Annotated in this window: 88 protein-coding genes, 4 tRNA genes and 4 pseudogenes (2 of these 96 cut by a window edge); 40 read left to right on the forward strand and 56 right to left on the reverse strand. The window is 70.3% G+C overall.

Annotated features, from left to right (window positions below; all coding sequences use genetic code 11):
- Positions 1-921, forward strand: partial view of a glycoside hydrolase family 6 protein gene (locus OG568_RS31565; protein ID WP_329533987.1) — the 3' portion only. 96 nt of this gene lie to the left of the window's left edge; the window shows 921 of its 1,017 coding nt (coding positions 97-1,017); its start codon lies off the left edge, out of view; it ends in the stop codon at positions 919-921.
- Between the two features lie 120 nt (positions 922-1,041).
- Here OG568_RS31565 and OG568_RS31570 read toward each other — a convergent pair whose 3' ends face one another.
- The 3 genes from OG568_RS31570 to OG568_RS31580 all read right to left on the reverse strand — a co-directional run bounded on the left by OG568_RS31570 (position 1,042) and on the right by OG568_RS31580 (position 5,545).
- The gene (locus OG568_RS31570) at positions 1,042-2,979 is read right to left on the reverse strand and encodes a kelch motif-containing protein (RefSeq protein WP_329533988.1); all 1,938 of its coding nucleotides are present in this window, start codon (positions 2,977-2,979) and stop codon (positions 1,042-1,044) included.
- Positions 2,976-4,964, reverse strand: a complete 1,989-nt coding sequence (locus OG568_RS31575; RefSeq protein WP_329533989.1) for a glycosyltransferase family 2 protein — start codon at positions 4,962-4,964, stop codon at positions 2,976-2,978. The genes OG568_RS31570 and OG568_RS31575 overlap by 4 nt, the downstream gene beginning before the upstream one ends.
- A gap of 507 nt (positions 4,965-5,471) precedes the next feature.
- Positions 5,472-5,545: transfer RNA gene (locus tag OG568_RS31580), tRNA-Lys, on the reverse strand.
- A gap of 206 nt (positions 5,546-5,751) precedes the next feature.
- On the opposite strand from OG568_RS31580, the gene OG568_RS31585 reads away from it, so the two are divergent.
- From OG568_RS31585 to OG568_RS31640, 12 genes are all read left to right on the forward strand, one after another.
- Positions 5,752-6,840 (forward strand): peptidoglycan-binding protein, encoded by a 1,089-nt coding sequence (locus OG568_RS31585; RefSeq protein ID WP_329533990.1) that lies wholly within the window; start codon positions 5,752-5,754, stop codon positions 6,838-6,840.
- 81 nt (positions 6,841-6,921) lie between these two features.
- Positions 6,922-8,082, forward strand: a complete 1,161-nt coding sequence (locus tag OG568_RS31590; protein ID WP_329533991.1) for an SPFH domain-containing protein — start codon at positions 6,922-6,924, stop codon at positions 8,080-8,082.
- A gap of 258 nt (positions 8,083-8,340) precedes the next feature.
- Entirely contained in the window at positions 8,341-8,979 is a 639-nt protein-coding gene (locus OG568_RS31595) for a lytic polysaccharide monooxygenase auxiliary activity family 9 protein (RefSeq protein WP_266582647.1), read from the forward strand.
- A 129-nt stretch (positions 8,980-9,108) separates the two neighbouring features.
- A complete protein-coding gene (locus OG568_RS31600) occupies positions 9,109-9,609 on the forward strand; it encodes a DUF3592 domain-containing protein (protein WP_266582646.1) in 501 nt (166 codons plus the stop codon).
- Between the two features lie 26 nt (positions 9,610-9,635).
- A complete protein-coding gene (locus OG568_RS31605; RefSeq protein ID WP_329533993.1) occupies positions 9,636-11,336 on the forward strand; it encodes an AMP-binding protein in 1,701 nt (566 codons plus the stop codon).
- A 380-nt stretch (positions 11,337-11,716) separates the two neighbouring features.
- Positions 11,717-12,913, forward strand: a complete 1,197-nt coding sequence (locus OG568_RS31610; protein ID WP_443077896.1) for an MFS transporter — start codon at positions 11,717-11,719, stop codon at positions 12,911-12,913.
- The gene (locus tag OG568_RS31615) at positions 12,867-16,124 is read left to right on the forward strand and encodes a type I polyketide synthase (protein ID WP_329533996.1); all 3,258 of its coding nucleotides are present in this window, start codon (positions 12,867-12,869) and stop codon (positions 16,122-16,124) included. Before OG568_RS31610 ends, OG568_RS31615 begins: the two co-directional genes overlap by 47 nt.
- On the forward strand, positions 16,121-21,739 hold the full coding sequence (locus tag OG568_RS31620) for a MupA/Atu3671 family FMN-dependent luciferase-like monooxygenase (RefSeq protein ID WP_329533997.1): 5,619 nt from the start codon (positions 16,121-16,123) through the stop codon (positions 21,737-21,739). The genes OG568_RS31615 and OG568_RS31620 overlap by 4 nt, the downstream gene beginning before the upstream one ends.
- A gap of 6 nt (positions 21,740-21,745) precedes the next feature.
- On the forward strand, positions 21,746-23,038 hold the full coding sequence (locus OG568_RS31625) for a M18 family aminopeptidase (protein ID WP_329533998.1): 1,293 nt from the start codon (positions 21,746-21,748) through the stop codon (positions 23,036-23,038).
- A gap of 99 nt (positions 23,039-23,137) precedes the next feature.
- Positions 23,138-23,860, forward strand: coding sequence for a thioesterase II family protein (locus tag OG568_RS31630; protein WP_329533999.1), 723 nt, complete (start codon positions 23,138-23,140; stop codon positions 23,858-23,860).
- Positions 23,861-23,865: 5 nt separating this feature from the next.
- Positions 23,866-24,705 (forward strand): mycofactocin-coupled SDR family oxidoreductase, encoded by an 840-nt coding sequence (locus tag OG568_RS31635; protein WP_329534000.1) that lies wholly within the window; start codon positions 23,866-23,868, stop codon positions 24,703-24,705.
- Between the two features lie 21 nt (positions 24,706-24,726).
- On the forward strand, positions 24,727-27,324 hold the full coding sequence (locus OG568_RS31640; protein WP_329534001.1) for an amino acid adenylation domain-containing protein: 2,598 nt from the start codon (positions 24,727-24,729) through the stop codon (positions 27,322-27,324).
- 33 nt (positions 27,325-27,357) lie between these two features.
- Here OG568_RS31640 and OG568_RS31645 read toward each other — a convergent pair.
- The 6 genes from OG568_RS31645 to ehuB all read right to left on the reverse strand — a co-directional run bounded on the left by OG568_RS31645 (position 27,358) and on the right by ehuB (position 31,600).
- A tRNA-Lys gene (locus tag OG568_RS31645) sits at positions 27,358-27,431 on the reverse strand.
- Between the two features lie 114 nt (positions 27,432-27,545).
- Positions 27,546-28,304 (reverse strand): IclR family transcriptional regulator, encoded by a 759-nt coding sequence (locus OG568_RS31650; RefSeq protein WP_266582638.1) that lies wholly within the window; start codon positions 28,302-28,304, stop codon positions 27,546-27,548.
- 216 nt (positions 28,305-28,520) lie between these two features.
- Entirely contained in the window at positions 28,521-29,297 is a 777-nt protein-coding gene (ehuA, locus tag OG568_RS31655; RefSeq protein WP_329536511.1) for an ectoine/hydroxyectoine ABC transporter ATP-binding protein EhuA, read from the reverse strand.
- A 10-nt stretch (positions 29,298-29,307) separates the two neighbouring features.
- On the reverse strand, positions 29,308-29,958 hold the full coding sequence (gene ehuD, locus OG568_RS31660; protein WP_329534002.1) for an ectoine/hydroxyectoine ABC transporter permease subunit EhuD: 651 nt from the start codon (positions 29,956-29,958) through the stop codon (positions 29,308-29,310).
- Entirely contained in the window at positions 29,955-30,674 is a 720-nt protein-coding gene (gene ehuC, locus OG568_RS31665) for an ectoine/hydroxyectoine ABC transporter permease subunit EhuC (RefSeq protein ID WP_329534003.1), read from the reverse strand. The genes ehuD and ehuC overlap by 4 nt, the downstream gene beginning before the upstream one ends.
- Positions 30,671-31,600, reverse strand: coding sequence for an ectoine/hydroxyectoine ABC transporter substrate-binding protein EhuB (gene ehuB, locus OG568_RS31670; RefSeq protein ID WP_329534004.1), 930 nt, complete (start codon positions 31,598-31,600; stop codon positions 30,671-30,673). Before ehuB ends, ehuC begins: the two co-directional genes overlap by 4 nt.
- A gap of 107 nt (positions 31,601-31,707) precedes the next feature.
- Here ehuB and OG568_RS31675 point away from each other — a divergent pair.
- Positions 31,708-32,097 (forward strand): annotated as a pseudogene (locus OG568_RS31675) (DUF3830 family protein); the annotation flags it as partial.
- A 1-nt stretch (position 32,098) separates the two neighbouring features.
- Here OG568_RS31675 and OG568_RS31680 read toward each other — a convergent pair.
- Both OG568_RS31680 and OG568_RS31685 read right to left on the reverse strand, forming a co-directional pair.
- Positions 32,099-32,338 (reverse strand): annotated as a pseudogene (locus OG568_RS31680) (amidase family protein); the annotation flags it as partial.
- Between the two features lie 29 nt (positions 32,339-32,367).
- Entirely contained in the window at positions 32,368-33,318 is a 951-nt protein-coding gene (locus tag OG568_RS31685) for a D-2-hydroxyacid dehydrogenase (protein ID WP_329534005.1), read from the reverse strand.
- A 202-nt stretch (positions 33,319-33,520) separates the two neighbouring features.
- Between OG568_RS31685 and OG568_RS31690 the strand changes: the two are divergent.
- From OG568_RS31690 to OG568_RS31700, 3 genes and pseudogenes are all read left to right on the forward strand, one after another.
- Positions 33,521-34,085: pseudogene (locus OG568_RS31690) on the forward strand (decarboxylase); the annotation flags it as partial.
- Complete coding sequence (locus OG568_RS31695; RefSeq protein WP_329534006.1) at positions 34,082-34,813, forward strand: maleate cis-trans isomerase family protein; 732 nt, start codon at positions 34,082-34,084, stop codon at positions 34,811-34,813. The pseudogene OG568_RS31690 and the gene OG568_RS31695, both read left to right, overlap by 4 nt.
- Before the next feature lie 353 nt (positions 34,814-35,166).
- Positions 35,167-36,261, forward strand: a complete 1,095-nt coding sequence (locus tag OG568_RS31700) for an LLM class flavin-dependent oxidoreductase (protein ID WP_266687543.1) — start codon at positions 35,167-35,169, stop codon at positions 36,259-36,261.
- Between the two features lie 13 nt (positions 36,262-36,274).
- Here the strand turns inward: OG568_RS31700 and OG568_RS31705 are convergent, their stop codons facing one another.
- A complete protein-coding gene (locus OG568_RS31705; RefSeq protein WP_329534007.1) occupies positions 36,275-38,323 on the reverse strand; it encodes a putative bifunctional diguanylate cyclase/phosphodiesterase in 2,049 nt (682 codons plus the stop codon).
- Positions 38,324-38,787: 464 nt separating this feature from the next.
- Here OG568_RS31705 and OG568_RS31710 point away from each other — a divergent pair, with 464 nt between their 5' ends.
- Positions 38,788-40,347 (forward strand): M6 family metalloprotease domain-containing protein, encoded by a 1,560-nt coding sequence (locus OG568_RS31710; RefSeq protein WP_443077794.1) that lies wholly within the window; start codon positions 38,788-38,790, stop codon positions 40,345-40,347.
- Between the two features lie 90 nt (positions 40,348-40,437).
- Here the strand turns inward: OG568_RS31710 and OG568_RS31715 are convergent.
- The 7 genes from OG568_RS31715 to OG568_RS31745 form a co-directional block, all read right to left on the reverse strand.
- Positions 40,438-40,511 (reverse strand) — tRNA-Lys (locus OG568_RS31715).
- Positions 40,502-41,137 (reverse strand): bifunctional DNA primase/polymerase, encoded by a 636-nt coding sequence (locus OG568_RS31720; RefSeq protein WP_329534008.1) that lies wholly within the window; start codon positions 41,135-41,137, stop codon positions 40,502-40,504. Before OG568_RS31720 ends, OG568_RS31715 begins: the two co-directional genes overlap by 10 nt.
- Before the next feature lie 168 nt (positions 41,138-41,305).
- Positions 41,306-41,689, reverse strand: coding sequence for a hypothetical protein (locus tag OG568_RS31725; protein ID WP_329534009.1), 384 nt, complete (start codon positions 41,687-41,689; stop codon positions 41,306-41,308).
- Positions 41,690-41,870: 181 nt separating this feature from the next.
- Positions 41,871-43,205 carry an AAA domain-containing protein gene (locus tag OG568_RS31730; RefSeq protein WP_329534010.1) on the reverse strand — a complete coding sequence of 445 codons (1,335 nt, stop codon included), beginning with the start codon at positions 43,203-43,205 and terminating at the stop codon, positions 41,871-41,873.
- Positions 43,202-44,818, reverse strand: a complete 1,617-nt coding sequence (locus OG568_RS31735) for a hypothetical protein (protein ID WP_329534011.1) — start codon at positions 44,816-44,818, stop codon at positions 43,202-43,204. The genes OG568_RS31730 and OG568_RS31735 overlap by 4 nt, the downstream gene beginning before the upstream one ends.
- On the reverse strand, positions 44,809-45,999 hold the full coding sequence (locus OG568_RS31740; protein ID WP_329536513.1) for a hypothetical protein: 1,191 nt from the start codon (positions 45,997-45,999) through the stop codon (positions 44,809-44,811). The genes OG568_RS31735 and OG568_RS31740 overlap by 10 nt, the downstream gene beginning before the upstream one ends.
- The gene (locus OG568_RS31745) at positions 45,950-46,951 is read right to left on the reverse strand and encodes a phosphatase PAP2 family protein (protein WP_329534012.1); all 1,002 of its coding nucleotides are present in this window, start codon (positions 46,949-46,951) and stop codon (positions 45,950-45,952) included. The genes OG568_RS31740 and OG568_RS31745 overlap by 50 nt, the downstream gene beginning before the upstream one ends.
- Before the next feature lie 261 nt (positions 46,952-47,212).
- Between OG568_RS31745 and OG568_RS31750 the strand changes: the two genes are divergently transcribed.
- The gene (locus OG568_RS31750) at positions 47,213-47,809 is read left to right on the forward strand and encodes a histidine phosphatase family protein (RefSeq protein ID WP_329534013.1); all 597 of its coding nucleotides are present in this window, start codon (positions 47,213-47,215) and stop codon (positions 47,807-47,809) included.
- Positions 47,810-47,829: 20 nt separating this feature from the next.
- Here OG568_RS31750 and OG568_RS31755 read toward each other — a convergent pair whose 3' ends face one another.
- Positions 47,830-49,278 (reverse strand): hypothetical protein, encoded by a 1,449-nt coding sequence (locus OG568_RS31755; protein ID WP_329534014.1) that lies wholly within the window; start codon positions 49,276-49,278, stop codon positions 47,830-47,832.
- A gap of 300 nt (positions 49,279-49,578) precedes the next feature.
- On the opposite strand from OG568_RS31755, the gene OG568_RS31760 reads away from it, so the two are divergent.
- Positions 49,579-50,010 carry a hypothetical protein gene (locus OG568_RS31760; protein ID WP_329373906.1) on the forward strand — a complete coding sequence of 144 codons (432 nt, stop codon included), beginning with the start codon at positions 49,579-49,581 and terminating at the stop codon, positions 50,008-50,010.
- 75 nt (positions 50,011-50,085) lie between these two features.
- The gene (locus OG568_RS31765; RefSeq protein WP_329534015.1) at positions 50,086-51,003 is read left to right on the forward strand and encodes a spermidine synthase; all 918 of its coding nucleotides are present in this window, start codon (positions 50,086-50,088) and stop codon (positions 51,001-51,003) included.
- A gap of 130 nt (positions 51,004-51,133) precedes the next feature.
- Here the strand turns inward: OG568_RS31765 and OG568_RS31770 are convergent, their stop codons facing one another.
- Entirely contained in the window at positions 51,134-51,661 is a 528-nt protein-coding gene (locus OG568_RS31770; RefSeq protein ID WP_266421735.1) for a hypothetical protein, read from the reverse strand.
- Between the two features lie 119 nt (positions 51,662-51,780).
- On the opposite strand from OG568_RS31770, the gene OG568_RS31775 reads away from it, so the two are divergent.
- The 3 genes from OG568_RS31775 (at position 51,781) to OG568_RS31785 (ending at position 55,498) form a co-directional block, all read left to right on the forward strand.
- Positions 51,781-52,482 (forward strand): response regulator transcription factor, encoded by a 702-nt coding sequence (locus tag OG568_RS31775; protein WP_266582624.1) that lies wholly within the window; start codon positions 51,781-51,783, stop codon positions 52,480-52,482.
- Entirely contained in the window at positions 52,479-53,858 is a 1,380-nt protein-coding gene (locus tag OG568_RS31780; RefSeq protein ID WP_329534016.1) for a sensor histidine kinase, read from the forward strand. The genes OG568_RS31775 and OG568_RS31780 overlap by 4 nt, the downstream gene beginning before the upstream one ends.
- A 158-nt stretch (positions 53,859-54,016) precedes the next feature.
- Positions 54,017-55,498 (forward strand): glycoside hydrolase family 18 protein, encoded by a 1,482-nt coding sequence (locus tag OG568_RS31785; protein WP_329534017.1) that lies wholly within the window; start codon positions 54,017-54,019, stop codon positions 55,496-55,498.
- A gap of 17 nt (positions 55,499-55,515) precedes the next feature.
- On the opposite strand, the gene OG568_RS31790 is transcribed toward OG568_RS31785, so the two are convergent.
- The 4 genes from OG568_RS31790 to OG568_RS31805 all read right to left on the reverse strand — a co-directional run bounded on the left by OG568_RS31790 (position 55,516) and on the right by OG568_RS31805 (position 58,803).
- Entirely contained in the window at positions 55,516-56,247 is a 732-nt protein-coding gene (locus OG568_RS31790) for a class I SAM-dependent methyltransferase (RefSeq protein ID WP_329534018.1), read from the reverse strand.
- Between the two features lie 284 nt (positions 56,248-56,531).
- Positions 56,532-57,560 carry a hypothetical protein gene (locus OG568_RS31795; protein WP_329534019.1) on the reverse strand — a complete coding sequence of 343 codons (1,029 nt, stop codon included), beginning with the start codon at positions 57,558-57,560 and terminating at the stop codon, positions 56,532-56,534.
- A 152-nt stretch (positions 57,561-57,712) separates the two neighbouring features.
- A complete protein-coding gene (locus tag OG568_RS31800; RefSeq protein ID WP_329534020.1) occupies positions 57,713-57,910 on the reverse strand; it encodes a DUF397 domain-containing protein in 198 nt (65 codons plus the stop codon).
- 11 nt (positions 57,911-57,921) lie between these two features.
- Entirely contained in the window at positions 57,922-58,803 is an 882-nt protein-coding gene (locus OG568_RS31805) for a helix-turn-helix domain-containing protein (RefSeq protein ID WP_329534021.1), read from the reverse strand.
- A gap of 250 nt (positions 58,804-59,053) precedes the next feature.
- Here OG568_RS31805 and OG568_RS31810 point away from each other — a divergent pair, with 250 nt between their 5' ends.
- Positions 59,054-59,476 carry an ATP-binding protein gene (locus OG568_RS31810; RefSeq protein WP_329534022.1) on the forward strand — a complete coding sequence of 141 codons (423 nt, stop codon included), beginning with the start codon at positions 59,054-59,056 and terminating at the stop codon, positions 59,474-59,476.
- Positions 59,477-59,569: 93 nt separating this feature from the next.
- On the opposite strand, the gene OG568_RS31815 is transcribed toward OG568_RS31810, so the two are convergent.
- From OG568_RS31815 to OG568_RS31830, 4 genes are all read right to left on the reverse strand, one after another.
- Positions 59,570-61,006: a GH1 family beta-glucosidase gene (locus OG568_RS31815; protein ID WP_329534023.1), complete on the reverse strand. Its 1,437-nt coding sequence runs from the start codon at positions 61,004-61,006 to the stop codon at positions 59,570-59,572.
- Positions 61,007-61,168: 162 nt separating this feature from the next.
- Positions 61,169-62,077 carry a carbohydrate ABC transporter permease gene (locus OG568_RS31820; protein ID WP_067380947.1) on the reverse strand — a complete coding sequence of 303 codons (909 nt, stop codon included), beginning with the start codon at positions 62,075-62,077 and terminating at the stop codon, positions 61,169-61,171.
- Between the two features lie 12 nt (positions 62,078-62,089).
- Positions 62,090-63,115 carry a carbohydrate ABC transporter permease gene (locus OG568_RS31825; RefSeq protein ID WP_329536514.1) on the reverse strand — a complete coding sequence of 342 codons (1,026 nt, stop codon included), beginning with the start codon at positions 63,113-63,115 and terminating at the stop codon, positions 62,090-62,092.
- A 5-nt stretch (positions 63,116-63,120) separates the two neighbouring features.
- Positions 63,121-64,452, reverse strand: coding sequence for an ABC transporter substrate-binding protein (locus OG568_RS31830; protein ID WP_329534024.1), 1,332 nt, complete (start codon positions 64,450-64,452; stop codon positions 63,121-63,123).
- A gap of 430 nt (positions 64,453-64,882) precedes the next feature.
- Between OG568_RS31830 and OG568_RS31835 the strand changes: the two genes are divergently transcribed.
- The gene (locus OG568_RS31835) at positions 64,883-65,938 is read left to right on the forward strand and encodes a LacI family DNA-binding transcriptional regulator (RefSeq protein WP_266413723.1); all 1,056 of its coding nucleotides are present in this window, start codon (positions 64,883-64,885) and stop codon (positions 65,936-65,938) included.
- Positions 65,939-65,974: 36 nt separating this feature from the next.
- Complete coding sequence (locus OG568_RS31840; RefSeq protein ID WP_266413724.1) at positions 65,975-66,805, forward strand: serine/threonine protein kinase; 831 nt, start codon at positions 65,975-65,977, stop codon at positions 66,803-66,805.
- 2 nt (positions 66,806-66,807) lie between these two features.
- Here OG568_RS31840 and OG568_RS31845 read toward each other — a convergent pair whose 3' ends face one another.
- The 6 genes from OG568_RS31845 to OG568_RS31870 form a co-directional block, all read right to left on the reverse strand.
- Entirely contained in the window at positions 66,808-67,323 is a 516-nt protein-coding gene (locus OG568_RS31845) for a GNAT family N-acetyltransferase (protein ID WP_329534025.1), read from the reverse strand.
- A gap of 185 nt (positions 67,324-67,508) precedes the next feature.
- Positions 67,509-67,781, reverse strand: a complete 273-nt coding sequence (locus OG568_RS31850) for a hypothetical protein (protein WP_266413726.1) — start codon at positions 67,779-67,781, stop codon at positions 67,509-67,511.
- Between the two features lie 334 nt (positions 67,782-68,115).
- Positions 68,116-68,188 (reverse strand) — tRNA-His (locus OG568_RS31855).
- A 106-nt stretch (positions 68,189-68,294) separates the two neighbouring features.
- Positions 68,295-68,897: an oligoribonuclease gene (gene orn / locus OG568_RS31860; RefSeq protein WP_329534026.1), complete on the reverse strand. Its 603-nt coding sequence runs from the start codon at positions 68,895-68,897 to the stop codon at positions 68,295-68,297.
- Positions 68,898-69,028: 131 nt separating this feature from the next.
- Positions 69,029-70,261 carry a helix-turn-helix domain-containing protein gene (locus OG568_RS31865; protein ID WP_266413728.1) on the reverse strand — a complete coding sequence of 411 codons (1,233 nt, stop codon included), beginning with the start codon at positions 70,259-70,261 and terminating at the stop codon, positions 69,029-69,031.
- Positions 70,262-70,843: 582 nt separating this feature from the next.
- Positions 70,844-71,578, reverse strand: coding sequence for a hypothetical protein (locus OG568_RS31870; protein WP_329534027.1), 735 nt, complete (start codon positions 71,576-71,578; stop codon positions 70,844-70,846).
- A gap of 324 nt (positions 71,579-71,902) precedes the next feature.
- Between OG568_RS31870 and OG568_RS31875 the strand changes: the two genes are divergently transcribed.
- The gene (locus OG568_RS31875; RefSeq protein WP_266413729.1) at positions 71,903-72,430 is read left to right on the forward strand and encodes a universal stress protein; all 528 of its coding nucleotides are present in this window, start codon (positions 71,903-71,905) and stop codon (positions 72,428-72,430) included.
- A gap of 183 nt (positions 72,431-72,613) precedes the next feature.
- Entirely contained in the window at positions 72,614-73,183 is a 570-nt protein-coding gene (locus OG568_RS31880; protein ID WP_266582612.1) for an acetate uptake transporter, read from the forward strand.
- 194 nt (positions 73,184-73,377) lie between these two features.
- Here the strand turns inward: OG568_RS31880 and glmS are convergent, their stop codons facing one another.
- Both glmS and OG568_RS31890 read right to left on the reverse strand, forming a co-directional pair.
- Positions 73,378-75,195, reverse strand: coding sequence for a glutamine--fructose-6-phosphate transaminase (isomerizing) (gene glmS / locus OG568_RS31885; protein ID WP_266413731.1), 1,818 nt, complete (start codon positions 75,193-75,195; stop codon positions 73,378-73,380).
- 13 nt (positions 75,196-75,208) lie between these two features.
- Positions 75,209-75,466 carry a hypothetical protein gene (locus OG568_RS31890; RefSeq protein WP_266413732.1) on the reverse strand — a complete coding sequence of 86 codons (258 nt, stop codon included), beginning with the start codon at positions 75,464-75,466 and terminating at the stop codon, positions 75,209-75,211.
- Positions 75,467-75,630: 164 nt separating this feature from the next.
- Here OG568_RS31890 and OG568_RS31895 point away from each other — a divergent pair, with 164 nt between their 5' ends.
- Positions 75,631-77,196, forward strand: a complete 1,566-nt coding sequence (locus tag OG568_RS31895; RefSeq protein ID WP_329536515.1) for a purple acid phosphatase family protein — start codon at positions 75,631-75,633, stop codon at positions 77,194-77,196.
- 34 nt (positions 77,197-77,230) lie between these two features.
- Here OG568_RS31895 and OG568_RS31900 read toward each other — a convergent pair whose 3' ends face one another.
- Positions 77,231-78,100 carry a DUF4429 domain-containing protein gene (locus tag OG568_RS31900; protein ID WP_329534028.1) on the reverse strand — a complete coding sequence of 290 codons (870 nt, stop codon included), beginning with the start codon at positions 78,098-78,100 and terminating at the stop codon, positions 77,231-77,233.
- An 85-nt stretch (positions 78,101-78,185) separates the two neighbouring features.
- Here OG568_RS31900 and OG568_RS31905 point away from each other — a divergent pair, with 85 nt between their 5' ends.
- The gene (locus tag OG568_RS31905; RefSeq protein ID WP_329534029.1) at positions 78,186-79,772 is read left to right on the forward strand and encodes a beta-N-acetylhexosaminidase; all 1,587 of its coding nucleotides are present in this window, start codon (positions 78,186-78,188) and stop codon (positions 79,770-79,772) included.
- A gap of 80 nt (positions 79,773-79,852) precedes the next feature.
- Here the strand turns inward: OG568_RS31905 and OG568_RS31910 are convergent, their stop codons facing one another.
- The 11 genes and pseudogenes from OG568_RS31910 to OG568_RS31960 all read right to left on the reverse strand — a co-directional run.
- Positions 79,853-81,625, reverse strand: coding sequence for an IucA/IucC family protein (locus OG568_RS31910; RefSeq protein WP_329534030.1), 1,773 nt, complete (start codon positions 81,623-81,625; stop codon positions 79,853-79,855).
- A complete protein-coding gene (locus OG568_RS31915; protein WP_329534031.1) occupies positions 81,622-82,191 on the reverse strand; it encodes a GNAT family N-acetyltransferase in 570 nt (189 codons plus the stop codon). Before OG568_RS31915 ends, OG568_RS31910 begins: the two co-directional genes overlap by 4 nt.
- Positions 82,188-83,474, reverse strand: a complete 1,287-nt coding sequence (locus OG568_RS31920) for a lysine N(6)-hydroxylase/L-ornithine N(5)-oxygenase family protein (protein ID WP_329534032.1) — start codon at positions 83,472-83,474, stop codon at positions 82,188-82,190. The genes OG568_RS31915 and OG568_RS31920 overlap by 4 nt, the downstream gene beginning before the upstream one ends.
- Positions 83,458-84,915, reverse strand: a complete 1,458-nt coding sequence (gene desA / locus OG568_RS31925) for a lysine decarboxylase DesA (RefSeq protein WP_329534033.1) — start codon at positions 84,913-84,915, stop codon at positions 83,458-83,460. Before desA ends, OG568_RS31920 begins: the two co-directional genes overlap by 17 nt.
- A gap of 203 nt (positions 84,916-85,118) precedes the next feature.
- Entirely contained in the window at positions 85,119-85,976 is an 858-nt protein-coding gene (locus OG568_RS31930; protein ID WP_329534034.1) for a siderophore-interacting protein, read from the reverse strand.
- 438 nt (positions 85,977-86,414) lie between these two features.
- On the reverse strand, positions 86,415-87,464 hold the full coding sequence (locus OG568_RS31935) for an ABC transporter substrate-binding protein (RefSeq protein WP_329534035.1): 1,050 nt from the start codon (positions 87,462-87,464) through the stop codon (positions 86,415-86,417).
- A 224-nt stretch (positions 87,465-87,688) separates the two neighbouring features.
- On the reverse strand, positions 87,689-89,245 hold the full coding sequence (locus OG568_RS31940; protein WP_443077795.1) for an IS200/IS605 family accessory protein TnpB-related protein: 1,557 nt from the start codon (positions 89,243-89,245) through the stop codon (positions 87,689-87,691).
- Between the two features lie 339 nt (positions 89,246-89,584).
- Positions 89,585-90,247, reverse strand: coding sequence for a DUF4232 domain-containing protein (locus OG568_RS31945; protein ID WP_329534037.1), 663 nt, complete (start codon positions 90,245-90,247; stop codon positions 89,585-89,587).
- 270 nt (positions 90,248-90,517) lie between these two features.
- Positions 90,518-90,736, reverse strand: coding sequence for a DUF397 domain-containing protein (locus OG568_RS31950; RefSeq protein WP_329536516.1), 219 nt, complete (start codon positions 90,734-90,736; stop codon positions 90,518-90,520).
- Between the two features lie 93 nt (positions 90,737-90,829).
- Positions 90,830-91,339, reverse strand: coding sequence for a hypothetical protein (locus OG568_RS31955; RefSeq protein WP_329534038.1), 510 nt, complete (start codon positions 91,337-91,339; stop codon positions 90,830-90,832).
- 65 nt (positions 91,340-91,404) lie between these two features.
- A pseudogene (locus OG568_RS31960) lies at positions 91,405-91,524 on the reverse strand (acyl-CoA dehydrogenase); the annotation flags it as partial.
- Between the two features lie 362 nt (positions 91,525-91,886).
- Between OG568_RS31960 and OG568_RS31965 the strand changes: the two are divergent.
- From OG568_RS31965 to OG568_RS31980, 4 genes are all read left to right on the forward strand, one after another.
- The gene (locus OG568_RS31965) at positions 91,887-95,483 is read left to right on the forward strand and encodes a LamG-like jellyroll fold domain-containing protein (protein WP_329534039.1); all 3,597 of its coding nucleotides are present in this window, start codon (positions 91,887-91,889) and stop codon (positions 95,481-95,483) included.
- Positions 95,484-95,633: 150 nt separating this feature from the next.
- The gene (locus OG568_RS31970) at positions 95,634-102,218 is read left to right on the forward strand and encodes an RHS repeat-associated core domain-containing protein (RefSeq protein ID WP_329534040.1); all 6,585 of its coding nucleotides are present in this window, start codon (positions 95,634-95,636) and stop codon (positions 102,216-102,218) included.
- 5 nt (positions 102,219-102,223) lie between these two features.
- On the forward strand, positions 102,224-102,637 hold the full coding sequence (locus OG568_RS31975; RefSeq protein ID WP_329536517.1) for an Imm10 family immunity protein: 414 nt from the start codon (positions 102,224-102,226) through the stop codon (positions 102,635-102,637).
- Between the two features lie 569 nt (positions 102,638-103,206).
- A complete protein-coding gene (locus OG568_RS31980) occupies positions 103,207-103,563 on the forward strand; it encodes a hypothetical protein (protein ID WP_329534041.1) in 357 nt (118 codons plus the stop codon).
- 207 nt (positions 103,564-103,770) lie between these two features.
- On the opposite strand, the gene OG568_RS31985 is transcribed toward OG568_RS31980, so the two are convergent.
- Together OG568_RS31985 and OG568_RS31990 are read right to left on the reverse strand one after the other, a co-directional pair.
- The gene (locus OG568_RS31985; protein ID WP_329534042.1) at positions 103,771-103,959 is read right to left on the reverse strand and encodes a DUF397 domain-containing protein; all 189 of its coding nucleotides are present in this window, start codon (positions 103,957-103,959) and stop codon (positions 103,771-103,773) included.
- Between the two features lie 12 nt (positions 103,960-103,971).
- The gene (locus OG568_RS31990) at positions 103,972-104,826 is read right to left on the reverse strand and encodes a helix-turn-helix domain-containing protein (RefSeq protein ID WP_329534043.1); all 855 of its coding nucleotides are present in this window, start codon (positions 104,824-104,826) and stop codon (positions 103,972-103,974) included.
- A gap of 224 nt (positions 104,827-105,050) precedes the next feature.
- Here OG568_RS31990 and OG568_RS31995 point away from each other — a divergent pair, with 224 nt between their 5' ends.
- Positions 105,051-105,512, forward strand: coding sequence for an ATP-binding protein (locus OG568_RS31995; protein ID WP_329534044.1), 462 nt, complete (start codon positions 105,051-105,053; stop codon positions 105,510-105,512).
- A gap of 119 nt (positions 105,513-105,631) precedes the next feature.
- Here the strand turns inward: OG568_RS31995 and OG568_RS32000 are convergent, their stop codons facing one another.
- Genes OG568_RS32000 through OG568_RS32020 form a run of 5 tightly spaced genes read right to left on the reverse strand, consistent with a single transcriptional unit; the run spans position 105,632 to position 111,972 of the window.
- A complete protein-coding gene (locus OG568_RS32000) occupies positions 105,632-106,231 on the reverse strand; it encodes a Uma2 family endonuclease (RefSeq protein ID WP_329534045.1) in 600 nt (199 codons plus the stop codon).
- Positions 106,232-106,257: 26 nt separating this feature from the next.
- A complete protein-coding gene (locus OG568_RS32005; RefSeq protein WP_266591130.1) occupies positions 106,258-107,418 on the reverse strand; it encodes an acyl-CoA dehydrogenase family protein in 1,161 nt (386 codons plus the stop codon).
- An 11-nt stretch (positions 107,419-107,429) separates the two neighbouring features.
- Positions 107,430-108,386: a hydroxymethylglutaryl-CoA lyase gene (locus OG568_RS32010; RefSeq protein WP_266582600.1), complete on the reverse strand. Its 957-nt coding sequence runs from the start codon at positions 108,384-108,386 to the stop codon at positions 107,430-107,432.
- Entirely contained in the window at positions 108,383-110,341 is a 1,959-nt protein-coding gene (locus tag OG568_RS32015; RefSeq protein WP_329534046.1) for an acetyl/propionyl/methylcrotonyl-CoA carboxylase subunit alpha, read from the reverse strand. The genes OG568_RS32010 and OG568_RS32015 overlap by 4 nt, the downstream gene beginning before the upstream one ends.
- Positions 110,342-110,355: 14 nt before the next feature.
- Positions 110,356-111,972, reverse strand: a complete 1,617-nt coding sequence (locus tag OG568_RS32020; protein WP_329534047.1) for a carboxyl transferase domain-containing protein — start codon at positions 111,970-111,972, stop codon at positions 110,356-110,358.
- A gap of 98 nt (positions 111,973-112,070) precedes the next feature.
- On the opposite strand from OG568_RS32020, the gene OG568_RS32025 reads away from it, so the two are divergent.
- From OG568_RS32025 to tesB, 4 genes are all read left to right on the forward strand, one after another.
- The gene (locus tag OG568_RS32025; RefSeq protein ID WP_266413753.1) at positions 112,071-112,673 is read left to right on the forward strand and encodes an SACE_7040 family transcriptional regulator; all 603 of its coding nucleotides are present in this window, start codon (positions 112,071-112,073) and stop codon (positions 112,671-112,673) included.
- A 439-nt stretch (positions 112,674-113,112) separates the two neighbouring features.
- Positions 113,113-113,631, forward strand: coding sequence for a hypothetical protein (locus OG568_RS32030; RefSeq protein WP_329534048.1), 519 nt, complete (start codon positions 113,113-113,115; stop codon positions 113,629-113,631).
- A 218-nt stretch (positions 113,632-113,849) separates the two neighbouring features.
- The gene (locus OG568_RS32035; RefSeq protein ID WP_266413755.1) at positions 113,850-115,007 is read left to right on the forward strand and encodes an acyl-CoA dehydrogenase family protein; all 1,158 of its coding nucleotides are present in this window, start codon (positions 113,850-113,852) and stop codon (positions 115,005-115,007) included.
- 46 nt (positions 115,008-115,053) lie between these two features.
- Positions 115,054-115,343 carry the 5' portion of an acyl-CoA thioesterase II gene (gene tesB, locus OG568_RS32040; protein WP_266413756.1) on the forward strand. It continues 583 nt past the right edge of the window, so the window shows 290 of its 873 coding nt (coding positions 1-290); its start codon is at positions 115,054-115,056; its stop codon lies off the right edge, out of view.

Here is a 115,343-nt window from a genome sequence, read left to right on the forward strand (position 1 = left end):
AAGAGCGACGGTTCCGGTTCCAAGGTCACACAACAGCCCAAGAACTCCGACCCGTTCTGGGTCAACCCGGCGGGCAACGCGGCCGAGCAGGTCACCGCGTACGTCAAGGCGGGCAAGAAGGACGACGCCGAGCAGATCCGCAAGATAGCCGAACAGCCGACCGGCGAGTGGATCGGACCGGAGAATCCGGAGCAAGAAGCGCGCGGCTTCACCGAGGCGGCGCAGCGGGCCGACCGGGCCGCCATCCTCGTCCTCTACGACATCCCGCACCGCGACTGCGGCCAGTTCTCGCAGGGCGGCGCGGCGGACGGCGACGCCTACAAGGCCTGGATCGACGGGGTCGCCCGTGGCATCGAGGACCGGCCCGCCACGGTGATCCTGGAGCCGGACGCGATCCTGCACCTGGTCAACCAGTGCACTCCGGAGCAGTTCCAGGAGGAGCGGTACTTCCTCCTCAAGACCGCGGTCACCAAGCTCAAGTCCCTGAAGAACACGAAGGTGTACCTGGACGCGGGCAACGCGGGCTGGGGCCACCCCGACGAGATCTTCCAGCCGCTGAAGCAGGCCGGCATCGACCAGGCCGACGGCTTCTCCGTCAACGTCTCCAACTTCTACTCGACCAAGGACTCCATCGAGTACGGCAAGCAACTGTCCGCGAAGGTCGGCGGCAAGCACTTCGTCATCGACACCAGCCGCAACGGAAACGGCCCCTACACGGCCGGCGACGCGGACGAGAACTGGTGCAATCCGCCGGGGCGCGCGCTGGGCGAGCCCCCGACGACCAAGACCGCCGATCCGCTCGTCGACGCGTACCTGTGGGTCAAGCGGCCGGGTGAGTCGGACGGGGAGTGCAAGGGGGGGCCGAAGGCGGGCGAGTGGTGGGCGGAGTACGCACTGAAGCTGGCCAAGGCATCCAAGTAACGCCAGATCCCCGCGCCCCTTCTTCAGGGGCGTGGGGAACTGACGTCATGCGGCTCCGCCGCGTGGGCCCGCTCAGCCCCCACTCACCCGAAGTCAAAACCAGCCCAACCCAGCGGAGCGCTACGGCACCTTGACCCACTGGGCCTTGCTCGGTGTCCCCTGGTCGTCCGTCACGAACAGCATGTACCAACCGGACTCCACGAGATTCCGGTTCTTCGGCACGGTCACCGTGACCCCGTTCTTCGTCTTCTTGAAGTCCAGCGCGATGGAACGCTGGTCGACGTCGGTGACGTGCGTGGACGCGCTCGGCCGTATCAGCCGGGCCGTCTTGATGGCCGCCGCGTGCCGCGAGGTGAACGTCGCCGATCCGCCGCGCGCGATCGTCTTCGGGCCGCCGGAGAGCTCGGGCCGCGAGTCCCGGTAGAGGTACGGCGGTGTGTAGATCTCGATGCGCTGCTCGAACGTGGCCGGTTTGGTGTTGGCCTTGTCCGCGTAGAGCGAGTTGGAGCCGAAGAACATCACCCGGCCGTCGGGCAGCAGGATCGAGCCCGAGTGGTAGTTGCGGCCCACCAGCGGATCGGCGACCCGGTCGAGGGTGTTCGACCTGGGGTTGTAGATCCGCGCCTGGAGGATGTCGGAGTCGCTGCGCCCCCGGTAGTCCTCGGAGCCGCCGGAGACGAGGACGGTGTCGTCGGGCAGGATCGAGGACTGCGGATAGCGGGTGCCCTTCTCCAGCTCGGGCCCGTCCACGAACCTCGGGTTCTTGTCCTTGAGGTCGATGAGCCGGGTCTTCTTGCTGGACAGCTTGGACTCGCCGACCCCGCCGCCGCCGATCACCATGTACTTCTCGTCCTGCGCGGGCGGCAGCAGCACCGTGCCGGACGTCTCCATCATGTTGGGATCGCTCAGGCCCGGCAGCTTGGTGAACTTGTTGCCGGCCACGTCCCAGATGCCGGGGTCGCGGCCCACGTTGTCCGGTCCGTAGCCCGCGTTCGAGCCCGAGTAGAACATCTTGCCGTTCTGCATCAGGGAGATCGCCGGGTAGGTCGGGAACTGGCGGATGCCCTTGGTGTACGTCCACTTCTTGGTCTTCGGGTCGAACACCTCGTTCTTGCCCGGGACCAGCTGGCCGATCTCGTCCAGACCGGAGAGGCTGAGGATCTTGCCGTCGCTCATGGTGGTGAGCGTCGGGTACCAGCGGGCCTCGTTCATCGGGTCGACCTTGATGTACTTCTCGGCGACCGGATCGAACTCGTACGCGTCCCGAATACCCTGGAAGTCCTTCTTGTCCAGGGCGAGCTTCTGCGCGATGCCGTAGGTGTTGCGGGCGTCGGTGCCGGTCAGGCCCTGGATGCGATAGTTGTCCTGGGTGCCCGTCTCGTACTTCTGGCCGCTCTTCTGGGCCTCGACGTAGATACGGCCGAGGCCCGGGTCGTTGCGCAGGAACTTGCCGGTCGCCTTGTCGAAGACCTTCTTCGCGCGCGGGACGAGCACCGGGTCCTTGGAGACGAACGTCTTGCCGTTCTCCTTGCCGGTGAACTTGGTGCCCGCGGGCAGCGTGATCGGCTTGTCCGGGTTCTCGTTGTGGACGACCATCAGGCCGCCGGCCTTGGTGACGTCACCCTTCAGCGTCTCGTACCGCTTGGTGCCGCCCGCGATCAGCAGATTGCCGTTGGCGAGCTGGGTGTGGCCCGTGCAGAACAGGTCGGCCGGCGTCGGGATCTTCTTGATGGTGCCCTTGACCGGGTCCCAGATCCGCGTGTCGAACTTCTTCGCGTCGAAGTTGTCCTGGTTGTTGCCCGAGCCCGCGATCAGCAGGATCTTGCCGGTGTGCAGCAGGGCCGCGTGGATGGTGTTCTGTCTGTACTCCTCGGGGAACTGGATGATGTCCCAGTGCCCGTTCTCGGCCTTGTACTCGGGCTTGTTGATGGTGTACTCGTGGTATTTCTCCGTGCTGAAGCGGTACACCCACGGCCCGTTCATCCCGGCCAGCGCGAGCACCACCGCTCCGCCTATCGCCAGGCGACGAGCACGGCGGCGACGGGCACCGTCTTTCATTTCTTACGTCCCCCAAGGGAAATCTGCATGGTCTGGTCAGGGCCTTTGCCGCTGCCGCCGCCCTGTGCCGCGGCCCAGCTGGGCTTGTGCTGCGGGGCGTGAGGGGCGTGCGGCGCGTGCTGTTCCTGCTGGGGCGCCGAGGCCTGGGCGGGCAGCGGCACCGTCTCCTCGGGCGAGGCGGGCGGCACCGACGGCTTCTTCTTCGCCTGGCGCAGGGCCCACTGCCAGGCGAGGATCGGCGAGGCGGTGATCAGCAGGGCGAAGGAGGCCCAGGTGATCATCGCGGGGTGGGAGTGCCCGAGCAGGAGTCCGGCGACGATCGAGCCGGCGAAGACCAGAATGAAGAACAGGTGGATCCGGAAGGTCCCGAACAGCGTGTCGGGGCTGGCCGAGTCACCCTTGGGGGTCACCACGAACTTGCTCTTGCGGCGCAGCACCGTGTCCATCAGCGAGCGGGCGTAGATCGGCGCGGAGAGCGCCGACATGATCATGCCCGCCACGCCGCCGGAGCCCTCGGGCTCGTGCGGGGAGACGTTGTGCCGGCGGTTCCACACGTACAGGCCGATCTGCAGCGCGGAGGCGTTGCCGTACAGCATCAGCCAGACCGTCGGGTCGATGTTCACACCGGACGCGCCCAGGCCCAGGAAGAGCGCGCAGCTGAGGGCCGCGAGGATCCAGTTCAGGGCGGACATCGGGTAGAAGATGATCATCATGGTGTAGTTGAAGAGCTTGCTCGGCGGCAGCGAGAAGAAGCCCTTCCAGTACTGCTTGAGGATCGTCTCGTACGTCCCCCGTGACCAGCGCAGCTGCTGGGTGAAGAAGTCCGTCCAGGCGTTCGGGCCCTCGCCGACCGCGAGGACGTCGGGGGTGTAGACCGAGCGCCACTTCCTGCCCGTCGCCGGGTTCTTAGCGCGGTGCATCTCGAAGCCGGTCGCCATGTCCTCGGTGATCGAGTCGTACAGGCCGCCGATCTGCTTGAGCGCCTTGATGCGTACGGCGTTGGAGGTGCCCACGAACATCGGCGCGCCGTAGCGGTTGCCGGCCCGCTGGATCAGCGCGTGGAAGAGGAACTGCTGGGACTCGGCGGCCTTGGTGATGGGGTTGTCGTAGTTGCCGTAGACCTGCGGGCCGATGACGAAGCCGATGTCCGGGTCGCGGAAGAAGCCGAGCATCCGCTCCAGGTAGTTGGGCAGCGGTACGTGGTCGGTGTCGACGGAGGCGAAGAAGTCGTACTCGCCGCCGTGGGCCTCCAGCCAGGCGTTGTAGTTGCCGTGCTTGGTCTTGGCGCGGTGCGGGCCCTTGGCCTGGTTCCACTGCGGGACGCCCTTGCGGGAGAAGTGGTGCACGCCCAGGCGCTCGCAGACCTCCTTCACCTCCGGGTCGTCACCCTCGTCGAGCAGCCAGACGTGCAGCAGACCCCGGTGGCGCAGCTTGACGGCCGCCTCCAGGGTCTTGGTGACCATGGCGAGGGGTTCCTTGCCGGGCACGAAGGAGGTGAGGAAGGCGACTCTGGTGCCGGTCTCCGGGACCACCGGGATGGGGTCGCGGGCGACCAGGGTGGCGTGCGCGTTCGACAGCACGTTCATGCAGCGGAAGAACTCGATCAGACCGATCGAGACCAGCATCACGATGTCGAGCACCGGCAGGAAGTCGTAGGCGGGGTAGTCGCGTTCCGTCCAGTGCTCTGGCTGGAGCAGCCAGCCCAGCAGGATCAGCGACAGCAGCGGCGCGGCACCCAGCATCAGGGCGGCTCTCACGCGGTGCGGCTCCTGGGACAGCAGGGAGCGGTACTGCACCTTGTACGGCTTGTTCGGATCGGGCTGTGTGAGGGGACCCGCGAGCCGGCTGTAGTGCTCGTAGTCGTATCTCGGCAGGGTCTTCTTGATCCTGCGGAAGTTGCTGCCGGTCCGGTGCGATGGCATCCGGAGCTGGGTCGTCTCAGACGGGTCGAAGTTCTGCCGGGCGCCCGTCGGCGTCGACGTCATGAGTCATTCCCCCCGCACGCACGTCCAGGTGCGTGTTCGTCGGTTCTTGTCGCCCGTTCGGGTCCCCCTCGACCGTCACGGACGCATGCTGGCAGATCGGCATCACCACGTCCTTCATATGGCGAAGACACAGAAATGCGACCTTCCGGTTGCATGATGCCCCCCTCGGCATCGGTTCATGAACGGGGCCCCCAACCCCCCATGGACGCAACCGGCCATACCCCCAACTGTCAGGTATCGACAGTCCCTTGAAGCCCAGGGTTCTACGGTGTCCGTCATGATCGCAAGATGCGAAACGCGGTGTTAACCGGTCATACGCGCTAATTGGGACGCGTGTACGAAGATGGGGTCACTGCCCCATACGCCGGGCGCATATGCCCGGCCTGTATGCGGGTCTTTGTGCCTGTTGCGCCCATTAGGGGTCCGCCCCGTCACGCCTGCCCCGCCCGCCACCCCACCCACACGCCGAAGGGCCCCTCACGTTGGTGAGGAGCCCTTCGGTGTCGGTGCGCCGCCAGGGACTCGAACCCCGGACCCGCTGATTAAGAGTCAGCTGCTCTAACCAACTGAGCTAGCGGCGCCTGCTGACCCGAGAACTCTACCCGACCGAGGAGGGTGCTCCGGACCGCGGAGGGGTCGTGAGGTGGGCGGTGAGTGGTCCCGGATCGGCTGGAAGTGGTCCTTGTACATCATTCGGACCGTCAACATGCGACAAGAGACGACAGTTGCGAAACTGGCGCGTGTGCAGAAGTGCGGAGATATGGACCTGCGGTGTGAGGGGAATCTCATGGAGGCTCCGGTATTCGAGGAATTCGATCCCGCGAGCGACTGTGATTGCCCCGGATGCGCGCACTGGCGGCGCGTCATTCCCCCTTCCGCACTGCCCGGGCCCGTGGGCCATCCGGCGGCGCGGGGCGCGCTGCTGCTGGCCGCGGCGGCCGGCACGGTCATCGCCGGGAGTCAGCCGGCGCCGGCCGTGGCCGTCGCGCACGGACCCGTCCGGCCGGGCGACCCGAGGGGTGACGAGTCCGACACCCCGCAGGGCGGCAGGGCCCCGCTGCACGGCAAGACGGGTCCGGCGAAGCCGGGGGCCGGGGGCGAGCTGCCCGCGACCACCCGGGCGGCGATCATCAACCGGGCCAAGAAGTGGGTCGCCTCGCAGGTGCCGTACAGCATGTCCGAGTACTGGTCGGACGGATACCGGCAGGACTGTTCGGGCTTTGTCTCGATGGCCTGGAGTCTGCCGGGAAACGAGTGGACGGGCAGTCTCGACACGTTCGGCGTACGCATTTCACGCGACCAGTTGCAGCCCGGCGACATGCTTCTCTTCCATAATCCGGAGGATCCCGAGAACGGCTCGCACGTCGTCCTTTTCGGCGGCTGGTCGGACTACACCCACACCTATTACCTCGCCTATGAACAGGTCCGCCCGCACACCCGCGGACAGTCCACCCCGTACGCCTACTGGACCAACTCCCCACGCTTTGTGCCCTACCGCTACAAGGGGCTGACCGAGGCGAGGGGCGGGCCGGCGGGGCCGCAGGCCTGGTCCTACCTGGTGGGCAAGAAGGGCAGGGACATCCCGGCGGTGGGAGGGGCGGGAACGAAGGGTTCCTCGGCCCCGTCCGTGGCGTCCGGGCCCGGTTATCCGGGGCGCGGGCTGTTCCGGCCGGGTGCCGACAACGAGTCCGTCACCCGGCTCGGGGAGCAGCTCGTGAAGAAGGGGTTCGGCAAGTACTACACGTCGGCTCCGGGCCCGCGCTGGGGTGAGGCGGACCGGCGGGGCGTCGAGGCGTTCCAGCGGGCGCAGGGCTGGCGCGGCGGCGCGGCGGACGGCTATCCGGGGCCGGAGACCTGGCGCCGGCTCTTCTTGTGACCAGGCCGGTGACAGGGCTCGCACCAGGGCTGGTCACCCGGCCGGGATCACCCTTCCACGCGCGGAGGCATGGAGGCAGCTATGAGTACGACGACTTCACCCACCCCGGAGTCCGGAGGGACGCCGGAGGGCGGCGGTACCTCCCGGCCCGCCCGGCTCATCCACAACGAGGCGACCACCGAGATCCCCGTCCATCTGCTCTTCCGGGACGACGCCGAACCGGTGTCCGTGCCGCTCGCGCCCGCCGTCGTGGGGCGGCGGCGCGGCACGGGCGAACAGCCCCGGATCCGGCGCCCCGCGCTGGGCCGGACCCCGCGCCCGGTGCCGGAGGTCGACCCCGAACTGGTGGAGCGCCCCGCACCGGTGCTGCCCGGAGTGGCGGGTGTGCTGGCCGGGGCCTGCGGGGTGGCCGGATGTGTACTCGCCTCCTGGTGGTCGGGTGTGCTGCCGCACACCGCGGGGAGGGCGCTCGGGCTGCCCTGGCACGCGGGCAGCGGGCTCGGCCCCGCGCAGTGGGCCGCGTACGCCGGGGCCGGCGCGCTCGGGCTGTTCGGGTTCGGCGGGCTCACCCGCGGCCGGACCGGGCGCGCCTGGGTGCTGGGCCTCTTCGGCCGCTATCGGGGCACGGTCCGGCGCACCGGGTTGTTGTGGATCAACCCGATGGTGCTGCGGCGCCGGGTCGACGTACGGCTGCGGCACTGGCGCAGTGAGCCGATGTCGGTGGTCGACGCGAACGGGGTCGCGCTGCGGGTGGTGGTGCTCGTGGTGTGGCGGGTCAAGGACACCGCGCGGGCCACGCTCGGCGTCGAGGACCACGAGACGTATCTGCGCGAGTGTGTGGAGGCGGCGATGTCGCGGATGCTCTCGCAGTTGCCGGCCGAGGCGCCGCCCGCGGTCATCAAGGACGTGGCGACCCTGCACAACACGGACGCCGTCGGGGAGGTGCTCACCGGGATGATCGCCGCGGACACCGCGCCGGTCGGCCTGGAGGTGTTCTCGGCGCAGCCGACCCGGATCGAGTACGCCCCCGAGGTCGCGGCCGTGATGCAGCGCCGCCGGATCGCGACGCTGGACGCCCAGCACCGCGACACCGTGCTCACCTCCGTCGTCGACTCCGTCGAGGACACGGTGACCCGGCTGACCATGCGCGGACTGGTCGAACTCGACGACTACGAGCGCAAGGCACTGGTGAAGGACCTGACGGTGGCGTTCTACACGGGGCACAGGGAGGCCTCGCCGTGACGGGGGCCGACGGCGGGGCGGTGACGGGGACGGGCAGCGGGGCGGTGACGGGGACGGGCAGCGGGGCGGTGACGGGGACGGGCAGCGGGGCAGCGGGGCGGTGACGGGGACGGGCGGCGGGGCCGTGGCGGGGACGGACAGCTTGGCGATTGGTCTGGACATGTTCAAGTCGCGGCAATAATCTGGGACTTGGTCTAGACCTGAAAATCGCGCGCACGGCTCACGAGAACCTCCCCCACGTCCTCCAGGAGCGGCAGCATGCGCATACGGACGACCGACATCCACACCACCAGGAAAGCCAAGCTGTACGCCGCTGTCGTGGGCCTCGCCACGGCGGGCACGTTCGTGCTCTCCACCGGCGGAGCCGACGCCCACGGCTACACCGACCAGCCCCTCAGCCGGCAGAAGCTGTGTGCCGCCAACGGGGGCAGCGTCGCGGGCTGCGGCGACATCCAGTGGGAGCCCCAGAGTGTCGAGGGCCCGAAGGGCTTCCCGGCGGCGGGTCCCGCGGACGGCCAGATCTGTTCCGCGAACCACACCAACTTCAGCCAGCTCGACCAGCCCAAGACCCCCTCGGGTGCGGCCTGGCCGACGACCAAGGTCACCGGCGGGCAGAGCTACACCTTCCGCTGGCAGTTCACGGCCGTGCACGCCACGACCGACTTCAAGTACTTCGTCACCAAGTCCGGCTGGAACCAGAACCACGCACTGACCAGGGCGGACCTGAACACCACCCCGTTCCTGACCGTCCCGTACAACGGGCAGCGCCCGCCGTCCACGTTCAGTCACACCGGCACGCTGCCCTCAGGGCTGAGCGGTCATCACGTCATCCTCGGCGTGTGGACGATCGCCGACACCGCGAACGCGTTCTACTCGTGCGCGGACGTCACGTTCTGAGGGCGCCGCGACCGGAAATGTTCTGAGCCTCTCTTGAGGAGCTCGCGCACCCCCCACGGGTAGGTTCCACGCACGTCGACATGACCATGACGGCGTGCGTGGAGCTGTACCGGACAACGGGGGAATGTCATGGACGTCTTCTTCTATGCGGTGCCAGGGCTGATCATGGCTGTTGCCATATCCATGGCGGTCGCGGTGATCCGTCGCTCACTGGACATGAACCGGGCCTGGAGCAGCGGGCTGACCGCCGAGGCGCGCTGTTTGCGGTCCTTCACGACGACCAGCGGTGGCGGGGGCGACACCTCGGTGAGTACGACCCTGCATCACGTGTACGAGTTCAGGGCGCGGGACGGCCGCACGGTCCGCTTCGAGGAGGAGAACGGCCCGGCGACGATCATCGAGGGCGACATCGTCACCGTCCACTACATCGCCGAGCGCCCGGAGAAGGCCACGGCTCACACGCCGAGCCGGGGCAAGCTGGCCGCGGGAACCGTGGGCATCCTGATCTTCTGTACGGTGATCGTCCTCTTCTGCATCGGCTTCATGGTGAGTGTCCACGGGTTCTTCTCGATGTGGGACTCGGCCGGGAGCGGAGGGGACGAGTTCGAGGGCACGGGGCTCCCCTTCTGACGGTGCGTCAATTATCGTGCGCCCCCATGGGGTCCATGAGGCGTACCGTCGCGGAACTCGTACAGGAACGGTGGGGCGACCACCGGCCGGGGCTGTGGTTCGAGGGGCGGGTGCGCAGCCACCACCAGGTGGCCGCGGGCGCCGCGGCGCGGGCGGCGCTCCTCGCCGACCTGCTGCCACCCGGCGCCGAACCGCACGTCGGGGTGCTGCTCGACAACACCCCCGAATATCCGCTCTGGTTGAGCGCGGCGGCCCTCTCCGGTGCCGCCGTCGCCGGGATCAACCCGACCCGGCGCGGCCCCGAACTGGCCCGCGGCATCCTGCACACCGAGTGCCGCGTCCTGGTCACCGAGCGGACCCACCTGCCGCTCCTGGACGGCCTCGAACTGCCCGGCGTACGTGTCCTGGTCACCGACACCGAGGCGTACGAGGAACTCCTCGCGCCGTACGAGGGCGCGAAGCCGGACGCGGCGCCCTCCGTGTCGCCGGACGTCCGACTCCTCCTCTACTTCACCTCCGGCTCGACCGGCGCCCCCAAGGCCGCGATCTGCACCCAGGGCCGGCTGGCGGCCGCCGGACGCTCGCTCGTCGAGCAGTTCGGGGTGCGCCCGGACGACACGCACTACATCTGCATGCCGATGTTCCACGGCAACGCGGTGATCGCCGACTGGGCGCCCGCGCTGGCGGCGGGCGCCGGGATCGCGCTGCGGCGGCGCTTCTCGGCGTCCGGGTTCCTCGCGGACGTACGGGCCTGCGGGGCGACGTACTTCACCTATGTGGGCCGCGCGGTGCAGTACCTGCTGGCCACGCCCGCCCGCGGCGACGACCGCGACAACCCGCTGCGGATGGGGTTCGGGACGGAGGCCGGGGCCGTGGACGCGGCCGCCTTCGAGGAGCGCTTCGGGGTACGGCTGGTGGAGGGGTACGGCTCGTCCGAGGGCGGCGCCGCCATCCAGTGGACGCCCGGCGCCCCGGCGGGCGCGATCGGGCGGGCGGCGCCCCGCGACGACCTCGCGGTGGTCGACCCGCAGACAGTGGCCGAGTGCCCGCCCGCCGTCTTCGCCGAGGACGGAAGGCTCCTCAACGGGGAGGAGGCCATAGGGGAGTTGGTGAACCGCGGACCCAGCCCCTTCGAGGGCTACTGGCGCAACCCCGCCGCGGACGCCGAACGCCGCCGACGAGGGTCCCCCCGCGCGGGCGATGCCGAGAGCGGGCGAGGCTGGTACTGGACCGGGGACCTCTTCTACCGCGACGGCGACGGCTTCCTCTACTTCGCCGGGCGGGCCGACGACCGGCTGCGCGTCGACAGCGAGAACCTCGCCGCCGCGATGATCGAGAACATCCTCGCCCGCCACGAGGACGCCGCCGCCGTGGCGGTGTACGCGGTGCCGGACCCGGTGGCCGGGGACCAGGTGATGGCGGCGATCGCACCGCGCGAGGGAGCCGGATTCGACCCGTCGGCCTTCGCGGCCTTCCTCCTCGACCAGCCCGACCTGGGGACCAAGATGGCACCCCGCTTCGTCCGGATCGTGGCACGGATGCCGGTCACCGCCACCAACAAGATTCACCGGGTGGGGCTGCGCCGCGAGGGCTTCCGCTGTGCCGACCCGGTGTGGTGGCGGCCGCCGGGGGAGTCGGCGTACCGCAGACTGCGCGAGCCGGACATCGACGGGCTGCTGGCCGAGTACCGGGCGCGCGGGCGCGAGAAGTTGCTGCCGGCCGGGTAGGTTCCGGGCGCGCGGACGCGAGAAGTTGTTGCCGACCAGGCAGGTTCCGGGCGCGCTTCCCGCGCGGGGGTGCCCATCGGCCGGAACTTTCGGCGGCCCGGCGGACGTCCCGTCCCAGGGAGTCCCGGAGAAGAGGAATCCCCTCCGTCCCACAGGGGGAGGATGCCCCCGGACACCTGTGCCGTCCGCGCCGAGGAAAGAGGGAACATGCGTCACCTGATCCGGGTCGTGAACATCGCCGGTGCCGCACCGCCATGCGGCGCGTGGGGGCGGGCGGCGGTCCGGGAACGGCTAGTGGCGCGGCACCGGTGACGGCCGAGGGGCGCTACCGCGTCCTGGTCGCCGGCTACTCCGTCTCCTCGTACGGCACCTTCCTCAACATGGTGGCGCTCAACCTGTTCGTCTACGCCACCACCGACAGCGCCCTCGCCATCGGACTGTTCATGGCGGTGCGGCTGGGCGCGGGGTTCCTGGCGGGGACGGTCGCCGGGCGGGTGCAGGCCCGGTTCGGGGTCAAGCCGGTCATGCTGTGGGCCAACATCGCCCAAGTCGTTGTCATGTTCCTGCTGGTAGTGACGCCGGACGGGGGACTGCGGACCGGCGTGCTGTTCACGGTGTCCGCCGTCGTCGGGGCGTGCGGCACCGTGTTCATGGTCGCGCTGCGCAGCTCCATCCCCGACCTGGTCGGCGCGGACCGGCGCGCCTGGGCCAACTCGCTGATGGTGGGCGGGCGTTCGCTGGCGATGGTCGCCGGGTTCGCCTCGTCCGGGGTGGTGGTGCCCTGGCTCGGCTTCACCGCCGCGTTCCTGGTGGACGCGGCGAGCTTCGTGGTGTGCGCGGCGGCGGTCGCGTGGCTGCCGGGCATCGAACGCGCCCCCGAACCCCCGCGGGCGCCCGACGAACCCCGCCGGAAGCACGGAGTGTGGACCGCCATGACAGCGCTGGCCACCGTGCCCGCGCTCGGCCTCATGATGTGTCTGCGCACCGTCGACGCCCTCGGCTCCTCCTCGCACAACGCGGCCCTGCCCGTCTACTCCAGCACGCTCCACCCCGATGACCCGGCCGCGTTCGTCAGCCGCTTCTGGCTGTTCTGGGCGCTGGGCAACGTCCTGGCACAACAGGTCATCCAACGCTGGGCCAAACGCTCCGGACGGGCCGTCGGCGCGCTCGGCTTCGGCCTCGGCACCATCGTCATGTCCTCCGCGTTCATCCTCGGCTTCGCCGGGTTCCCGATGGCGGCGACCGTGCTGATCGCCCTCGTCGCGGGCGCCGCGGACGGGCTCACCGAGGTGTCGTACACCTCGCATCTGCAGACCCTCCCGGAGACCCTGCGCGGCCACGCCTTCGGGCTCACGGCGACGGTCGAGAACCTCGGCTTCGGGCTCGGCATGATCGGGGTGTCGGCGGCCCTCGAATCGTTCTCCGCGTTCACCGTCGTGGCCTGGTCGCACGGCCTCGCCATCGTCGTCGCGGGGATCTACCTGCTCCGGTTGTACGCGGTCCACGGCGCCGGCAAGGAGGGGACGAGCGGTGCGTACGGCAGTCGTCGGGATGGCGCTGAGGTTTCCGGGAGCTGACACCCCCGACGGGTACTGGCGGGACATCCGGGCGGGCGTGACGCACGTACGGCGGTTCACCGACGCCGAGCTGGCGGCGGCCGGGGTCGCCCCCGAGGAGTACGGCGCGCCCGACTTCGTGGCCGCGAGCGCCCCGCTGCCCGGCATCGACGGCTTCGACGCGGCCTTCTTCGGGATGAGCGCCCGCGAGGCCACGGTCACCGATCCGCAGCAGCGGCTGTTCCTGGAGTGCGCGCACCACGCCCTGGAGGACGCGGGGTACGCGCAGCCGCGCGCCGGGGTGCGGATCGGGGTGTGCGGGAGCACCGGCTACCGGCTCTACTCGCTGCACAGCTACCTCGCCAACAACCTGTCGGCGGAGGCGGGTTCGGGCGACTGGCAGCGGCAGAAACAGGCGCAGGTCGGCAACTACCCCGACTTCGCGGCCCCCCGGGCGGCCCACCGGCTCGGCCTGTCGGGCCCGGCCCTGAACGTGGCCACGGCCTGCTCCTCGTCCCTGGTGTCCGTCCATCTCGCCTGCCAGGCCCTGCACTTCGGTGACGCGGACCTCATGGTCGTCGCCTCGGCCGCCCTGCACGTGCCCCAGGTCACCGGGCACCGGCACGTACGCGGCTCGACGATCTCGCGCTCCGGGACCGTTCGCGCCTTCGACGCCGACGCGGACGGCACCGTCGGCGGCAACGGCGTCGCCGCCGTCGTCCTCAAACCGCTGGAGAGGGCGCTCGCCGACGGCGACACCGTGTACGCGGTGATCGCCGGGTCCGCCGTCACCAACGACGGCGCCGACCGGGCCGGGTTCGCCGCGCCGGGCCCCACCGGTCAGCGCGACGCCGTGCTCGGCGCGCTGCGCGCGGCCGGGGTGCCCGCCGACTCCATCGGCTATCTGGAGGCGCACGGCACCGGCACGCTCAAGGGCGACCCGATCGAGTTCGCCGCCCTCACCGAGGCGTTCCGGCTGCACACCGACCGCACCGGCTTCTGCGCGCTGGGCTCCACGAAGTCGGCGATCGGCCATCTGGACAGCGCGGCCGGTCTCGCGGGGCTGATCAAGGCGGTGCTGGTGCTGCGGCACGGGGAGATACCGCCGCTGGTGAACCACACCCGCCCCAACCCGGCCCTGGACGTGACCGGGAGCCCCTTCGTCCTGCCCACCCGCGCGCTGCCCTGGCCCGCCGAGGAGGGCCGCCCGCGCCGGGCCGGGGTGCACTCCATCGGGATGGGCGGCACGAACGCCCACGTGATCCTGGAGGAGGCGCCGACCCCGGCCCCCCGTCCGCCGGATCGCGGGCCGGCCCCGACGCTGCTGCCGCTGTCCGGCCACACGCCCGAGGCGCTCCTCGCCTCCGCACGGGCCTTCCGCGACCACCTCACGGAACACCCCGGGACCGATCCGGCCGACCTGCTCCTCACCACCGCGCTCGGACGACGGCACCTCGAACACCGGCTGGTGGTCACCGCCGCGGCCGGCGCTGCGGCGGCCGCGCTGGACGCCTTCGTACGGGGCGAGGCCGGGGCGTACGCGCACGGCACGGCCGGGCCGGAGGCGGGCGGCGGACCGGTGTTCCTCTTCACCGGCCAGGGCAGCGGGTACGACGGGATGGGCACGGCGCTCGCCGAGCGGTTCCCGGTGGTGGCCCGCACGTTGGAGGAGTGCGCGCGGATCCACCGGGACGAGACGGGGGAGGAGGGGTTCCTCGACCGGTTGCTGGGCGGCGCCGACGGTGGTCCTCCGGAGGGAGCGCGGGCCGGGGCCCCGCAAGGAGCGCGGGCCTGGGGCCCGGGGGGAGTGCGGTCCTGGGACACCGCCTTCGCGCAGCCCGCGCTCTTCGCCCTGCAGGTCGCCCAGGCGCGGCTGTGGCGGCGCTTCGGCGTCGAACCGGTCGCGGTGGCCGGGCACAGCGCCGGGGAGTACGCGGCCCTGTGCGTGGCCGGGGCGCTGACGCTGGAGGACGGACTGCGGCTGGTCTGCAGACGGGGACGGCTGATGCGGGACGGCACCCCGGCCGGGGGCATGCTCGCGGTGTCCGCCGCCGAGGACGTCGTACGGGGGCTGGTCACCGATGTCGACGGCCTCGAACTCGCCGTCGTCAACGGGCCCGGGCAGTACGTCGTGGGCGGACCGCCCGAGGCGGTGGCCGCCGCCCGCGCCCGGCTCGCCGAACGCGGCACACCCGCGGAGCCCCTGCCGGTGGACCGCGCGTTCCACACCGCCCTGCTCGACCCGGTCCTGGCGGACTTCCGGGACGCCTGCGGAAAGGTACGGCTGCGGCCCACCAGGACCGAGTTCGTCAGCGGCGCGGACGGGGTCCGGCACCCGGTGGGCTGGCTGCCGGACGCCGACCACCTCGTACGGGGGACCCGGCGGCCGGTGGACTTCGCCGCCGTACTGCGCACGCTGGAGCGGACACCCGGGCGGCCGGTCCAGCTGGAGATCGGCCCCGACGCGCCCCTCACCGGCCTGGTCCGGCGCGCCCGGCCGGATGCCGCCGCCGTCCCCACCCAGCGCCGTGGCGACCCCGGCCTCGGCACCCTCTGGGCGGCCGTCGCCCGGCTGCACTGCGCGGGCCACCGGCTCGACTGGGCGGCCCTGCTCGACGGCTGCGACGCCCGCCGGATCCCGTTGCCGCCCTATCCCTTCCAGCACCGGTCGTACTGGACCGGACCGCCGCCCACCCCCTTGGCCGACGACCGCAGGACGGAGGACGGCATGACCGAACAGACCGAACAGGACGCGCAGACCGAACAGGCCGTACTGGAACGGGTGGTGATGCTCAGCGCACGTCATCTCGGATACACGCCCGAGGAGATCACGGCGGAGCGGACGTTCGTCGGGCTCGGCGCGGACTCGCTCCAACTCATCAGTATGGTGCGGCAGTTGGAGGCCGAGTTCGGAGTGGAGATCGGGATGCGGGAGATCCTGGAGGAGGCGGGGACCCCACGGCTCGCGGCCCGGTTGATCACGGAGCGGACGGGGCAAGGGGCGTCGGCCTCCACAGGCGTCACTCCGGACGACGAGCCCGTGCGCGCCGCCGCCGACGAGGAGCCCGTCCACGCCCCCCGTACCGAGGAGCCCGGCTACGCCACCCGTGCCGAGGTCGAGGAACTCGCCCGCCAGATACGTCAACTCGCCGAGACCCAGACCAGAATGCTCGGTCAGCTCTCCGAGGCCGTGGCCCTGCTCGCCGAGGGCAGCAAGGCGGTCGGGGGATGACCACGGCACAGATCAGCCCCGAGTCGCGGGCGAGCGCCGAGGCCGTCGCCCGAACCGCCGCCGTCTCCGGACGGCTCGACGAACTCCTGGCGGTGGCCCGTCACCCCGCCGAGCCGCCCGCCGGGCAACCCGCCGAGCCACCCCTCCACCACGGCCCCCATGTCACCCTCCCCCCTGACTCCGGCATGTCCGGCACCGGTGCGAGCGAGGCCCAGCGGGCCCACGCCGACGGCCTGGTCCGGCGCTTCACCGAGCGGACCCGGGCGTCGAAGGAGCTGGCGCAGCGGCACCGGAGGGTGCTGGCGGACAGCCGGGCCGTGGTCGGCTTCCGGCGGGCGACGAAGGAGATGCAGTACCCGATCGCGGCCCGCTCGGCGCACGGCGCCCGGCTGACGGACGTCGACGGCAACGACTACACCGACATCACCATGGGCTTCGGCGCGCTGCTGCTCGGCCACGAGCCCGCGCCGGTCACGGAGGCCGTCCGCCGGCACCTCGCCGGCGGACTCCGCCTCGGCCCGCGCTCCGAGGACACGGGCGCGGCCGCCGAACTGCTCGCGGAACTCACCGGCATGGAGCGGGTGGCGTTCGCGAACTCCGGCACCGAGGCCAACTCCGCCGCCCTGCGGCTCGCCCGCGCGGCCACCGGACGCGACCGCGTGGTCATGTTCCGCGGCTCCTACCACGGCCACATCGACTCGGTCCTCGGCCGCCCCGGCCCCGACGGCCGCCACGCCGTCCCCGTCTCGCGCGGCGTCCCCGCGAGCGCGGTGTCCGAACTCCTCGTCCTCGAATACGGCAGCCAGGAGAGCCTGGACGTCATCGACGAACTCGGCGACACGATCGCCGCGGTCCTCGTCGAACCGGTCCAGTGCCGCAACCCCGCCCTGCGTCCCGTGGCGTTCCTGCGCACCCTGCGGGAGCTGACCGCCCGCCGCGGAATCGTCCTCCTCTTCGACGAGATGCTCACCGGCCTGCGGCCCCACCCCCGCGGCGCCCAGCACCACTACGGCGTCGTGCCCGACCTCGCCACCTACGGCAAGGCCCTCGGCAGCGGTCACCCCATCGGCGCGATCGCGGGCCGCGCCGACCTCATGGACGGCGTCGACGGCGGCTTCTGGCGGTACGGCGACGACAGCCGCCCGACGCGCGACACGACCTTCTTCGGCGGTACGTACATCCAGCACCCCCTGTCGATGGCCGCCGCCCGCGCGGTCCTCACCCACCTCAAGGAGCGGGGCCCGGGGCTCCAGCAGACGCTGAACGCCCGCACCGACGCGCTCGCCGCCGACCTCGACGACTTCTTCCGCGCCGAGGAATTGCCGCTGGAAACGGCCCACTTCGGGTCCATGTTCCGCTTCACCCACCGCGCCGACATGGAGCTGCTCTACCACCACCTCCTCCTGCGCGGGATCTACGTCTGGGAGTGGCGCTCCTTCTACCTCTCCACCGCGCACACCGACACCGACGTCGAACGGATCGCGGACGCGGTGAAGGACTCGCTGCGGGAGCTGCGCGCGGGCGGCTACTTCCCGACGGCGGCCCGACGCGGCCGTGGCCACAGCCGAGGCGAGGCCGCCGAGCGCCCCGCTCCCGACTTCGGCGTCTACTTCTTCGGCGACCACCCCGACGGCGAGGACAGCGCGCAGGCCTACGAACGGCTGATCGAGACCGCACGCTTCGCCGACACCCACGACTTCAGCACGCTCTGGCTCCCCGAACGCCACTTCCACTCCTTCGGCGGCCTCTTCCCCAACCCGTCCGTGCTGGCCGCCGCGCTCGCCCGGGAGACCCGCCGCATCCGTCTGCACGCGGGCTCGGTGGTCCTTCCGCTGCACGACCCCGTGCGGATCGCCGAGGAGTGGGCGGTGGCTGACAACCTCTCCGGCGGCCGGGTCGGCATCGGCTGCGCGAGCGGCTGGCACGCGAGCGACTTCGCCCTCCACCCCGACCGCTTCACCGACCGCACCGAGATCGCCTTCCAGCACCTGGAGGACGTACGGCGGTTGTGGCGCGGGGAGAGCGTGCCGCGCCACACCGGCGAAGGGCACCCCATCGACGTACGCCCGCACCCGCGGCCCGTGCAGGAGCTGCCGCCGATGTATCTGGCGACGTCAGGGCGGCGTGCCTCGTACGAGGAGGCGGCCCGCCGCGACCTCGGGATCGTCACCAACCTCATGAACCAGACGGTCGAGCAGCTCGCGGCGAACATCCGCCACTACCGGCGCACCCGCGCCGAGAGCGGCCTCGACCCCGAAACGGGCCGTGTCACCGTCCTGCTCCACACCCACCTCGCCGAGGACCACGCCGCCGCCCGGGCCGCCGCACGCGAGCCGATGAGCCGCTATCTGCGCTCCTCCCTCCAGATGCGTTCCGCCGCGAGCGCCCTCGGGGGCCGCCCCGAGGACGTGGCCGACGCGAGCGAGGCCGACCTCGCCTACCTCTTCGACCGCGCCTACGACCGCTACTGCGACCAACGGGCCCTCATCGGATCCCCGGACACCTGCGCGGCCACCGTCGACGCGCTGCGGGCCGCGGGCGTCGACGAGATCGCCGCCCTGGTCGACTTCGGGCTGCCGCCGGAGGAGATGGAGGCGGGCCTGGAGCAGCTGGACGTACTGCGCCGCCGCTACCACGAGCCCCCGAAGGAGCCGAAAGAGCGGCGGGCTCCCGCGACCCCGGCCCAGCGCCGCCTCTGGCTCGCCGCCACGCTGATCGCCGATCCGGCCGCGTACAACGAGATCCAGGGCGTACGGCTGCGGGGTCCGCTGGACGTCGAGGCGCTGCGGACCGCCGTGGACGGCCTCGTCCGCCGCCACGACGGTCTGCGGACCGTGTTCGTGGCCGGGGGAGACGGGGTCTTCCAGGTCGTACGGGAGGACCGGGACCGGGATCGGGATCGGGATCGGGCAGGTCCGGCACTGGCCGTCGACGACGTCCGGGGGCGGGACGCCGACGAGGTGATCCGGGCCGCCTTGCGGGAGGAGAGCACCCGGGCCTACGACCTCGCGGCGGGGCCGCTGTTCACGCCCCGGCTGCTGCGGCTCGCCGACGACGACCACGCGCTGATCCTCGGCATGCACCACCTCGTCACCGACGGCCACTCCGCCGGGCTGGTCGCCGCCGACCTCGGCGAGCTCTACCGGGCGGCGGTGGAGGGACGCGCGCCCCGGTTCGAGCGCGCCGCCGGGAGCACGCTCGACGCGGCGGCGGCCACCGGGGGAGCGGACGACCTGGACTGGTGGCGCGCCCACCTCCGGGACGGGCCGGGCGCGCCCGCGCTGCCCACGGACCGGCCGCGCACCCGTACCGTCGCCGGACGCGGCGGCGCCGTGGGGCTGCGGCTCGGCCCGGAGCGGGCGGGGCGGCTGCGGGAGTGGAGCGGGCGGCAGGGAGTCACCCTGTTCGCGACGCTGCTCACCGCCTGGCGGATCGTGCTGCGCCAGTACGCCGGACAGGACGACTTCGTCATCGGGTCCACCTTCGGCCGCCGCACCCCCGAGACGTGGGACACCGTCGGCTTCCACGTCTCCCTGCTGCCCCTGCGCGGGACCCTGACCGACGCCACGACACTCACCGACGCCCTACGCGCCACCCGGGACACGCTCTTCGCCGCCGACGCCCGCCAACACGTCGACGTGGACGCCCTGTTGGCGTCCCGCCACCCCGACCCGGGCAACCCGCGCCCCCTCGTCACGGTCTCCGCCGACCTCGACACCGCGCCCCTGACCGCCCTCGCCCTGCCGGGCCTGCGCGCCGAACCCCTCGACGGCGGCACCGAGTCCGCCCCCCTCGAACTCGCCCTCATGGCCACCCGGCGCCCCGACGGGGACCTCGACCTGCGGATCCGTTACGACGCCGACCTGTTCGACGAGAAGACGGCGCGCGGGTGCCTGGACCGGCTGGAGGACGTGCTGACCGCCATGACGGCGGGCGCCGCGGCGACGGTCGGCGACCTGACGCCGGGGTCCGTCGCCCCGGGCACACCCGTCACTCCCGACAGCGCGCACCGCCTGCGTACCCTCTGGCAGCACACCCTCGGCCCCGTCGGCGATCTCACCCCGGACGCCAACTTCTTCGAACTCGGAGGGAATTCGATCGGCGCGATCAGGCTGGTGAACCGGGTCCGGGACAGCTTCGGCGTGGAATACCCCTTGGCGGACTTCTTCGCCGACGCCACGCTGGGGGCGATGACCGCCCGGCTCGCGCCACCCCGGGGCGTGACCGTGGTGGACACGGCGCCCGTCAGCGACCAGCAGGCCCGCATGATCGCGGGCGTCCTGGGCATGCCCCGCCCCGAGGTGTGGAACATCCCGACCCGGATCCGTTTCACCGGCCCCCTGGACGTGGCCGCCCTGCGCACGGCGGTGGCCGGACTGCTCGACCGGCACCACGGTCTGCGATGCCGCTTCGTACCGGGAGACGGCCGGCCGGTCCCGTCGTCCGCCCCCGACGACGGGACCGGCTGGCGGCAGGAGGTTCTCGACGTGCCGCCCCCGGCGCTTCCCGTCGAGGACCTCACCGGCATCGCGGACGAGTCCGAACGGCTCACGCACACTGAGGAGTTGTGCCGCGCGGCGGCCGCCACGCCCATCGCGCTCACCGAACCCGTCCTGCCCGTCCTGCGGCTGCTGCGCGAAGCGCCCGACCGGTGGACGCTGATGTTCGTCGTGCACCACATCTGCGTCGACGGCTGGGCCCTCTCCCTCCTCCTGGACGAGCTCACCGCCCTCTACACGGCAGCCGCCACCGGCCGCCCGCACGGTCTGCCCGAGCCTGCGGCGCAGTGCACGGACTACGCCCGCTGGCAGCGCGCGCACGCCGACCCCGCCGAGGAGGCCCGCAGGACGGCGTACTGGACCCGGTACCTGGAGGGGATCCCGGCCACGGTCGAGATCCCCGGCGACCGGCCCCGGCCCGCCGTGCCGAGCGGGCGCGGCGACACCCTGCGCGGCACCGCGTCGGGCGAACTGCGCAGGGCCGTCGAAGAGTTGGCGGCGGCTCGGCACACCACACCTTTCGGGGTCGCGGCCACGGCGCTCGGCGTGCTGGTCGCCCGCCGGTCCGGGGTGCGGGACATCGCGATGGGCACGCCGTACGCCCACCGCGAGCGCAGCGCGTTCGAGTCGATGGTCGCGCTGACGTCGACCGGCGTGGTCGTCCGGGTGACGCCCGACCCGGACGAGACGCGCGGCGCCCTCGTGCGGCGCACCGGTGCCGGCGCCCTGGAGGCGACGGCGCACGTCCTGCCGACCGCGCGGATCGTGCGCGCCCTGCGCGAGAGCGGCGCACGCGCGGTGCCCGAGCGCTTCCCGCTGACCATCGCCTTCCAGAACTCCCTGGACACGGACATCGAGATCCCCGGACTCGACGTCGAGGTCGACGACCTCGCCCCGCCCGTGTCCCGCGGTGACCTCTCCTTCGGTCTCGCCCCGCGCCGCGACCCGGCCAAGGGCTACCGCACCTTCCTGGAGTACTCCGCCGATCTGTGGGACCCCGCCACGGCTCAGGAGCTGCTCGACGACTGGCAGGCCGTCCTCGCCGAACTGTGCACTCGGCCGGACGCGCCCGTCGCCCCACTCCTCAACCCTCTACAGCCCCTCCGAAAGGCGTGAGCGCCCATGTCCCCCACACATGACCGCAGTCACAGCGACGATCTGCTCTCCTTCGTCCGCTCCAGCCCCTCGCCCTACCACGTCGTCGCGAACGCGGCCCAGCGCCTGGAGAAGGCGGGCTTCCAGGAGCTGCGCGAGACGGACGACTGGACGGCCGGTGCCGAGGGCGGCCGGTACGTCGTCCGCGCCGGAGCGCTGCTCGCCTGGTACGTCCCCGCGGGCGCCCCGGCACGCACCCCGTTCCGGATCGTCGGCGCCCACACCGACTCCCCGAACCTGCGGATCAAGCCCGAGCCCGACACCGGCTCCGCGGGCTGGCGGCAGATCGCCGTGGAGATCTACGGCGGCGTCCCCCACAACACCTGGCTCGACCGCGACCTCGGCATCTCGGGCCGGCTGACACTGCGCGACGGATCCAGCCGCCTCGTCTGCGTCGACCAGCCACTGCTGCGCGTACCCCAGCTCGCCATCCACCTCGACCGCGGCGTCAACGAAGGTGTCGCGCTCGACGCGCAGCAGCACATGACCCCGCTGTGGGGCCTCGGTCCCACCCGGCCCGGCGCCCTGCTCGCCCGGGTCGCCGCCGAGGCCGACACCGACGTCGCCGAGGTCCTCGGCTGGGACCTGATGCTGCACGACATCCAGCCGCCCGGCTATCTCGGCGCCGACGAGGAGTTCCTTGTCTCACCGCGCCTGGACAACCAGATCTCCGTGCACGCGGGCGTCACCGCGCTGGTCGCCGCTGCCACCGCCGCCCGGCCGCCCGCCCACATCCCGGTGCTCGCCGCCTTCGACCACGAGGAGGTCGGCAGCGGCTCCCAGTCGGGCGCTCAAGGCCCCCTGCTGGAGCGGGTGCTCGGCCGGTCCGTCGCCGCGCGCGGCGGCAGCGCCGAGGACTTCAACCGGGCCCTCGCCGGCGCCTTCTGCGTCTCCGCCGACATGTCGCACGCCGTGCACCCCAACTACGCCGAACGCCACGACCCGGACCACCACCCCCTCCCCAACGGCGGCCCCGTCGTCAAGGTCAACGTCAACCAGCGGTACGCCACCGACGGCACCGGAGTCGCCGCCTTCGCCGCGGCCTGCGAGCGCGCCGAGGTGCCCTGGCAGCCGTTCGTCTCCCACAACGCCATGCCGTGCGGCACCTCGATCGGCCCGATCACCGCGGCCCGGCTGGGAGTCGCCACCGTCGACGTGGGCGTACCGGGGCTGTCGATGCACTCCGCGCGGGAGCTGTGCGGGGCGCAGGACCCCGGTCTGCTGGCCCGGGTCCTCACCGAGTTCGTCACCACGGGCTGAGCCCCAGTCCCTTTGCCCCAGCCCCTTTGTGCCCAGCCCCTTTGTACCCAGCCCCTTTGTGTCCAGCCCCTTTGTCCCCGGAACCGAGACTCGGGAGCGATGTCAGCAGTGGAAGAGACCCACCTCGTCTGTCTGCCCTTCGCCGGGGCGGGCGCGTCCTTCTTCACACCGTGGCAGGACCGGGCGCCGGAGGGACTGCACGTCCTGCCGGTGCGACTCCCGGGCCGCGAGGAGCGGTTCGTGGAGGAGCCCCACACGGACGCGGTACGGGCGGCCGCCGAGGCGCACACCCAGGTGACCCGGCAGCTCCCGGAGGGCGCGCGGGTGGCGGTGTTCGGGCACAGCCTCGGCGCGGTGCTCGGCTTCGAGCTGGCGCACCGGCTGGAGGCCGAGCCCGGCGTCCGCCTCGACGCCCTCGTCGTCAGCGGCGCGCCGGGCCCGTGGAGCGGCCGCGCGGACCGGGCGAGCGGTCTGCCCGACGCGGAGTTCCTGGCCCGGGTGCGCACCTTCGCGGGGTACGCGCACCCGGCCCTGGAGCACCCGGAGATGCGCGAGCTGCTGCTCCCGCTGCTGCGGGCCGACGTACGGATGCACGAGACGTACCGGCCCGCCTCCGACCGCCCGCTCGCCGCCCCGGTCCTCGCCCTGCGCGGCCGCGACGACGAGCTGGTGAGCGCGGCCGAGGCCGCCAAGTGGTCCCGCGCCACCGCCGGGAAGCTCACCACGGCGGAGCTGGACGGCGGTCACATGTACCTGACGGAGAACCCGGGCGCCCTCCTGCGCCTGATCGGGGCCGAACTCCGTGCCGGACGCGCCCGGTGAGCGCGGTGAGCCCGAGCAGCCCCAGGCTCTCGGACAAGGTCGCCCTCGTCACCGGCGCGGCCCGCGGCATCGGCCGGGCGACCGCCGTCGCCTTCGCCCGCGAGGGCGCCGACCTGATACTCCTGGACATCGCGGCGGACCTCCCGGGTGTGCCGTACCCGCTGGGCTCCGAGAGCCAGTTGGCGCACACGGCGGAGCTCTGCCGGGAGACGGGCGCCGCCGTCCGTACGGCCCGGGTCGACGTACGGGACCTGGTGGCGGTGGAGGCGGCGGTGAAGGAGACGACGGCCCGCTTCGGACGGCTCGACGTCCTGGTCAACAACGCCGGGATCGCCGCCCCCTCAGGCCGGGCCGCCCACGAGATCGAGGAGCACGAGTGGCAGCTGATGCTGGACGTGGACCTCTCCGGAGCCTGGCGCACGATCCGCGCGGCGGGCGCCCACATGACCGCGCGGGGAGCCGGCTCGATCATCAACATCGCCTCCACGGCCGGGCTGGTCGGCTACCGCCACTTCGCCGGGTACGTCGCCGCCAAGCACGGCCTGATCGGCCTGACCAAGGCGGTCGCCCTCGACTACGCGCCCCGCCGGGTCCGCGTCAACGCCATCTGCCCCGGCTCGGTCCGCGACGACCCCCGCGTGGAGGGCCGGATGCTCGCCGAGATCGCCCGCGCCCTGGACGTGCCGGTCGCCGAGCACGAGCGGACCTTCGTCCAGGCCCAGCCCATGAACGCCCTCGTCGAACCGGACGACGTCGCCACCGCCGCCCTCTGGCTCGCCTCCGACGAGTCCCGCCAGGTGACCGGCACCGTCGTCACGGTCGACGGAGGCTTCTCGGCCCGTTAGCCACACGGTTGGAGACCGAACGTGACGTGTCACGCCCTCGCCGCGAGCCTTCCCGGGGCCGTCGATCCCGGGCCCGTCCTGGACGCGGCCGTACGTGGCTGGTGGCCCGAACTGTCCGAGCGGTGGCCGGTGTTGTGGAGCGACTCCGTGCCCACACGATTCGCCGCACACCGGCTGCGGGCCGAACTCCACCGGCCGGTCGACCCAGCGGGCCCGGCGTTCCGCGCGGTCCTGCTGCGGTACGAGGACGAGGGCGCGGGATGTGAGGACGGGGGCGCCCACCTGGTGCTGGTGGCCCACCACGCCGTGCTGACCCCGGCCGCGCTGCGGGACATAGCCCACGTCCTGCTCGGTCGCCGCCCCGCCGCCGAAGTGACCGTTCCCCTCGGCGGCCACGAGCCCCCGAAAGGCCCGCACCGGCCCCGTGTCGACTGGGCGACGGGCGACGCGGGCGCAGGCGACCGTACGGGCGTGGTCACCGTGCCGGTACCGGCCGGGGCCCCCGCCGCCGCCCTGGTCCTCGCCCGCTACGAACACCGCGACCCGGGGGACGGCCTGCCCGCCTACGCCACGGTCCTCGAGGACCCGGGCCCGATGGACCCCGCCTTCAGTCACCGACTCGCCTTCCAGTCGGCCCCCTTCCCGCTGACCCTCGTCCCGCGCGGGACCACGGTCGAACTGCACCACCAGCTCCGGCACATCGACGACGCCTGCGCCAGGGCCTTCGCCCGTCACCTCACCCATGTGCACGGTCAGCTGGGCCGGGTCCCCCTCGCGGAGATCGAGCTGATCCCCCGCGAGGAGGCCGAGCGCCTGCTCGCACCCCCCGCCGGAAAACCCCGGCCCGACGACCCCACCCGTATCGCCCCCACCCGTGTCGGTACCGCCCGTATCGATTCCACCCGTATCGACACCGCCTTCGACGCCCGCGCCGACCGCCACCCCGACGCCCCCGCCCTCACCCACGACGGCACCACGACGACGTACGGAGCGCTGCGCGAGCGTGCCGAGCGGCTGGCCGCCGGGCTGCGCGCCGCCGGGGTGCGCCCCGGTGACCGGGTCGGCATCCGGCTGGAGCGTGGCGCCGACCTGGTGGCGACGATGCTCGCGGTGCTGAAGGCGGGCGCGGCGTATGTACCGATGGATCCGGCGCACCCCGAGGAGCGCCTCGACCGCACGGCACGCGACGCGGGCGTACGGCTGGTCGTCCGGGACACCGCGCCCTACCTGGGTGCGGCCACGCGGATCGACCGGCTGAGGCAGGGCACCGGGCAGGATCCCGCCTACGTCATCCACACCTCCGGTTCGACCGGCCGCCCCAAGGGGGTCGTCGTCCCCCACACCAACGTCCTCGCCCTTCTCGACGCCACCCGCGAGGACTTCGCCCTCACCGCCGACGACACCTGGACGTTCTTCCACTCCAGCGCCTTCGACTTCTCGGTGTGGGAGATCTGGGGCGCCCTGCTGACCGGCGCCCGGCTGGTGGTCGTGGACCACTGGATGGCGCGCTCGCCGGAGGACTTCCACGCGCTGCTGGTACGGGAGTCGGTGACCGTCCTCAGCCAGACACCGTCGGCCTTCGGGCAGTTGCGGGCGGTCGACCGGAGCGCGAAGGAACGGCTGTCGGTGCGGCTGGTGGTGCTGGGCGGGGAGGCGCTGGACACCCGGCCCCTGCTCGGCTGGTTCGACCGCCACCCGGAGGACCGCTGCCGGCTGGTCAACATGTACGGGATCACGGAGACCACCGTCCACGTCACCGCCGCCACCGTCACCCGGCGCGGGGCCCTGGCCGCCTCCCGCTCGGTGGGCCGCCCGCTGCCCGGCTGGACGGTGTCGGTGCGCGACGAGCGGGGCCGCCCGCTGCCGACGGGCGCGGCGGGGGAGATCTGGGTGGGCGGGGCCGGACTCGCCCTCGGATATCTGGGGCGGCCCGAGCTGACGGCGGAGCGGTTCGTGACCGATCCCCACCGCCCTGGTCGCTGGTACCGCAGCGGTGACCTGGGGCGGCTGCGTGCCGACGGTTCACTGGAGCACCTGGGGCGGATCGACAGCCAGGTGAAGGTGCGCGGGTACCGGATCGAGTTGGACGAGATCCGGGCGGCGCTGCTGGAGGATCCGGTGGTCACGGCGGCGGCGGTGGTGCTGAGCGGGGACGCCTTCGAGGATGCGGCCGGGGTGCGGATCGACGCGTATGTGGTGGCCGACGGGGACATCGGCGATGTACGCCGTCGGGCCGCGCGGCTGCTGCCCGACCACATGCTGCCGGCGACCGTCACCGCCGTGGCCGCGCTGCCGCTGACCCCGAACGGCAAGCTGGACCGCGACCGCCTGCCGGCACCGCAGCCCGCGAAGCAGGCACCCGAGCCCGCGAAGCCGGTGCCGGTGGCCGTGTCCGCGTCCCCGGGAGACCTGGTGACGGTCCTCACCGGAGTCTGGGAGGAGGTCCTCGGTGTCCCCGTCGGCCCGGACGACAACTTCTTCGAGCTCGGTGGGAACTCCCTCTACGCGATCCGCGTCGGCACCGCCCTGCGCGAGCGGGGCCTGCCCGCGCTCCCCATGCGGCTGCTCTACACGCATCCGACGGTCCGTGCCCTGTCGGGGGCCATGGGAGACGAATGAAGGCCCCTCACCGTGGTGAAGGGCCTTCTCATGTGCGCCGCCAGGGACTCGAACCCCGGACCCGCTGATTAAGAGTCAGCTGCTCTAACCAACTGAGCTAGCGGCGCGTGACTCTCGCCTCCCGCTCCCGCGGTCGGCGACAAAAGAAATACTACCTGGTCCGGACGGGTGCTCTCGACCACCCGGGACCCGGTCCGAAAGGGCCGGGTCCAGGACCGGTCCTAGATGGCGAGGGACAGCAGTACGGGGGTGGCTTCGCGGTTGAGGGTGTCCGCGGCGCGGCGCAGACGGTGGGCGTGTTCGACCGGGAGGGAGAGGGCGAGGCAGCCGACCGAGGAGCCCGCGGTGATGGGGACGGCCGCGCAGACCGTGCCGATCGCGTACTCCTGGAGGTCGAGCACCGGCACCGTGGCCGGCTGGGCGTCGAGCCGGGACAGCAACAGCCGCTCGTTGGTGATGGTCCGCGAGGTGAGGCGGGCCATCTTGTGGCGGGAGAGGTGATCGCGCCGGGCGTTCAGGTCGAGCTGGCCGAGGAGACTCTTGCCGACCGCGCTGGCGTGCGCCGAGGAACGGAAGTCGACCCATTCGTTGACCGCGGGGGTCGCCGGGCCCTCGGCGCACTGGGTGACGTGCACCTCGCCGTCGATGTAGCGGCTGAGGTAGATCGCGGCGCCGACCGAGTCGCGCAGCCGGTCGATGGTCTGCTGGAGTTTCTCGCGCAGCGCCTGGTCGCGGCCGTGGGCGGAGCCCAGCCGGCCGAGGGCAGCGCCGGCGACGTAAGCGCCGTCGGTGACCTGCTCGACGTATCCCTCCCGGCGCAGCATCCGCAGCAGCGCGGTCAGGCGCTCCGTGCCGAGGCCCGTCTGACGGGCCAGCTCGACATCGGTGACGCCGGTGGAGTACCGGGACACCGTCTCCAGGACGCGCAGAGCGCCCTGGGCCGAGTGGTACGGCGCGGTCGGCTCGTTCATCAGCGCCACGGTTTCCCCCTGCGCTTTTTGGGCCATCGATCCGGACAGCTGAGCTCCTCCACGATAACTGTCAAACGCTCGGTGGGGAGGGGGTGTTGGCGAGAAAGTCGGTGCGCTCCGGTTCGCTCAGCAGGAGCGCGGCACTCTGGCATATGCCGAGGTCATGGCTCGGTGGGCATGCCACGCGGTCCGGACCTCGCACCTTGTCGCGTTCACTGCTTGTAGTCACAGCACCGCGCTGAGGAATTCCCGGGTCCTCTCGTGCTCCGGATCGGAGAAGATGCGATCGGGCGAACCGGACTCGATGACATGGCCGGAATCGAACATCAGGACCTGGTCCGAGATGTCGCGGGCGAAATTCATCTCGTGGGTCACACAGAGCATGGTGATGTCGGTGGTGTGCGCGATGTCACGGAGGACGTCGAGGACGCCCGCGACCAGCTCGGGGTCGAGCGCGGACGTCACCTCGTCCAGAAGCAGCACCCGCGGCCGCATCGCCAGCGCCCGCGCGATCGCCACCCGCTGCTGCTGTCCGCCCGACAACTGGCTCGGATAGGCGGCGCACTTGTCCGCGAGCCCCACCAGCTCCAGCAGCTCCCGGGCCCGCGCCTCGGCCTCGTCCCCGGACAGCCCGAGGACGGTGACCGGTGCCTCGGTGATGTTGCGGAGCACCTTCATGTTCGGGAAGAGGTTGAACTGCTGGAAGACCATCCCGATCTTCTTGCGGACCTCCCGGATCCGCTTCTCGGGGGCCGGGTGGAGCCGCTCCCCGGCGACCGTGATCGTGCCCTCGTCGGGCTTGGTCAGGGTCATCAGCAACCGCAGGATCGTCGTCTTGCCGGAGCCGGACGGGCCGATCAGCGTGACGTGCTTGCCGGAGTCGACACGGAAGTCGAGGCCGTCGAGGACGGTGTTGTCCCCGAAGCGCTTGGTGACCTTGTCGAAACGGATCAGCTCGCCGCCGTCCACCGGCGGATCGGTGTGCGTGTCGGGGTCTTTCATCAGGGGGGTGTCAGCGGACAAGACGTCGCTCCAGGGCTCGCAGAAGGAGGGAAGCGGGACAGGAAATGAGGATGAAGGCCACGCCGATGACCGTGAGCGGCTCGGTGAACCGGAAGTGCTCCTGCGAGTACAGCCGCGCCTCACCGAGCATCTCCAGCACGGTGATCGCCATCAGCATCGGGGTGTCCTTGAGCATCGAGATGACGTAGTTGCCGAGCGCGGGCACCACCCGGCGGATCGCCTGCGGCAGGATCACCGCGGTCCAGGTGCGCCACGGCGGCAGGTTGAGCGCCGTGGCCGCTTCCCACTGGCCGGCCGGCACGCCCTCGATGCCGGCCCGGTAGACCTGCATCGTGTACGTCGAGTAGTGCAGCCCGATCGCGACGACACCGGTGGTCAGCGCGGAGAACGTGATGTTCCACTCGGGCAGCACGTAGAAGAGGAAGAACAGCTGCACCAGCAGCGGGGTGTTGCGGATGAACTCCGTGACGACCCCTACCGGCCAGCGCACCCAGCGGCTGGGCGTGCGCATCAGCAGGGCCCACACGAGACCCAGGGCGAAGGAGATCACCGAGCCGAGGGCCAGCGCCCGCAGGGTGACCAGCAGTCCGTCCCGGAAGTGCGGCATGAAGTCGCGTACCGCGCCCCAGTCCCAGTTCACGAGGCACCTCCCGTCGCGCCGACGCCGGTGGCTTCCGCGCGCCGAGGTGTGGTCCTGGCGGGCTCCGGCGCCTTGCCGATCCCGGCCTTCAGCCGCCGCTCCAGCGCGCGCATCAGCCGGGTGATCACGAAGGCGATCGCGAAGTAGATCAGCAGGACGTACGCGTAGATCTCCGCGCTCTGCTGGAGGGCGAGCCGCACGAGGTTGCCGCTGAACGCCAGATCGCCCATGCCCATGATCGACACCAGGGCCGTGCCCTTGAGCAGCTCGACCAGCAGGTTGCAGAAGGAGGGGATCATCTCGGGCACCGCCTGCGGCAGCAGGATCAGCCGCATCCGCTGCCAGGGCGTGAAGCTGAGCGCGATGCCGCCCTCGCGCTGGGCGGGGTCGACGGCGTTCAGGGCGCCGCGCACGATCTCACTGCCGTACGCCCCGTAGGTCAGCCCCAGCGCCAGCGTGCCCGCCCACATCGGGACGAGCTGCCAGCCGAACGCGAGGGGCAGCACGAAGTACACCCAGAAGATCATGATCAGCGCGGAGGTGCCGCGGAACACCTCGGTGTAGCAGCCCGCGAGGAAGCGGACGATCCACCGCCGCGAGGTGCGCGCGACACCGACGGCGAACGACACGGCCCCGGCCACCAGCGCGCTGAGGAACAGCAGCTGGACGGTGACCCAGACACCTTCGAGTACGAGTTCCCAGAGTCCCGAGGTCATCCGCCGCAGAGCTCCTTCGCGGTCATGTCGGTCATCTCGGCCCGGGTGAACCCGAAGGGCCGCAGGATGCGGAACAACTCCCCGCCGGCCTTCAGCTTCCTCAGTTCCACGTTGAAGGCGTCGCGCAGCCGCGTCTCGGCGGAACGGAACGCGAAGCCGCCGCCGTCGACGTGCGGTCTGCCCTTCACCAGGGGCGCGAACGGCTTCGTGCTCTCGGCCTTGCGGGACTTCCTGGCCACCTCGCGGGTGGTCAGCGCGGTCCCGGCGAAGACGTCGACACGCCCCGCCTCGACCGCGTTCAGCCCGGCCACCTGATCCGGCACGATCAGGATGTCGCTCTCCTTGGACCCCGCCTCGACGGCGTGCTGGATCTGGGCGTACCCGGTGCCGGTCGCGAACCTGGCCTTCTTCGCCACGACGTTCTTGTAGTCGTGCAGGCCCTTCGGGTTGCCCTTGCGCACGACGAAGGCGTCCAGCATCTGGTAGTCCGGGTCGGCGAAGACGACCTGTCGGCAGCGTTCCGGGTTGATGTACATCCCCGCGGACACGACGTCGAACTGCTGCGAGTCGAGCCCGGGAATGAGCGAGCCGAACTCGGTCGGCACGGGCTGCACCCGGTCGATGCCCAGCCGTTTGAAGATCACCTTGGCGAGTTCGGGCGCCTCGCCGGTCAGTTCACCGTTCTTGTCGATGTAGCCGAACGGGATCTCACCGGCTATGCCCAGCCGTACGACGCCCTGGGCCTTGAGCCGGTCGAGGAGATCACCGCCGTTGTCGGACGCGGTGGCGACCCGGGTGCAGCCGGCGGCGCCCAGCGCGCCGACGGCACCGAGCGCGGAGACACCCGCGAGCAGCGACCGCCGACTCGGACTTCGTTTCGCCGCGTCGGTCCCGTCATTCCCGTCATTCCTGAGTGGTGGAGCCATGGCCGCGCGGCTACCCGAGAGCATGCGAAGTATTCGGATCGATTTCGGCCCCGTACGACGTCGAGTGATGTCGAGGCGCCCTTGACTCCGGGGAGACCATGGAACGCATGGCGGATCGATTCATCGAGATCTCGCTGGTCAAGCGATGGGTCCACTGCACGGCGAAAATGCTCGACGACCGGGCGCCGGTCACCTGCGCGGCGGTGTGGGACGCGCTTCCCCTGGGCGGCGACGTCTACCACGCGAAGTACGCGCGCAATGAGATCTACGCCCTTTTCCCGCCTTTCGCGAAATCGGAGCCACCGCTGGAAAATCCGACCGTCACCCCCATTGCCGGAGACCTCTGCCATTTCGCCTTCGCGGGCACGGAACTGGGCACCAAGGCCTACGGCTACGACACCGACGTACGCCCCGGCACCACGGTCGTCGACCTGGCCCTCTTCTACGAACGCAACAACCTGCTGCTCAACGGGGACGTGGGCTGGGTCCCGGGCATCCCTTGACGGAGACCGGAACGCCGTCCAGCAGCCCCGCCGGCTCACCCCGCCGCCAGCGGTCCGCGGACCGTTCCGCCCGCGCGAGGGCCGCGTCCGCGTCGAGACGCACGAACGCGTTCACGTCCGGCCCGCTCTCCTCGGCCCTGCGCAACGCCGCCCGCGTGGCGTCCACGGGGCTGAACTCGCCCTTGCGGTAGCCGTCGAGGAGTCGTACCGCGGTCAGCTCGACGAGTTCCGGCATCGGCCCCTCCAGAGGAAGTCGGGGAAGTCTCAGTGTCCCGGTACGTATCCGCGCTTCTTGTCGACCACGTTCGGCAGCGGCCTGCCCGCCTCCCAGCGCTCGTACATCTCCACGAACTGCGCCCCGAGTTCGTCCCGCCAGCCGACCGTGTCCCCGCTCATGTGCGGCGACACGATCAGCCCGGGGACGCCCCACAGCGGGCTGTCCGGGCCGAGCGGCTCGTGCTCGAAGACATCGAGGGCCGCGCCCGCGATCCACCGCTTCGACAACGCCTCGGCGAGCGCGTCCTCGACGACCAACGGCCCCCGGCCGACATTGATGAAGCGTGCAGAAGGCTGCATCATCCCGAAGCGCCGCGCGTCGAACATGCCGTACGTCGCCTCGGTGAGCGGCGCCGCCGACACCACCCAGTCGGCGCGCGCCATCAGCCGGTCGAGCTCCTCGGGCCCGTGGATCCCGGTGCGCGCGGTGCGCCCCACCAGGGCCGTCGTCACCTCAAGTGCCTTGAGCGTCTTGACGATCGCCCGTCCGATCGGCCCGGAACCCACCACACACGCGCGTGTGCCCGCCACCCGCTGCGACTCCCGGTGCCGCCACTCCCGCTGCCGCTGCAGATCCCAGGTCCTCGGCAGGTCCTTGGCCATCGCGAGGACCAGCGCGGCGACGTACTCGGCGATCGGCCGGTCGAAGATGCCGCGCGCGTTGGTCACCACCGTGTCGGACGCGGCGAGTTCGGGGCACATGAGGTGGTCGACGCCCGCGCTCGCCGTGTGCACCCAGCGCGGTCTGGGGCCCTCGCCGGGCCAGGCGCGGCGCACCGCGTGCGAGCCGAAGTCCCAGACCAGCAGTACGTCCGCGTGCGGCAGCCGCTCGGCCAGCGTCGACTCGTCGGCGTGCTCGATCCGCACCCGGCCGGTGAGTCTGCCGAGGCGGGGGAGCGGCTCGGCGTCCAGGACGAGGAGGGTGGTGGTGCGGGACACCGGGCGCGGTGTTCGGGGGAAACCGTTTCGCAATGCGAGTCCGCTTTCCTGAGAGTTCCTGGGTTCCTGGGTTCCTGGGTTCCTGGGTTTCCGGGTTCCTGAGTGGAGGAGCCTGTGGGGCGGGGGCGGCCGGAGCCGTCTGAGATGCGCGGATTGACCACGCTCGCACCCGAACCTACCTTCGTCAACACGGACGCACACACGGTCCGTTGCCCCTTCGTCTTCCTTCGGCTTCGCCCTCGACCGCGAGCTGTGGCGCTGGGTCCCCGACGACGTCTCCCTGCACCTGACCCGCACCCCGTTCGTACCGGTCGAGGTCAGCCTGGACCTGGCCCGCCTGGTCTCCGAGCACGAGACGCTCGGCGACGCGGTGCGCGCGCTGAACGCGGTCGCGCCCGAGGTCGTGGCGTACGCGTGCACCTCCGGCAGTTTCGTGGGCGGGGGAGGTGGCGTCCCCGACCACCTCCGGCGCACTGCTGGAGGCGCTCACCGAGCCGGCCGCCCACCGGATCGCTCTCGTCACCCCCTACACAGTCTCGGTCATCCAGTCCCTGGTCGACATGGCCCGCCACGCCGCGCGGTCGTACGACGTCATCCCCCAGCTGGAGGCGGAGCTGCGCATACCGGTGATCTCGGCCAACCAGGTGACGATGTGGGCGGCGCTGCGTCACCTGGGTACCCGGGCGGTGGGCCCCTATCAGCGGCTGATCGATCACGCCGCCCGCGGGGGACCTGTACTGCCGGAAGAACAGGAAGGTTGGGCATGACCGCACTCGGATTCCTCTACCCGGGTCACTCGGCCGAGGACGACTACCCGCGCATCGAACAGCTCCTGGGCAGCGACGTCCGCCTGCAGCTGGTCCACACGGACATCGGGGAGGACGCCCACCGGGTCGACGCGCTGCGCGAGATGGGCTCGCCGGCCCGGCTCGCGGCGGGCGTCGAGGAGCTGCGGCTGTCCGGCGCGGAGGCGGTCGTCTGGGCGTGCACCAGCGGCAGCTTCGTGTACGGCTGGGAGGGCGCCCACGAGCAGGTGCGCGCGCTGGCCCGGGCGGCCGGGCTGCCCGCGTCCTCCACGTCCTTCGCGTTCGCGCACGCCGTCAGGGAGATCGGCGCCCGGAGGGTCGCGATCGCGGCGACGTACCCGCAGGACGTGGCGGACCTCGTCGCCGCGTTTCTTCGGGAGGCGGGGGTGGAGGTCGTGTCGACCAGGGCCTCCGGGATCGTCACGGCGGCGGAGGTCGGGACGTGGGGCGAGGCGGAGATCCTGGCGGTGGGCCGGGCCGGCGACCGTCCCGACGCCGACGTCGTCCTCCTCCCCGACACGGCCCTCCACACGGCGGCGCACCTCCCGGCCCTGGAGAAGGCCCTCTCCAAGCCGGTCCTCACCGCCAACCAGGTAACGGTCTGGGAGGCCCTACGCCTCGCCGGCCGCAAGGTGAACGCCCCCACCCTCGGCACCCTCTTCACAAAGGCACCCATCATCCAGGTGTAAGTCCTCCGGGGTGTGCTCTTCGCCTGCGGCTGAGTGGGGGCTGGTCGCGCAGTTCCCCGCACCCCTAAAAGCCGCCACCTGGCCCGGGTCTTCAGCCCGTCCGGCGTTTGAGGACGAGGCTGGGGCCGATGCCCCACCCACCCCGGTCAGCCCGCACCTCCAGCCCGTCCGGCGTTTGAGGACGAGCCCTTCGGGCGATGCGGGGGTCCAGGGGGCGCAGCGCCCTTGGCGGGGTCTGGGGCGGAGCCCCGGAAGGATGGGACGGGTAGGGGCGGCGGGGGCGGGAATAACCGGGGACTGTCTCCTGTTGGCGCCCTGAGGACAGCAACACGTACGCAACAGGAGGCACCCCGGTGGACGACACGGACGAGATCCGAGGCACCGCACAAGGCACCGCGCCCGTACCCCTCTCCGTACTGGACCTGGTCACCGTCGGCGCCGGCCGCACCGCGACCGACGCCCTGCGCACCAGCGTCGCCATCTCCCGCCTCGCGGAGTCCCGCGGCTTCCATCGCTACTGGGTCGCCGAACACCACTCCATGCCGGGCGTGGCTTCCTCCTCACCCGCGGTGATCCTCGCCCACCTCGCCGCCCACACGACCCGCATCCGCCTGGGCTCGGGCGGCGTCATGCTCCCGAACCACGCTCCCCTGGTGATCGCGGAGCAGTTCGGCACGCTGGAAGCCATGGCCCCGGGCCGAGTGGACCTGGGCCTGGGCCGAGCCCCCGGCACGGACGGAGCCACGGCCGCCGCCCTCCGCCGCACCGAGCGCCTCCACGAGGGTGCCGACGACTTCCCCGAGCAGCTCGCGGAGCTGACCCGCTTCCTGGACGACGACTTCCCGGACGGCCACCCCTACGCCCGTATCCACGCGGTCCCGGGCCCCGTCCAGTCGACCTCCCCGGGCGGCGTACAGTCCCCGCACCGCCCCCCGATCTGGCTGCTGGGTTCCTCCGGTTTCAGCGCCCGCCTGGCCGGCGTCCTCGGCCTGCCCTTCGCCTTCGCGCACCACTTCTCGGCCCAGAACACGATCCCGGCGCTGGACCTCTACCGCGAGTCCTTCCGGCCGAGCGCCGTGCTGGACGCCCCCTACGCCCTGATCGGCGTCTCCGCCCTCGCCACGGACGACGAGAAGGAGGCCCGCCGCCAGGTCAGGGCCGCCGCTTTGAACATGGTCCGGCTGCGTACCGGCCGCCCGGGTCTCGTCCCGACCCCCGAGGAGGCGGAGGCGTACGACTTCAGCCCGATGGAGCGTGAGTTCGTCGACTCCTGGAACGCCAACGTCATCCACGGCACCGCGGACGAGGTCCGCGCCGGCCTCGACGACCTCCACAAGCGCACCGGCGCCGACGAGCTGATGCTCACGGGCAACGCCCACGGCGGCGACGTACGCCTGCGCTCCTACGAACTGATCGCGGACGCCTACGGGCTGCCGAAGGCCGGATAGCGGCCGCTCGCGGTCAGGACTTCGCCGTCAAGAGGGCGGAGATACGATCCGGCGCCACCGGGCGGGAGTACAGCCAACCCTGCCCGGTGTCGCAGCCGATGCCGCGCAGCCGGGTGGCCTGGGAGGCGGTCTCCACGCATTCGGCGGTGACCGTCAGGCCGAGCCGGTGCGCGAGTTGGATGAGGGCCTCGACGATGACCTCGTCGGCGGGGTTGGGGTGGGCGCCGTCGGCACCCCCGTCGGGCCCCTCGTACTGGAAGCCGCGGACGAAGGAGCCGTCCAGTTTCAGGACGGAGACCGGCAGGCGGCTGAGGTAGGCGAGGTTGGAGTAGCCGGTGCCGAAGTCGTCGATGGCGATGCGGACGCCCATGTCGCTGAGGGCCTGCAGCGCCTGCAGGGGCCGGCCCGCCGAGCCCATCACCGCCGATTCCGTCAGCTCCAACTGGAGCAGACGCGGGGCGAGACCCGTCTCCGTGAGGATCTCCGCCACGTCGGCGACCAGGTCGGAGTCCCACACCTGCCGTACGGCGACATTGACGCTGACGAAGATCGGCACCGCGTCCGGGTGGTCCAGCTGCCATCGGCGGGCCTGGCGGCACGCGGTGGCCAGTACCCACCGGCCGAGCTGCACGATCGAACCGTCTTCCTCGGCCAGTCCGATGAACCGATTCGGCGTCAGCGTGCCGAACTGCGGATGGTTCCAGCGGACCAGCGCCTCGACCCCGCGCACCCCGCCGTCCTCCATGCCCACCAAGGGCTGGTATTCCAGGGCGAATTCGTTCCGCTCGATCGCCGCCCGGAGGGTGGAGGAGAGCGCCTGACGGGTCATCCGGTGGGCGTTGCGCTCCGGGTCGAAGAGTGTCCAGCGGCCCTTGCCGTCGGCCTTCGCCCAGTACAGCGTGGTGTCCGCGGCCTGCATCAGATGGGTCGCGGACGTCCCGGCGGCGCGCCGCTCGACGACCCCGATCGACGCGGAGACCGACAGCCGCTGGCCGGAGAGGTCGAAGGGCGTCTGCAGTGACTTCAGGACGGACTCGGCGAGCTCGGCCAACTGGTCCGTCCCCGTGGAGTCCTCGACCAGGAGCGCGAACTCGTCGCCGCCCAGCCGGGCCACCAGGGGAGTGGCGCCCCGGGCGTAACCCGCCTCGTCGGCGCAGCGCGTGAGCCGTTCGGCGACGGCCGCCAGCAGCCGGTCGCCGACCCGGTGGCCGAGCGTGTCGTTGACCGCCTTGAACCCGTCCAGGTCCAGATAGCAGAGCCCGATCCGGCCGGTGCCGCCCTCTTCGTACGCCTCCGCCTCCAAGGCGGACGAGAGCCGCTCGAAGAACAGCGTGCGGTTGGGCAGCCGGGTCACCGGGTCGTGCATCTGCAAGTGCCGCAGCCGTGCCTGGAGTTCACGGCGGGCGCTGATGTCCGCGATGGACACCAGTACCGCCTCCTCCTGCGCGGGCAGCGGCGCGACCGTCACCTGCACCCAGAGCGAGTGCCCGTCGGGATGCTTGAGGCGGCGCGCGCAGCGCAGCCGGGCCTGCCGGCCGCGCAGGACCTCGCGGTACGCGTGCCAGGTGCGGGCCTCGGAGGCCAGATCCACCAGATCCGCCGCGATCCGCCCCACGAGCGCGCCCGGTCCGGTGCCGAGCAGCGCGCCGAGCGACTCGTTGGCGATGACGACCAGACCCTCGCGGTCGACCACGGCCATCGGAAGGGGCGCGGCGGCGAAGGCGGCACGGAAGGCATCGGGAGATGCCGGTGCGCCGGCGGACGGGACGAGCGCCGCGTCGGGGACGGCCTCGGGCGTGTCGGGGACGAACCCGGGCGTGTCGAGGGTGGACTCGGGGATGTCGAGGGTGCCGAGGTGTGTTTCCGCCGGGGCGTACGTGCTGGGAGAGGCTCCGGTGCGAGGGGATGCGTCGGGGGGTGAAACGGCGGAGACGGATGCGCTGGGAGGCGCCCCGGCGTACGTACGAGGAGACGTACGCGGAGATGTGTCGATGTGACGCTCTGTGACGGCCGACCGGATGAGATCTGCCGCGGGCGTCGGCCCTTCGGACGTTCCGCTCACCGCTCGCTCCCGCAGTGCACTCGTTCTTCGTATGGGTCTCTCGGGTGGTCGGCCGGTGCTGGACGGCCGAACAAGCCGTGTCCGTGCAGGAAAGTGTGCCGATCATAGAGGCTGGTTCCGGAGCCTTCCAGCCACAGTCCAGTGTCCCGGAACAACCACCGGTTCTGACAGATCGTTTCTGCCTGCTTCTGGACCGGTTCCTGCGTCCCGCGATCACATGTGACGTTCCGTGAGTGTTCGGGGTGTCGTTCGGGGTTTCGGCTATGCGCGGCCGCTCACTCTTCCGGCGCAGGCAAACAGGGCGAAGTGCTACTAACCCACACAAGCTGGGTGCGGTGTCCCGAAAACCGCATCCGGAGGTCGACGTGCCGCGTCAGCGCCCCCTGAGGGGTCTCGCCCGAGAGGCTCGGCAGGGTCGAACCCGTGACGTGCCGCGGGTTCCTGACGTCCCGACGGTTCTCGGCGTGCCGAGGGTTCTCGCCCGTCTGAGCGCGCAGCGCTGGCGCAGTACCGCGGCCGTGTTCACCTCCATGACGGCGCTGGCCGCGACCTCCCTGATCACGGGCCCCGCACTCGCCGAACCCCTCTTCTCCCCCTGCGCCCTGAGGCGGACCGAGGCCCACCACTCGGAGGGCCTCGACACCTGGAACGCCGACTACCCACGCCCCACCCACCCCCTCGACGCGGTGCTCGTCTATCTGTCCTTCCCGGACTCCCGGCCACGCACCACGCCCGCCGAACTGGCCGCCGACTACTTCCCGGCCACCAGCCAGTTCTTCGAGCGCGCCTCGTACGGCAAGTTCACGCTGCGCCCGCATCCGCAGCGCGACTGGATCCAGATGCCGCACGCCTCCACCTCGTACGCCATGAAGCGCGACTGGAACGCCGCGCGGCGCGGCGCCTATCTGCGGGACGCGGTCGCCGTGGCCGACCGGCAGGTCGACTTCTCCCGCTACGACATCGTCTACTTCGTGGCCGATCCGGACGCGCCGGGCGTCGACTCCGACGCGACGAAGGTCGTCAACCTCGACAGCCCCATCGAGGCCGACGGCAAGGACATCCGCCGCGTCGTCACGGTCTTCGAGAAGCACCCGCCGGACCGCCTCGTCCTCGCCCATGAGACGGGGCACGTCTTCGACCTGCCCGACCTCTACCACCGCCCCTCCGACGGCAAGGGCGACTGGGACACCTATGTCGGCGACTGGGACCTCATGGGCAGCCAGTTCGGCCTCGCCCCCGACCTGTTCGGCTGGCACAAGTGGAAGCTCGGCTGGCTGGAGACGCGCCAGGTGGCATGCCTGCGGGAGCACGGGACCGCGAGGCTGACGTTGGAACCGCTGGGCTCGGGGCCGGTCACGGGCGGGGCGGGGACGGCGGCGTCCGGGGCGCCGAATTCCGCGACGAGCACCGCCGCCCTGCCCGGCCCGGCACCGGTTCGGGGCTCCGAGGGGTCCTCCCCGGGCTCCAGGGGGTCCTCCCCGGGCTCCAGGGGGTCAGCCCCGGGCTCCGGGGGGTCGGTTTCCGGTTTTGGGGGGTCCGCCCCGGGCTCGGAGCTGTCCGTCCCGGGCCCCGGAGCGTCCGTCTCCGTCGCCCCCTCCGGCCCGGTGGGGGCCGTTTCGGGCTCCCGGGTGCGGGCCTCGGCCCTGGCCCTGCCCACCTCGGTCCCGGGGGCGCGCATCTTCGGTTCCGGTCGCGGTACCAAGCTGGCGGTCGTCCGTACGGGTCCCGACAGCGCGCTGGCCTTCGAGGCGCGCAGCTCGACGGGCAACGACGGCGCCACCTGCACCCAGGGTGTCCTGATCTACCGCATCCGCAGCGAGACCGACTCCGGCGGTGGCCCGATCGAGGTCATCGACGCCCATCCGCACTCCGAGTCCTGCTGGGGCGACTCGGTCTACCCGCCCCTGGCGGACGCGCCGGTCGGCCTCGGGGAGAGCTTCACGGTCCCCGGTGAGCACGTGCGCGTCGAGGTCGAGGACCGGACGTCGTCCGGGGCGTGGACGGTGAAGATCACGACAGGCTGAGCCTGCTTGCCCCCGCGGCGCCGGTGTGGGGCCTCCGGGCCCGGACACGCAAGAAGCCCCCCGCTCACGCGAGGGGCTTCTCACCGTCTGTGCGCCGCCAGGGACTCGAACCCCGGACCCGCTGATTAAGAGTCAGCTGCTCTAACCAACTGAGCTAGCGGCGCCTGCTGACGTCGTAGACCTTAGCATCCTGATCGGCGGGAGGAAAAATCGATATCCGCACCGCGGCGGACGCGGCCGTGCGGGCCGCCCGGACAGCCGCCCACGCCAGGATCTCGGGCCCAGGAAGCCAGGGATGCCGGGTGTCGGGGGCCACCAGCCAGCGGGAAGTGAGGTGGGCCACGGGGCTCAGCGCGGGGACGGTCACGGCGTCGCCGACCCCGTGGCAGAGCAGCGGAGGGACGGCGTCGACGCGCCCGGATCCCCCCGACTCACCCGCCCCCCACCCCTCCCACTCCAGGAGCGACGACAGGCGCTGCGCGGTGCCCGGCGCGCTGAACAGCAGCATCCGCCCACGGTGCACGGCCACCGGGCCCGAGCCCGGCCCCTCGTCCCACAGCCGGTCGAGCATCCGCCGGCCGAAGATCGCGGGCGTGTTGACGATGTCGAAGGCGGTGCCGCAGGGCAGGACGACCGGGGCGCTCGGGCGTTCCTCCCAGAGGGTGAGGGTGCTGCGCGGATATGTTCCTGCCGAGGCGAGCCAGGCGGCTCCGTCCGGGGTGACGCCACAGACGTCGAACCGGTCGGGCAACGGGGCGGCGGAGCTTGCCGGATTCCGTGTGCTGCTCATGCCTATGAGATCTACCGTCGGTAAGCATCCGGCCCCCGAGAGTTGCGAGAACCCAGGACAGGGAGCAGGGGAGGGGAGTATCTTGCCCCCTGGCATATGCCAGCCTGAGGTGTTCGGGGGCGCGGGGAACCGCGCGATCAACCCCGCGGTCACACCGGAACGACCGGCTCACGCATGGTCGCCCACCCCGTGCCCGAGCCCACGCCCGTCCCCCTCGGCCCCCCGCAACAGATCCCGCCCGAACTCGACCATCTTCTTCGCGTAGTCCTCGGTCCACTCGGCCCGCTCCGCGATCGCGGCCGGCGTAAGCCGGTCGAACCGCCGGGGATCAGCCAGCTGCGCGGCGGCGATCGCCTGGAACTCGAGCGCCCGATCGGCCGCGGCACGAAACGCGAGCGTCAGCTCCGTGGCCCGCGCCAGCAGCGCCCGAGGATCGTCGATCGACTCGAGATCGAAGAAGTGCTCAGGATCACCGGCCGCCTCCGCGGGCTCGAAGAGCAGGGGCGCGGGGCGTAGCCGCGGTTCGTTCCGACGCGGCGTGGGCTCCGCCATGTCTTCTCCTCCTCGTACGGTTCAGGGGGCCCGCTTCGGGGGTGGGCCACCGTCCATTCTCCCCCGCCCGCGCAAGTAGGCCCGTGTGAGCTGACCCGCACAACCGTGCAAGCCGGACCCACGGCCGACGAACATGGATCTACGGCCGCCAAACGTGGATCCACGGCCGCCGAACCCGGGTCTACGGGCGCCACACCACCCGATGCTCCGCCAAATGCGACAGCACCGCGTGATTGGCCTCCCAGCCGTCAGGGAACTTCACCGTGACGCCCAGCTGCACCGGCTCCGTCGACGGATGGTCGTCCAGCAGCTCCGTCACCCCCGCCCGGCACACCACGATGCACGCGTGCCGATGCCGTGAGGCGAGGACGCACAGCCGCCCCGTCTCCAGGTGGAACGCGGTCGCGTCGGGCCGCCCGGACAGCGGATGCAGCACCACGGTGACGTCGAACTCCCTCCCCTGGAGACGATTCGCCGTGTCGACGGTGACGTCCGCGACCCCGAGGTCGGCGAGCGCCGCCCGTACGGCCGCCGCCTGATCCCGGTGCGCCGTGCCGACGGCGATCCGGTCGGCGGTCAGCGGCACCGGTTCGTCCGCCCGCTCCGAGGTGGCCGCACCGCCCCGGTCCAGCAGCCGTCGTACGACCTGGGCCACCGCCCGTACCGCCTCGGGGTCCGTACGCGGCGTGTGCCGGGCCGGCAGCTCCAGCAGCCCCCAACCCGCCTCCGCCGCCTCGTCGATGACCCGGTCGGGACCCGAACCATCCGACGCCACACCGAACTTCAGCCTCCGGTCACCATGGCCGGTGCCGCTGCGGAACGGCGTGTACGGGTAGAACGCGTCCGAGACCAGCGGCGCCGCCGAGGCCGGTAGCCGCCACGACACCGGGAGGCGGTGCTGCGGCAGTTCGGGGTTGTGGGCCAGCAGGGTCGTCACCGCGGACGCCGACGGGTCGTACGACAGCCCCGCCCACTGCTCCGAGCCGACGATCGCGAACGGGTCCAACTGCCCGGGATCGCCGACGAACAGCGCCCGCTCGAAGAGCCCCGCCACGGCCAGCAGCGCGTCCGACCGCATCTGGTAGGCCTCGTCGACGATCGCGTGCCGCCATGGCTCGACCCCCTTGACGTGGGCCCACTTGGCGGCGGTCGACACGACCACGTCCAGCCCGGCCAGATCGCCGGCCTTCGTGGACTTGCGTACGTTCGGCAGGTCGTCCAGAGCCTTGTCGTAGGGGTCGGGATCGCTGCTGTGCAAGCGCCCCACCGGCAGCTCCGCGTTCTTCTCGGCGAGTCGCAGTACCAGGTCGTCGACCTGCGCGTTGGTCTGCGCGATGACCATCAACGGGCGCCCGGCGGAGGCTAGTTCGAGCGCCGCGCGGACGACGAGGGTGGATTTCCCGGCACCCGGGGGCGAGTCGACCACGACTCCGCGGTGCGTGCCGTGCAGGGTGTCGCGCAGGATCGCGTCGGTGGCGCGGCCGGCCGCGGCTCCGGGATCGAAGACGGTGGTCACAGGAGGTCCTCCTCCGTCATCGGGTCCGGCTGCGGCACTGCGTCGGGCTCTCCCGGCGGTCCGCCGTGCGTCCACGGGGTCTCCTCCGGGTCGGGCAGCTTCGCGCCGCCCCGCTGCTCGTGCTCGAAGAGCGTGAAGCAGAGGAGGTCCCCCTTCTCCGGCACGGACCCCGTCTCGGGCTCCTTGCCGCGCCCCATCTTGTCGACGATCCGCAGGACCACCAGACCGTCGCCCCGCCCGTCGCCCTCCGGTGACTCCTCGTACCCGACGAACTCGGCCGCCTGCGGCTTTCCGCCCAGCGACCGGTACACCTTCGTGCGCTCCCCGAGGTGCGGCCGGTCGTCCGTGCGCACGGTCACCAGGGGGCGGGGGCTGGGCCGTTTGCTCTCGCTGTATGCCATGACGACGTCCGTCACCTCGCCCGCGAAGGCCTCGCCGACCAGCCGCCGCCCGGCCATGACCAGCGGATCGTCGAGGGCTTCCTGCGCGTCCAGGCGGGCCTGTTCGCGCTCGCGCGTGGCCAGTTTGTTCGCCGCGGTGACCGCGTCGTCACGGCGCGGCTGCGGGGGCTCGCCCGCGGTGATCCGGTCGCGGTGGCCGGTGAACGACCAGCGGTCGCGGGTCCACCGGTCGGTCGCGTGGGTGCCCTCGGGGAGCGTCCGGAGCAGGTCGAGGCCACGCCACACCGCGTCCCAGGTGGGCCGGGTGACCCGCTCGACGAGGGCGCGGATCTCGTGCTCGGCGGCGGTGAGTTCACCGAGCCGGTCGTCCGCCTCCAGGCCGTCCTCGGCGCCGGCCAGGGCGGTCCGCGCGCGGTCGTAGCGCTCGATGGTGGGAGCGAGCAGTTTGTTGTCGAAGGCGGGGTCGGTGGCAGGCCCGGCGGGCGGGCACACGAGCTGTCCCCGGGCGTCCCGCCGCAACTCGGCCCGTAGCGCGGCCTCCGCGCCCGACGCGCCCTCCGGGGGGTCGATCCAGGCGAGCAGCGCCCCCAGGTGCTGGTCCTCCAGGCTGCTCTGGCCGGTCGCCCAGTGCCGGGACAGCACGTCGGTGAGGGCGAGCAGCAGGGCCGAGCCGGGCACCCGGGCCCGCTCCCCGAAGTGCGTCAGCCACCGCCCGAGCAACGGCACCCGGGGCGGCGCCGGATGGGGTGCCTCCGGCTCCTGCTCCGCGGTGCGCCGAAAGCGCGTGGAGCGGCCGAGGAGCCGTACGAACTCCACGCCCGCGCGGCTCGGCACGATCAGCTGCGGGGCGTCCGCGCACAGTTCGACCTCGACCTTGACGCGCTTGCCGGTCTCGGGATCGGTCTCGCTGCGCTCGGCCGCCTCGACGACGTCCGCGTACGTGTCCACGTACGGCAGCACGACATCGGCCAGCTCCGCGAGGAACGCGAACCGCAGGTCACGGTCCCGGGGCTGGGGCACGACCAGCAGGCGGGGCGCGTCCCGGTCCGTGCCGACCAGCGCACCGAGCGGGGCCCCGGCCTCACCCGCGGTGGTCAGCGGTACGAACACCAGGGGCCGCTCGGTGAGATGCCGGTGCCGCACGGTGGCGAGGGGCTGGGCCCGCCCGCTCTCGACGGCCTCCAGCCGGGCGAGGGTGGCGATCAGCGACAAGGGGCCACCTCCGGGAGGACTTCACTGCCCAGCTCCGGCCGGCCGGTGGGAGGCGTCGCGCGTCCCCGCAGGGCCTCCGACCGCAGTGTCGCGGCCCTGCGCAGGGCAGCGACCGCCGGGTCGTCGGGGTCCCCGGCCGCGCCGTGGGCCGCGGCCAGGACCTCACCGATCGTCGTCAGCCCGCCCAGCTCGGAGCGGAGCGAACGCCCCAGGGCCGTCACCACGCCCTCGGCGCGGGAGCGGTCACGGCAGTGGAAGGCGAGCTCGCAGGCGGCCAGGCACTCGGGGGCGTACGCCGCGGGGACGGACTCGACGGCGGTCGTCAGGTCGGCGGCCGGAAGGTCGGGGCCGAAACAGGTGCCCTCGGGGAGGGTGTCCGCGATGTCCTCGACGCGCGTGAGGCGGGCCAGCTGACGGCGGGTGACCGCGCGCTGCTTGCGGATGTCGACGGCGGACGCGGTGGGCAGGTTGGAGAAGTCCTTGGGGCAGACCAGCAGGACCCGGTGGCGGACCTCGGGGGCGGGATCGCCGCCCTGGGCGAGGTGCGCGGCGACCTCCTCCAGGGCGAGCACGTAGACCGCGGACTGGCGGGCGGCGGCGCCCACCTTCGCCGGGTCCGCGGAGCCGTCCAGCATCGGGAAGGACTTGATCTCGACGACCGTCCAGCTTCCGTCGGGGTGGACGACGACGGCGTCCGGCTCCAGGAAGGCGGGGGAGCCCGCGACGTCGAGGGCGAGCATGGGGTGGTCGAGCAGGGTCCAGACGCCGGCCGTGGTGGCCTCGCGCAGAGCGAGCGCCGTACGGGCCGCGCGCCCCTCGGGGCCGACCGCGCTCAGGTCGGGGACGACACCGGCCGTGGGCGGCTCGGCGCCCGGGTCCAGCTTCTCGTGCACCAGCCGCAGCAGCTCCGCGCCGCCGTCGGCCTTGACCCGCGCCTCGAACGCGTTTCCCCGCATGAAGGCGAACTGGGACTGGCCGAAGGCGGACGGCGAGCCCAGTGCGTCCGCCAGCTTCGCCTTGTCGACGCCCGCGCCGTCCAGCAGGGCGCGCCGCTCGCACCCGGGGTTCGCGGCGAGCGCCGCGAGGGCCCGCGCGTCCAGCGCCTTCGGTGGTACGGCGGGACCGCGCAGCTCAGCGAGCCGCTGTCGCAGCGCCTTCCCCGGCGTCCTTGGGGGAGGCACCCGGTTCGGCTTCGGGCCCGGGTAGGGACTCGCGCTGTCGGGGAATTCGCTCACCCGCGGAAGTCTGGCATCCACCACTGACAATCGAGGAACGTGTGCCGCGCGAGGCGTCCGCGATCCACGGGATGCGGGCACCCAGCGACTCCCGCACGCGGTCCGCGAGCCGCATCACGTACGGGGCCAGCAGTAGCCCGATCCCCATCACCGTGACACCCGCCACCGCGTCGAGGAAGTAGTGGTTGGCGGTGCCCATCACGACGATCGTGGTCAGCAGCGGATAGGCGATGCCCGCGAGCCGGGCGACGCGGGTGCGGCCGTGGCGCCACAGCATCACTCCGCACCACAGCGACCAGCCCACGTGCAGGCTGGGCATCGCCGCGTACTGGTTGGTCATGCCGCCGAGGCCGCGCGGTGCGCTCGCCTCGCCGCCCCACCAGCCGTACGAGCTGTACTGGGCCATCGTGTCGACGAAGCCGTGGCCCGCGGAGAGCAGCCGGGGCGGGCAGGTCGGCAGCAGCGTGAAGCCGATGAGGCCGATCAGCGTGGAGGTCATCAGCCAGGTACGGGCGGCGCGGTAGCGCACGGCCCGGGAGCGGAAGAGCCAGATGAGGATCGCGGGCGTCACCAGATAGTGCAGCGACGCGTACCAGAAGTCGGCGGGGACGCCGAGCCAGGCCTCGCGGGTGAACAACCGGTTCAGCGGGTGCTCGGCGTTGAGGTGGAGGGCCTTCTCGATGCGCAGGATCTCGAGGCCGTGGTCCACGGCGTCGTGGGTGTTGCCCCGGGCGAGCAGCCGGCCCGCCGAGTACGACGCGTACACCAGCACGAGCAGTGGCAGCTCGGTCCACCAGCGCAGCCGGGTGTGGGACGCGGCGGCGGTCCGCAGCTCGGTCCACCGGCGGAGCCGGGCGCGTGGTGCCGCCTCGGTTCGCCGTGCATCGGTCTGCGGCATCCGATCGCCCTCCCCCATCTGCTTGCGTGACCTGTGGTTGCTGCTTGCGTGACCAGCCGATTGCGGTCCGGTGACGCGACCATGCGATTTTACGGTGTATGTGAACGGCCTGAGGAGGCGCCCCCGGTCGTCAAAGACGCAGAGATCGGCCACCGGGTTGCCCGATGCGCCGGTGAGCGATGATGGAATCACCCATCCCCCAGGTCCGCGTCTCCTCCTCGTCCCGTACGTCCTTCACGCGAACCGGAAAGGCTTCTCTCCATGGCACCGCGCATCCTGCTGGCCCGGCACGGTCAGACGGAGTGGTCACTGTCCGGCAAGCACACCGGCAGGACCGACATCCCGCTCCTGGAAGAGGGCCGACGCGGCGCCAAGGTGCTGGGGGAGCGACTGCACCGGGCGCCCTTCGACGGGCTCCCCGGCGTCGAGGTGCGCACCAGTCCGCTGGCCCGCGCGCGTGAGACGTGCGAACTGGCCGGCTTCGGCGAGCGTGCCACCGCCTGGGACACGCTCATGGAGTGGGACTACGGAGCGTACGAAGGCATGACCCCGGCGGAGATCCAGGCGGTCCGCCCGGGCTGGTTCATCTGGCGTGACGGCGTCCCCGAGGGGGAGACCCTGGAGCAGGTCACGGCGCGCGCGGACGAGGTCGTCGCGTGGGCCCGCGCGCAGGACCGGGATGTGCTGGTCTTCGCGCACGGGCACATCCTGCGTTCGATCGGCGCCCGCTGGCTCGGCCTCCCGCTCGACTTCGCCGCCCGTATCCGCCTCAACCCGACCTCGCTGTCGGTGCTCGGCTGGGCTTACGGAGAGCCCGCGATCGAGGCGTGGAACGACTGCGGACACCTGACCGCGTGAGCGCCGTCCGACCGTAGGGATCACGGGATGCGCGGCAGACTCGCGTGGCGCTCCAGGAACGCGGAGACCCCCGACGCCCGGCGGTGCGGCAGCAGTACGCGCGCGGTGCCCGCCAACATGGTCTGGATACGCGACGACTGGACCTCGCCCAGCAGGTCGAGGACGCGCAGACCCGCGAGGGCGGCCTCGTCGGGGCGGCCGCCGCGCGCGAGGTCGTCGGCGAGCTCGGCCGTGTAGAGGGCGATGTTCCGGGTGAAGTGCGGGTCCTGGAGGTGCGCGGCGCGCCGGGCGTGCCGGGCCGCGCGGGTCCAGTCGCCCAGCGTCGACCAGCACTGCGCCTCCAGACCCTCCAGTTCGGCCTCTCCGTAGAAGGTCATCCACTCGGGATCGGTCTCCGAGGGGCCGCGCTCGAAGAGCGTCTGCGCGCGGACGAGTGCCTGCTCGCACCCCGGGCGGTCGGCGAGTCCGGCCCAGCCGCCCGCCTCGCGCAGCGCGAGCAGCGACAGCAGCCGCGGGGAGCCGAGCGGGCGCGCCGCGCGCTGTGCCGCCTGCGCCGCGCGCACGGCCTCGCGGGGGCGCCCCGCGTCGCGTGCCAGGAACGCCGTGTTGCAGAAGGCGTGCGCCTCGAGGGCCGGGTCGCCGGCCATCCGGGCGGTTGCCAGCGCCTCGGCGTAGTGCGAGCGCGCGTCGTCGAAGCGCCCGGAGTCGTGTGCCAACCAGCCGACCGAGATCGCCAGTTCACCCGCCCCCGCGTACAGCCGGTCGGCGGTGGTCTGCCGGGTGGTGCCCGCGTCGAGCAGCTCGTAGGCGGTCCGCAGCGGCGCGGCGGCCCGCCGGTAGAGGCCGTCGGCCCCGTGCCGGTCGTCGAGCAGCCGGATCCGGCGGACGGCCTCTTCGAGGGCGCCCGCCTCGGACGTCCCCACCCGGTGGCCACGACGGTCCGCGGCCGCGGCCGGAGCGCCGAAGGCGACCCCGAAGGGGCCCAGTGAGGCAGCCGCCACGGTGGCGGTGCCTCCAGTCATGAATGCGCGACGTTGCACGTCGCTCTCCTCGTGGTTCTCGTGCGTGTCATACGGGTCCTGCGTGTCATACGTCTCGTGCGTCTCCTCCGTCTCACCAGTGGCGTACGTCGGGCTCGTGGTGTGGGGAGGGGACGCCTCGTCCGTGCCGCGCGCCCCCCGGCCGCGTACGGACGAGCGGGGCGAGAAGCCCAGATCGGTCAGCGTGCGGCCGGGGAACATGTGCAAGAACACCCGTTCGTAGGCGTAGTTGGGGCAGCGGATCTCGCCTGCCTCCACCCGTCCGATGTAGCGCGCGTCACAGCTGACCCGCTCGCCGATCTCGCGCGCGGCCCTCCGCACCGCCGCGGCGAACTCGCCCGGCGAGCGCTGTCCGCGCAGCCGCCGGAAGGCGAGATTCGGCCGTGGTGGCCGGGGGGACTGGGACGAGGTCACCGCTGACGACGCCATGGCCGGGCCCTCTCTTACGAACCGTCGAACCATGCCGGACTCGAGGCGAGTTGTCCGTGTCGTACCGTGTGTCGCCTCGTCCCGGCGGAGCAAGAACGTACCTGCTGTGACGGCGTCGACACGCTGGGTTTGGCTACAAAACGGATATCTCATGCACGATCTGCCATGAACTGCCATCCTTTGTGGCTGTGTTACGCCGTAGCCGTTGACGTTCTGACGCGTTGAGCCCTGTGGACCGGGAGCGCACCCGAACTCCCGACCCGCTCGTGCAGGAGGAGGGGTTCCGTGTTGGAGGCCGGGATGGAGAGCACCGAGTTTCGTACGCCGCTGTCGACCGCCGAGCACAGGCTGTCCCCCGAGTGCGGCGCCCCGCCGGAGCCGGTCGCCGACTGCGACCTCGTGACCGTTCCGGCGCGTCAGGGGCTGGAGGCGGTCGACATCCTCCGCCGCGGCTCCTGCGACTTCGTCGGACCCGTCCTGCACGACGACGGCTGCGACACCCTCGGCTTCCTGGTGCCGCCCGGCACCGCCGACGCCTGGGACGTGCCCGGCAGCACCTGCACCCAGACCAACGGCCGCGGCCTCAGCCTGGTGACCCCGGAGCCCCCGGTCGAGGGCTCGGACTGGCTGCTGCCGCCCGGTGACGCGGATCTCGCGACCGACCCGGCCGTGCTGCGGGCGGCGCTGGGTGAGGCGGCCCGGCTGATCGAGGCCGCGGACAACTGTTGCTGACGCGGTGATCACCGGCCGGTCGCCCGCACGGGCCGCCGCTGGCCCGACCTCCCCGTACGCCCTGATAATGGCGGGGTGGGAAGGTCGAGGAACAAGCGGTCCGACGACGCGCGGGGCGCGGCACGTGAAGCGTCGCGCGGTGCGCGCCGCGGGCAGGCGTCCGCCGACGCCGTCGTCGAGACGGTCGAGGGCGGCCTCGCCGAGCTGATACCCGACCGGGACCGCCCGCGCGCCTGGACCCTCCTCATCGACGGCGCGCCCCAGTCCCACGTCGACCTCGACGACCCCGCCCATCTGAGCTTCGAGTACCAGCGCCGCCTCGGCCACGTCATCGACCTCGTGGCCCCGCCCGGCAAGCCCGTGCACGCCGTCCACCTCGGCGGCGGCGCCTTCACCCTGGCCCGATACACCGCCGCGACCCGCCCCCGCTCCACCCAGCAGGTCGTCGAACGCGACGGGGCCCTCGTCCAACTGGTCCGCCGCGAACTCCCCCTGGACCCGAACGCCCGCATCCGGGTGCGCTCCCTGGACGCCCGTGAAGGCCTCGCCAAGGTCCCCGACGGCTGGGCGGACCTGGTGATCGCGGACGTGTTCAGCGGCGCCCGCACACCCGCCCACCTGACCTCGGTCGAGTTCCTCACCGACGTCCGCAGAACCGTCAAACCCGGTGGCCTGTACGCCGCCAACCTCGCCGACGGGCCCCCGCTGGCCCACCTGCGCGGCCAGATCGCCACCGCCGCCAGCGTCTTCCCCGAACTCGCCCTCATCGCCGACCCGACGGTCCTGCGCGGCAAACGCTTCGGCAACGCCGTCCTCGTGGCCTCCGACCACCCCCTGCCCCTGGCCGAACTGACCCGCCGCGCGGCCTCGGACCCCCACCCGGCCAGACTCGAACACGGCAAGCAGCTCGCCGACTTCACCGGCGGAGCGGTACCGGTGCTGGACGCGACAGCGGTGGCATCCCCGGCCCCGCCGGCTTCGGTGTTCCGCTGACCGAGGGAACTGCGAACCCAGGTGGACTGGGGCGCCCCGTAAGGGCCTCGGGGCTGTGACATATGCGGCTCCGCCGTGTGGGCGCGCCCAGCCACAACAAACCCGCACCCGACCCGCAAGGCCTGCGCAGCTAATACGTGCCGATCTCCACCCGCGGCGGCCCGTCGTGCCACGTACAGAACACCGACACCCGATCCGCCCCCGAAGTGAACTCCACCCGGATCCACGACTCCGTCTTCCACACCTGCATCGACCACCCCGCCCCCGGCGTCGCCGAGACGAGGGTCGCGGAGGTCGCGCCGAGATCGAACGCGGCCCGCCCCCCGTCGGTGTCGTAACTCTTGACCTGCCCCGCCGGCCCGGAGGCGGCCGGACTCGGGTCGGCGGAGGGCGACTTCGAGGGGGCCGCGGCCGCGGTCGGCCGAGGACTCGTCGTCGGTTTCGGGGCGGAGGGACTCGGGCTCGCCGACGCCCGACTCGTCGGCGAGACAAGCGGCTTCGTCTTCTGCGTCGTCGCCGTGCCCACCGTGATGGGCAGCGCGCGCGGCGGATCGTACGCCGTCCCCGTCATGACCGTGTGGACGCCCCACCACGACAGCGTGACCGCCGCGCCCGTGGCGAGCGACCAAGCCAGTACGTGTACGAATCCTCTGAGCATCGCGGGCCATACTGCCTCACCCGCCCCACGGGTGTCTCCCATGTCATCCGACAGGACGGCGGCCTGAGTTATCCACAGGCACCGGACCGGCATCGCACAGATGGCGTACGGTGCGGCGCATGGCAAGTGTGCTCGTGGTCGAGGACGACCAGTTCGTACGCAGCGCTCTCATCCGGCATCTGACCGAAGCCGCGCACACGGTGCGCAGTGTCGGCACCGCACTTGAGGCGCTGCGCGAGGTTGCCCATCACCCCTTCGACGTCGTCATCCTGGACCTCGGACTGCCCGATCTGGACGGGGCCGAGGCCCTGAAGATGCTGCGCGGAATCACCGACGTCCCGGTGATCATCGCCACCGCGCGGGACGACGAAGCGGAGATCGTCCGCCTGCTGAACGACGGGGCGGACGACTATCTGACCAAACCGTTCTCGGTCGAGCACCTGTCCGCGAGGATGGCCGCCGTCCTGCGCCGCTCGCGGGCGACGGGGGACGCGCCCGCCTCGCCGGTCATCCGGGTCGGCGGCCTGTCCATCGACCCGCTGCGCCGCCAGGCCGAGCTGGACGGCGCCCGACTGGACCTCACCCGCCGCGAGTTCGACCTGCTCGCGTTTCTCGCCGGCCGGCCGGGTGTGGTCGTCGCGCGCAAGGAACTGCTCGCCGAGGTGTGGCAGCAGTCGTACGGGGACGACCAGACCATCGACGTCCATCTGTCGTGGCTGCGCCGGAAACTGGGCGAGACGGCGGCGAGGCCGCGCTATCTGCACACGCTGCGCGGGGTCGGCGTGAAGCTGGAACCGCCGAGCTCGGAGCCGCCGCGATGAGGTGGGCACTGGTCAAGGTGTGCGTGGCGGTGACCACGATGGTCGTGGTGGCCTTCGCGGTCCCGCTGGGCCTCGTCATCAAGGAGATGGCCAGGGACCGCGCCTTCTCGAACGCCGAGCGGCAGGCCGCGGCCATCGCGCCCGCGCTGTCCATCACCACCGACCGGGAGCAGTTGGAGCGGGTCGTCGCCTCCGCCGGCTCGGACGACGGGATGGCCGTGCACATACCGGCGAGTGACGGCGCCAAGGCGGTCGACATCGGACGACAGCGCGCCGCGGCCAAGGACATCGCGACCACGCGCAGCATCGGCCGGGCCTCCACCGCGGAGGTCCCGGGCGGTTCCATCCTGCTCCAGCCCACCGCGCTGAGCTCAGGCGAGATCGCGGTCGTCGAGGTGTACGTCCCCGAGTCCGAGGTCAGCAACGGGGTCGGCACGGCCTGGGCGGTGCTCGCCGCGGTCGGGGTCGCGCTCATCATCGGCTCGGTCGCGGTCGCCGACCGGCTGGGAGTACGGATGGTGCAGCCGGCGCAGCGGCTGGTCGAGGGCGCGCATGAACTGGGGGAGGGGAAGCTCGGCGCGAGGGTGCCCGAGGAGGGGCCGACCGAACTGCGGCTGGCGGCGGTGGCGTTCAACTCGATGGCGGATCAGGTCGTACAGCTTCTGGCCAATGAGCGGGAGTTGGCCGCTGACCTCTCCCATCGTCTGCGCACCCCGCTGACCGTGCTACGGCTCAACACGGCCTCGCTCGGTGACGGGCCGGCCGCCGAGCAGACGCGGGCGGCGGTGGCGCAGTTGGAGCGGGAGGTCGACACGATCATCAGGACGGCCCGGGAGTCCAAGCCGCAGACGGCGGCGGTCATCGGCGCCGGGTGCGACGCGTCGGAGGTCGTCCGCGAGCGGATGGACTTCTGGTCGGCGCTCGCCGAGGACGAGGGGCGCAAGGTGCGGGTGGCGGGAGTGGACCGGCCCGTACGCATACCGGTCGCCCGGGCGGACCTCGTCGCCGCGCTCGACGCACTCCTCGGGAACGTGTTCCGGCACACCCTGGAGGGCACGGCCTTCGCGGTCGACGTGCACAACAGCGAGGACGCGGTGATCGTGCTGGTGTCGGACGCGGGCCCGGGCATCCTGGACCCGGAGGCGGCGATGGCGCGGGGGAAGGGCTCCGGCAACGACGGCTCGACCGGCCTCGGCCTGGACATCGTCCGCCGGCTCGCGGAGACGACGGGCGGGGACGTGCGGATCGGTTCGTCGGTGCTGGGCGGCACCGAGGTGCGGATATGGATCCAGCTGGACGGGCGGGCTCCGGTGCGGCGCGGGCACAGGGGATCGGTGCGGCGTCGTAGGCGGGGCATGGGTGTGAGCCGGGTGTGAAGCCCGGATTGGTCTCTACCTTTAACCGTCCCCCATGCCTTCCTTAAGCGCGCCATAACATCGCCAACGGGCGTCCTGATGAGGCGCTTTGCCCGATTCCGGATCGCTAGCGTGCTGCCGCACCCCACCCCAGTGAACCGAGAAGGCAGGCACACGCCATGAGCAGCACGCACCGGCGCAAGGTCAGTGGCAGGAACAAGGCGATAGGCGGGATCGTCGCCGCGGCCGTGGTCGGCGGTGGCGCCTTCCTGTTCTCGGGGACCGCGTTGGCGGCCGGCGTGGGCGCCGTGTACACCAAGACCAGTGACTGGTCGACGGGCTACACCGCGCAGTACGTCATCACCAACGACACCGGCCGGGCGAAGGGGGACTGGACGCTGGAGTTCGACCTGCCCTCGGGCGCCGAGCTCAGCTCTCTGTGGAACGGGACGTCGACGGTGAGCGGGCAGCACGTCACCGTGAAGCCGCCGTCGTGGGACAAGGACGGGCTGGCGGCCGGGGAGTCGGTCACCGTCGGCTTCGTCGTGAAAGGCACCGCGGATCCGAAGGGCTGTGTCATCGACGGCGCCAAGTGCTCGGTGGACGACGGCGCGACGCCGGAGCCGAGCGGCCGCCCGCCCCAGTCGCCGACCCCCACCCCCACTGCCACGCGGCCCCCCACACCGACCCCGACCCCCACGGCCACCCCCACCCCCACTCCCACCCCCACGCCCTCCGCCTCGGAGACCACCGGCAGTGGCACGACGACCGGCGCGGGCTTCGCGCCGTATGTCGACACCTCCCTCTACCCGGCCTTCGACCTGGTCGGCAGCGCCACGGCCACCGGTGTGAAGGACTACAACCTGGCCTTCATCACCGACGGCGGCGGCTGTACGCCGAAGTGGGGCGGGGTGACCGACCTCGCCAGTGACGGCGTGGCGTCGCAGATCGGCGCGCTGCGGGCGAAGGGCGGCGACGTCCGCGTGTCCTTCGGTGGAGCCTCGGGCTCGGAGCTGGCGACGACCTGTGCGTCGGCGGACGCGCTGGCGGCGGCGTACGGGAAGGCCGTGGACGCGTACGACCTGACCAAGGTCGACTTCGACATCGAGGGTGGCGCGCTGCCGAACACGGCCGCGAACACCAGCCGTGCGAAGGCGATCGCGAAGCTCCAGCGGCAACACCCGGACCTGGACGTGTCCTTCACCCTCCCGGTCATGCCCGAGGGCCTGACCCAGGACGGCGTGAACCTGCTCTCCGACGCCAAGTCGAACGGCGTGAAGATCTCCGCGGTCAACATCATGGCGATGGACTACGGCCCCGCGTACAGCGGCGACATGGGCACCTACGCCGAGCAGGCCGCCACCGCCACCCAGGCCCAGGTGAAGAGTGTTCTCGGGCTGTCGGACAGCGCGGCGTGGAAGTCCGTCGCCGTCACCCCGATGATCGGCGTCAACGACGTCGCCTCCGAGATCTTCAAGGTCGACGACGCGACCCAACTGGTCGACTTCGCCAAGTCGAAGGGCCTCGGCTGGCTCTCCATGTGGTCCGCCACCCGCGACAAGCAGTGCGCGGGCGGCGCGAAAAACTCCGCCGACGCGACCTGCAGCTCGACCGCGCAGGACGCGGGGGCGTTCTCGAAGGCGTTCGGCGCGTACAAGTAACCGATCCCGCTCGGGGGTTACCCGTCGCGGCGGAACAGGGCCGTCCAGAGGAAGGGCTCACCGAAGAGCGCGGACTCGGGCGGCTCGTCGCGCATGCGGCGCAGTTCGACCTCGGTCAGGTCAAAGAAGACCCAGCGCAGGGACTCGGGCGTGTAGGCGAGTCCGCCGTGCAGCGCGGACTGCTGGTAGAAGGCCTGATCGGGGAGTTCGGAACCCATCTCGCCGGCGGCGAAGCAGGTGAGGGCGAGATGGCCGCCCGGGGCGAGGACGCGATCGAGCAGGGCGAGGTAGCTGATACGGCGGTGCGGCGGCAGATGGTGGAAACAGCCCGAGTCGTAGATCAGGTCGTAAGGGCCGTCCAACTCGTCAGGGGTCAGCGCGAACGCGTCGCCGCAGTGGAAACGGATCGCGGCCCCGGCCTCGCGCGTACGGTCCTCGGCCCAGGCGATCGCCGCCGGGGACAGGTCGACCGCGTCCACCTGGAAGCCCGCGGCGGCCAGATGCAGGGCGTTGCGCCCCGGTCCGCAGCCCAGATCGAGGGCGCGGCCCGGGGCGATCAGGTTCTCGGCGAGGTATCCGACCAGGTTCTCGTCCGGCTTCGCGACGAAGAACGGTACGGGCCTGGAGCGGTCGGCGTAGAAGCCGTCCCACCAGGCGGCGCCGCCGCTCGTCCACCGGTCGGCCTCCGGCGCGAACAGGCCGTCCAGCAGCTTCAGCACATCGTCGATCGTGCGTATGTTCCGGTCCATCCGGTCCCCTTCCGCGATAGGGCGACGGTAGGGCCTAGCGGGCGCGAAAGGCCAGGTCAGGGCGGATGTGTGGAGGGGTGCGGAGGAGCGTGGAGGGTCCCTGCGGGAAGCGGAGCGAGAGGGCGCGCCCAGCCTCCGAGGGCATGGCCCGCGGCCGCCCACACGCCCTTGCCGGGCCGCCCCGGAGGCATTTCCGGAGCCGCCGGGGCACCTTTTTGAAGGTCGCTGCGATCAACGCCCCCCTGCGGACAACTGGTTGATCACCACGTCACAGGGCACCACACCTAGGGCCTCCCGGCTGCGACCGGCTGCAGGGCGCCCAGCACCCAGGGCACGTTCTCCTTCTTCGTGGTGATGAGTACGGGAGTCTCGCCGTCCCGGCACTCGATCACCAGCGTCCCGGCGCCGTAGTCGTCGCGGTCCGACCAGTAGGGCAGGCGTACGCGCTGGGGGACCAGGGTGGGCGGTACGGTTTGGCGGGCGAACGCGCCGGTCGGATCGGGTGTTCGGGCCAGCAGGCCGGGAGCGGCCACCAGATAGCCACCGCCGCTCTTGCCGTAGGGGACCTCGCCCACGATGCCGCCCAGGAAGCACTGTTCGGTGTCCGGGACGGTCGGTGTCACCTCGACGGTGTCGTCACCGCTCTGCCGCCGCCGGAGAACCAGGATGGCCACGACGCATCCGACCAGCACCAGGCCGGTGGCCCACGCGACGAACAGCAGCGCGGCCTTGACCCCGTGGGTCATTATGGGCGCGAGGGCACCGGCCCCCGCGAGGACGAGCGCGCCCGTCATCGAAACGGACACCTGCCAGGGGTAGCGCCGGGGAGAGACGGCGGAGATCCGGGCCCACCAGTACGTGCTCCCGAGGAAACCCGCGCCGAAGATGCCGAGGCCGAGACCCGCGGAGTAGTAGGGCTGGTAGCTGCCGCGCGGGTCGGCGTGCGTGTACTGGCGCCCGTCTCCGAAGTCGAGGTACCGGATCTTCCCCCGCCACTCGGTGACCTGGACCCGGGCCCCGGCCCAGGCGGTCGGGGACGCCGGACCGGTGGACCCCTCGATCCGGGCGCGGTCGCTCTTGCCGCCCGGCTCGGTGACGTACAGCCAGTACGCCGCCGACCTGGTCCCATTTACCGGCTCGGTACGGTCGATCCGTGCCGTCACGGTACGCAGGCAGTCCTCGGAGCCGGTCGAGGCCGTCCGCTCCGGACAGGCGACCGCGGCCCTGAAGTCCCGCTCCTCGTGCAGGGCGCCGCGCATGGGCCCGAGCAGCAGCCACACCGCGACGAGTACGAGAGAGCCGGCGAACGCCAAGAGCCCGAGGAACCTGGGGCGGCTCTTCCTGAGCGGTCGATCGTCGGCTCTTCCAGGTAACGAAGTGTCGTGTACGGGCGTCACCGGTTCATTCTCCGCCGTCGCTCACGGGGCCGACCGTGCGCCGGGCGACAAGGACGCGTTAAGGATCGTCAACGCCGTTCGGTCAGACCTGACTTGAGGACCTTGAGCAGTCCGGCCAGGGCGTGGGGTGTGGTGGTGGCGACCTCGTTGGGCCGGTCGCTCTCGCGGAGGTGGATGTGTTCCGAGGTCGCGGCTGTCGCCAGCTCCACGCAGTTGCCTTCGCCGCCGCCGCTGAATGAGGACTTCTGCCAAGTGAGTCGGGCCATCGCGGTTCCTTTCAGAGGGCGTACATGACGTGCTGGATCAGGCTCAGTGAGTCGCGGGACTCATGAGTCTCCGGTGCCGACTGGGGATCGACAGGAGCAAGGGCCAGCTCGGAAAGTCGCTCGAACATTTTGGCGTACTCGTCGAGGTGCTTGCTATCGCCGAGGAAGAGGGAGTTCCGCGGGTGCTCCAGGTAGACCGTGTCCAACGCGTTCGCCACGCCTCCGAAGATGGCGAACGAACCGCTGTACGCGGAGTAGCCCCCGCCCTCGAACGGGAAGATCTGCACGGTCACATTGGGCAGTCGGGAGACCTCGATCAAGCGGAGGAGTTGCCTGCGCATGACCTGAGGGCCGCCGATCAGGGTGTGCAGCGCCGCTTCGTGGATGACTGACCGGTACGTCACGGCCGCATCGCCTTGTAGGACGCGCTGGCGGGCGAGGCGGAACTTGACGTAACGGTCGGCTCGTTGAGGGTCCTCCTCGGTTTCGCCGAGGACGGTGCGCGCGTATTCCTCCGTCTGGAGCATGCCGGGGATGAACAGCGGCTCGTGTGTGCGCAGTACGGCGGACCGTGACTCCAGCTCTGCCAGGTTCCGGGCGGTGGGGCCGATCGTGTCGTCGAACTCGTCCCACCAACCCTTCCCGCTCGCCTGGGCCATGCTCATGAGCTCGTCGAAGTGCGGTCCCGCTGGGCAGTCGTACGCGCGGAGCAACTTGTACAGCCGGTTGTGGGAGACATTGAGCCGCCCGGCCTCGATGTGACTGACCCGAGTGCGCTCGCCCTCCAGCAACGCGGCGGCGTCGTCGGTCGACATGTGTGCGCGTAGCCGGAGTTTGCGCAGCTCCGCGCCCAGACGTCGTTGACGTTCGCTGGGGCTGCTCCGTGGTGGCATGTTCCCTCCCTCTGAACCGTGCGCAGTGTGCCGCGATCACGGGAGCGGCGTCGACCCGTTACTTCCGATGTCACCCACATGGGTCGTAAGTGGCGTTCACGATTGAACTCAACTCACGGCTGACCGTACCGTCAGAGACGAACCACCCCCCGCGCCCCGAGGAAGTACCCCCACCCTCACCCCAGTTGAGGCCCCGGACCTGGTCACCACGTGCGCGCGCCCCCACCCACCCACACCCGAAGGAGCCCTCATGGAGGACCCCCCACACCCCCTCCCCGCCCCCACCGACGTCTCCCTCGTCTTCCCGCCCCACCCCGTCTGGGTCCGCGCCGCCCGCGAAACCGTCCGTACTCTCCTCGCCGCCTCCCACCGCCCCGAACTCACCGACACCGCGGTGCTGCTGACCTCGGAAGCCGTCACCAACGCCATCAACGCCTGCGCCGGCAAGGACAGCACCACCCCCTTGACCCTCTACGCCGGCTGGACCGACCCCCACCGCCTCCGCGTCCTCGTGCACGACGAGGCCCCGGGCCTGCCCACCTGCCACACGCCCGGCCCCGACGCCGAAGAAGGCCGCGGCATACAGCTCATCTCGTACGGCTCCGACGCCTGGGGCGTGTGCACGCACGGGCCGGGGCCGGGCAAGGCCACCTGGTTCGAGCTCGGGCGTTGATCGGGCGTCACGCGCACGTGATACGCGTCGGGGCGCGGCACCCCCCCAGGCGCCGCGCCCCTCCCCCGCCCCCGGACAAAGGAACCGAACGACCTACTCGGCGTCGACCGACGTCGCCGGCGGCAGCGACCCCGTCCGTGCCACCTGCCCGTACCAGTGCGCGCTGGACTTGGGCGTACGGCTCAAGGTCGCGTAGTCGACGTACACCGCCCCGAACCGCTTCCCGTAGCCGTACGCCCACTCGAAGTTGTCCATCAGGGACCAGAGGTAGTAGCCCCGTACGTCCGCGCCGTCGGCGATCGCACCGCGGACCGCCGCCAGGTGGCCGTGCAGGTACGCGATGCGCTCGGGGTCGTGGACGCGGCCCTCCGGGTCCGGCTTGTCGTCGTAGGCCGCGCCGTTCTCCGTGATGTACAGCGGCAGGCCCGGGACCTCCCGCGAGTAGCGCATGATCAGGTCGTGCAGGCCGGTCGGGTCGATCGTCCAGCCCATCTCCGTACGCTCGCCGGGAGTCTGGTGGAACGCGACACCGTCCGCACCCGGCCACGGCGAGTAGGCACTCGCTCCGTGGCCGTCCGGGCGAGGGCCGTCGGACGATTCCGAAGCCGCCGACACCAGCGTCGGGGTGTAGTAGTTCAACCCCAGCGCGTCGAGCGGCTGCTTGATCACCGCGAGGTCGCCGTCCAGGACGTACGACCAGTCCGTGATCGAGGAGGTCTCCGCGAACAGGCCCTCCGGGTAGGCGCCGTGCAGCATCGGACCGTGGAAGACGCCGTTGGCCAGGTTGTCGATGCGCCGTACCGCCGCCAGATCCGCCGGTGACGGTGAAAGGGGCCTGACCACCGACGAGTTCAGGCTGACCGCGACCGTGTTGCGGGCCGGCATCGCGGACCTCAGCGCGGTGGTGCCCAGACCGTGCGCCAGGTTCAGATGGTGGGCCGCCTTGAGCGACGCCGCCGCGTCCGTACGGCCCGGCGCGTGCACACCCGAGCCGTAGCCCAGGAACGCGCTGCACCAGGGCTCGTTGAGGGTGATCCACTGCTCGACACGGTCGCCCAACGCCTCGCCCACGATCTGCGCGTACTCCGCGAAACGGAACGCCGTGTCGCGCTCCGGCCAGCCACCCGCGTCCTCCAGCTCCTGCGGGAGGTCCCAGTGGTAGAGCGTGATGGCCGGCTTGATGCCGTGCGAGAGCAGCTCGTCGACGAGGTTGCGGTAGAAGTCCAGGCCCCGCTGGACCGCGGGGCCGCGACCCGTCGGCTGCACCCGGGACCAGGAGATCGAGAAGCGGTACGCGGACAGGCCAAGCTCCGCCATCAGGGCCACGTCGTCGCGGTAGCGGTGGTAGTGGTCGACAGCGATGTCACCGGTCTCGCCACCGGCCGTCTTGCCCGGCGTGTGGCTGAAGGTGTCCCAGATGGAGGGCGTACGGCCGTCCTCCCGTACCGCCCCCTCGATCTGGTACGCGGAGGTCGCCGCGCCCCAGAGGAAGGCGGGGGGAAAGGTCACGGGCGATGCGGACTCAGGCATGGAAGCGCTCCCATAGGAGGTCGTGGAGACCGACGGAAATGAAGAGGGCGAGGGAAGAGGGGAGAAGAGAAGAGGGGAGGGGAGGGGAGGGGAGGGAAGAGAGGGGGAGGAGGGGCCATGGCCGTGGTGGCCCGGCCCCTCTATCCCGCCGGCGGAAAGAGGTCAGCCCTTGACGGCGCCCTGCATGATGCCGCCGACGATCTGCTTGCCGAACAGGGCGAAGACGAAGAGCAGCGGCAGCGTGCCGAGCAGTGCGCCCGCCATGATCAGGGACTGGTCGGGGGTGAAGCCGCGGCCGAGGCCCGCGACCGCGACCTGCACGGTCGGGTTGCCGGTCTGGGTGAGCACCAGGAACGGCCACAGGAAGTCGTTCCACGTCTGCACGAACACCAGCATGCCGAGCACCGCCATGGCGGGCCGGGCGGCCGGGAACACCACGTGCCAGATCACCCGCCAGCTGCTCGCGCCGTCGACACGGGCCGCCTCGATCAGCTCGTCCGGCAGCGCCTGGATCAGGTACTGCCGCATGAAGAACACCCCGAACGCGCTCACCAGCGACGGGAAGATCACCGCCTGCAGCTGGTCGGTCCAGTCGAGCTTGGCGACCATCATGTAGAGCGGGATCACGCTGAGCTGCGGCGGCACCATCATCGTGCCGACGACGATCAGCATCAGGGCGCCCCGGCCCTTGAAACGCAGCTTGGCGAAGGCGAATCCGGCGAGCGTGGACAGGAAGACCACGGTCACCGCCGAAACACCCGCCACGAACGTGGTGTTGACGAAGGCCTCGCCCAGATTGGCCTCCGTCCAGGCGACGTCGAGATTGTGGAAGAGGTTCGAGCCGAACCAGAAGGGCGGCGGGGACTGCGCCAGCCGGTTGGTGTCGCGGGAGGCGGCGATCGCGGTCCACACCAGCGGGCCCAGCGAGCCGATCGTGAACAGCGCGAGGATGACGTACGCGAGGGGTCCCGCGTGCATCTGTCCGCCCGCGCGTGCCGACTTGGGGCGTCGCAGACGTTTCGGCGGTTCGGGTACCGCGTCCGCCGGGGGTTTCGTCAGGGTCGTCGTCACGGCCGGTTCTCCTTAACTACTGGCGCGCAGCCGGCGCGAGATGACGTAATTGACGATCCCGATCACGATGAGGATCAGGAACATCGTCCAGGCGATCGCGGAGGCGCGGCCCAGGTGCTGGTTCACCCAGCCCTGCTCGTAGAGGTACAGGCCGAGTGTCTGGAACTGGTGCTCGGCACCGCCGGACGCGCCCTTGTTGGCGTCGAACAGCAGTGGCTCGCCGAAGACCTGACTCGCTCCGATGGTCGAGACGACGACGGTGAACAGGATCGTCGGCCGCAGCGACGGCAGGGTCACATGGAGGAACTGCTGCCAGCGGTTGGCCCCGTCGAGGGCCGCCGACTCGTACAGGTCGTGCGGGATCGCCTGCATCGCCGCCAGGTAGATCAGCGCGTTGTAGCCGGTCCAGCGCCAGATGACGATCGTCGAGACGGCGATCTGGGAGGGCCACTTGTCGTTCTGCCAGTCGATCTTGTCGAAACCGATGGCGTGCAGCGCCCAGTTGATCATGCCGTAGTCGCGGCCGAAGAGCAGCACGAACACGAGCGAGGCGGAGGCGATCGACGTCGCGTACGGCGCGAGCATCATGACCCGGTAGAAGATCGAGCCGCGCAGCCTGTAGTTGAGGATGTGGGCGAGGCCCATCGCCATCAGCAGCTGCGGGACGGTCGAGATGATCCCGATGGTCAGGGTGTTCTTCGCCGCGTTCCAGAAGAAGTCGTCGTCGAAGATGCGGGTGTAGTTGCGCAGGCCCGCCCACTGCATGTCGGTGGGCGCCGTCAGCTCCACCGTGTGCAGCGAGGCCCAGCCCGTGTAGATCAGCGGGAACAGGCCGAACGCGAGGAACAGCAGGAAGAACGGTGAGACGAACGCGTACGGGCTCCACCGCAGGTCCCGCTGCCAGCGGCGGGACAACCGGGCCCGGCGCCGCCGGTCCTTCTCGTCGGGCGCGGCGGATACGGCGTCGGCGGGCGGACGGCCCGGGGCCGCGCCCCCCTCCTCGGCGGGGGGCGCGGCGGTGTCGTGCCGGGTGGCCATACCGGTCACTTCTCCAGGTTGTTGTCGATGGTCTTGGTGGCCGTGTTCCAGGCCTCCGCGGCCGACTTGCCCTTCGTGACGAGGATGACGCCGTTGTCGGTCAGACCCTGCTGGATGATCTGGTCCTTCGGGCCGATCACCTGGGTCGGGATGGCCTTGGCGGCCTCGGCGAAGACCTTGCCGATCGGTGTGTCACCGGTCATCGTGTTCTTCGCGTCGGTCACCTGGGGCAGGCTGTAGGCACCGGGTGCGCTCGGGAAGCTGCCCTGCACGTTGAACAGCTTGGCCTGCTGGGCGGGCGCGGTCAGCCAGGTGACCAGCTTCTCGGCCTCCGTGACGTGCTTGCCGCTCTTGGGCACGGTCAGGAAGGTGCCGCCCCAGTTGCCGGACTTGGGCGCGGCGGCCACGTCCCACTTGCCCGCGGCGTCCGGCTTCGACTTGCCCTTGAGGTAGCCGAGCATCCACGGCGGGCAGGCCACCGCGGCGAACTTGCTGTTGGCGATCGTCGTGTCCCAGGCCGGCTGGAACTGCGTCTGCGCGCCGACCAGCCCCTCCGAGGCGGCCTTCGCGGTCAGGTCGAAGGCGCTCTTGATGGCCGGGTTCGTCTTGTAGATGACCTTGCCGGAGGAGTCGTAGAACTTCTCCTGCTCACTGCTGATGACCGCGTTGAGCAGACCACCGGGGGAGTCCATGAAGGTGGTGCCGCTGGGCGCCTTCTTCTTGTACGTCTCGCCGGCGGCGACGAGCTTGCTCCAATCGCCCGCCCACAGCTGCCCGACCTTGTCGCGGTCGGTGGGCAGGCCGGCCTGCTGGAAGAGGTCCTTGCGGTAGCAGATCGCCATCGGGCCGATGTCGGTGCCGAGTCCGATCGTCTGGCCGTCCTGGGTGGTGGCCTGCTGCCACTTCCAGTCCAGCCAGTTGGTCTTGCTCACCCCCGAGACCTTGGACAGGTCGACGAGCTTGCTCGCCTGGGTCCCCACGACCTCGGCGATGTTGCCGACTTCGACGGCCTGCACGTCCTGCAGACCGCTGTTGGTGGTGAGGTGGTTGACGAGCGCCGGGTAGTAGTTCTCGTTGCGCTCGACGACGTTCTCGGCGATCTTGATGTTCGGGTTGAGCTTCTCGTACTCGGTGTAGAGACCGGCCTCCTTGAATCCCTGGGTGCCGAAGAGACCCAAGGTGATCGTGGTCTTGCCCTTGCCTCCGCCCGTGTCGCCGCTGCTCCCACCGCTGCTTCCACCACTGTCGTCGGCGCAGCCGGCCAGCAGCCCTGTGGTCAGCGCGGCGACGGCCGCGAGGGCCCCCAGACTGCGGGACCGACGGGTGATCGTGCGCATTGCGTCCTCCTGTTGCCTGACGTGCCGACCCCCCGGCCAACTGCACTGTTGGGCCCGTTGTTTCTCGCTGCGGCTCGGGCGGGGAACGTGCGGGATGTGTATGTGTCAGGTACCGTGGGAGCGCTCCCACAGGTGATGTGTTGAAGAGTCGTCGGTTCACGCGGGGGTGTCAAGGGAGCCGACGCGGAGAGATGCGTTCAGTTATCGGCCTGTTAGCTAACTCCGGGGGTGGCCGCGAGAGGGTTCGGCGGACGGTTGAAGTGGCTCGTGTCAGTGGGGTATTGGCCCCGGCGGGACGGTCGGCCGCGGCCCCTGGCCGGGATCGGCGCGCGACCTCGTCCACGTACGGGTTGCCGGGGTCACGGTGGTGATCGGGACTGTTAGATTCCAGGCCAGTCGCGGAGCGCGCGATGTCGACGGGAGGCGGACCATGGCAAGCCACGGAGCGCGGGGCCGGGGAGGCGGCCGGCCGACCTTGGAAGAGGTCGCGGCACGCGCGGGCGTGGGTCGCGGCACGGTCTCCCGGGTGATCAACGGCTCCCCGAGGGTCAGCGACGCGACCCGCGCGGCCGTCGAGGCGGCGGTCGCCGAACTCGGCTACGTCCCGAACACGGCGGCACGCGCCCTCGCCGCCAACCGCACGGACGCGATCGCCCTCGTCGTCCCCGAGCCCGAGACCCGCTTCTTCGCGGAACCCTACTTCTCGGACATGCTGCGCGGTGTCGGCGCGGAGCTCTCCGACACCGAGATGCAGCTGCTGCTGATCTTCGCGGGCAGCGACCGGGAGCGGCAGCGCCTCGCCCAGTATCTGGCCGCGCACCGCGTCGACGGCGTACTCCTCGTCTCCGTCCACGCCGACGACCCGCTGCCCGACCTCCTCTCCCAGCTGGAGATCCCGGCCGTGATCAGCGGTCGCCGCTCGGCGGACGAGACGCTGCCGTCCGTGGACTCCGACAACTACGGCGGAGGCCGCATGGCCGTCGAGCACCTGATCGCCCGGGGACGTCAGAGGATCGTCCACCTGGCGGGCCGTCTCGACGTCTTCGGTGCCCAGCGCCGTGTCGACGGCTACCGAGAGGGTCTGCGCGCGGCCGGACGCGAGGCGGACGACCGGCTGATCATCCCGGGCGACTTCACCGAGGAGGGCGGCCGGCGCGCGATGACCGAGTTGCTCGCCCGCTGCCCGGACCTGGACGCGGTGTTCGCGGGCTCGGACGTGATGGCGGCGGGCGCCCGCCAGGTCCTGCGCGAGGTGGGCCGCCGCATACCCGACGACGTGGCGCTCGTCGGGTACGACGACTCCGCCATCGCCCGCCACATGGACCCGCCCCTGACGAGCGTGCGCCAGCCGATCGAGGAGATGGGCCGCGCCATGATCGACCTCCTGCTCGGGGAGATCGCCGACCGCCGCCCCGCGGTCTCGCGCGGTCTGGAGAAGCGACAGGTCGTGCTGCCGTCCGAACTGGTGGTACGGGCCTCGTCCTGACGCGCGGAAAGGCTTCGATAGGGCAATCTGATCGGTATGGTCCTCCATCCGTTGCTCGGAGTCGATGAAGTGCCCGCCATGGAGCCCTACCTGGGCAGGGTGGGGGAGGTGTTCCAAGCGTTCCGGGAGCAGGACTCGGGATGCGTGTCGTACGGCGTCCGGCTGCTCGACGGGGCGCGCTGGTTCGTCAAGGAGGCGGTGACCGACCGCGGCCGGCGCTCGCTCGAACGGGCCTGGGCCTTCCACCGGGCCGTACGGCACCGGGCGATCGTCCCGCAGGTCCACCGCATCGCCGTGGGACGCGGCGGCGCGGCCGTGGTGATGCCCTGGCGGGAGGGCGAGGTGCTGTACCCGGCCATGCTGGGCGGACCGCGCGACCGTACGGGCCCGGGCACCCCCATGGCCCGCTTCCGCGCCCTGCCGACCTCCCTCGTCCTGGCCGCCTTCGAACGGGTGCTCGACGCCCATCTCGCGGTGGAGCTCGCCGGGCATGTCGCGGTCGACTTCTACGACGGCGCGCTGCTGTACGACTTCAGGGGCGACGTCGTCCATCTGGTCGACCTCGACGAGTACCGGCCGGGCCCGTTCGTGGTCGAGGAGGAACGCCTGCCGGGTTCGCGCCGGTTCATGGCCCCCGAGGAGTTCGTGTGCGGGGCCGTGATCGACACCCGTACGACCGTCTTCACCCTCGGCCGCACCGCCCGGCTCCTCCTGGACGCGGGGGACGAGGAACGTGCCTGGCGGGGCACCCCGGCTCAGCAGGCGGTGATCGTCCGGGCGACCCGGTCCGAACCCGAGGAACGCTTCGAGGACGTCCATCGGTTCGCCGACGCGTGGCGGGCCGCGGGTCGCTCGCACACCGGCTGAGGTCACCGCCGTAGCGGCAGCTCCCACCGGACTTCGCCGTCCTGGTACCGGTCGGTCGGGCTCAGCCCGGCCGTCGCGGCGACGGCCGCGGAGGCCCGGTGGGCGGGGTGGATGTGCGCGACGACCGTACGGACGCCGGGCTCCTCGCCCAATCGGCCGACCAGCTCCCGTGCCGCCTCCCCGGCGAACCCCCGCCCCTGCCAGGGCGTGCCCACCACCCAGGCGATCTCCGCGACCTCCCCGGTGACCGTCGCCTGGACCGTACCGACGAGACATCCCTCCTCGCGCGGCCGCAGCACCCAGTTGCACCAGACGGCGGCCGGGTCGGGGGAGCCCGCGACGAGACGTTCATAGCGTGAACGCAAGGCCTCGGGAGTGGCGGGTGCGCCGCCGATGAACGTGTGCAGCGCCGGGTCGGACAACACCTCGGCCATTTCCCCGGCGTGTTCGACGCGGAGGGGGAGGAGATCGAGGCGGGCGGTGCGCAGGGTGTGGGCGGGCAGGTGGGGTGGGGGCATTGGGTGAGCGTAGAGGGCACCCGGGGCGGTGCGCGCGGATCGGCTCGGTGACGTCGGTCCCACCCCATGGGCCAGGAACCGTGAACACTTAAGCGCTTAAGTGTTCACGGTTTCCCGGGAGGTACCCCCGGCGGCGGATTCACGAAGGCGTCCGCTGCCTTGAGAGCGGTGGACGGTCAGGGCGCTCAGACCGTCGGGACCGCGCCGGTGTTCCGCACCTCGGACAGCGCCCTCTTGATGGTGACCTTCGCGAAGTAGCCGGCGCCGAAGAAGATGCACTGGACGACGTACCAGAACTTCTCGGCACCGGTCATCTCGACCAGTCCGTACTCGCTCAGCGCCTTCTTCACCGGGACCTTCTGGAAGTAGGCGGCGCCGAAGTAGACGCAGCCCAGGACGTACCAGAACTTCTCCCAGGAGGTGTTGGTGCCCTGACCGAGGTACTGCCGCTCTGCCATGAAATTCTCTGCTTTCCGATGACCGTGTGGAGCCGGGGGGCCTGCCGATCCGGGCCCTCGCGAGCGGCCTCGGGGCAGCAGTCGGGCACAGGCACCGACGTCTGCTGGCATGCTCGAGCACGAGATGAGATGGCATGGGTGATGCGCACTTGGTCACGGCGCCGGTCGTCATGACGACCGGCTCCCCCCCGGACGCGCAAGCTGGAGTGTATAGGCAGCAGCCGTCGATCTTTCCCTCTCGCGAGCGAACTCAGTACAACTGTTCGGTCTCGGTGAGCCGGGTCACGAAAGAGCCCCCCATCCGCCTTCGCAGATGAGGGGCTCCCTCTCAGAGGGTGAGTGACGGGACTTGAACCCGCGACATCCTGGACCACAACCAGGTGCTCTACCAGCTGAGCTACACCCACCACGACCGGTCTTGGTTTCCCTGACCGGCCGAGAAAAAGTGTACAGGGTCCGAGGGGGTGCTCGCGCCAGGCTTTCTCCGGGGTCCCTCGGGGCCCCGGACATGCGTCATTCGGCGGGCAGTACGTGCTTCGCAGCGATGGTGCGGGCGGTGTCGGAGTCGGGGCCGGGCTGCGGGACGAAGATCGCCTCGCGGTAGTAGCGGAGCTCCGCGATGGATTCGCGGATGTCGGCGAGGGCGCGGTGGTTGCCGTTCTTCTCCGGGCTGTTGAAGTAGGCCCGGGGATACCAGCGGCGGGCCAGCTCCTTCACCGAGGAGACGTCCACGATGCGGTAGTGGAGGTAGTCCTCGAGGGCCGGCATGTCACGCGACAGGAAACCCCGGTCCGTGCCGACGGAGTTTCCGCACAGCGGGGCCTTGCCCGGCTCCTTGACGTGCTCACGCACGTAGGCGAGGACCTGTGCCTCGGCGTCGGCCAGGGTCGCGCCCTCGGCCAGTTCGTCGAGGAGGCCGGAGGCCGTGTGCATCTGGCGCACCACGTCCGGCATCGTCTCCAGCGTCCGCTCCGGAGGGCGGATCACGATGTCCACCCCTTCACCGAGCACATTCAGTTCCGAGTCGGTGACCAGCGCGGCCACCTCGATGAGTGCGTCGTCCGACAGCGAGAGCCCGGTCATCTCGCAGTCGATCCACACCATGCGATCGTTCATGGCCCTAACCCTACGGCGCGCTCCGGCGCACGGGCAGATCCGGGACGGCGGTGACCTGCGTGGTGGCCCGGTACGGCGGCGGCCCGGGACCCTCGTCGGGTCCCGGGCCGCCACCGTCTCGCGTCATCGCCTCAGGGCGCGCTGCGCTGCCCCGGCAGGCGCCCGGCCGCGTACAGCTCGGTGCCCGTCCTGCCCGGCTCCGTCGACAGGGACGTCGACGGGCCCAGGGAGGTGGCGGCCGCCGTGCGGCGGGTCTGCGGCGGCACCGGGTTCTCCTGGCTCAGGACGGGCGGTGGCCCGGCCTGGCCCGCGGCGGAGCCGTCCACGTCCGACGGCCGCTCCGACTGCGGCCTGCGCGCACGGTACGCCGCCCGGTACGCGGCCGGGGACGAGCCGAGCTGACGCCGGAAGTGACCCCGCAGCGCGACCGGTGAACGGAAGCCGCAGCGTCCGGCGACCTCGTCGACCGAGTAGTCGGAGGTCTCCAGCAGCCGCTGCGCCTGCAGTACGCGCTGAGTGATCAGCCACTGCAGGGGAGCGCTCCCCGTGAGCGAGCGGAACCGGCGGTCGAAGGTGCGGCGGCTCATGTACGCGCGTGCCGCCAGCGTCTCGACGTCGAACTGCTCGTGGAGGTGCTCCAGCGCCCAGGCGACGACCTCCGCGAGGGGGTCGGCGCCGATCTCCTCTGGTAAAGATCGATCGAGATAGCGCTCCTGACCGCCGCTCCGGCGCGGCGGCACGACAAGACGGCGGGCCAGCGCGCCGGCCGCCTCGTTGCCGTGGTCCGTCCGCACGATGTGCAGACAGAGATCGATTCCGGCCGCCGTACCCGCGGAGGTCAGCACGTCTCCGTCGTCCACGAAGAGTTCTCGTGGATCGACATGGACCGACGGGTAGCGTTTGGCCAGCGTCGGTGCGTACATCCAGTGGGTCGTCGCCGGTCGGCCGTCCAGCAGTCCGGCGGCGGCCAGCACGAAGGCGCCGGTGCACAGTCCGACTATGCGGGCTCCCTCCTCGTGCGCCCGGCGCAGCGCGTCGAGCGCCTCCTCCGGTGGCGGAGAGGTGATCGAACGCCAGGCCGGCACCACGACGGTGCCCGCCCGCGAGATCGCCTCCAGGCCATGCGGCGCGGTGAGTTCCAGGCCTCCTGTGGTCCGCAGTGGGCCCTCTTCGCCGCCGCACACCAGAAGTCGGTAGCGCGGCACGCCGGCGTCCTGGCGGTCAATCCCGAACACCGACAGCGGTATGGAACTCTCGAAGATGGGGCCGCCGCTGAACAGCAGCACCGCGACGATCTCCTTGCGGCGTCGCCCGGAAAGTTTCCGGGCCGCGGCTTCCGGCGCGGCAGTGGAGTCGTGGCTCATACTGCTAAGCCCCCCTCGGTGGTCGCGGCTCCTCGGTTGTGTCGCTCCTGCACGTTTCCCCTCGGTCCTGCACGAGTCCCCCGCCGTAAGACAGTCAAGATCGAATCTACTGTGTCCAGTGGCGCCAAGGTGACCAGTTCGGCACTCGGCAGAATGTCGACATGGCAACTTGGCGTGAAGCATTCGATCACGAAGCGTTGCACTCGTGGGCCGTGCAGGGAAGTGCGCCTCGTGTCAGTGGCCAATCCCCATAGGGTGCGCGCGCCCTCCAGGGGCCTTTCGGCGCAGGTGGAACGGGGGTTGGGGGGTCGTTCGAGCAAGGGATGCGCGGGTGGCCGAAGTTGGCTGAAAAGAAGCGGGGGCGTGCGCGTAAACCGGTCAGTCAACCGGCTTCTTTCCTTCGCCGTGACGGCCGCCCCTGTGCGCCCCCTCGGGCCACTCCTGCCCTGCAAGCCGTTCATGATGTGCGAGTCGGCCAAATCCCGGGCGTCACGGTGCCGCGCGGGGTGATCGAGCCAGCCGCCGCCGTAAGGGGGCACCGCGCCGGGTGTCCCGGCTGGGCGTGTCCGGGCCCTGGGCGTCTCAGGCGTACGTGTCCGGATCCTGTGCGTCTCGGGCGTAGGGGGGCCACTCCTGGGTGCTCGGACGCTGTGGTTCTCGGCCTCGGGGACCGGTGCTCTGGGGGCCTTGGGGGCCCTGGCCCCATGTGATCAGGCTCTGCGGGGTCCGGTCCCAGGTGATCAGGTTTCCCGGGTGTTCGTCTTGTCCGGTCGGGCTCCGGGTGTCGGGGGCGATCCCCTCGGCGTGGGACGTCTCGCCGTGGGCCCTGTCGCCGCCGTCCCGCGGGCCGCTTCCCCTGTCGCCGCCGTCCCACGTGACGCTTCCCCTCTCGTCGCCGCCCGCTTCTCCGCGTCCCCCGTCGCCGAGATCCGGGATGCCGGGGGCCCTCTCCCCGCGGGGCGCTTCGGGGCGACCCCGGCGGCCACGCCCGGGGCGGCCGTGATGGTGGTGCGGGGCGCCGTCGCGGCGGCCGGTCCTGCTGTGCCGGGCCCGGGAGGGGGCCGGCTCCTCGGCGTGGAGGCGGGCCGCGACACGTTCGGACTGGCGCAGCAGGACCCGGCAGGCACCGGTCACGGCCGCCAGGCCCAGCGCCGTGCCCGCCGCGCCGGCGAGCGAGGTGCCGAATCCGACGAGGACGACGGGGACCAGGACGCAGCTGAAGGCCGCCCACCGCACCACCTCGCTCGCCGTGTCCGGCCCGGGGGGCGGCGTGGCGGGCGCCGGGGAGGAGGGGGACGCGGTCTCTGGTCCTGGCACGGTCTGCTCCCTGGTTCCCTGGTACTCCAGTGCTCTCCATGGCAGTGGCTCATCGGTTCAACGCCTGTTCGACCCGCCGGTCACCTACGAAAGGCCTGGAGCCTGGGTGAACCCTGTGCAAACCGCCTGTACGGGGCAGCAACCATTGCGTTACGGGCGCCTCTCATGCATGCTCCGGGGAACGCCGCGCAGTGCGCGCGGGATCTGGGCAGAGGAGGCGTGCCGCCGTACCCTTGGGGGTATGGGGTTGGGAAGATGATTCCCGGACACAGCTCTGCCGCACGTTGTCGTCCCCACCACGAGGATCCAAACGCCGAGATACCCATGGCCGGTCACGAATTCTTCGATCCCGCGGACCGCAAGCGCCCGCTCGCCGATCCCACGGCGCCCGAGCCCCTGGCGGCGGAAGAACCCCGCCAGTCCTGCGATCCTGCCTTCAAACACGGCGTCGTCGTCGGCTTCGACGGTTCGACGTCCAGCGAGCGTGCCCTCGCCTACGCGATCGGCATGGCCCACCGCTCCGGCTCGGGCCTGATCATCGTGCATGTCGCGAACCGGCTGCCCACCACGGTGTGGGCGGGCTGTGAACCACCGGTCTTCGTCGACGTGCCCGACCATCGCACCGAGGTGCTCGGACTCGAACTCGCGTGCGCCGAATATCTGGCCGAGGTGCCCTGGATCCTCGTCGAGCGTGGCGGTGACATCTGCCACGAACTCGAAGAGGTGGGGCGGGAGTACGAGGCGGACGCGATCGTCGTCGGCTCCACGCACGGCATCGTCGGACGTATCTTCGGCTCGGTGGCCGGACGGCTCGCGAAGCGCGCGCAGCGCCCGGTGATCGTCATCCCGTGACCTGATCGCCCGGCCTGTCTCCTGACCTACCGTCAACTCCCTTTGGCGGGTGCCTGGAACGGCATGAACCTACTCGCGCGTAGAGGTGGTTTGTGCCCTTGTGAAGGGTACATACCGGTCACCGGACCAACCGTACGGCCGGTACCACGCAGCACAACTGCACATGCATGAAGGGAGCCCGCCGTGGACAATGACGTCTCCGCGGGAAGCATCACCTCGACCCTCGGCCACCTCGCGCTCGGCCTCACCTTGCTGCTCTTCGGCCTCGGTCACACCCAAGTGATCGACGGCGTGACAGCGGCCGACTCCGTCTCCCTCGCCACCTACGTCGGTGGCGTCGCGCTCTTCATAGCCGGGCTGTTCGCCTTCCGTGACCACGACGCCTTCACCGGTACGGCCTTCACGGCACTCGGCGCGTTCTGGTTCACCTGGGGCGTCACGGCCGGCACGCAGATGTCCGCCAACGCGACCGGTCTCTTCCTGCTCCTGTTCGCGCTCGTCGCGCTGAGCCTGACCGCCGCGGCCTCCGGCGCCTCGACGCTCGTACGGGGCACGTACGCGTTGCTCTTCGTGTCGCTCCTTCTGCTCGCCATCGGGCAGTTCGGCGACTCCAGTGGGCTGACGAAGGCCGCGGGGTGGTTCGCCGCCGTGGGTGGCCTGTTGGCCTGGTACGGGGCCACGGCGGCCATGGCTCACTGGCCCACCGCACTGCCCGGGCGCGCCGCCGGCCGGGGGGTGACGGCCACCGGCTGAGGCTGGCGCGGGCCGGGGCATGGGCGGCCCCGGCCCCCTGAAGGAACGGGTCCCTGTGCGCTGGTGGCGTGGCACAGGGACCCGTTCTCGTGTTGTGCGCCTAAACCGGCGCCGCTCTCGCGGAGGTGGTTGCTAGTGCCGCGGCACTAGCCGCGGGGGTTGCTCAATTGTCGCTTCGGTGGGCTGGTGGATTACTACTCCACCGTCACCGACTTGGCCAGGTTGCGCGGCTTGTCGATGTCGCGGCCCAGGGCCAACGCCGTGTGGTAGGCGAGGAGTTGCAGCGGGATGCCCATGAGGATCGGGTCCAGCTCGTCCTCGTTCTTCGGGACGACGATCGTCTGGTCGGCCTTCTCCTGCTCCTGGTGCGCCACCGCGAGGATCCTGCCGCTGCGGGCCTTGATCTCCTCCAGGGCGGCGCGGTTCTTCTCGAGGAGGTCGTCGTCGGGGACGATCGCCACCGTGGGGAGGGCCGGCTCGATCAGGGCCAGCGGGCCGTGCTTGAGCTCGGAGGCGGGGTAGGCCTCGGCGTGGATGTACGAGACCTCCTTGAGCTTCAGGGAGGCCTCACGGGCCACCGGGTAGCCCCGGACGCGGCCGATGAAGAGCATCGAGCGGGCCTCGGCGTACTCCTCGGCCAGCTTCTTGATCTCGTCCTCCTGCTCCAGGATCTCCGAGATCTGCGCGGGCAGCCTGCGCAGGCCCTCGATGATCCGCTTGCCGTCACGGACCGACAGGTCGCGGGTGCGGCCGAGGTGCAGGGCGAGCAGCGCGAACGCGACGGTGGTGTTGGTGAAGCACTTCGTCGAGACGACGCAGACCTCGGGGCCCGCGTGGACGTACATGCCGCCGTCCGCCTCGCGGGCGATCGCCGAGCCGACGACGTTGACCACACCGAGCACCCGCGCGCCCTTGCGCTTCAGCTCCTGCACGGCGGCCAGTACGTCGTACGTCTCACCGGACTGGGACACGGCCACGTACAGGGTGTCGGGGTCGACGACCGCGTTGCGGTAGCGGAACTCGGAGGCCGGCTCCGCGTCCGCGGGGATACGGGCGAGCTCCTCGATCATCTGGGCGCCGATCATGCCCGCGTGGTACGAGGTGCCGCAGCCGAGGATCTTCACACGGCGGATCTGGCGTGCCTCGCGGGCGTCCAGGTTCAGGCCACCGAGGTGCACGGTGGAGAACCGGTCGTCGATGCGGCCGCGCAGCACCCGGTCCACGGCCTCGGCCTGCTCGTGGATCTCCTTGTGCATGTACGTGTCGTGGCCGCCCATGTCGTAGGAGGCCGCCTCCCACTCCACGGTGGTCGGCTCGGAGGTCGTACGGGTGCCCTCGGTGGTGTACGTACGGAAGTCGTCGGCCTTGAGGGTGGCCATCTCGCCGTCGTCCAGGGTCACTATCTGGCGGGTGTGGGTGACCAGGGCGGCGATGTCCGAGGCGACGAACATCTCCTTCTCGCCGATGCCGAGGACGACCGGGGAGCCGTTGCGGGCCACCACGATGCGGTCGGGGAAGTCGGCGTGCAGGACCGCGATGCCGTACGTGCCCTCGATCACCCGCAGTGCGTCGCGGACCTTGTCCTCGAGCTTCTCCGCCTGGGAGCGGGCGATCAGGTGGGTGAGGACCTCGGTGTCGGTCTCCGAGAGGAACTCGACACCGTCCGCCTCGAGCTTCTTGCGCAGGTCGGAGGCGTTGTCGATGATGCCGTTGTGGACGACCGCGACCTTGCTGTCGCCGGACATGTGGGGGTGGGCGTTCACGTCGGAAGGGGCGCCATGGGTGGCCCAGCGGGTGTGGGCGATGCCGGTGGTGCCCTTGAAGCGCGCGGGGACCTTGGCCTCCAGGTCACGGACCCGGCCCTTGGCCTTGACCATCTTCAGACCGGTCGACTTCGGCGTCGTGACGACGATGCCCGCCGAGTCGTAGCCGCGGTACTCCAGGCGCTGGAGGCCTTCGAGCAGCAGCGGTGCCACATCACGCCTGCCGATGTATCCGACGATTCCGCACATATATATGTATTCCTCAGCCGTAGACAATGCGGCGCAGCTGCCTGAGCGTGAGCTCCGGCGGCGCGACCGCGCGGTACTTCAGGTCCGCCTCGATCCGTTCGAAGATCGTCGCGTTGACCAGGCCCTGGGCCTGGAGCTCGCGGTGGCGGCGACGGACGTACTCCTCGGTCGTCTCGTCGAAGTAGGCGAGCACGTCCTGGACCACCCGCAGTGCCTCGCCCCGGTTCAGGGGGGTGGAGCGCGTCAGATGATCAACAAGTTCGTCGTGCACCCGATGATCCTGAGGTACGAGGAGCCGATTCGCAAGAATCCTGCCCGATATCGGGCAAGCGGCTGTTGAAGGTCTTATGGGGGTCTGTTAGCAAGCTGTCCATCCTGTGTCTTGTGCCGCGTCGATTGCCGGGAGCAACTTCTGTGGCCATGGACACTCCACGCATGGGCGTACCGGAGAAGCTCGCCGAGCGCATGACCATGGCAGAGCAGCACGAGTATCTCCGCGCCAAGTTCTCCCGGCGCAACATGATCAGAGGCGGGGCCGTGACCCTCGGCGCCGTCGCGGGCGGCACCTTCGTGCCGGGCGCCGTCGCACAGGCCGCGGTCCCGACGCGGGCCACGGCCACCTCGACGGAGAAGGTCGACGGCGCCCTCGTCGCCCCCTTCGGCCGTCACCTCGCCTTCGGCAACGACCCCCGCACGGAGATCACGGTCTCCTGGCAGGTTCCGGCCGAGGTGAAGAAGCCGTTCATCCGCATCGGCGCCCACCCCTGGGACCTCTCCCGCAAGATCGAGGCCGAGGTCCGCACCCTCTACACCCCGGCCGGCGTCGGCGCCAGCGGCGACCACACGCAGTACTACCTGCACGCCAAGCTCACCCACCTGCGCCCCGGCAAGACGTACTACTACGGCGTCGGTCACGCGGGCTTCGACCCCTGCGCGCCCCACCTGCTGGGCACGCTCGGCACCTTCACCACCGCACCCTCGCACGCCGAGCCGTTCACCTTCACGGCCTTCGGCGACGAGGGCGTCGGCTACCACGGCCTCGCCAACGACGCCCTGCTGCTCGGCCAGAACCCGGCCTTCCACCTGCACGCCGGTGACATCGCGTACGCGGACCCGGCCGGCGCGGGCAAGAAGGAGGACACCGGCTTCGACTCGCGCATCTGGGACCAGTTCCTCGCCCAGACCGAGACGGTCGCCAAGCAGGTCCCGTGGATGCCCGCGTACGGCAACCACGACATGGAGGCCTGGTACTCGCCCAACGGCTACGGCGGCGAGGAGGCGCGCTGGACGCTTCCGGACAACGGGCCCGACAAGAAGAACCTGCCCGGCGTCTACTCCTTCGTCTACGGCAACACGGCGATCATCTCGCTGGACGCCAACGACATCTCCTTCGAGATCCCCGCGAACCTGGGCATCTCCGGGGGAACGCAGACGAAGTGGCTGGAGGGCCAGCTCAAGAAGTTCCGGGCGTCCAAGGACGTCGACTTCATCGTGATCTTCTTCCACCACTGCGCGTACTGCACCTCCACGGCGCACGCCTCGGAGGGGGGCGTGCGACAGGAGTGGGTGCCGCTGTTCGAGAAGTACACGGTGGACCTGGTCATCAACGGCCACAACCACCAGTACGAGCGCACGGACGTCATCAAGGGCAACGCGGTCACCAAGAAGCTGCCGATCGGCGGCACGGCGTACCCGGAGACCGACGGTGTCGTGTACGTGACGGCGGGCGCGGCGGGGCGCAGCCTGTACGCGTTCACCGCCCCGGAGTCGTACGAGGGCCACGAGAACGAGGTCGACTCCGTCGCCTCCTTCATCAACCTCAAGGACGGCAAGCAGAACGAGACGGTCGCCTGGTCCCGGGTGCGCTACCTCAACTACTCGTTCCTCCGGGTGGATGTCACCCCTGCGCACAAGGGCCGGCTGGCCACGCTGACGGTGCGGGGGATTGCCGAGACGGGTGCGGAGGTCGACCACTTCACGGTGGCTCGACGGGTTCGTTAGCCGCGGGCCGGCGGGCGGTTCTCGTCGCGGATTCCTACATCCGCTTGAGGACCGCCCGTTTGGCCGTGGCGAACTCCTCGTCCGTCAGAATGCCGGACTTGTGGAGGTCGCCCAGTTCGCGCAGCCGGCGGAGCAGGGCGTCGTGGTCGTCCTCCGGGGCGATCGCGGCGGGCCGCTCCGCCGCCTGCGCGGCTTGCGGAGATGCCGTGGGATGGGGCAGCCGGGCCTGTACCGCCGCCGCGACCAGGGCCATCAGCGGGTCCTTCTTGAAGCCCCACAGTTCTACGGAGTTGGGGTCGTACTTCGGTGGTGCCTTGGTCTCCGCGCCGCGGACGGTGAAGCGGAGGTAGCCGTTCTCCAGGCCGACCGCGGGATGCCACTCGACGGTGGTGAGGTCGGTGAGGGCGAGGGAGCGGGTTCCGGCGGCGGACTTGGAGTCCTCGGTCTTCCAGTTCCACTCCAGGCGTACGCGCTCGCCGTCGAAGCTCGCGGTGCCGTCGCCGGCGGAGACGGACAGCGGCACGGAGGGGCCCGGGAGCAGATAGCCGTCGACCGGGTCGGTCGGCACCCGGTCCAGCAGCAGCGCGTCCCGGACCTCGTCCACGACGTACTCGGCGACGCCGTAGCGGTCGGACTCCACGGTGAGCTGGTAGGGGTCGTTCGGTTCGGTGAGCTTGCCGCCGGTCGCCTGGAGCAGCGGGTCCGCGCCGTCGCGCAGCCGGAGCCGCAACCGCCCGCTCTTCTTCCCCTGTTCGAAGGAAATTCCCGCCAACGCACCCAGCGGGACGGTCAGTTCACCCAAGGTCTTGCGGAGCAGGCTCACGTTCTTGTCGCGCCCCGGGGTCAGCCGCAGCGCGTCGCCGTCGAAGGTCCACGTCCCGTCCTTCTGGATGATTTCCGCCATGAGGAGGATTGTTTCACCGGGTCTGCGGAAGAGTGGTCTATACCCATCCGCAATTCGTTTGCAGGGTCCTTCGAAGGGAGCGCATGTGAGACAGCACAGAACGCCCCGCCTCCTCGGTACGCTGCTGCTCGTGGCGGCCGCCGGTGTCTCAGTCGTCGGTGCGGCACACCCCGAGTCGGGCCGCACCGCGACCCCGCTCGGGCAGGTGGTGCCGGCTCCCGCCTCGGTCGACGCGGGCGGATCCCCGTATCGCATCACCGACGGCACCCGTATCCGGGTCGAGGACTCGCCGGAGGGCCGCCGGGTCGGCACGTATCTGGCCGACGTCCTGCGTCCCTCCACCGGGTACCGACTGCCCGTCACCACGCACGGCACGGGTGGTATCCGGCTGCGGATCGCGGCGGGGTCCTCGGGTGCCGAGGGCTATCGCCTGGACAGCGGGCGAAACGGCGTCACCATCACGGCCGCCGCGCCCGCCGGGCTCTTCCACGGCGTCCAGACCCTGCGCCAGCTGCTGCCCGCCGCCGTCGAGAAGAACTCCGTGCAGCCCGGCCCCTGGCTCGTCGCCGGCGGCACCATCAAGGACAGTCCGCGCTACGGCTACCGCGGCGCGATGCTCGACGTCTCCCGGCACTTCTTCGGCGTCGCGCAAGTCAAGCGTTACATCGACGAGTTGGCCCTCTACAAGGTCAACAAGCTGCATCTGCACCTGAGTGACGACCAGGGCTGGCGCATCGCGATCGACTCCTGGCCGCGGCTCGCCACGTACGGGGGCTCCACCCAGGTCGGCGGCGGACACGGCGGCTCCTACACCAAGGCCGACTACAAGGAGATCGTGCGGTACGCGGCCTCCCGCTACCTGGAGGTCGTCCCGGAGATCGACATGCCGGGCCACACCAACGCCGCGCTCGCCTCGTACGCCCAGCTGAACTGCAATGGCACCGCGCCCCCGCTCTACACCGGCACCGACGTCGGCTTCAGCTCGCTGTGCGTGGCCAAGCCGGTGACGTACGACTTCGTGGACGACGTCGTCCGGGAGCTGGCGGCACTCACGCCGGGCAAGTACCTCCACATCGGCGGGGACGAGGCCCACTCCACCAGCCACGCCGACTACGTCGCCTTCATGGACAAGGTGCAGCCGGTCGTCGCCAAGTACGGGAAGACCGTGATCGGCTGGCACCAGCTGACCGGGGCGCACCCGGTGAAGGGCGCGATCGCGCAGTACTGGGGGCTCGACGACACCAGTGCCACGGAGAAGGCGCAGGTCGCCGCGGCCGCGCGGAACGGGACGGGGCTCGTGCTGTCGCCCGCCGACCGGGTCTACCTCGACATGAAGTACACCGCGGACACCCCGCTCGGGCAGGACTGGGCGGGCCTGGTGGAGGTGAAACGGGCGTACGACTGGAATCCGGGCGCCTACCTTCCGGGAGCCCCGGCTTCGGCGATCCGGGGTGTCGAGGCGCCGCTGTGGACGGAGACCATCGTCACGGGGGCCGACATCGACTACATGACCTTCCCGCGGCTGCCCGGAGCGGCCGAGCTCGGCTGGTCGCCCGCGTCGACGCACGACTGGGACACCTACAAGGTGCGGCTCGCGGCGCAGGGGCCGCGCTGGGAGGCCCTGGGCATCGGTTACTACCGCTCACCGCAGGTGCCCTGGCCCACGGCGTAATCGGGAAGTCGGGAAGACGGGAAGTCGGGAAGTCGGGAAGATGGGGCTCAGGAGGACCGTACTCCTGAGCCCCATCGGCTTCAGAGCCCCGCGATCGGGTTCTGCAGGCTGCCGACCAGTTGCAGCGCGCCGGACGGATCGGCCAGGTCCACCATCTGCTTGTTGTCGCGCAGCTGGAGGCGGTTCAGGCAGGACAGCGCGAACTCGGGCGCGAACATGTCGTACTGCCGGAACTTGTCGTCGAGTTCGGGCGCCGACTCCTGGTACTCGCGTACGGACTCGGCGACCGTCCGCCAGAAGTCGTCCTCGTCGAGGATGCCCTCGTCGGCCAGGTTGGCCGCGAGGAAGCGGAAGAAGCAGTCGAAGACGTCCGTGAAGATGGACAGGAGTTTCTTGTCCTCGGGGACCTCGACGCGGATCCGCTCGACCACGGGCGGCAGCACCGCCTGCGGGTCCATGACGGCGATCTCCTCGGCGATGTCCTTGTAGATCGCGCGCCGCACGACGCCGTCCTCGAGGACGAGGATGACGTTCTCGCCGTGCGGCATGTAGACCAGGTCGTAGGCGTAGAAGCTGTGCAGGAGTGGCGTGAAGTAGGCGCGCAGATAGCGGCGCAGCCACTCCACGGGGGTCAGCCCGGACCGCTCGATCAGCGCGCCCGCGAAGGAGGCGCCCGTGTGGTCGACATGGACGAGGGAGGCCATGGTGGCCAGGCTCTCGCCCTCCTGGAGCGCGGGCACGGGGCTCTCACGCCACAGGGCCGCGAGCATTTTGCGGTACGGGGAGTAGCGGTCGGTGGCGGCCTCGTACTCCAGGTGGCGGTAGCCGACGGCGGCGCGTTCGCGGATGACCGACAGGCCGGTGGACTTGAGCACCGGGTCGTTCTCGACGAGCTGGGCCAGCCAGTCGTTGATCGCCGGGGTCGCCTCCATGTAGGCGGCGGACAGACCGCGCATGAAGCCCATGTTGAGGACGCTCAGCGCCGTCTTCACATAGTGCTTCCCGGGGCTGGTGGTGTTGAAGAACGTCCGGATGGACTGCTGGGCCAGGTACTCGTCGTCGCCCTCGCCGAGGCAGACCAGACGGCGCTGGGCGACCTCGGCCGCGAAGGTCACCGAGAGCTTGTTCCACCACTGCCAGGGGTGGACGGGGATGAGGAGGTAGTCCTCGGGGTCGAGACCCTGGTCCGTGAGGGTCGCCGTGAACCGCTCGACCGTCCCTGCGCCCAGCTCCTCGCGCACGAAGGACTCGTACTCGATGCCCACACCCGCGGTGAAGGCGGCCCGGGAGCGGTGCGCGGCCAGCCACACCAGCCGGATCGGGCTCGCGGTCTCGGGGGCGTACGAGAGGTACTCGTGCACACCGAAGCCGAGCCGCCCGTTGTTGGCGACGAAGCAGGGGTGACCCTCGGTCATGCCGGTCTCGATCTCCTGGAAGGAGGCCTTCGCGAGCTCGGCGGACGGGATCTGCGGCTTGGTGAGTTTGAAGCAGGTGCCCGAGAGGGTGGAGGAGATCTCCTCCAGATAGACCGGCAGCACCTCGTCGCTCAGGCCCAGCGACGTCTTCAGCTCGATGAGGAAGTCGAGTGCGGCGAGCGGGAGTTCGGACCCGTCGCGGTGGCGGGTGATCGACTCGGGGTCGACCTGCCAGTGGTCGAGGGAGCGGCGGGTGGCGGTGAAGCGGTACCGGGTCAGACCGTCGTCGCTGCGGACGACGTACCCGCCGTCTCCGTCGGGCTCCGGCGTGATGAGGCGCTCGTGCGCGAACTCGGCGAGGGCCTTGCGGACGAGAAGACGGTTGGCGCGCCCCCAGCGCACGGGGGAGAGGTGGGCCACGGCGTCGGCGAGGCTCATGCGGTCACCCCCGCCGTCCGCTCGAACCGCTCCCGGGTGCAGAAGCTCAGCAACGCCCTTTTCTCCGGCTTCTGTATCTCGCGCTCGGGCACGAACCCGACGGCTTCGTTCAGCGCGTGCACGGCCGTGTTGCGCACGTCGGGCTCGACGACGACCCGCGCGGTCGTCGGGTCGGCGAACAGGTACTCCATCACCGCGGTGATCACCGCCCGGGTGAACCCGTGCACCGGCGTCTCCGTCGGCGCGACCAGGAAGTGCATGCCGACGTCTCCTGGCGCGGGTTCGTACAGACCGACCAGTTCCACGTGCGCCGGGTCGTACCGCTCCATCAGGAACACGGGTTCGCCGTCCAGCGACCCCAGGAACGCGTCGTGGTACTCGCTGGCCGCGATGGCCATGTACTCGCGCTCCACGTCGTGCAGTTTCGCCCCCTGCATCATCCAGAAGGCGGCCTTGGGATGCGTCACCCAGCCGTGCAGCAGCTCGGCGTCCTCGATGGGGTCGAGGGGGCGGATGGTGAAGGTGCCCACGTCGGTGGTCGTGCCGGTACGGCTCGTGGTGCTCATACGCTGAACTCCTGGAACGCGATCGTCTTCTCGACCGCGTAGTACTCGGTGCCGAGCAGTTCACGGATGATGGAGGCGTTGCGGTAGGCGCCCATGCCCAGGTCGGGGCTGGTGATGCTGTGGGTGTGGACGCCCGCGTTCTGGAGGAAGACGCCGCGGCCCGTGGTGTCGATGGCGTAGTTGCGGGCCACGTCGAAGTTGCCGCGGGTGTCGTAGCGCAGCCGGCCCTGGACCGGCTTCAGGAACTCGGGCTCGGCGTACTTGTAGCCGGTGGCCAGGATCAGGCCCTCGGAGCGCAGCTCGTAGTCCTTGCCCTGTTCCTCCTGGCGCAGGCCCAGGGTGTAGGTGCCGTTCTCGTAGGCGGCCGTGTTCAGGGAGGAGTTGGTGAGCAGGCGCGTCGGGACGGGGCCGCCGAGGTTCTTCTGGTAGAGCAGGTCGAAGATCGCGTCGATCAGCTCGCCGTCGATGCCCTTGAACAGGCCCTTCTGCTCCGTCTGGAGGCGGTAGCGGGTCGGCTCGGGCAGCGCGTGGAAGTAGTCGATGTACTCCGGGGAGGTCATCTCCAGCGTGAGTTTGGTGTACTCGAGCGGGAAGAAGCGTGGGGAGCGCGTGACCCAGTTCAGCCGGTAGCCGTGGACGTCGATCTCGCTGAGCAGGTCGTAGTAGATCTCGGCGGCGGACTGACCGCTGCCGACGAGCGTGATCGACTCCTTCGTCTGGAGCTCCCGCTTGTGCTGGAGATAGCGGGAGTTGTGGATGAAGTCGCCGCCGAGGTCCGCGCAGGCCTCGGGGATGTACGGGGGTGTTCCGGTGCCCAGGACCAGGTGGCGGGCGCGCAGCACCTCGCCGGCGGCCGTCCGTACGTGGTACAGATCGCCCTCGTACGTCACTTCCTCGACCGTCGTTCCGAAGCGGACGCTGCTCAGTTTCGAGGCGGCCCAGCGGCAGTAGTCGTCGTACTCGACCCGCAGCGGGTAGAAGTTCTCGCGGATGTAGAAGGAGTACAGTCGGCCGGACTCCTTCAGGTAGTTGAGGAAGGAGTACGGGGAGGTCGGGTCGGCGAGGGTCACCAGATCCGACATGAAGGGGGTCTGGAGGTGTGCGCCCTCCAGGAACATCCCTGAGTGCCACTCGAAGTTCGGCTTGGATTCGAGGAAGACGCCGTCCAGTTCGGCGATCGGCTCGGTGAGGCAGGCGAGGCCGAGGTTGAAGGGCCCGAGCCCGATGCCGACGAAGTCGTAGGTCTTTCCGGTGGCTTCGATGGATTCAGGAAGCGCGGTCAAGGGACTCTCCCAGGTACTGCTCGGCGTGGCCGGCGATCAGATCGAGCACGGCGGCGATGTCCTCGGCCGTGGTCTCGGGGTTGAGCAGGGTGAACTTCAGGTAGTGGCGGCCGCCGACCTTGGTGCCCGCGACGACGGCGTCGCCGGAGGCGAACAGGGCACCCCGGGCGTACAGGTTGGCGCGGTCGATCGCGGCCGGGTCGGTGACGTCGGCCGGGATGAAGCGGAAGACGAGGGTGGACAGGGACGGCTCGACCACCACGTCGAAGCGGGGGTCGGCGACGAGCAGTTTCCAGCCCTCCTGGGCCAGGTCGCAGACCTCGTCGAAGAGTTCGCCGATGCCGTCGGCGCCCATCACGCGCAGCGTCATCCACAGCTTGAGGGCGTCGAAGCGACGGGTGGTCTGCAGGGACTTGTCGACCTGGTTGGGGATGCGCTCCTGGACCATGCGGCGCGGGTTCAGATACTCCGCGTGGTAGGTGGCGTGGCGCAGGGTGGCGGCGTCGCGGACCAGCACGGCGGAGGAACTCACGGGCTGGAAGAAGGACTTGTGGTAGTCGACGGTGACGGAGTCGGCGCGCTCGATGCCCTCGAGGCGGTCCCGGTTCTTCAGGGAGGTGAGCAGTCCGCAGCCGTAGGCCGCGTCCACGTGCATCCAGACGCCGAACCGGGAGCACAGCTCGGCGATCTCGGGCAGCGGGTCGATGGAGCCGAAGTCGGTGGTGCCGGCGGTGGCGACGACGGCCATCGGGACCAGGCCGTCGCGCTCGCAGCGCTCCAGCTCGTGGGCGAGGGCGAGCGTCTGCATGCGCTTGTCGTGGTCGACGGGGATCGAGACGACCGCGTCCGCGCCGAGGCCCAGGAGTTTGGCCGACTTCTTGACGCTGAAGTGGCTGACCTCGGAGGCGAAGATGCGGAGTCCGGCGGCGGTGTCGCCCGGTTCACTCCTCGGCTTGGCCTCCTCGCGGGCCAGCAGCAGGGCCTGGAGGTTGGACTGGCTGCCGCCGCTGGTGAACACGCCGTCGGCGGCCGGGCCGAGGCCGATGCGCTCGTTGGTCCAGTCGATGAGCCGGCGCTCGATGAGGGTGCCGCCGGCCGACTGGTCCCAGGTGTCGAGGGAGGAGTTGACGGCGGACAGGACGGCCTCGCCGAGCACGGCGGGTATGACCACCGGGCAGTTGAGGTGCGCGAGGTAGCGCGGGTGGTGGAAGTAGATCGCGTCCCGGAGGTAGACCTCTTCGAGCTCGTCGAGGACCGCGCTGGTGTCGTGCAGCGGGCGGTCCAGGTCGATCCGCTCGATACGGGAAGCGAGGGCGTCGACCGTGACACCCGTGAACGGTCGGTCGGTGGTGGCGAGTTTGGCCGCCACCCGCTCGATTCCTTCGGTCACGGAGCGGCGGTACCGCTCCGCGGTCGTGTCATTGAGCAGGTGCGAGCGCATGTGGGGGTCCTCCGTGCGGGAGAGTCCGAGCGGGACGGGTGAGGGGGTAAGGCGGGGGCTGTGCCGGGACATGAAGAGGGACGAGGCCCCGATGTTCGACTTAGGTTAGCCTAACCTAAGTCGATCAAGCGACCCCGTCCCGCCCCGGCTTCAGTGACATACGCCTCTGTTTGAACCGCCCAGAGGCCCGCCACGCCTTCGAACTACTCTCCCTGCTCCCGCAGTTGCTCCTCGGTCAGCCCCCGCCGCCAGTAGCCGACGAAGGCGACCCGCCTGCGGTCGATGCCGCGCTCGCGCACGAGATGGCGACGCATCTCCTTCACACACCCGGACTCGCCCGCGATCCAGGCGTACGGGTTCTCGGCGGGCGGCAGTTCGGCGGCCCGTACGGCATCGACGGCCATGGGGGACCCGTCGTCACGTACGAGCCAGGTGATCTCGGCCTCGGCGGTGACGAACAGGTCCTGGATGTCCTCGGCGTGCTGGACCTCCAGCCAGGCCCGGGCGCGGGTGCCTGGGGGCAGGGACTCGAGGATCGCGGAGGCGGCGGGCAGCGCGGTCTCGTCCGCCCACAGGACGACCAGGTCGGTGTCGGCGGGCGGGCGGAAGCGGATCGCCCGGTTGTCCTCGACCGCCGGGCCGAGCAGTACGACGCGGTCACCGGCCGCCGCACCGGAGGCCCACCGGGACGCCGGGCCCGCGGGGACCTCGGCGTCCGGCTCCACGCCGTGCAGGACGAAGTCGATGTCGATCTCGCTCGTGCGGCCCCGGGCGTCCGGGCGCAGTGCCCGCAGCGTGTACGAGCGCATCACCGCCCGTTCGTCGTCGGGGAGTTCACGCCAGCCCTGCCACCAGCCGTCGCCCAGTTCGCACGGGACGAGCGGCTGGGTCTGGCCGGGGTGCGGCAGGAAGAGGGAGAGGCTCTGGTCCCGGCCGTGGGAGGCGAAGGCCGCCAGGTCGGCTCCGGCGAAGGTGATCCGGACCAGAGACGGGCCGAGCCGCCTCGTCCGTACGACCTGGAGGGAGAAGAAACGGAACGGGGCGGCTACGGCCGTCGTCATGAGTCATGCTCCTGAGTCATCGTCAGGGAATCACGGCAGGGGTTGGCAACTGCTCGTCGAGGAGCGCACACAAGGTCGTTTTAGCTCGATCGTGTGATGGTCGGCTTCCGGGCTTGCGGCGCCCTGGGGCATCCGGGTTAGCGTGGCTGTGCGATCTGGGACGCCGGGTGCGGTGCCAGCGTGCGGGGCCCCTGCTCCACCGGAGTGATGGTTCAGGGCCTCCCCGTCGCCTCTGGCCGTATCCACATGGCCAGGTCGCGCAGGGAACTGGCCTCCCGGGCTCGGACCACGCACAGGATGCGTGTCGCCGCCCCGGGGTTGAGTACGCCGGGGACCTGGGGGTACCTCCCACGCCCTTAAGGCAGTGGGGGAGCGCCCAAGACCGTTCGGGGCGTGCGGCTGGGCAGACTCACTCCTGCTCAGTCCAGAGGAACGGTGTCAGGCGACCTTCTTGGCCTTCTCGATCGCCTCGGCGAGGTTGTCGAGGAGCGGGGTGCACTTGGCGTACGACACGATCGGCTCGGGGGAGCGGGCGATGACCTGGCCGGCCTTGACGGCGGGCAGCTTCTTCCAGGTGGCCTCGGCGATGTCGGCCGGCTGGATGGTCGCGCTGCGGTCGTCCATGATGATGATGTCCGCCGGGTACTTGTCGACGTTCTCCCAGCTCAGGTTCTCGAACCAACCGCCGCTGGCCTTCAGGGCCTTGGCGGAGGGCTCGACGATGTTCACGCCGAGTGCCTTGAAGTACTCCAGGTCGATGGAGAGGTTCGAGCCGGAGACGTAGAAGATGTCCTGGCTCGCGGAACCGGCGAGCACCTTGATCTCGGGGCGGGCCTTGGCCGCGGTGCGCAGCCGCTCGGCGGCCGTCTCGAACTTCTTCTTCGCCTCGGCGATCTGGGCGGACTTCTCGTCGGCGCCCAGCGACACCGCGAGCGCGAGCATGCGCTGCAGCGACACGGGCATCTGGCGGTCGTAGACGGAGATACCGACGCTCGGGGCGAGCTTGAGGATCTTCGCCTTGGATTCCTCGGGGACGTACCAGAGGGTGCCCGCGGAGTCGAACATGGTGGAGATCAGCACGTCGGGCGCGAGGGCCGCGTACTTCTCGATGTTGAACTGGCCCCACTCGTTGCCGAGGACGGTCAGCTTGCTGACGTCCATGTCGCCGGCCTGGACGTCGGCCTTGCCGTCCTTGGTCGTGGTCGGGCCGAAGACGCCCTTGACCTCGATGCCGTAGTCGTGGAGGGCGGCGGCGACACCGGTGAAGGCGACGATGTTCGCCGGGATCTTGTCCAGCTTCACCGTCGTGCCGCGGTCGTCCTTGAAGGTCCAGGGGCCGGACTTGGCGGCGGCGGCCTTCGTCGACTCCGAGCCACCGCTTTTCGCGTCGTCGTCGCCGCAGGCGGCGAGGACGGCGCCGAGACCGAGGGCGCCGCCGGCGGCGAGGATGCCGCGTCGGGTGAGGTGGGTGGCACGGGCGTTGGACATGTGTGTGGCTGCTTTCGGCACGGGGCGGGAGCGCCCGCCGGACAAGTTCGAAGGTAGGTTAGCCTAACCTCACCACTTGTCCAGAGGGCGGGCGCCGTCCGCCCGGCCGGGACGGTAATGGTGCGGCTGCCTCGTTCGGCGCCCCGCTTGGCCCCCTCATCCTGTTGCTTGCGGGTTGGTTTGACGCCCTGTGACGACAGCGGCGCTTCCATGACGAACCGTTCCTAGAGACTGAGCGGGAGTGAGTCCTGTTGCCAGGACTGTTGCTCAGCCGTGTGTCCCGAACGGTGTTGGGCACGCTGGTCGCCCGCTTTCGTGCCACTGCCGGGCGGCACGCATCTGGTGCGTGGTCCGGGAAGGTGGGGGCGGGTTTCCTCACGCCGTCGGGTTTCCGGTCGGGCCTGGACACTCCGATGCCCGTAACGATCGCTCTGGTCGTTGCGGGGCGGTGGTGTCCGTCGCCGGATCGGGTGCCCGAGGGCGCGTCGTCCGATCGCCACGGCTGCCGCGTCGTGGCGGGTGGTGGTACGGGTGGGGGTGGTGAGGGGCTGCTGCCAGTGCTGGGCTCCCCAGCGGGAGGTGTAGGCCGGGTCTACCGCGACGATGGCGATGTCCTGCTCGGCGGCCATGAATACCAGTCGCGCCTTCAGCCGGGCGGTGGGGAAGCGGGAGATCAGGCGGCGGAAACGCTTGTTGCGGCCGTGCCGCTCCCGGCTGGTGCCGTCGGTGAAGTCCAGGTCTTCGATGGCGATCGCGGCGGCCCCGCCGCGGCGGGTGTGGTGCAGCAGGCGGGTCAGGGCGTGCCGGATCTGGGCGTCCCGGTGCGCGGTGGTGCCCGTCAGGTCGTAGAAGAAGCGCCGGGGTTCGCCGACCGGGTTGCCGTGCACGTCGAGGTGCCAGGCGGCGAGGTGGTCGTCGTTCATGTCCACCGCGACCACGCCCTTCGCGAGGGCCGCCTGAAGCGGCAGGACCGGGACAGCGGCGCGCTGCCAGGACGCGGTCACATACCAGCGGCCCCGCAGCGGGTCGTGGTGGATGCGGTAGGCGACCGCCCGGTTCGCGGTGACCCGGTCCAGCCACTCCTGCCCCCGGTGCTTGAACGCCACCGTCGCGTCCAGGACGTACCGGCCGTGCGGGGCGTTGGCCAGATGGTGCAGGACGGCCGGAAGCCTGAGGGAGAGCTGTCCGGTTGTGGTGATGCGGATAGTCTCGTTGCCGCAGCGTTTGCCGGACTCGCCGTCGGCGGCCAGGAACATCCGGGCCGCTCGCCATCGTTCCCGCCAGGCTCGCTCGTCCAGCCGCGCCTCGTCCAGATGATGCCGCAGGTGCGCGAGCCGTTTCCCGCCGCGCACCACGCGTACCCGGCCCGCCGCCCAGTCCGCCTCCACCGCCGCCAGCCGGCCTTTCAGGGCGTGCAGGCGGCGGGACTTGGCGTGCCACTCGGATCGCGACCCGTATCCACGTACCAGTCCCTCACGCCTGCTCGCCTTCGCGCCCAGCGGGCGGGCCAGCCGCGCCTGGATCTGTCCGATCTGCCCGCGCAGCCACGCCATCTCCGCCGCCTGGCCGCGCCGGGCCAGCGCCCACTGATCGTGCGTGGCCTTGGTGATACTCCCCGCCCACCGCGCGGACGAGCTACCGGTCAGCTCCCGCTTACGCGCCGCCCACCCGGCCACATCATGCGCCAGCCCCTGCCGGGAACGGACCGCGAGATCACCTACGGCCAGCGACCCCAGAAACACCCCGACCTCGCGCAGCACCGCCGCATCCGCTTCTGACACGCGCAGCCGGTCCCGGATGGCCACCCCTGAGGGGCCCGGCACCACGAACGACGGCCTGAGCTCCCGCAGCCCGCCCACTCCGTCACCCCCCAGCGCGACGCCGAAATCCCGACGCCATGCCCAACGAGCACCACCCACAGAGGTCACCCATTCGACACAAGAACCTCCGTTCCCTCCCGAAAGCCCCCCACGCACCATCACAGCCAGACCGCTGACACTCACTCCCGCTCACCAGAACGCACTCAAACCCAGCCCACAGAGAGCAGTTCACAACCCCACTGCCGCAGAGCGGACAGCGGTCGCTCCGCGGCAGTGGGGTGGGGGTGGGGCGGGAACGGGTCAGGCGCCGGTGCCCGCCTGGAAGGCCGTCAGGTTCGCGGCGGAGGAGACGGGTACCGCGCCGCCTGTCCAGTCCACCTTCAGGGAGACCTTTTCGTCCGGCGGCGTGATCAGGATCCCCGTGGGCGTGGCCGTCTTGGCTTTACTGACCTCGGGGTTGCCGAAACTCAGTCCGGCCCAGGCGCTCTTGCCCGGCGCCAGCGTGATCTTGGTGGGGCTTCCGGAGCCGCGCTTGGGGTCCGGTCCCAGCTGCTTGCCGGAGCCGTCCACGAAGGCGACGCCCGGGTAGCCGTCGATGGTGCAGGTGCGCCCGGAGAAGTTGGTCACGACAAGCGGGAAGTTCTCCTGCCCGGCGCCCGGGTTGTTCTCGCCGACGTGCCCGCGCAGTTGGGAGGCCGTGCAGCGAGTGCTCGTGGCGCCGCCCCCGGAGACCGACGTGCCGCCGGAGCCCTTCGACGCACCGGTGGCGGTGGAGGTGGCGCCCGTGTTCGTCGTGGTGTCGGCGGTGCTCGAGTCATCACCGGAGGCCTGCTGGCCCGACCCGGATGTCGTCTTCGGGGCGCTGGCGGTGCCCTGACCGTCGTTGCAGGCTGTGAGCAGGCTCAGGGCGGCTACTGCACCGAGCGCGGACACCACACGTCGTGCAGTCAGGAAGGTTGCCATGTCTGTTTGCTCCTTGAAACTTACAGCCCGAGACGAGCGTGTGAACGGCGCCATGTGCCCCGTCATCCCTGTGTGATGCACGCCGTCGCGGAAAAGTTCGCGCGAATTTCCGGGTGCTGTAGGGGCGCTCCCCCCGGGGCGTGTCAGCCGGTGACCGCACCGGGTCCAGGACGCGGTCGGTCGCGTCGCCGCCGCTGTCCTGGGGTGGCTGTACGTACTGGGGCACGGCCTGATCAAGGGAGGAAGCACGTCGGCTCGGGCCCCGCATGGCTAGGGCCTGTCCGCCGGGCGAGGGTCGGTCGACGTCTTGAGGGTTCGTATCAGGGAGTTGAGGGCGGCGGGCGTGGTCGTGAGGATGGTTTCCGGGTCGTCGCTTTCGCGGAGGCGGACCGTTCCGGTGGGAGTGGCGGCGACGCGGACGCAGTTCGCGCTTCCTGGCGTAAGTGGGCTGTGCCTGGGCGGGTGCTGCGACGCACGGGCCGCCGCCAGAACCCCGGCGGGCCGGTGGTGTCCGGCGGTCCCTGGATGTCGTTCATCCAGGGAGTCGTCGAGGAGTCGGCGGCCGGTTGAGGCCGCCGCCGGTCAGGCCTCTGTGAACAGTTCTTCGCTACGGGCGGCCGTGATGGCGCGGTCGAACCAGGTGCTGAGGGTGTCCAGATCGGTGCATTCGATGATGCGCTTCCTGGTGGCTTCGGGGATGTCGACGCCGCGGACGTCGAGGATGCGGAGGATGTCCTCGGCTTGGCTCTGGGCCAGTCCTTGGGTCAGTCCCTCGGCCCGGCCCTTGATGTGGGTCTCCTCGATGAGGGTGCCGCTGCCGGGGAAGCGGCTGGTCCAGGTGGCCATCAGGTTCCTCCAGAGTGTGCGGGTCCGGGAGTCGCCCAGACCGATCTCGGTGTATTCCGCCCAGCCTTTCGCGGTCTCGCCGCTCGCGTTGGCGAGCGCTGTCGCCAGTGCGTCCAATATCACAGGAAGGGCGGGGTCCTTGGCGTGGGTGAGTGCGGAGAAGACGGACAGGGGGATGTCCTGTGCCGCCTCCTCCGGGTCGGTGATCGCGGGGAGGTTGTCGGGGCCCAGGACCAGCGGGAACACCGTGATGCTGGTGTGGGCGGGCGGGCCGATGCGGATGGGTTCCGCGGCCCAGGAGGCGGTGGTTTCCAGCCGACCTTCGAGTACGGGGCGGCGACCGTGAAGCCGGGGGTGCCGGACGGGACGATGATCGCGGAGATGAGCGGTTTGCCCTCGGGTCCCCCGCCCGTGACCGCAGTGACCGTGACAGGGCGCAGCTTTGCATGGCCTTTGCTGATTTCGGTCACGTAGGGCATTGAATAAGCCAATTGCGAAGTGAATATCGGGGGGTGACGGTTCATACTAGACAAATAGAAATGTGTCCAAAGTCACTAAAGATTGACCAAGTCAAGTAATGGCAATTTAACTCTGCGTATCCTGTAAGAATCTTGTGAGCGGAGTGGACACCGTGAAATCGGGGTGGGGAATCGGAGCGCCCATATGGAGGGTGCGAAGATCGCGTGGTGTGCTTCTGGGGGGTGTGGCCGCATCGTTGGTGCTGTCGGCGTTGCCCGTGCTGCCAGTCGAGACGGCTGCGGCGGTGGCTGCCGCAGTTGCGTTACCGGGTGTAGTGGACGAGCCGACCGCGCTGGCCCAGGCGAAAGCTTCTGGCGAGCCGGTGGAGGTGACGGCGGACCGTACCGAGTACTCGACGACGCGCGCCAATCCGGACGGTTCGTTCAAGCTGACTCAGGCGACCACGCCCCAGCGTGTGAAGAACAGTGACGGGACCTGGGGCACCGTCGACCCCACGTTGGAGCGTCGACCTGATGGTCGTATCGCCCCTAGCGGCGCGGTGGTTGACCTGTCCTTCTCTGGCGGTGGTCCGGGCTCGGACATGCTCCACCTCGCCAAGGACGGCCGTTCGATCACTCTGGGGTGGGCTGGTTCGCTGCCTCAGCCGACTCTGGATGGCGCAACGGCCACCTACTCCAATGTCTTCAACGGGGTGGACCTCCAACTGACGGCCACCGCGGAGGGGTACCGCGAAGTACTCGTCGTCAAGACGCCTGAGGCTGCTCAGGACCCAGCACTCGAGCAGGTCAAGCTCGCGGCCTCGGGGGACGGGCTGACCGTGACATCCGGTGCCGGTGGCGGTCTTCGGGCCGTCGACGAAGACGGTAACGCGGTCTTTCGTGGACCCGCGGGGCAGATGTGGGACTCCGCCGGTGACGCCGAGGCGGGCCCGCAGACCCAGCTCTTGTCGTCCCATGCAGACGTATCCGCGAACGGGGCACCGCGGGACGACCCCTCGCAGCCTGGGGAAGGCGATGCCAGCGCGGTACTGCCGGTCAAGGTGGACGACGGCACCGTCGCCGTCCACCCAGACCTGGCGTTGCTGCGTGGCAAACAGACGGTCTACCCGGTCTACATCGATCCCTCCGTCGGCCTGGGTGTCTCGGAGCGCACGAAGCTCTCCTCCGATGGCGACAAGTTCTGGATGTTCGACGGGGACAAGGGTGTCGGCAAGTGTGGCACCGCGGACGGCTACTCCTGCGGCAGCGGCTACGTAGACCGCATGTACTTCGAGTTCGCGCCCACCAAGCTGGCCGGCAAGTACGTGCTGGACGCGACCTTCCGCGCCCGTGAGACATGGTCGTTCAACTGCGATCCGCACTGGACCGACCTGGTGCGCACGGACAACATTTCCGAGGGCACCCGGTGGCCGGGGCCCAAGCAACTCGACCTGATGGGTGACCGCTACGTCTCGGCGGGACGAGGCTCCCTGTGCAGCCCGGACCAGCCGGATGCCTGGATCGAGTTCAACGACAACCCCGATGAGCCGGACGAGAATCTGAAGAATACGGTCCGCTCGTTCGCGGATGGCAAGATCAGCCGTCTGACGCTGATGCTGCGGGCCAAGGACGAGGGCGATCCACGAGCCTGGAAGCGGTTCGACGACAACGCCGAACTGCAGGTCACTTTCGCTTACAAGCCTGGCGTGCCCACGGACGTCGGTCTCATCCCGGGCAACGGCACCACCGCTTACTGCAAGAAGTCCGCCGATCCGCTCATCGTGACGCGCAAGGATCCGATGGTGCAGGCCCGCGTGCAGACCCTGGTGGAGGCCCACAAGGGCAGCGAGGAGGGCTCCCTGCAGGCCGAGTATGTCATCGAGCGAGGTGACGACTCGCCCTGGCATGAAGCGTGGACCGGCTACATGCCAAACCCCGGCTGGCACCCCGACGAGACCCTGGAGAAGCTGCGCACCAACGACCGTGCTGATGGGGGCCTGTATCGCTACAGGGCGCGGACGCAGTCGCACTGGTCCTACGACGGCAAGAGCGGCGACCTGTGGTCCTCCTACAGCTCCTGGTGCTACTTCAAGATCGACTCGCTGGCACCGAAGATGCCCCGTGTCACTGCCGGATCCCCCTACACCGAGTGCGGCACGCTCTGCGACGGCAAGGGGGGCCCGGGTGTGCCCGGTTCCTTCACCTTCCAGCCCAACGCCGCCGACATCGACGCCGCCGGGAACACCGACGTCAAGGCCTATGAGTGGAAGCTGCTGTCCACTCCGGCCCGGCAGGTAGCCGGCCAACTCAAAGCCGATGTCAAGGATGTGACACCTCCGCTTTCAGGCACCCAGGTTCTCTCGGTACGGGCCAAGGACGTCTACGACCGGTGGGGTACGCCCGCGGAGTTCATCTTCAAGGTGGCTCCGGCCGCCGGTGCGGTGGGCCGCTGGCACTTCGACGACGGAGCACCTGGCTCCGGGGTGACGGTGGCGAAGGACGCCGCCACCGAGGGAACCCGGCACGACGCCACGCTGCAGACCGCAGGTGCGGGCTGGTCCACCCTGGCGCGCCGTGGCGACGCCGACTACTCGCTGTGGCTCAATGACGGCTCGGACGACACATTGCGCTCGGGTTACGCAGCCACCGCGGTCCCTGCCGTGAACACCAAGGACTCCTTCACGGTCTCGGCGTGGGTTTACCTGACGGACGCCTCGCAGAACCGTGTGGTGCTGTCGGCGCCTGGCGCGTACGGGTCGGCGTTCACGCTGTACTACTCCACGAGCTACAAGAAGTGGGTTTTCAACCGCACCGCCGCGGACGTCAAGGACAGCCCGGTCTACCTGCGGTCGATCGCTGACGCCGGTCCTCCGCCGCTGAACGTGTGGACACACCTGGCAGCCGTATTCGACACAGGAAAGGACACCGACAAGACGAACGACACCATCCAGCTCTTCGTCAACGGCCGCCCGCAGGGTAAGCCGGTGGTGTTGAACTCGTTGTCCACCGCATATCAGCCGTGGACGTCCTCGGCCGGTCTGCAGTTCGGCCGCTCTCTGGTCGGCGGCGTCTACGGGGAGAACTTCCGCGGGCGCGTCGACGAGGTCTCCGTGTGGCAGTACGCCCTGAAGCCGGAGCAGATCGCCGAGGAGGCGCAAGTCCTGCAGGACGGTGTTGCGGCCAACGAACTCGTTGCGTACTGGGATGCCACCTCCTCGACCGGCAACCAGGTTAAGGAGTTTTCCTCCTACCCCGCGCCGGCGCTGGCGCTGTCACCCACGGGGGCCGTGCTGGATGAGGAGAACAACGCCCTTGTCCTGGACGGAACGTCGGGCTACGCCTCGGCGACCGGCCCGGTGACTGACGAGACCGGCTCGTTCACCGTGTCGGCGCACGTGAGGCTGGACTCGTCAAAGCTGGCGTCCAAGCCGGTGGGCTATCAGGCCCAGGTGGCGGGACAGGCGATCGGCGGTGAGTCCTCATGGGCGCTGTGGGTGGTCAAGCCCGACGTCGGCGTCTACCAGTGGAAATTCACCCGCACCGCTGTCGGAGCGGATGGCAAGGTCACCCAGAGCGCGGAGGTGGCTGCCGGTGATGTCGCCGAAACGGACACGGGGGTTGACGTCACCGGTGTCTTCGATGCGCAGGAGGGGTGGCAGTGGACCGATCCGGACGATCCGTCCAGGACCGAGGAGCGGATGGGGCAACTGCACCTGTACGTAGGGGAGTTCGAGCAGCCCGGTGAGGACAGGTCCGGGTTCTCCGCGCTCCAGCAAGGCACCGGAGCGCTCTCCGCAGGCGGCCGCGGCACGGCCGTCGGATCCACGGGCTATTACTTGCCCGGCGCCCTGGACTCCCTGAGGGTCTGGACCGGAGCGATGACCGCCGACCAGATCCGTTCGCAGGTTCTGGCCACCCCAGACAACATCTGAGCCCAAGCCGTCGTCCACCGTCGGGCGGCCCGCGCAGTGAGCGGGCCGCCCGGCAGCGGTGGCACGTGCGTTGCTCCTCTTCTTCTTTCTCCCATCCAACCCAGCGGCACGCGCCGGGCTCAAGGCTGCCCGCGTGCAGGAAGAAGTCACATGAACCCCTTCGGCATACCACGGCCTGGATCGGGCCGCGGTGGCGGTACAAGAAGACGCTGGTCCCGCCGCATAGCCGCGGCCACCGGACTGGCCCTGGTTCCCGGCCTTCTCACTCCCGTCGCGTTCGCGGCGGAGGCCGATCCCCTGGGTGACCCTGGACTGAAGGCGCCGCGCGCCTCCAAGGTCAGCCCGTTCACCGCCGAGGTGAACACGAAGGCCGCCGACACGGTGAAGAAGTCCGCCGCGGCGGACCAGGCCGCGGCCGCGCGAGCGCGCCTTGACCAGCAGCAGCGAACTACTTGGCCCACATCGGGCAGGACGTCCCTGAAGGTTCCGGCGAAGGGCACGGTCGAGGCGGCCCCGGGTGCCCTGCCCGTCACGGTGGCCAGGCCTGCCAAGGGCAAGGCAGCCGCGTCTTTGACGGTTCAGGTGCTGGACCAGGAGGCGGCTCAGTCGCTCGGCGTCAAGGGCGTGGTCCTGAAGGTCACCGGCCCCAAGGGCGGTGGAAAGGCCCGGCTCGGCCTGGACTATTCGGCCTTCGCCTCGGCCTACGGCGGCGACTGGGCCGGGCGCCTGCAACTCTCCCGGCTGCCGGACTGCGCCCTGGATGATCCGTCCAGGGCCAAGTGCCGCAAGCGCACCAGCCTCGACTCCAGCAACGACCGTGCGCACGACCGTATCTCGGCGCCGCTGAGTCTTGCGTCCAGCGGTGCGCCGATGATGTTGGCGCTCGCGGCCGCCACCGGTGCCAAGTCGGGCAGCGGTGACTACAAGGCGACCCCACTGTCCGCGTCGTCGACCTGGGAGGCAGGGGGGTCGTCGGGCACGTTCACGTGGTCGTATCCCCTGCGAGTGCCGCCAGCCGCAGCGGGTTCCGAGCCCGCCCTGTCGATCTCGTACGACTCCAGCAGTGTCGACGGGCGTACCGCGAACACGAACAACCAAGGCAGCCAGATCGGTGAGGGTTTCGACCTGACCTCGTCCTTCATCGAGCGCAAGTATGGCTCGTGCGACGACGACGGGCAGAGCGAGAAGTACGACCTGTGCTGGAAGTATGACAATGCGTCGTTGGTGCTGAACGGCAAGGCCACCGAGCTGGTCAAGGACGACACCTCGGGCAAGTGGCGGCTGAAGAACGACGACGCCTCCACGGTCACCCACTCCACCGGCGCGGACAACAACGACGACAACGGTGAGTACTGGACGGTCGTCACGGGCGACGGCACGAAGTACGTCTTCGGCCTGAACAAGCTCGATGGCGCGGGCGCCGACGACCGCACCGAGTCGGTGTGGACCGTGCCAGTGTTCGGGGACGATACGGGGGAGCCCGGCTACTCCGACGGGACCAGCTTCTCCGGCCGGGACAAGAAGCAGGCCTGGCGCTGGAACCTCGACTATGTCGAGGACACCCACGACAACGCCATGTCGTACTGGTACACGGCCGAGCACAACAACTACGACAAGCTCGGCGACGACAACACCGGTACCGACTACGTCCGCGGTGGCTACCTGAAGGAGATTCGTTACGGCCAGCGCGTCGGCGCACTGTTCTCCGGCTCGCCCACCGCGTCTGACAAGGTCACGTTCTCCTACTCCGAGCGCTGCCTGGCCTCCGGGACGGGTTGCGACTCGCTGACGAAGGACACCCGGGACAACTGGCCCGACGTACCGTTCGACACCATCTGCAAGGACGACGACAAGTGCACCGGCAACGTCGGTCCGTCGTTCTTCACACGCAAGCGCCTGACCACCATCACCACGTACGCCTGGAACGGGGCGGCATCGACCCCCGGCTTCGAGGCGGTGGATGCCTGGACGCTCAAGCAGCTGTACCTGGACCCCGGTGACACGGGTGACTCGACCGACCAGTCCCTGTGGCTGGACGAGATCAAGCACACGGGCAAGCGCGGGACGGATCTCTCCCTGGACCCCGTCAGGTTCACGCACGAGATGCGTTCCAACCGGGTCGACGGCGCGGCCGACGACATCCTGCCGCTCAACAGGCCGCGACTGAAGACCGTCACGTCCGAGACCGGCGCGAAGACCATCGTCACCTACGCGGACGCCGAGTGCGTCGCGGGCCAGACCATGCCCAAGGTCGACGAGAACACCAAGCGCTGCTACCCCGTCTACTGGTCTCCCAACGGGGAGAAGGACCCGATTCTCGACTGGTTCCAGAAGTATCCGGTCACCTCGGTTTCCTCCACCGACACGTACGGCGGCTCGGAGAACGTGCAGCACACCTACCAGTACTCCGGTGGCGGAGCCTGGCACTACAACGAGGACCCGATGACTCCCGCCAAGGAGCGCACCTGGTCCGTCTGGCGCGGCTACGCGAAGGTCACCCACCTCACGGGCAATCCCGGGCGTACGCAGAGCAAAACCGTCACCGTGTACATGCGGGGCATGAACGGTGACCGTGTCCTGGGCCCGGATGGGAAGACCCCGGACGCGGACGCCCGTAAGCCGGTGAAGGTCTCGGGCATCAAGGCCGCCGACATCACCGACTCGGACGAGTACGCGGGATTCACCCGCGAATCGGCCACCTACGACGGTGACACCGAGGTCTCGGGCACGATCAGCGACCCCTGGTCGAAGCGGACGGCGACCCAGCACAAGTCGTACGCGGACACGGAGGCGTACTACGTGCGCACGGGGGCCACTCACGCCCGTACGAACATCACCAGCAAGCTCACCCCGTACGACCGGGTGCGCACGGTGAAGACCACCTATGACGACTACGGCATGGCCGACACCGTCGAAGACCAGGGTGACGACGCGGTCAAGGACGACGAGAAGTGCACCCGCACCTGGTACGCCCGAAGCGACGACAAGGGTCTCAACTCCCTTGTCTCCCGCACCCGTACCGTCGCCAAGACCTGTGCCACCGCCGACTCGGCGCTCGACCTGCCCGCGGACTCGTCGCGTCCGGGCAACGTCATCTCCGACACGGCGACGATCTACGACGACACCGCGGCCACCGTCTGGTCCGCGAGTCAGAAGCCGACCAAGGGCGATGCGGTCTGGACGGGCCGGGCCAAGGGCTACGGCAGCGATGACGCTCCGGCCTGGCAGAAGACCGCGACGAGCTCCTACGACACTCTGGGCCGTGTGCGTGTGGTCAAGGACGCAGGCGACCGGCTCGTCGCCGACACCACGTACGTTCCGGTCGACGCAGGACCGCTGACCTCCAACAGCGCCAGCAATTTCAAGGGGTACACGACCACCAGCGCGGTGGACTTCGCCACTGGTGCGACGGTGAAGAGCACCGATCCCAACAACAAGGTCACGGAATCCGAGTACGACAGCCTCGGTCGTGTCACCAAGGTATGGCTGCCCAACCGTCTTACGGCCCTGAAGAAGACACCGAACTACGTCTACGACTACAAGATCACAAGCTCGGACATGTCCTGGGTGTCCACCAGCACCCTCAAGGGCGACGGCTCCGGCTACAACATCAGCTACACCTTCTACGACTCGCTCCTGCGCACCCGGCAGACCCAGTCCCCGACCCCGCAGGGTGGTCGGCTCATCTCCCTGGCCCTGTACGACTCGCGAGGGCTGGCCATCACCCAGCAGTCCGACATCTGGGACAGCACCTCGACGCCGGTGTCCGCGCCGGTCGAAACCTCCGAGGGTCAGGCCCCGATCCAGGCGGACACGACCTACGACGGCGCCGAGCGGGCGATCAAGGCGGTGACCAAGGTCCACGGTGTGGCCCGTTGGATCACCGAGACCACGTACACCGGTGACACGGTGTCCACGACAGCTCCAGCAGGCGGTCAGGCTACGGCGGTGGTCGCCAACGCCCTGGGCCAGACCACGGAACGCCGCGAGTACGCGGGCCCCAAGCCGACCGGTACCGCGTACACCACGACCGGCTACACCTACCGGCCGAGCGGCCAGCAGGAAGCGATCACCGGCCCCGATCAGTCCAAGTGGTCCTACGAGTACGACCTGTTCGGACGCCAGACCGCGGCTGTGGATCCGGACAAGGGCAGGGCGACGACCGAGTACAACGTCCTCGACCAGGTCACGAAGACTGTCAACGCCAACAAGGCGAACAACACACTCCTGTACGAGTACGACGATCTCGGCCGCAGGACCGGCATGTGGCAAACCGACAAGACGGACGCCAACAAGCTCGCGGCCTGGGGCTTCGACGCCGTGGCCAAGGGACAGCAGGACACCGCCACGCGCTATGACGGTGGGGTCGCCGGCAAGGCGTACACCCAGAAGGTCACGTCGTACGACAACCTCTACCAGGTCACGGGAAGCCAACTGCTCCTGCCCGACACGGATCCGTTGGTGACCGCAGGCGTGCCGAAGACGCTGTCGTTCACCACCGGCTACAACCTGGACGGCACCGTGGATCAGTCCGCCGCACCGGCGGTGGCCGGCCTCGCGGCGGAGACGGTCAAGTACAAGTACAACTCAACCGGCCAGCAGCTCACCTCGAAGGGGACGACGGGCTATCTCCAGGGCGCCGAGTTCTCTCCGCAGGGCGACCTGGCCAAGCTCGCCCTGGGCATGGACGGGGGTGATTCGGCGAAGAAGGCCTATCTCATCTGGCTCTACGAAGAAGGCACCCGCCGTCTCACCCGGGCCCAGGTGACGGACGACGTCCACAGCTACCCGGTCCAGGACCTGAACTTCAAGCAGGACGACGCGGGCAACGTCACGTCCATCTTCGACACCACCACCCAGGGCGGCACGGCCAAGGCCGACTACCAGTGCTTCGCCTACGACGGCTACAGCCGCATGACCGAGGCCTGGACGCCGAAGACCGCGGACTGTGCCGCGACGGGCCGCGCGATGTCCAACATCGACGGCGCGGCTCCGTACTGGACGTCCTACACGTACAACGCCGGTGGTCAGCGCCAGACGGAGACGCAGCACGCGACATCGGGTGACAAGACCACCACGTACAAGTACGACGACACCACGGACAACAAGCCCCACACGCTGGACAAGACGACGGGCGCCACGGCAGCCAGCTACGTCTACGACAGCACGGGTAACACCACGTCCCGTCCGGGCCCCGCGGCTCAGCAGGCGCTGGTCTGGAACACCGAGGGCGAGCTGGCGGGGCTCACCGAGGGCACGAAGGAGACCAGTTACCTCTACGATGCGAACGGCGAACTGCTGATCCGGCGGGCCAAGGGTGACGGGGACACGGTCCTCTACCTGGGTGGCGGTACCGAGGCGCGGCTGACGGTCAAGGGGACGACGAAGACCCTGTCGGGCACCCGGTACTACGCGGGCAACGGCCAGACCATCGCCTGCCGTACCGCGGTCTCGGGCACCACGGGCACGAAGCTCAGCTTCCTGGCCGGGGACCATCACGGCACGTCGAGCGTGGCCCTGGACGCGAGCACGTACGCAATAACGAAGCGCTACAGCTCGCCGTTCGGCGGAACACGCGGTACGAAGGCGACCACCTGGCCCGACGACAAGGCCTTCCTCGGCAAGCCGGCCGACGCATCGACGGCACTGACGCATGTCGGCGCCCGCGAGTACGACCCGTCGATCGGCCAGTTCATCAGCGTCGACCCGGTCCTCTCGATCGACCAGCACCAGTCCCTCAACGGCTACAGCTACGCGGGAAACAGTCCCGTCACCCAGTCCGATCCCACAGGTCTGCAATATCCCGCTGACCAGGGCAGCAGCGGCGGCGCGAACGGCACCGGGTGCTACTTCGTCCTCCAGGACCCGTGCGGCGGTGTCACCACCAAGCCCGGCGGTGGCGGGGGTGCGGGCGGTAGCGGTTGCTACTACGTCCTCAGCGATGCGTGCGGGACTTCTGGTGGGGGCGGTGGCGGCGGAACATCCCACACGGGCGGTTCCGGTCACACCAGCAGTGGCGGTGGCGACGGTCCGAAAACCGGCCCCGGAGATTCTGGGGGGTGCGGATCGTGGGGTTTTCTTGCGAGCTTCTGCTCTGGTGTCGGGGAATCGTTCTATGGCCTTGTAAGTAACATCCCGCACACAGCCGAATACGCTGGTTGGATCTTCGACTCGGACTGTCGCGGTAATGGAGGGCCGGGATCTCCAGGCTGCGACTACGGGGCCCAGTTCGACAACTGGGTAGCTGGCTATGGCTATGACACTTCTAGCGATTCCTATCAGGTTCCGAGTGCCCTGGCTGCAATATTTGGTCATAGGCCGACCTATGGGGTGCGAAACAAACCCTTCGCGGGATCCATTATTGGCCCGACGGGGAAGAGTACTCACTGGGCAGGGGTGGAGGTGCGAAACGCAGAGGGTGATCTGGTCAATGCTTATACCCTTCGAAGTGGAACTCAGACACCCGAAGAGAAAGCGCTCGGATTTCCCAATAATTCGCAGGCCAGCCACACGGAAAGTCGGGCGGGGCGTATGTCGGGGGCCACTCCAAGCGTTCGCATCCCAGGGGATCGCTATGCGAACCTGGCACCTGTCAGCCCTGGCGACACCGTGACGATCGCGGGCACCAATCCGCCGTGCACCCAGTGCCAGGGTTCCATGAGGCGAGCGGCCGCCCAGACAGGGGCCACGTTCGTGTACGTTTGGGAAGGAAAAACTTGGAGTAGTGCGGGGTGACAAACATGGTGAGTGGTTCTGAGTGGCTCGTCAGGGTTGTGGTCGTCGAGGAAAACGTACTTGATTCCTGCTTCACCGTCGGACTCGCGGAAGACGGATATGGCGAAGGCCGGTATCTGACCTTTCAGTGCGGCCTAGAAAGCCCCGGAGCGCAGGAGCGAACTCTAGGATTGGATAGTTATTGCATCATTAACGAGACGGGAGGGGTTTACTACGGGGGCGTCGAGAAAATTTCCCTGTCGGCGAACATGATCTTCTTCCGTTTCACGCCGGAAGCAGTTGAAAAACTTGACCTTCCGACCGGAGAAATTAATCTCCATATCGCGCCCGGGTCAGATGTAGAGAACCTACGCGGTGGGCTACGAAGAGTTCTGACCTACGGAAACCCGGAGAAGGTTCCGTCGGTATTGCAGCTCTGAGTAATACGCCAGATCGGCGGCTCAGGTTGTCAACTGGGTCGCCGATCGTTGTAGGTCGAGGCATAGCGGGTGGGCATAGGGATGTGCGAGGTGTGCGCGGCTGGTGTGTCCATACCATCCAGCCGGGGCTCGAGTTGGTCGCCTCCTATGTGACTGAGATGTCGCCCGCCTCGTTGGTGAGTAGCCTGTCGAGGCGGCGACGCACGTGCGGGGTCGCGGTCACTCGCTGTCGAGGTTCTCGTAGTGGTCGCACAGGGCGTTCAGGGACCGGGCGAGCCGTGTGCGTGCGTGATTCCTGCGGGTAACCCATGGCCGGGCTCCAGGCTAAGTCGCATACGGGCCTCACCGACGCAGGCGAGTGCGTACGCACGGAGCACGTCGACGCGAAGACGATGCGCGCTGGCGCAACCGTCTATCGCACCGGACGTCGAGCCGCCCACCTTCGACGACCTGGAGACGCTGACGCTCAGGCTTCGTGACACATCATGGTCAACTCCCGTGAGATCAGCATCTGCTGGCCCCGATGGGCAAGGGGACGACAAGCAGATGAGCGGAATCGAGTTGTGGCCATGATGGAGAAGATTGAAAAGCCGGTGGCGGAGGCCGTGGTCCACTGGCGTACGGCCGACGACGGAGGGCGGCAGTCAGGGCCGCCGACTGCGCTCGTCTACATGGCCACTGCGGTGTTCGCCCAGGGGGGCGACCGCGAAGTGCAGCCCGGTTGGCCGGCCTCGGCTGACCAGCTGAGCATTCTGCTGCAGAAAACCGAGGAGCTGGATGAGCGGCGCTGGCGCTGTCTGGTCGGCTTCCTTGCCCCCGAGTTGGCGCGCCCGAACCTGCGACCTGGTGCCGAACTGCTCGTGCTCGAAGGCCCGCGCGTAGTCGCGTCGGCGCAGGTCGGTGCCGTGATCCATCAGGACGAGTAGGCCTGTGCGCGGTTCAGGCCACAACAGCGGGTGTGAGGGCGGGAAGGAGCTATGTGCCGGTGGTGAAGAGCTGGATGAGCCCGTTGAGCCTGTCGGGGCCTCACTGGCCAGCCGTGGACAGGTAGGACTGGACGAATAGGTGGGTGAGCCATGGGGTGCCGATCCAGGGTCGGCGCCCCATGGGCTGTTTCGCAGGGGCTTGTCCGCCTAGCGAGGGTCGGTCGACGTCTTGAGGGTCCGTATCAGGGACTTGAGGGCGGCGGGCGTGGTCGTGAGGATGGTTTCCGGGTCGTCGCTTTCGCGGAGGTGGACTGTTCCTTCGGGGGCCGCGGCGATATAGACGCAGTTCGAACTGTCTCCGCTGTAAGTGGACTTCTGCCAGTGGATGCTGTGCACGGCTGGTCTCCTTCAGGCGTCCTGGATGAGGCGATGGATGAAGTCGCGTGACTTGGCGGGGTCGAGCGCGCAGGACTCCATGTGATCCAGTACGGAACGGTACTTACCCAGCTGTGCCTCCGCGTCCAGGAATCCACAGCCGCCGTGGTGCGTGTCCAACTGGACGGTGTCGAGTTGCGGAACGGGCCCCTCGACGTAGTCGAATGACTGGCCGGTGCTCGGGAAGTAGTCCGTACCGAACGGGATCACCCTGACGCCGACATGGGTGAGTTCGCCCATGTCGAGCAGGTGCTTGAGCTGCCCACGGGCGACGGCGGGGCCACCGAAGCCCATGCGGAGGGCTGACTCGTGGATGATCGCCGAGTACGGGGGCGGGCTCTCGCGGTGCAGGATGCCCTGTCGCTTGATGCGGTGGGTCAGCCGGTGCTCGATCTCGTACTGCCGCATGGGCGGGACCACGGACCGGAACAGGGCGCGGGCGTGATCAGTGGTCTGCAAGAGCGCCGGGATGTGGATCACGAGCGCCACGCGCAACCCTGTCGCGTGGTGTTCCAGTTCGGCAAGGTCGACCAACGCGGCGGGTAGGTGTTCCCGGTACGTCTCCCACCAGCCGCGTGTCCGCCGTCCCGTCATTGCGGCCAAGGCATCGACGAGCCGATCGTCCGAGCAGTCGTACGCGCGTGCCATGGAGCGGACGCGGTCGGCGCTGACGGGTGTGCGACCGGTCTCGATCATGCTGACGCGAGCCTGGTTGACGCCGAGCAGCTCGGCGGCCCCGGTTGCAGTGAGCCCGGCCCGTTCGCGGAGTTTGCGCAGTTCCGCGCCGAACCTCCGCTGCCGCAGGGTGGGGCTGCTGGTGGGCGGCAAAGCCTCTCCTTCCCGGCCGCGACGCGGCGTCCCTTTCCCTCACACGAGTGAAGGTTGGATTCTTTGAGTAGGAATGGTTAGAGGTATCTAACCATCTGCTCTACGGTAGTCGCGTACCGCTCAACTGCCCGCGCCCCTAAGCCGGAAGCGCACCAACCCAGGCATTGCCGCCGCACGGCGCCGACGTTGAGCGAGCCCAAACCCCTTCCCTCCCGGAGGTGTTCATGGTCACCGTATCCCCGCCCGATACCTGGGTGTACGCCCTTCGACTGCCCCCTGACCCGCGCGCCGCACGCGTCGCACGTATGACCGTGCGGGCCGCACTCGACGGGCATGGCTTGCGCGAAGTCCTGGACGTGGTCGAGTTGTTGACGTCCGAGTTGGTGACCAATGCGTACCGCCACACGAAAGGGCCCGCCTCTCTGCGGTTGACCGCGTTGGGAGGCGGGCGGTTACGGGTGGGGGTGTGGGACAGCAGCCCGTACATTCCCGCGCCCTTCGATCAGTCGGCCGGCAGTCGGGTCGCTCCCGTCCCGGCGGACGCCGGTGGGGGGCGCGGGTTGCTCCTCGTACAGGAATGCGCGGACTCTTGGGGCGGCTGGGCACTCGGTGACGACCTGCTTGGGCGGGGTGCCGGGAAGCTGCTGTGGTTCGAGGTGGGCGGTGACGGGGCGGCGGCTAGGTGATCCGTCGCTGTATGAACGCCTTGCCGGGTGGCCCCCTGATCCGCGAGGATGTGCCTGAGTCAGGGGGTGTTCACGGGGCCTCGGTGCAGGCAGGCGCTCGGTGAGACCGGGGCGGGCTGTCAGCCCGCGCGCGTTTCGGGCTTGTCGTCGCCGGCCTTGCCGTAGCGGCGGAACGCGGAGGTCTCCACCGTCCAGGCGCCGAACGGCACCGAGTCCCCGTAAATGTATGGGTCCTTGCTGCGGTATCGGTCCCCGCACGGAACGGAGTGGACCTCGATGGTGCCGGTCCGAGGGTTGACGATCATGTAGTGGGCGATGCCCATGGCGGGGTGCTCGGTGAGCTTCACGCCGTAGTCGTTGTCCGGGTTGGACGGCGAGACGATCTCGACGACCGCCAGAACCTGCGTCGCGTCGACGGCGAGGCCCTCTTCGTCGAGTACGTCCTCGGGGATCACCAGCGCGTCCGGGCGCCGCATGCGGCCGATCTCCGGGTGTTCGATCGAGGGGCCGTTCGCGCAGGTGTACCCGGGATGGGTAGCCGGGAGCTGGGCGTCCAGCTGGGCCCGGATGCGGTGGCCCGTTCCGTGGTGGCGCTTTGAGGGACGCGCCATCGCGAGGATCGGCCCGGAGGGGCCGATCTCCACGGTCCAAGCGCCTTCCACGCGCTCGGCATACGTCAAGAGATCCTCGGCGATCGTGCGCATCCTCGGATAGTCCATCCTCCAAGGGTAGGGAGGCGCTCGTATCAGCCCACCAGCCCCAGCTCCCTCGCGATCAGCATCCGCTGCACCTCGCTCGTGCCCTCGCCGATCTCCAGGATCTTGGAGTCGCGCCACATGCGGGCCACCGGGTACTCGTTCATGAAGCCATAGCCGCCGTGGACCTGGGTGGCGTCGCGGGCGTTGTCGACGGCGATGGTGGAGGAGTAGAGCTTGGCGACCGCGGCCTCCTTCTTGAAGGGCTCGCCCGCGACGAGGCGGGACGCGGCGTCCCGCCAGCCGACGCGGGCCATGTGGGCCTTCATCTCCATGTCGGCGATCTTGAACTGGATGGCCTGGTTCGCGCCGATCGGGCGTCCGAACGCGTGGCGCTCCTTGGCGTACTTCACCGACTCGTCGACGCAGCCCTGCGCGAGGCCGGTCGCCAGGGCCGCGATGGCGATGCGGCCCTCGTCCAGGATGCGCAGGAACTGGGCGTAGCCGCGGCCCTCCTCGCCGAGCAGGTTCGCGGCCGGGACGCGGACGTCGGCGAAGGACAGCTCACGGGTGTCGGAGGCGTTCCAGCCGACCTTCGAGTACGGGGCGGCGACCGTGAAGCCGGGGGTGCCGGACGGGACGATGATCGCGGAGATGAGTGGTTTGCCGCCGGGCCCCCGGCCGGTGACCGCGGTGACCGTGACCAGGCCCGTGATGTCCGTGCCGGAGTTGGTGATGAAGCACTTGCTGCCGTTGATCACCCATTCGTTCGTGTCCGGGTCGAGGCGGGCGGTCGTGCGGGTCGCGCCCGCGTCCGAGCCGCCGTCCGGCTCCGTCAGGCCGAAGGCGCCGAGGATCTCGCCGGAGCACAGGCGGGGGAGCCACTCCCGCTTCTGGGCCTCCGTGCCGAAGAGGTGGATCGGCATCGCGCCGAGCGAGACGCCGGCCTCCAGGGTGATGGCGACGGAGGAGTCGACGCGGGCGAGCTCCTCCAGGGCGACCCCCAGGGCGAGGTAGTCGCCGCCCATGCCGCCGTACTCCTCGGGGAAGGGGAGTCCGAACAGGCCCATGCGGCCCATCTCGCGCACGATCTCGTACGGGAACTCGTGCCGCTCGTAGAAGTCGCCGATCTTCGGGGCCACGACGTCGTGGGCGAACTCCTCGACCGTGCGCCGGAGTTCCTCGAGTTCGGGGGAGAGACGGTGGTCCAGGGACATGGCGATCATTCCTTGTGGGAGAGGGCTTTGACCGTGCGGGACGGGCTGGGTCGGCCCAGTCGCTCGGCCATCCACACGCTGGTGGCGGTGAGGCGGGCGAGGTCGACACCGGTGTCGATGCCGAGGCCCTGGAGCATCCATACGAGGTCTTCGGTGGCGAGGTTGCCGGTGGCGGACTTGGCGTAGGGGCAGCCGCCGAGGCCGCCCGCGGAGGCGTCGACGGTGGTGACGCCGTGCTGGAGGGCGGCCAGGGTGTTGGCGAGCGCCTGGCCGTAGGTGTCGTGGAAGTGCACACCGAGCGCGCTGGTCGGCACGCCCTCCTCGTTCAGCTCGGCGAGGAGGGTCTGCACATGACCCGGTGTCGCCACGCCGATCGTGTCGCCGAGGCTCAGCTCGTCGCAGCCCATGTCCATCAGGGCCTTGCAGACGCGTACGACCTGGTGGATGGGGACGGGACCCTCCCAGGGGTCGCCGAAACACATCGAGATGTAGCTGCGGACGTGCACCTTGTCCGCCTTGGCCCGGGACACCACCGGCTCGAACATGGCCAGTGACTCGTCGACGGTCCGATTGAGGTTCGCCTTCGCGAAGGACTCCGTCGCGCTGGCGAACAGGGCGACATGACGCGCGCCGAGGGCCAGCGCCCGGTCCAGACCCCGTTCGTTGGGCACGAGGACCGGGAGGTGCACCCCCGAGGACCTGCCCAGGTCGCTCACGAGAGGGAACAACTGCTCTGCGTCCGCCAGTTGGGGCACCCACTTGGGGTGGACGAAGCTGGTGGCCTCGATGGTGGTCAGGCCGGAGTCCGCGAGGCGCCGGACGAACTCGGCCTTGACCTCCGTCGGCACGGTCGCCTTCTCGTTCTGCAGCCCGTCGCGCGCGCCGACCTCGTAGATCCGCACCCGCGCCGGCAGGTCCGGCGCCGGTACGACCATGGGGAGGCCGAGTTCGGGGGTGCTCATGGTGTCTCCTCGTACGGTGTCGTCTCCTCGTACGGCGCGATCACGGCCAGCACCTGGTCCATGGCGACCGTCGTGCCCGGCGTGACGTCCAGCTCGCTGACGGTCCCGGCGTGCGGGGCGGAGATGACGTGCTCCATCTTCATCGCCTCGACCACCAGCAGGCTCTGGCCCGCGATCACTTCGTCGCCGACGGCCACCTTCACGACGGTCACCGTGCCGGGCATGGGCGCGGTGAGCGAGTCCAACCCGGCGTGCGCCGCGCCGGTGAGGGAGGCGGCCACGGGGTCGTGGTCGCGCACGTGCCAGGCGTCGCCTTCGCGGCCGAGCCAGTCGCCGGCGCGGTGGAAGGTGTGGCGTACGCCGTCGAGGGTGACGGAGACCAGGTCGGGGGTGACGGTGTTCGTACCTCGCGGACGGTGAGCGACGGGTTCGAGTCCCGGCACGCGCAGGTGGAACACCACGGGTGCGGGCTCGCCGCCGAGGCGCCAGCCGCTGGGCACCGAGAAGGGGTCGGTCCAGCCGCCGCCCGCCGGGGCCAGCGACGACAGCCGTACCGCGGCAGCGGCGTCGTACACCTCCTCCGGTACGTCACCGCAGCCGGAGAGCAGCTCTTCCGCCTCCCGCTCCACCAGCCCCGTGTCCAAATCCCCCGCCACCACCGCCGGATGGGCCAGCAGCCGGCGCAGGAACCCGGCGTTGGTCTGCACGCCGAGCGTGACCGTCTCCGCGAGGGCGGCGCGCAGCTTCCGCAGCGCGGTCGCGCGGTCGGGGCCGTACGCGATCACCTTGGACAGCATCGGGTCGTAGAGCGAACCGACCTCCGTGCCCTCGCTCAGCCCCGAGTCGGTGCGCACGCCGTCGCCCTGGGGTTCGTGCAGGGCGAGGACCGTGCCGCCGGACGGCAGGAAGCCGCGCGCCGGGTCCTCGGCGCAGATGCGCGCCTCCACCGCGTGCCCGGTGAGGGTGATGTCCTCCTGCCCGTACGGCAGTCGCTCGCCCGCGGCGACCCGTAGCTGCCACTCCACCAGGTCGAGCCCCGTGACCAGCTCGGTGACCGGGTGCTCCACCTGGAGACGGGTGTTCATCTCCATGAAGTAGTACGACGAGGGGTCGTTGCCGGGGACGATGAACTCGACCGTGCCCGCGCCCTCGTACCCGCAGGAGCGGGCCGCCTGGACCGCCGCCTCGCCCATCGCGGCACGGGTCTCGGCGTCGAGGAGCACGCTCGGCGCCTCCTCGATGATCTTCTGGTGGCGGCGCTGGAGGGAGCACTCGCGCTCGCCCAGGTGGACGACGTTGCCGTGGCCGTCGGCCAGGACCTGGATCTCGATGTGCCGGGGGCGGTCGACCCAGCGCTCGACGAGGAGGGTGTCGTCGCCGAAGGAGGCGCGGGCCTCGCGGCGGGCGGCGGCGATCTCCTCGCCCAGCGCCGACGCGTCGCGCACCAGCCGCATGCCCTTGCCGCCACCGCCCGCCGACGGCTTGAGCAGCACGGGCATGCCGATCTCCCGTGCGGCCTCGGCGAGCTCCGCGTCCGTGAGGCCGCTGCCGGACGAGCCGGGGACGACCGGGACCCCGGCCGTCTTCACCGTCTCCTTGGCGCGGATCTTGTCGCCCATCAGCGCGATCGCGTCCGCGGGCGGGCCGATGAAGACGAGCCCTGCCTCGGCGCACGCGCGCGCGAACGAGGCGTTCTCGGCGAGGAAGCCGTACCCGGGGTGCACCGCCTGGGCCCCGGTGCGAGCGGCGGCTTCGAGGAGCCGCTCCACCGACAGATAGCTCTCGGCGGCCGGGGCCGGACCGATGCGTACCGCCGTGTCCGCCTCGCGCACATGCCGGGCGTCGGCGTCCGCGTCGGAGAAGACGGCGACCGAGCGCACACCGAGCGCGCGCAGGGTGCGGATGACGCGTACGGCGATCTCGCCCCGGTTGGCCACAAGGACTGTGTCGAACATCTCGGGCACCCTCATCACATCCGGAAGACGCCGAACTGGGGGTCACCCAGCGGCGCGTTGGCGCAGGCGGTCAGTGCGAGGCCCAGCACCTGCCGGGTCTCCAGCGGGTCGATCACGCCGTCGTCCCAGAGGCGGGCCGTCGCGTAGTAGGCGCTGCCCTGCCGCTCGTACTGGGCGCGGATCGGGGCCTTGAAGGCGTCCTCGTCCTCGGCGGGCCAGGAGTCCCCGCGCGTCTCCAACTGGTCGCGCTTGACGGTCGCGAGGACGGACGCGGCCTGCTCGCCGCCCATCACGGAGATCTTGGCGCCGGGCCACATCCACAGGAAGCGCGGCGAGTACGCCCGGCCGCACATCGAGTAGTTGCCCGCGCCGTACGAACCGCCGATCACCACGGTCAGCTTCGGCACGCGCGTGCAGGCGACGGCCGTGACCATCTTGGCGCCGTGCTTGGCGATGCCACCGGCCTCGTACTGACGCCCCACCATGAAGCCCGAGATGTTCTGCAGGAAGACCAGGGGGATGCCGCGCTGGTCGCACAGCTCGATGAAGTGGGCGCCCTTCTGGGCGGACTCGGAGAACAGGATGCCGTTGTTGGCGACGATCCCGACCGGGTGTCCGTGGATGTGCGCGAAGCCGGTGACGAGGGTCTGCCCGAACTCCGCCTTGAACTCGGCGAAGCGCGAACCGTCCACCACGCGCGCGATGACCTCGCGTACGTCGTAGGGGGTGCGGGAGTCGACGGGCACCGCGCCGTACAGCCCGTACGGATCCGCCTTGGGCTCGACGGACTGCTCGACCGCCCAGGGGAGGGGCCCGCGCGCGGGGAGGGTGGCCGCGATGTTCCGTACGATCCGCAGCGCGTGCGCGTCGTCCTCCGCGAGGTGGTCGGTGACGCCCGACACACGCGCGTGGACCTCGCCGCCGCCCAGCTCCTCGGCGGTGACGACCTCGCCGGTGGCGGCCTTCACCAAGGGGGGCCCGCCGAGGAAGATCGTGCCCTGATTGCGCACGATCACGGCCTCGTCGCTCATCGCCGGGACATACGCGCCACCGGCCGTGCACGAGCCGAGGACCGCGGCGATCTGCGGGATCCCCGCCCCCGACATCCGCGCCTGGTTGTAGAAGATCCGCCCGAAGTGCTCGCGGTCCGGGAAGACCTCGTCCTGCATGGGCAGGAAGGCGCCTCCGGAGTCGACGAGATAGACACAGGGGAGGCGGTTCTCGAGCGCCACCTCCTGTGCCCGCAGGTGCTTCTTCACGGTCATCGGGTAGTACGTGCCGCCCTTGACGGTGGCGTCGTTGGCGACGATCACGCACTCGCGGCCGCTGACCCTGCCGATCCCGGCGATCACCCCGGCGGCCGGGGCCTGCCCGTCGTACATCCCGTGGGCGGCCAGCGGGGCCAGCTCCAGGAAGGGCGAGCCCGGGTCGAGGAGCGTGTCCACGCGCTCGCGCGGGAGCAGCTTCCCGCGCGCGGTGTGGCGCTCCCGGGCCCGCTCACCGCCCCCGAGGCGTGCCTCGGCGAGCTTGGCGCGCAGCTCCTCGCCGAGGGCGCGATGGGCCGCCTCGTTGGCCCGCCAGGCCTCCGACGCGGGATCTGCCGCGCTCGTCAGCTCCGGTGCTTCGTGCATGTCCCGCGGTCCCCTCACCAGTGGTCCACCAGTTAATGAGCGTTAACGCATGTCATCCAGGTTAACGACCGCTAACCTCCCTGTCTAGAATTGCTTTCATGGCCACGAGAACCGACGCCCCCACCCGACGCGAGCAGATCCTCAAGGAGGCTGCCCGGCTCTTCGCCGAGCGCGGCTTCCACGGCGTCGGGGTGGACGAGATAGGAGCGGCGGTCGGCATCAGCGGCCCCGGTCTGTACCGGCACTTCGCGGGCAAGGACGCGATGCTCGCCGAGCTGCTGGTGGGGATCAGCGGGCAGCTGCTCACCGGCGGCAAGCGCCGGGTCGCGGAGGCCGACGGGGGTGCGGAGGCGGTCCTCGACTCGCTCGTCGAGGGTCACATCGACTTCGCGCTCGACGACCGTCCCCTGATCACCCTGCACGATCGCGAGCTGGACCGCCTGCGCGACAGCGACCGCAAGCTCGTACGGCAGCTGCAGCGGCAGTACGTCGAGCTGTGGGTGGAGGTCGTGCGCGAGGTGTATCCGGCCCTCACCGAACCCACGGCCCGCTCGGCGGTGCACTCGGTCTTCGGCCTCCTGAACTCGACACCCCACCTCGGGCGGCCGGCGGCGCTGCCGGGGCGCGGGGTGACGGCGGCCCTGCTGCACCGGATGGCGCGGGGTGCCTTCGCGGCGGCGGCCGGGGCGGGGGATCAGTAGGGGTGTTGTGCGGGTTTCGATGCGAGCGCGGTTTTAATGCGAGCGGCGGCTCCGCCCCCTGCACGATGATGGCGGCCATGGACGGACACACCTCCGACTGGGTGACCCTCTTCTGCTTCGAGAACGTCCCCGGCTGCCCGCGGCCGGGCCGGCTGATGGCGGTCTGACTGCGAGACCGGGGCATCGACTGGGAGCCCTTCGCCGCGCACGACGTCCGGGTCGACCTCATGTGCGGGGTCCGGTCGGACGGCCACTGGCACGGCACGTTCGCCGTCCACGTGCGCGCGGACGCCCTGCGCCGGCTCGGCCTCCATCCCGATCAGCCGACGTCGGCACCGGCCGACCCGCCGCCGCCCAAGTGGTGGGGCCCATGGGCGCGTTGATCCGTGATCGTGGGTTCTTCCGTCGCGTGCCACCGGTCGCTCGGTAGGTTCACGTCATGAGTGACGACGAGGACTACCTGGAGAAGAGTCCGGCAGCCGCACGGATGGGAAAGGCGGCCGAGTACCTGGTCGCGGCCTCGGCCATCCTCGCCACGGGCGGTGAGCTGAACGTCTCCACCTCGCTGGTCGATGACGAGGGGGTGGACCTCGTCTTCCACCGGCGCGGGAGCTCGGCGACTCTGGCGGTGCAGGTGAAGGCCCGGATGTCCACCGGAACGCAGATCCGGCAGGGCAGGCTGATGGCCTTCGTGCGTTCCCAGACCTTCCAGCCGCGGGCCGACCTGGACATGCTGTTCGTCGCCGTGGACGTCGAGCGGGGAACGATCATGACCGCCTGGCTGATACCGAGCGGCACGTTCGGCGAGATGATCGCCGAGCCCAACAACGGGGGGCGCTTCCGGTTCTCGGCGTCGTTGAAGCCGGACTCCAACGACCGCTGGACCCCGTTCCGGCTGACCGCCGCGGAGCTTCCGCGGCGCGTCCTCGCCCGGCTGGCCGAGCTGGAGCGGGCGTGAGGAGCGTCCAGCGGGCGTGACGAGGATCAAGCGGGCGTGACGAGCGTCATGGGGGAGGACGGCCGATGACTCTGGACGGTCGTCGTGACCGACGGGTAACCTAGCGTCTGAGCAAGCGCTTAGATTTGGGACCGCAACCATCAATTGAGGAACCCAGACGGCGCGCAACCAGGTACGCGAGAGCGGCGCCGGCTTAGGCGCAAGGAAGGGTGGCGGCGGTGCGCCGTACGGTGTTCAACGAGGACCACGAGGCGTTCCGGGAGACCCTGCGGGCCTTCATAGAGGCCGAGGTCGTTCCCGTCTACGACGAGTGGTTCGCCGCGGGCCAGGCGCCGCGCGACTTCTACTACAAGCTCGCCGAGCTCGGCGTCTTCGGCATCCGCGTGGACGAGGAGTTCGGCGGCGCCGGCATCGACTCGTACAAGTTCGAGGCCGTCCTGTACGAGGAGACCGCCCGCGCGGGTGTCTCCTTCGGCGGCTCCGGTGTGCACGTGCTGCTGGGCCTGCCCTACATCAAGCTGCTCGCCACCGACGAGCAGAAGAAGCGCTTCCTGCCGAAGTTCGTCTCCGGCGAGGAGATGTGGGCCATCGCGATGACCGAGCCGGGCACCGGCTCCGACCTCGCGGGCATGAAGACCACCGCGAAGCTCTCCGAGGACGGCACGCACTACGTCCTCAACGGCGCCAAGACCTTCATCACGGGTGGCGTGCACGCCGACCGCATGATCGTCTGCGCCCGCACCTCCGCGCCCACCAAGGAAGACCGCCGTCACGGCATCTCCCTCTTCGTGGTGGACACCAAGGCCGAGGGCTACTCGGTGGGCCGCAAGCTCGACAAGCTCGGCCTGAAGACCTCCGACACCGCCGAGCTGGCGTTCGTCGACGTGAAGGTCCCGGTCGAGGACCTCCTCGGCGAAGAGAACAAGGGCTTCTACTACCTCGGCCACAACCTCGCCTCCGAGCGTTGGGGCATCGCCTTCGGTGCGTACGCGCAGGCCAAGGCCGCCGTCCGGTTCGCCAAGCAGTACGTGCAGGAGCGGGTCGTCTTCGGCCAGCCCGTCGCCGCCTTCCAGAACACCAAGTTCGAACTGGCCGCCTGCCAGGCCGAGGTGGACGCGGCCGAGGCCGTCGTCGACCGGGCCACCGAGGCCCTGGACGCCGGGGAGCTGACCCCCGCCGAGGCGGCCAGCGCCAAGCTGTTCGCCACCGAGGTCGCGCACCGAGTCATCGACCGCTGCCTCCAGCTGCACGGCGGCTACGGCTTCATGAACGAGTACCCGATCGCCCGCCTGTACGCGGACAACCGCGTCAACCGTATCTACGGCGGCACCAGCGAGATCATGAAGTCGATCATCGCGAAGGACATGGGCCTGTAAGGCCCGTGAAAGATCACCGGAAACAACCGCACGATACAACTGACGCATGAGTCAGGCACTTGAGTCCCTGCTCGATCTGCTCGACCTGGAGCGGATCGAGCGGGACATCTTCCGCGGCCAGTCCCGCTCCGCCGTCGTCCCGCGTGTCTTCGGCGGGCAGGTGGCGGCGCAGGCGCTGGTGGCCGCCGGGCGCACGGTCCCCGAGGACCGGCACGCGCACTCCCTGCACGCGTACTTCCTGCGTCCGGGGGACCCCGGCGCGCCCATCGTGTACACGGTGGACCGCATCCGTGACGGGCGCTCCTTCACCACCCGCCGTGTCGTCGCCATCCAGCA

This window comes from Streptomyces sp. NBC_01450 (assembly GCF_036227505.1).
In the GTDB taxonomy this organism is placed as follows: domain Bacteria; phylum Actinomycetota; class Actinomycetes; order Streptomycetales; family Streptomycetaceae; genus Streptomyces.

Excerpts from the sequence above, each read along its gene's own strand:
- OG568_RS31570 (WP_329533988.1), bottom strand. The coding sequence starts at position 2,979 with ATGAAAGACGGTGCCCGTCGCCGCCGTGCTCGTCGCCTGGCGATAGGC.
- OG568_RS31575 (WP_329533989.1), bottom strand. The coding sequence starts at position 4,964 with ATGACGTCGACGCCGACGGGCGCCCGGCAGAACTTCGACCCGTCTGAG.
- OG568_RS31585 (WP_329533990.1), top strand. The coding sequence starts at position 5,752 with ATGGAGGCTCCGGTATTCGAGGAATTCGATCCCGCGAGCGACTGTGAT.
- OG568_RS31590 (WP_329533991.1), top strand. The coding sequence starts at position 6,922 with ATGAGTACGACGACTTCACCCACCCCGGAGTCCGGAGGGACGCCGGAG.
- OG568_RS31595 (WP_266582647.1), top strand. The coding sequence starts at position 8,341 with ATGCGCATACGGACGACCGACATCCACACCACCAGGAAAGCCAAGCTG.
- OG568_RS31600 (WP_266582646.1), top strand. The coding sequence starts at position 9,109 with ATGGACGTCTTCTTCTATGCGGTGCCAGGGCTGATCATGGCTGTTGCC.
- OG568_RS31605 (WP_329533993.1), top strand. The coding sequence starts at position 9,636 with ATGGGGTCCATGAGGCGTACCGTCGCGGAACTCGTACAGGAACGGTGG.
- OG568_RS31610 (WP_443077896.1), top strand. The coding sequence starts at position 11,717 with ATGGTGGCGCTCAACCTGTTCGTCTACGCCACCACCGACAGCGCCCTC.
- OG568_RS31620 (WP_329533997.1), top strand. The coding sequence starts at position 16,121 with ATGACCACGGCACAGATCAGCCCCGAGTCGCGGGCGAGCGCCGAGGCC.
- OG568_RS31625 (WP_329533998.1), top strand. The coding sequence starts at position 21,746 with ATGTCCCCCACACATGACCGCAGTCACAGCGACGATCTGCTCTCCTTC.
- OG568_RS31630 (WP_329533999.1), top strand. The coding sequence starts at position 23,138 with ATGTCAGCAGTGGAAGAGACCCACCTCGTCTGTCTGCCCTTCGCCGGG.
- ehuA (WP_329536511.1), bottom strand. The coding sequence starts at position 29,297 with ATGAAAGACCCCGACACGCACACCGATCCGCCGGTGGACGGCGGCGAG.
- ehuC (WP_329534003.1), bottom strand. The coding sequence starts at position 30,674 with ATGACCTCGGGACTCTGGGAACTCGTACTCGAAGGTGTCTGGGTCACC.
- ehuB (WP_329534004.1), bottom strand. The coding sequence starts at position 31,600 with ATGGCTCCACCACTCAGGAATGACGGGAATGACGGGACCGACGCGGCG.
- OG568_RS31695 (WP_329534006.1), top strand. The coding sequence starts at position 34,082 with ATGACCGCACTCGGATTCCTCTACCCGGGTCACTCGGCCGAGGACGAC.
- OG568_RS31720 (WP_329534008.1), bottom strand. The coding sequence starts at position 41,137 with ATGAGCAGCACACGGAATCCGGCAAGCTCCGCCGCCCCGTTGCCCGAC.
- OG568_RS31725 (WP_329534009.1), bottom strand. The coding sequence starts at position 41,689 with ATGGCGGAGCCCACGCCGCGTCGGAACGAACCGCGGCTACGCCCCGCG.
- OG568_RS31745 (WP_329534012.1), bottom strand. The coding sequence starts at position 46,951 with ATGCCGCAGACCGATGCACGGCGAACCGAGGCGGCACCACGCGCCCGG.
- OG568_RS31750 (WP_329534013.1), top strand. The coding sequence starts at position 47,213 with ATGGCACCGCGCATCCTGCTGGCCCGGCACGGTCAGACGGAGTGGTCA.
- OG568_RS31755 (WP_329534014.1), bottom strand. The coding sequence starts at position 49,278 with ATGGCGTCGTCAGCGGTGACCTCGTCCCAGTCCCCCCGGCCACCACGG.
- OG568_RS31760 (WP_329373906.1), top strand. The coding sequence starts at position 49,579 with ATGGAGAGCACCGAGTTTCGTACGCCGCTGTCGACCGCCGAGCACAGG.
- OG568_RS31770 (WP_266421735.1), bottom strand. The coding sequence starts at position 51,661 with ATGCTCAGAGGATTCGTACACGTACTGGCTTGGTCGCTCGCCACGGGC.
- OG568_RS31775 (WP_266582624.1), top strand. The coding sequence starts at position 51,781 with ATGGCAAGTGTGCTCGTGGTCGAGGACGACCAGTTCGTACGCAGCGCT.
- OG568_RS31780 (WP_329534016.1), top strand. The coding sequence starts at position 52,479 with ATGAGGTGGGCACTGGTCAAGGTGTGCGTGGCGGTGACCACGATGGTC.
- OG568_RS31785 (WP_329534017.1), top strand. The coding sequence starts at position 54,017 with ATGAGCAGCACGCACCGGCGCAAGGTCAGTGGCAGGAACAAGGCGATA.
- OG568_RS31790 (WP_329534018.1), bottom strand. The coding sequence starts at position 56,247 with ATGGACCGGAACATACGCACGATCGACGATGTGCTGAAGCTGCTGGAC.
- OG568_RS31800 (WP_329534020.1), bottom strand. The coding sequence starts at position 57,910 with ATGGCCCGACTCACTTGGCAGAAGTCCTCATTCAGCGGCGGCGGCGAA.
- OG568_RS31805 (WP_329534021.1), bottom strand. The coding sequence starts at position 58,803 with ATGCCACCACGGAGCAGCCCCAGCGAACGTCAACGACGTCTGGGCGCG.
- OG568_RS31810 (WP_329534022.1), top strand. The coding sequence starts at position 59,054 with ATGGAGGACCCCCCACACCCCCTCCCCGCCCCCACCGACGTCTCCCTC.
- OG568_RS31815 (WP_329534023.1), bottom strand. The coding sequence starts at position 61,006 with ATGCCTGAGTCCGCATCGCCCGTGACCTTTCCCCCCGCCTTCCTCTGG.
- OG568_RS31825 (WP_329536514.1), bottom strand. The coding sequence starts at position 63,115 with ATGGCCACCCGGCACGACACCGCCGCGCCCCCCGCCGAGGAGGGGGGC.
- OG568_RS31830 (WP_329534024.1), bottom strand. The coding sequence starts at position 64,452 with ATGCGCACGATCACCCGTCGGTCCCGCAGTCTGGGGGCCCTCGCGGCC.
- OG568_RS31835 (WP_266413723.1), top strand. The coding sequence starts at position 64,883 with ATGGCAAGCCACGGAGCGCGGGGCCGGGGAGGCGGCCGGCCGACCTTG.
- OG568_RS31840 (WP_266413724.1), top strand. The coding sequence starts at position 65,975 with ATGGTCCTCCATCCGTTGCTCGGAGTCGATGAAGTGCCCGCCATGGAG.
- OG568_RS31845 (WP_329534025.1), bottom strand. The coding sequence starts at position 67,323 with ATGCCCCCACCCCACCTGCCCGCCCACACCCTGCGCACCGCCCGCCTC.
- OG568_RS31850 (WP_266413726.1), bottom strand. The coding sequence starts at position 67,781 with ATGGCAGAGCGGCAGTACCTCGGTCAGGGCACCAACACCTCCTGGGAG.
- orn (WP_329534026.1), bottom strand. The coding sequence starts at position 68,897 with ATGAACGATCGCATGGTGTGGATCGACTGCGAGATGACCGGGCTCTCG.
- OG568_RS31865 (WP_266413728.1), bottom strand. The coding sequence starts at position 70,261 with ATGAGCCACGACTCCACTGCCGCGCCGGAAGCCGCGGCCCGGAAACTT.
- OG568_RS31875 (WP_266413729.1), top strand. The coding sequence starts at position 71,903 with ATGGCCGGTCACGAATTCTTCGATCCCGCGGACCGCAAGCGCCCGCTC.
- glmS (WP_266413731.1), bottom strand. The coding sequence starts at position 75,195 with ATGTGCGGAATCGTCGGATACATCGGCAGGCGTGATGTGGCACCGCTG.
- OG568_RS31895 (WP_329536515.1), top strand. The coding sequence starts at position 75,631 with ATGGGCGTACCGGAGAAGCTCGCCGAGCGCATGACCATGGCAGAGCAG.
- OG568_RS31900 (WP_329534028.1), bottom strand. The coding sequence starts at position 78,100 with ATGGCGGAAATCATCCAGAAGGACGGGACGTGGACCTTCGACGGCGAC.
- OG568_RS31910 (WP_329534030.1), bottom strand. The coding sequence starts at position 81,625 with ATGAGCCTCGCCGACGCCGTGGCCCACCTCTCCCCCGTGCGCTGGGGG.
- OG568_RS31915 (WP_329534031.1), bottom strand. The coding sequence starts at position 82,191 with ATGAGCACCACGAGCCGTACCGGCACGACCACCGACGTGGGCACCTTC.
- desA (WP_329534033.1), bottom strand. The coding sequence starts at position 84,915 with ATGCGCTCGCACCTGCTCAATGACACGACCGCGGAGCGGTACCGCCGC.
- OG568_RS31930 (WP_329534034.1), bottom strand. The coding sequence starts at position 85,976 with ATGACGACGGCCGTAGCCGCCCCGTTCCGTTTCTTCTCCCTCCAGGTC.
- OG568_RS31935 (WP_329534035.1), bottom strand. The coding sequence starts at position 87,464 with ATGTCCAACGCCCGTGCCACCCACCTCACCCGACGCGGCATCCTCGCC.
- OG568_RS31945 (WP_329534037.1), bottom strand. The coding sequence starts at position 90,247 with ATGGCAACCTTCCTGACTGCACGACGTGTGGTGTCCGCGCTCGGTGCA.
- OG568_RS31970 (WP_329534040.1), top strand. The coding sequence starts at position 95,634 with ATGAACCCCTTCGGCATACCACGGCCTGGATCGGGCCGCGGTGGCGGT.
- OG568_RS31975 (WP_329536517.1), top strand. The coding sequence starts at position 102,224 with ATGGTGAGTGGTTCTGAGTGGCTCGTCAGGGTTGTGGTCGTCGAGGAA.
- OG568_RS31980 (WP_329534041.1), top strand. The coding sequence starts at position 103,207 with ATGATGGAGAAGATTGAAAAGCCGGTGGCGGAGGCCGTGGTCCACTGG.
- OG568_RS31995 (WP_329534044.1), top strand. The coding sequence starts at position 105,051 with ATGGTCACCGTATCCCCGCCCGATACCTGGGTGTACGCCCTTCGACTG.
- OG568_RS32000 (WP_329534045.1), bottom strand. The coding sequence starts at position 106,231 with ATGGACTATCCGAGGATGCGCACGATCGCCGAGGATCTCTTGACGTAT.
- OG568_RS32010 (WP_266582600.1), bottom strand. The coding sequence starts at position 108,386 with ATGAGCACCCCCGAACTCGGCCTCCCCATGGTCGTACCGGCGCCGGAC.
- OG568_RS32015 (WP_329534046.1), bottom strand. The coding sequence starts at position 110,341 with ATGTTCGACACAGTCCTTGTGGCCAACCGGGGCGAGATCGCCGTACGC.
- OG568_RS32020 (WP_329534047.1), bottom strand. The coding sequence starts at position 111,972 with ATGCACGAAGCACCGGAGCTGACGAGCGCGGCAGATCCCGCGTCGGAG.
- OG568_RS32025 (WP_266413753.1), top strand. The coding sequence starts at position 112,071 with ATGGCCACGAGAACCGACGCCCCCACCCGACGCGAGCAGATCCTCAAG.
- OG568_RS32030 (WP_329534048.1), top strand. The coding sequence starts at position 113,113 with ATGAGTGACGACGAGGACTACCTGGAGAAGAGTCCGGCAGCCGCACGG.